Annotated in this window: 99 protein-coding genes, 1 tRNA gene and 2 pseudogenes (2 of these 102 running past the window's edge); 41 read left to right on the forward strand and 61 right to left on the reverse strand. The window is 68.4% G+C overall.

The features are described from left to right. A protein-coding gene (gene erpA, locus JYG37_RS05320) for an iron-sulfur cluster insertion protein ErpA (protein ID WP_006759918.1) crosses the window boundary here: on the forward strand, nt 1-252 show its 3' portion. Its footprint begins 120 nt before the window's first position; 252 of the gene's 372 nt are visible here — the last part of the coding sequence; its start codon lies off the left edge, out of view; the stop codon is at nt 250-252. A 108-nt stretch (nt 253-360) separates the two neighbouring features. On the opposite strand, the gene JYG37_RS05325 is transcribed toward erpA, so the two are convergent. Then, entirely contained in the window at nt 361-1,509 is a 1,149-nt protein-coding gene (locus JYG37_RS05325) for an anhydro-N-acetylmuramic acid kinase (protein WP_050013808.1), read from the reverse strand. Nucleotides 1,510-1,651: 142 nt separating this feature from the next. Between JYG37_RS05325 and tyrS the strand changes: the two genes are divergently transcribed. The 3 genes from tyrS to JYG37_RS05340 are packed head-to-tail and all read left to right on the forward strand — an operon-like array spanning nt 1,652 to nt 4,037. Continuing rightward, the gene (gene tyrS / locus JYG37_RS05330; protein ID WP_050013807.1) at nt 1,652-2,893 is read left to right on the forward strand and encodes a tyrosine--tRNA ligase; all 1,242 of its coding nucleotides are present in this window, start codon (nt 1,652-1,654) and stop codon (nt 2,891-2,893) included. After that, nucleotides 2,890-3,348, forward strand: coding sequence for a D-aminoacyl-tRNA deacylase (gene dtd / locus JYG37_RS05335; protein WP_006483442.1), 459 nt, complete (start codon nt 2,890-2,892; stop codon nt 3,346-3,348). The genes tyrS and dtd overlap by 4 nt, the downstream gene beginning before the upstream one ends. A gap of 23 nt (nt 3,349-3,371) precedes the next feature. Beyond that, entirely contained in the window at nt 3,372-4,037 is a 666-nt protein-coding gene (locus JYG37_RS05340; protein WP_050013806.1) for a histidine phosphatase family protein, read from the forward strand. Between the two features lie 63 nt (nt 4,038-4,100). Here JYG37_RS05340 and JYG37_RS05345 read toward each other — a convergent pair whose 3' ends face one another. The 10 genes from JYG37_RS05345 to JYG37_RS05390 all read right to left on the reverse strand — a co-directional run bounded on the left by JYG37_RS05345 (nt 4,101) and on the right by JYG37_RS05390 (nt 14,678). After that, nucleotides 4,101-5,237: a ParB/Srx family N-terminal domain-containing protein gene (locus JYG37_RS05345; RefSeq protein ID WP_502775189.1), complete on the reverse strand. Its 1,137-nt coding sequence runs from the start codon at nt 5,235-5,237 to the stop codon at nt 4,101-4,103. Nucleotides 5,238-5,388: 151 nt separating this feature from the next. Continuing rightward, entirely contained in the window at nt 5,389-6,339 is a 951-nt protein-coding gene (locus tag JYG37_RS05350) for an oxygenase MpaB family protein (protein WP_213345926.1), read from the reverse strand. Nucleotides 6,340-6,363: 24 nt separating this feature from the next. After that, nucleotides 6,364-7,434 (reverse strand): Holliday junction branch migration DNA helicase RuvB, encoded by a 1,071-nt coding sequence (gene ruvB / locus JYG37_RS05355; protein WP_124594283.1) that lies wholly within the window; start codon nt 7,432-7,434, stop codon nt 6,364-6,366. Between the two features lie 108 nt (nt 7,435-7,542). Then, entirely contained in the window at nt 7,543-8,124 is a 582-nt protein-coding gene (gene ruvA, locus JYG37_RS05360; protein WP_031402135.1) for a Holliday junction branch migration protein RuvA, read from the reverse strand. A gap of 201 nt (nt 8,125-8,325) precedes the next feature. Then, complete coding sequence (gene ruvC, locus JYG37_RS05365; protein ID WP_069616742.1) at nt 8,326-8,868, reverse strand: crossover junction endodeoxyribonuclease RuvC; 543 nt, start codon at nt 8,866-8,868, stop codon at nt 8,326-8,328. Between the two features lie 154 nt (nt 8,869-9,022). Then, entirely contained in the window at nt 9,023-10,588 is a 1,566-nt protein-coding gene (gene purH, locus JYG37_RS05370) for a bifunctional phosphoribosylaminoimidazolecarboxamide formyltransferase/IMP cyclohydrolase (protein ID WP_050013802.1), read from the reverse strand. Between the two features lie 44 nt (nt 10,589-10,632). After that, on the reverse strand, nt 10,633-10,866 hold the full coding sequence (locus JYG37_RS05375; RefSeq protein ID WP_017333386.1) for a Fis family transcriptional regulator: 234 nt from the start codon (nt 10,864-10,866) through the stop codon (nt 10,633-10,635). After that, the gene (gene dusB / locus JYG37_RS05380; RefSeq protein WP_069616741.1) at nt 10,863-11,930 is read right to left on the reverse strand and encodes a tRNA dihydrouridine synthase DusB; all 1,068 of its coding nucleotides are present in this window, start codon (nt 11,928-11,930) and stop codon (nt 10,863-10,865) included. The genes JYG37_RS05375 and dusB overlap by 4 nt, the downstream gene beginning before the upstream one ends. 137 nt (nt 11,931-12,067) lie before the next feature. Continuing rightward, entirely contained in the window at nt 12,068-13,255 is a 1,188-nt protein-coding gene (locus JYG37_RS05385; RefSeq protein WP_124555635.1) for a UbiH/UbiF/VisC/COQ6 family ubiquinone biosynthesis hydroxylase, read from the reverse strand. A gap of 37 nt (nt 13,256-13,292) precedes the next feature. Beyond that, on the reverse strand, nt 13,293-14,678 hold the full coding sequence (locus JYG37_RS05390) for an aminopeptidase P N-terminal domain-containing protein (RefSeq protein WP_124594287.1): 1,386 nt from the start codon (nt 14,676-14,678) through the stop codon (nt 13,293-13,295). Nucleotides 14,679-14,865: 187 nt separating this feature from the next. Here JYG37_RS05390 and JYG37_RS05395 point away from each other — a divergent pair, with 187 nt between their 5' ends. Beyond that, entirely contained in the window at nt 14,866-15,477 is a 612-nt protein-coding gene (locus JYG37_RS05395; RefSeq protein WP_050013917.1) for a glutathione S-transferase family protein, read from the forward strand. Between the two features lie 110 nt (nt 15,478-15,587). Here the strand turns inward: JYG37_RS05395 and JYG37_RS05400 are convergent, their stop codons facing one another. The 3 genes from JYG37_RS05400 to JYG37_RS05410 form a co-directional block, all read right to left on the reverse strand. Then, complete coding sequence (locus tag JYG37_RS05400; RefSeq protein WP_050013798.1) at nt 15,588-17,207, reverse strand: FMN-binding glutamate synthase family protein; 1,620 nt, start codon at nt 17,205-17,207, stop codon at nt 15,588-15,590. Nucleotides 17,208-17,326: 119 nt separating this feature from the next. Beyond that, on the reverse strand, nt 17,327-18,487 hold the full coding sequence (gene mnmA, locus JYG37_RS05405) for a tRNA 2-thiouridine(34) synthase MnmA (RefSeq protein ID WP_124630590.1): 1,161 nt from the start codon (nt 18,485-18,487) through the stop codon (nt 17,327-17,329). Next, the gene (locus JYG37_RS05410) at nt 18,484-18,993 is read right to left on the reverse strand and encodes an NUDIX hydrolase (protein ID WP_050013796.1); all 510 of its coding nucleotides are present in this window, start codon (nt 18,991-18,993) and stop codon (nt 18,484-18,486) included. The genes mnmA and JYG37_RS05410 overlap by 4 nt, the downstream gene beginning before the upstream one ends. Nucleotides 18,994-19,299: 306 nt before the next feature. Here JYG37_RS05410 and JYG37_RS05415 point away from each other — a divergent pair, with 306 nt between their 5' ends. Genes JYG37_RS05415 through JYG37_RS05425 form a run of 3 tightly spaced genes read left to right on the forward strand, consistent with a single transcriptional unit; the run spans nt 19,300 to nt 22,228 of the window. Next, nucleotides 19,300-20,439 (forward strand): Re/Si-specific NAD(P)(+) transhydrogenase subunit alpha, encoded by a 1,140-nt coding sequence (locus JYG37_RS05415; protein ID WP_050013795.1) that lies wholly within the window; start codon nt 19,300-19,302, stop codon nt 20,437-20,439. Between the two features lie 11 nt (nt 20,440-20,450). After that, nucleotides 20,451-20,777: an NAD(P) transhydrogenase subunit alpha part 2 gene (locus JYG37_RS05420; RefSeq protein ID WP_006476884.1), complete on the forward strand. Its 327-nt coding sequence runs from the start codon at nt 20,451-20,453 to the stop codon at nt 20,775-20,777. Next, on the forward strand, nt 20,774-22,228 hold the full coding sequence (locus JYG37_RS05425; protein WP_050013794.1) for an NAD(P)(+) transhydrogenase (Re/Si-specific) subunit beta: 1,455 nt from the start codon (nt 20,774-20,776) through the stop codon (nt 22,226-22,228). The genes JYG37_RS05420 and JYG37_RS05425 overlap by 4 nt, the downstream gene beginning before the upstream one ends. A gap of 87 nt (nt 22,229-22,315) precedes the next feature. Here the strand turns inward: JYG37_RS05425 and JYG37_RS05430 are convergent, their stop codons facing one another. Beyond that, entirely contained in the window at nt 22,316-23,236 is a 921-nt protein-coding gene (locus JYG37_RS05430; RefSeq protein WP_050013793.1) for a LysR family transcriptional regulator, read from the reverse strand. Between the two features lie 80 nt (nt 23,237-23,316). Here JYG37_RS05430 and JYG37_RS05435 point away from each other — a divergent pair, with 80 nt between their 5' ends. Further along, on the forward strand, nt 23,317-24,240 hold the full coding sequence (locus JYG37_RS05435; protein WP_050013792.1) for a carbon-nitrogen hydrolase family protein: 924 nt from the start codon (nt 23,317-23,319) through the stop codon (nt 24,238-24,240). A gap of 74 nt (nt 24,241-24,314) precedes the next feature. Here JYG37_RS05435 and JYG37_RS05440 read toward each other — a convergent pair whose 3' ends face one another. The 8 genes from JYG37_RS05440 to JYG37_RS05475 form a co-directional block, all read right to left on the reverse strand. Next, nucleotides 24,315-25,001: a helix-turn-helix transcriptional regulator gene (locus tag JYG37_RS05440; protein WP_006497518.1), complete on the reverse strand. Its 687-nt coding sequence runs from the start codon at nt 24,999-25,001 to the stop codon at nt 24,315-24,317. A 73-nt stretch (nt 25,002-25,074) separates the two neighbouring features. Then, complete coding sequence (locus JYG37_RS05445; protein WP_006476880.1) at nt 25,075-25,479, reverse strand: VOC family protein; 405 nt, start codon at nt 25,477-25,479, stop codon at nt 25,075-25,077. Between the two features lie 266 nt (nt 25,480-25,745). Further along, nucleotides 25,746-27,047, reverse strand: coding sequence for a THUMP domain-containing class I SAM-dependent RNA methyltransferase (locus JYG37_RS05450; protein WP_050013791.1), 1,302 nt, complete (start codon nt 27,045-27,047; stop codon nt 25,746-25,748). 163 nt (nt 27,048-27,210) lie between these two features. Continuing rightward, nucleotides 27,211-29,340 (reverse strand): site-specific recombinase, encoded by a 2,130-nt coding sequence (locus JYG37_RS05455; protein ID WP_213345927.1) that lies wholly within the window; start codon nt 29,338-29,340, stop codon nt 27,211-27,213. Nucleotides 29,341-29,830: 490 nt separating this feature from the next. Further along, entirely contained in the window at nt 29,831-30,544 is a 714-nt protein-coding gene (locus JYG37_RS05460) for a PqiC family protein (protein WP_213345928.1), read from the reverse strand. Further along, nucleotides 30,541-32,160, reverse strand: coding sequence for a PqiB family protein (locus JYG37_RS05465; protein ID WP_050011799.1), 1,620 nt, complete (start codon nt 32,158-32,160; stop codon nt 30,541-30,543). Before JYG37_RS05465 ends, JYG37_RS05460 begins: the two co-directional genes overlap by 4 nt. Next, complete coding sequence (locus JYG37_RS05470; protein WP_050011798.1) at nt 32,153-32,788, reverse strand: paraquat-inducible protein A; 636 nt, start codon at nt 32,786-32,788, stop codon at nt 32,153-32,155. Before JYG37_RS05470 ends, JYG37_RS05465 begins: the two co-directional genes overlap by 8 nt. Next, the gene (locus JYG37_RS05475; protein WP_050011797.1) at nt 32,785-33,450 is read right to left on the reverse strand and encodes a paraquat-inducible protein A; all 666 of its coding nucleotides are present in this window, start codon (nt 33,448-33,450) and stop codon (nt 32,785-32,787) included. The genes JYG37_RS05470 and JYG37_RS05475 overlap by 4 nt, the downstream gene beginning before the upstream one ends. A gap of 259 nt (nt 33,451-33,709) precedes the next feature. Between JYG37_RS05475 and JYG37_RS05480 the strand changes: the two genes are divergently transcribed. From JYG37_RS05480 to JYG37_RS05495, 4 genes are all read left to right on the forward strand, one after another. Further along, entirely contained in the window at nt 33,710-34,270 is a 561-nt protein-coding gene (locus tag JYG37_RS05480; RefSeq protein ID WP_050011796.1) for a cytochrome b, read from the forward strand. An 8-nt stretch (nt 34,271-34,278) separates the two neighbouring features. Next, complete coding sequence (locus JYG37_RS05485; RefSeq protein ID WP_050011795.1) at nt 34,279-34,839, forward strand: YceI family protein; 561 nt, start codon at nt 34,279-34,281, stop codon at nt 34,837-34,839. A 65-nt stretch (nt 34,840-34,904) separates the two neighbouring features. Next, complete coding sequence (locus JYG37_RS05490) at nt 34,905-35,486, forward strand: YceI family protein (protein ID WP_006476873.1); 582 nt, start codon at nt 34,905-34,907, stop codon at nt 35,484-35,486. 202 nt (nt 35,487-35,688) lie between these two features. Further along, on the forward strand, nt 35,689-36,966 hold the full coding sequence (locus JYG37_RS05495) for an MFS transporter (RefSeq protein WP_124555644.1): 1,278 nt from the start codon (nt 35,689-35,691) through the stop codon (nt 36,964-36,966). An 18-nt stretch (nt 36,967-36,984) separates the two neighbouring features. On the opposite strand, the gene JYG37_RS05500 is transcribed toward JYG37_RS05495, so the two are convergent. The 6 genes from JYG37_RS05500 to queA form a co-directional block, all read right to left on the reverse strand. Beyond that, nucleotides 36,985-38,529 (reverse strand): S41 family peptidase, encoded by a 1,545-nt coding sequence (locus JYG37_RS05500; RefSeq protein ID WP_235356144.1) that lies wholly within the window; start codon nt 38,527-38,529, stop codon nt 36,985-36,987. Between the two features lie 219 nt (nt 38,530-38,748). Continuing rightward, nucleotides 38,749-39,699, reverse strand: a complete 951-nt coding sequence (gene secF / locus JYG37_RS05505) for a protein translocase subunit SecF (RefSeq protein WP_050011793.1) — start codon at nt 39,697-39,699, stop codon at nt 38,749-38,751. Nucleotides 39,700-39,717: 18 nt separating this feature from the next. After that, nucleotides 39,718-41,739, reverse strand: a complete 2,022-nt coding sequence (secD, locus tag JYG37_RS05510; RefSeq protein WP_050011792.1) for a protein translocase subunit SecD — start codon at nt 41,737-41,739, stop codon at nt 39,718-39,720. A 106-nt stretch (nt 41,740-41,845) separates the two neighbouring features. Further along, entirely contained in the window at nt 41,846-42,169 is a 324-nt protein-coding gene (gene yajC / locus JYG37_RS05515; RefSeq protein ID WP_006476868.1) for a preprotein translocase subunit YajC, read from the reverse strand. A gap of 245 nt (nt 42,170-42,414) precedes the next feature. Continuing rightward, on the reverse strand, nt 42,415-43,602 hold the full coding sequence (tgt, locus tag JYG37_RS05520) for a tRNA guanosine(34) transglycosylase Tgt (RefSeq protein ID WP_124630595.1): 1,188 nt from the start codon (nt 43,600-43,602) through the stop codon (nt 42,415-42,417). Between the two features lie 227 nt (nt 43,603-43,829). Next, the gene (gene queA, locus JYG37_RS05525; protein WP_089488177.1) at nt 43,830-44,897 is read right to left on the reverse strand and encodes a tRNA preQ1(34) S-adenosylmethionine ribosyltransferase-isomerase QueA; all 1,068 of its coding nucleotides are present in this window, start codon (nt 44,895-44,897) and stop codon (nt 43,830-43,832) included. A gap of 167 nt (nt 44,898-45,064) precedes the next feature. Here queA and recG point away from each other — a divergent pair, with 167 nt between their 5' ends. The 6 genes from recG to ubiA all read left to right on the forward strand — a co-directional run bounded on the left by recG (nt 45,065) and on the right by ubiA (nt 53,217). Next, a complete protein-coding gene (gene recG / locus JYG37_RS05530; RefSeq protein ID WP_050011789.1) occupies nt 45,065-47,377 on the forward strand; it encodes an ATP-dependent DNA helicase RecG in 2,313 nt (770 codons plus the stop codon). 127 nt (nt 47,378-47,504) lie between these two features. Further along, the gene (locus tag JYG37_RS05535) at nt 47,505-48,464 is read left to right on the forward strand and encodes a LysR substrate-binding domain-containing protein (protein WP_006476864.1); all 960 of its coding nucleotides are present in this window, start codon (nt 47,505-47,507) and stop codon (nt 48,462-48,464) included. 622 nt (nt 48,465-49,086) lie between these two features. Beyond that, nucleotides 49,087-51,273, forward strand: coding sequence for a catalase/peroxidase HPI (gene katG, locus JYG37_RS05540; RefSeq protein WP_213345929.1), 2,187 nt, complete (start codon nt 49,087-49,089; stop codon nt 51,271-51,273). Nucleotides 51,274-51,391: 118 nt separating this feature from the next. Further along, the gene (locus JYG37_RS05545) at nt 51,392-51,538 is read left to right on the forward strand and encodes a hypothetical protein (RefSeq protein ID WP_162838113.1); all 147 of its coding nucleotides are present in this window, start codon (nt 51,392-51,394) and stop codon (nt 51,536-51,538) included. 119 nt (nt 51,539-51,657) lie between these two features. Then, nucleotides 51,658-52,146 carry a non-specific DNA-binding protein DpsA gene (gene dpsA, locus JYG37_RS05550; RefSeq protein WP_050011787.1) on the forward strand — a complete coding sequence of 163 codons (489 nt, stop codon included), beginning with the start codon at nt 51,658-51,660 and terminating at the stop codon, nt 52,144-52,146. Between the two features lie 207 nt (nt 52,147-52,353). Further along, on the forward strand, nt 52,354-53,217 hold the full coding sequence (gene ubiA / locus JYG37_RS05555) for a 4-hydroxybenzoate octaprenyltransferase (protein WP_050011786.1): 864 nt from the start codon (nt 52,354-52,356) through the stop codon (nt 53,215-53,217). A 101-nt stretch (nt 53,218-53,318) separates the two neighbouring features. Here ubiA and proC read toward each other — a convergent pair whose 3' ends face one another. From proC to JYG37_RS05585, 6 genes are all read right to left on the reverse strand, one after another. Continuing rightward, complete coding sequence (gene proC, locus JYG37_RS05560; RefSeq protein WP_050011785.1) at nt 53,319-54,131, reverse strand: pyrroline-5-carboxylate reductase; 813 nt, start codon at nt 54,129-54,131, stop codon at nt 53,319-53,321. A gap of 50 nt (nt 54,132-54,181) precedes the next feature. Continuing rightward, nucleotides 54,182-54,880, reverse strand: coding sequence for a YggS family pyridoxal phosphate-dependent enzyme (locus tag JYG37_RS05565; protein ID WP_089488620.1), 699 nt, complete (start codon nt 54,878-54,880; stop codon nt 54,182-54,184). A 119-nt stretch (nt 54,881-54,999) separates the two neighbouring features. After that, nucleotides 55,000-56,226, reverse strand: a complete 1,227-nt coding sequence (glcF, locus tag JYG37_RS05570) for a glycolate oxidase subunit GlcF (RefSeq protein WP_050011784.1) — start codon at nt 56,224-56,226, stop codon at nt 55,000-55,002. 7 nt (nt 56,227-56,233) lie between these two features. Continuing rightward, nucleotides 56,234-57,322 carry a glycolate oxidase subunit GlcE gene (gene glcE, locus JYG37_RS05575; protein WP_050011783.1) on the reverse strand — a complete coding sequence of 363 codons (1,089 nt, stop codon included), beginning with the start codon at nt 57,320-57,322 and terminating at the stop codon, nt 56,234-56,236. Nucleotides 57,323-57,506: 184 nt separating this feature from the next. Beyond that, a complete protein-coding gene (locus JYG37_RS05580; RefSeq protein ID WP_050011782.1) occupies nt 57,507-59,000 on the reverse strand; it encodes an FAD-linked oxidase C-terminal domain-containing protein in 1,494 nt (497 codons plus the stop codon). Between the two features lie 38 nt (nt 59,001-59,038). Next, complete coding sequence (locus JYG37_RS05585; protein WP_204383665.1) at nt 59,039-60,448, reverse strand: FAD-binding oxidoreductase; 1,410 nt, start codon at nt 60,446-60,448, stop codon at nt 59,039-59,041. Nucleotides 60,449-60,584: 136 nt separating this feature from the next. Between JYG37_RS05585 and JYG37_RS05590 the strand changes: the two genes are divergently transcribed. Together JYG37_RS05590 and hmpA are read left to right on the forward strand one after the other, a co-directional pair. Further along, entirely contained in the window at nt 60,585-61,136 is a 552-nt protein-coding gene (locus JYG37_RS05590; RefSeq protein ID WP_050011780.1) for a cob(I)yrinic acid a,c-diamide adenosyltransferase, read from the forward strand. A gap of 95 nt (nt 61,137-61,231) precedes the next feature. Continuing rightward, nucleotides 61,232-62,440 carry an NO-inducible flavohemoprotein gene (gene hmpA / locus JYG37_RS05595; RefSeq protein ID WP_089488178.1) on the forward strand — a complete coding sequence of 403 codons (1,209 nt, stop codon included), beginning with the start codon at nt 61,232-61,234 and terminating at the stop codon, nt 62,438-62,440. A gap of 141 nt (nt 62,441-62,581) precedes the next feature. On the opposite strand, the gene JYG37_RS05600 is transcribed toward hmpA, so the two are convergent. The 5 genes from JYG37_RS05600 to JYG37_RS05620 form a co-directional block, all read right to left on the reverse strand. After that, nucleotides 62,582-62,851 carry a type II toxin-antitoxin system Phd/YefM family antitoxin gene (locus JYG37_RS05600; RefSeq protein WP_050011778.1) on the reverse strand — a complete coding sequence of 90 codons (270 nt, stop codon included), beginning with the start codon at nt 62,849-62,851 and terminating at the stop codon, nt 62,582-62,584. Nucleotides 62,852-62,974: 123 nt separating this feature from the next. Further along, nucleotides 62,975-64,048, reverse strand: coding sequence for a 3-deoxy-7-phosphoheptulonate synthase AroG (gene aroG / locus JYG37_RS05605; protein ID WP_050011777.1), 1,074 nt, complete (start codon nt 64,046-64,048; stop codon nt 62,975-62,977). 398 nt (nt 64,049-64,446) lie between these two features. Further along, nucleotides 64,447-65,913, reverse strand: a complete 1,467-nt coding sequence (gene tldD, locus JYG37_RS05610; RefSeq protein ID WP_050011776.1) for a metalloprotease TldD — start codon at nt 65,911-65,913, stop codon at nt 64,447-64,449. Between the two features lie 83 nt (nt 65,914-65,996). Next, nucleotides 65,997-66,824: a carbon-nitrogen hydrolase family protein gene (locus JYG37_RS05615; protein ID WP_050011775.1), complete on the reverse strand. Its 828-nt coding sequence runs from the start codon at nt 66,822-66,824 to the stop codon at nt 65,997-65,999. A gap of 60 nt (nt 66,825-66,884) precedes the next feature. Then, entirely contained in the window at nt 66,885-71,084 is a 4,200-nt protein-coding gene (locus JYG37_RS05620; protein WP_050011774.1) for a YhdP family phospholipid transporter, read from the reverse strand. Nucleotides 71,085-71,314: 230 nt separating this feature from the next. Here JYG37_RS05620 and glnE point away from each other — a divergent pair. Beyond that, a pseudogene (gene glnE, locus JYG37_RS05625) lies at nt 71,315-74,105 on the forward strand (bifunctional [glutamate--ammonia ligase]-adenylyl-L-tyrosine phosphorylase/[glutamate--ammonia-ligase] adenylyltransferase). 180 nt (nt 74,106-74,285) lie between these two features. Continuing rightward, nucleotides 74,286-76,529: a PKD domain-containing protein gene (locus tag JYG37_RS05630; protein ID WP_249746026.1), complete on the forward strand. Its 2,244-nt coding sequence runs from the start codon at nt 74,286-74,288 to the stop codon at nt 76,527-76,529. A gap of 153 nt (nt 76,530-76,682) precedes the next feature. Here the strand turns inward: JYG37_RS05630 and recN are convergent, their stop codons facing one another. Together recN and JYG37_RS05640 are read right to left on the reverse strand one after the other, a co-directional pair. After that, the gene (gene recN / locus JYG37_RS05635; RefSeq protein WP_050011771.1) at nt 76,683-78,332 is read right to left on the reverse strand and encodes a DNA repair protein RecN; all 1,650 of its coding nucleotides are present in this window, start codon (nt 78,330-78,332) and stop codon (nt 76,683-76,685) included. Between the two features lie 19 nt (nt 78,333-78,351). Continuing rightward, on the reverse strand, nt 78,352-79,254 hold the full coding sequence (locus JYG37_RS05640; protein ID WP_050011770.1) for an NAD kinase: 903 nt from the start codon (nt 79,252-79,254) through the stop codon (nt 78,352-78,354). 131 nt (nt 79,255-79,385) lie between these two features. Between JYG37_RS05640 and hrcA the strand changes: the two genes are divergently transcribed. The 3 genes from hrcA to JYG37_RS05655 all read left to right on the forward strand — a co-directional run bounded on the left by hrcA (nt 79,386) and on the right by JYG37_RS05655 (nt 82,157). Next, complete coding sequence (gene hrcA, locus JYG37_RS05645; protein ID WP_011544637.1) at nt 79,386-80,408, forward strand: heat-inducible transcriptional repressor HrcA; 1,023 nt, start codon at nt 79,386-79,388, stop codon at nt 80,406-80,408. 141 nt (nt 80,409-80,549) lie between these two features. Further along, entirely contained in the window at nt 80,550-81,614 is a 1,065-nt protein-coding gene (hemH, locus tag JYG37_RS05650) for a ferrochelatase (RefSeq protein WP_050011769.1), read from the forward strand. A 135-nt stretch (nt 81,615-81,749) separates the two neighbouring features. Continuing rightward, nucleotides 81,750-82,157 carry an RNA-binding S4 domain-containing protein gene (locus JYG37_RS05655; protein WP_043189537.1) on the forward strand — a complete coding sequence of 136 codons (408 nt, stop codon included), beginning with the start codon at nt 81,750-81,752 and terminating at the stop codon, nt 82,155-82,157. Here JYG37_RS05655 and JYG37_RS05660 read toward each other — a convergent pair. Continuing rightward, nucleotides 82,129-82,290, reverse strand: coding sequence for a hypothetical protein (locus JYG37_RS05660; RefSeq protein WP_162838112.1), 162 nt, complete (start codon nt 82,288-82,290; stop codon nt 82,129-82,131). The genes JYG37_RS05655 and JYG37_RS05660 overlap by 29 nt on opposite strands. A 353-nt stretch (nt 82,291-82,643) precedes the next feature. Here JYG37_RS05660 and grpE point away from each other — a divergent pair, with 353 nt between their 5' ends. From grpE to JYG37_RS05685, 5 genes are all read left to right on the forward strand, one after another. Further along, a complete protein-coding gene (gene grpE, locus JYG37_RS05665; protein ID WP_050011768.1) occupies nt 82,644-83,189 on the forward strand; it encodes a nucleotide exchange factor GrpE in 546 nt (181 codons plus the stop codon). 10 nt (nt 83,190-83,199) lie between these two features. After that, the gene (locus tag JYG37_RS05670; protein ID WP_124630602.1) at nt 83,200-83,622 is read left to right on the forward strand and encodes a thioredoxin family protein; all 423 of its coding nucleotides are present in this window, start codon (nt 83,200-83,202) and stop codon (nt 83,620-83,622) included. Between the two features lie 161 nt (nt 83,623-83,783). After that, nucleotides 83,784-85,736: a molecular chaperone DnaK gene (gene dnaK / locus JYG37_RS05675; RefSeq protein ID WP_050011766.1), complete on the forward strand. Its 1,953-nt coding sequence runs from the start codon at nt 83,784-83,786 to the stop codon at nt 85,734-85,736. 253 nt (nt 85,737-85,989) lie between these two features. Further along, nucleotides 85,990-87,126 (forward strand): molecular chaperone DnaJ, encoded by a 1,137-nt coding sequence (gene dnaJ, locus JYG37_RS05680; RefSeq protein WP_050011765.1) that lies wholly within the window; start codon nt 85,990-85,992, stop codon nt 87,124-87,126. Between the two features lie 4 nt (nt 87,127-87,130). Continuing rightward, the gene (locus tag JYG37_RS05685; RefSeq protein ID WP_176015559.1) at nt 87,131-89,056 is read left to right on the forward strand and encodes a chorismate-binding protein; all 1,926 of its coding nucleotides are present in this window, start codon (nt 87,131-87,133) and stop codon (nt 89,054-89,056) included. 437 nt (nt 89,057-89,493) lie between these two features. Here JYG37_RS05685 and panB read toward each other — a convergent pair whose 3' ends face one another. Genes panB through hda form a run of 6 tightly spaced genes read right to left on the reverse strand, consistent with a single transcriptional unit; the run spans nt 89,494 to nt 94,587 of the window. After that, nucleotides 89,494-90,309 (reverse strand): 3-methyl-2-oxobutanoate hydroxymethyltransferase, encoded by an 816-nt coding sequence (gene panB, locus JYG37_RS05690; protein WP_089488184.1) that lies wholly within the window; start codon nt 90,307-90,309, stop codon nt 89,494-89,496. A 43-nt stretch (nt 90,310-90,352) separates the two neighbouring features. Further along, nucleotides 90,353-91,039 (reverse strand): deoxynucleoside kinase, encoded by a 687-nt coding sequence (locus JYG37_RS05695; RefSeq protein WP_050011762.1) that lies wholly within the window; start codon nt 91,037-91,039, stop codon nt 90,353-90,355. Beyond that, on the reverse strand, nt 91,036-91,578 hold the full coding sequence (gene folK / locus JYG37_RS05700; RefSeq protein ID WP_034187173.1) for a 2-amino-4-hydroxy-6-hydroxymethyldihydropteridine diphosphokinase: 543 nt from the start codon (nt 91,576-91,578) through the stop codon (nt 91,036-91,038). The genes JYG37_RS05695 and folK overlap by 4 nt, the downstream gene beginning before the upstream one ends. Before the next feature lie 35 nt (nt 91,579-91,613). Further along, a complete protein-coding gene (gene pcnB / locus JYG37_RS05705; protein WP_124630604.1) occupies nt 91,614-93,158 on the reverse strand; it encodes a polynucleotide adenylyltransferase PcnB in 1,545 nt (514 codons plus the stop codon). A gap of 5 nt (nt 93,159-93,163) precedes the next feature. Further along, entirely contained in the window at nt 93,164-93,841 is a 678-nt protein-coding gene (locus tag JYG37_RS05710) for a histidinol-phosphatase (RefSeq protein WP_050011760.1), read from the reverse strand. Nucleotides 93,842-93,852: 11 nt separating this feature from the next. Further along, nucleotides 93,853-94,587 (reverse strand): DnaA regulatory inactivator Hda, encoded by a 735-nt coding sequence (gene hda / locus JYG37_RS05715; RefSeq protein ID WP_034200992.1) that lies wholly within the window; start codon nt 94,585-94,587, stop codon nt 93,853-93,855. A 253-nt stretch (nt 94,588-94,840) separates the two neighbouring features. Here hda and purM point away from each other — a divergent pair, with 253 nt between their 5' ends. Continuing rightward, on the forward strand, nt 94,841-95,896 hold the full coding sequence (gene purM, locus JYG37_RS05720; protein WP_050011759.1) for a phosphoribosylformylglycinamidine cyclo-ligase: 1,056 nt from the start codon (nt 94,841-94,843) through the stop codon (nt 95,894-95,896). A 95-nt stretch (nt 95,897-95,991) separates the two neighbouring features. On the opposite strand, the gene tet is transcribed toward purM, so the two are convergent. Next, nucleotides 95,992-97,185: a Tet(A)/Tet(B)/Tet(C) family tetracycline efflux MFS transporter gene (gene tet / locus JYG37_RS05725; protein ID WP_089488185.1), complete on the reverse strand. Its 1,194-nt coding sequence runs from the start codon at nt 97,183-97,185 to the stop codon at nt 95,992-95,994. A 62-nt stretch (nt 97,186-97,247) separates the two neighbouring features. Here tet and tetR point away from each other — a divergent pair, with 62 nt between their 5' ends. After that, entirely contained in the window at nt 97,248-97,880 is a 633-nt protein-coding gene (tetR, locus tag JYG37_RS05730) for a tetracycline resistance transcriptional repressor TetR (RefSeq protein WP_213345931.1), read from the forward strand. Between the two features lie 4 nt (nt 97,881-97,884). On the opposite strand, the gene miaA is transcribed toward tetR, so the two are convergent. Beyond that, nucleotides 97,885-98,859: a tRNA (adenosine(37)-N6)-dimethylallyltransferase MiaA gene (gene miaA, locus JYG37_RS05735; protein WP_050011756.1), complete on the reverse strand. Its 975-nt coding sequence runs from the start codon at nt 98,857-98,859 to the stop codon at nt 97,885-97,887. Next, nucleotides 98,856-100,874, reverse strand: coding sequence for a DNA mismatch repair endonuclease MutL (gene mutL / locus JYG37_RS05740; RefSeq protein ID WP_050011755.1), 2,019 nt, complete (start codon nt 100,872-100,874; stop codon nt 98,856-98,858). Before mutL ends, miaA begins: the two co-directional genes overlap by 4 nt. 183 nt (nt 100,875-101,057) lie before the next feature. Here mutL and JYG37_RS05745 point away from each other — a divergent pair, with 183 nt between their 5' ends. Continuing rightward, entirely contained in the window at nt 101,058-101,741 is a 684-nt protein-coding gene (locus JYG37_RS05745) for a DedA family protein (RefSeq protein ID WP_050011754.1), read from the forward strand. Between the two features lie 89 nt (nt 101,742-101,830). Here the strand turns inward: JYG37_RS05745 and JYG37_RS05750 are convergent, their stop codons facing one another. The 5 genes and pseudogenes from JYG37_RS05750 to JYG37_RS05770 form a co-directional block, all read right to left on the reverse strand. Next, nucleotides 101,831-102,643, reverse strand: a complete 813-nt coding sequence (locus JYG37_RS05750) for a mechanosensitive ion channel family protein (protein ID WP_050011753.1) — start codon at nt 102,641-102,643, stop codon at nt 101,831-101,833. Between the two features lie 188 nt (nt 102,644-102,831). Continuing rightward, nucleotides 102,832-102,993 (reverse strand): annotated as a pseudogene (locus JYG37_RS05755) (mannose-1-phosphate guanylyltransferase/mannose-6-phosphate isomerase); the annotation flags it as partial. Nucleotides 102,994-103,078: 85 nt separating this feature from the next. After that, entirely contained in the window at nt 103,079-103,642 is a 564-nt protein-coding gene (gene cysC / locus JYG37_RS05760; protein ID WP_050011752.1) for an adenylyl-sulfate kinase, read from the reverse strand. A 572-nt stretch (nt 103,643-104,214) separates the two neighbouring features. Further along, nucleotides 104,215-105,048, reverse strand: coding sequence for a class II glutamine amidotransferase (locus JYG37_RS05765; RefSeq protein WP_213346083.1), 834 nt, complete (start codon nt 105,046-105,048; stop codon nt 104,215-104,217). A gap of 201 nt (nt 105,049-105,249) precedes the next feature. Then, the gene (locus JYG37_RS05770; RefSeq protein WP_027788276.1) at nt 105,250-105,579 is read right to left on the reverse strand and encodes a carboxymuconolactone decarboxylase family protein; all 330 of its coding nucleotides are present in this window, start codon (nt 105,577-105,579) and stop codon (nt 105,250-105,252) included. A 271-nt stretch (nt 105,580-105,850) separates the two neighbouring features. On the opposite strand from JYG37_RS05770, the gene yiaA reads away from it, so the two are divergent. From yiaA to JYG37_RS05805, 7 genes are all read left to right on the forward strand, one after another. Then, on the forward strand, nt 105,851-106,294 hold the full coding sequence (yiaA, locus tag JYG37_RS05775) for an inner membrane protein YiaA (RefSeq protein WP_050011812.1): 444 nt from the start codon (nt 105,851-105,853) through the stop codon (nt 106,292-106,294). A gap of 138 nt (nt 106,295-106,432) precedes the next feature. Next, nucleotides 106,433-107,497: a glycosyltransferase family 2 protein gene (locus JYG37_RS05780; protein WP_089488622.1), complete on the forward strand. Its 1,065-nt coding sequence runs from the start codon at nt 106,433-106,435 to the stop codon at nt 107,495-107,497. A 61-nt stretch (nt 107,498-107,558) separates the two neighbouring features. Beyond that, complete coding sequence (locus tag JYG37_RS05785; protein WP_204383672.1) at nt 107,559-108,566, forward strand: hypothetical protein; 1,008 nt, start codon at nt 107,559-107,561, stop codon at nt 108,564-108,566. Next, the gene (locus tag JYG37_RS05790; protein WP_089488186.1) at nt 108,563-109,312 is read left to right on the forward strand and encodes a hypothetical protein; all 750 of its coding nucleotides are present in this window, start codon (nt 108,563-108,565) and stop codon (nt 109,310-109,312) included. Before JYG37_RS05785 ends, JYG37_RS05790 begins: the two co-directional genes overlap by 4 nt. Then, nucleotides 109,309-110,466, forward strand: coding sequence for a glycosyltransferase family protein (locus JYG37_RS05795; protein WP_204383673.1), 1,158 nt, complete (start codon nt 109,309-109,311; stop codon nt 110,464-110,466). Before JYG37_RS05790 ends, JYG37_RS05795 begins: the two co-directional genes overlap by 4 nt. Nucleotides 110,467-110,474: 8 nt before the next feature. Then, nucleotides 110,475-111,080 (forward strand): phosphatase PAP2 family protein, encoded by a 606-nt coding sequence (locus JYG37_RS05800; RefSeq protein ID WP_235356142.1) that lies wholly within the window; start codon nt 110,475-110,477, stop codon nt 111,078-111,080. Then, nucleotides 111,077-112,024 carry a fatty acid desaturase family protein gene (locus tag JYG37_RS05805; protein WP_089488188.1) on the forward strand — a complete coding sequence of 316 codons (948 nt, stop codon included), beginning with the start codon at nt 111,077-111,079 and terminating at the stop codon, nt 112,022-112,024. Before JYG37_RS05800 ends, JYG37_RS05805 begins: the two co-directional genes overlap by 4 nt. A gap of 128 nt (nt 112,025-112,152) precedes the next feature. Here JYG37_RS05805 and JYG37_RS05810 read toward each other — a convergent pair. From JYG37_RS05810 to tolB, 4 genes are all read right to left on the reverse strand, one after another. Then, nucleotides 112,153-112,229 (reverse strand) — tRNA-Lys (locus JYG37_RS05810). 108 nt (nt 112,230-112,337) lie between these two features. Continuing rightward, entirely contained in the window at nt 112,338-113,087 is a 750-nt protein-coding gene (gene ybgF, locus JYG37_RS05815) for a tol-pal system protein YbgF (protein WP_006484965.1), read from the reverse strand. Nucleotides 113,088-113,106: 19 nt separating this feature from the next. After that, nucleotides 113,107-113,619 carry a peptidoglycan-associated lipoprotein Pal gene (gene pal, locus JYG37_RS05820; protein ID WP_050011745.1) on the reverse strand — a complete coding sequence of 171 codons (513 nt, stop codon included), beginning with the start codon at nt 113,617-113,619 and terminating at the stop codon, nt 113,107-113,109. 17 nt (nt 113,620-113,636) lie between these two features. Then, a protein-coding gene (gene tolB, locus JYG37_RS05825) for a Tol-Pal system beta propeller repeat protein TolB (protein ID WP_050011744.1) crosses the window boundary here: on the reverse strand, nt 113,637-114,337 show its 3' portion. It continues 595 nt past the right edge of the window; 701 of the gene's 1,296 nt are visible here — the last part of the coding sequence; the start codon falls outside the window, past its right edge; it ends in the stop codon at nt 113,637-113,639.

Below are 114,337 nucleotides of genomic sequence, written 5' to 3' on the forward strand. Positions count from 1 at the left end.
AAGCTGCGCGTGTTCGTGCAGGGTGGCGGCTGCTCCGGCTTCCAGTATGGCTTCACGTTCGACGAGGAAGTCAACGAGGACGACACCGTGATGAACAAGAACGGCGTCCAGCTCCTGATCGACTCGATGAGCTACCAGTACCTGGTCGGCGCCGAGATCGACTACAAGGACGACCTCAACGGCGCCCAGTTCGTGATCAAGAACCCGAACGCGACCACCACCTGCGGGTGCGGTTCGTCGTTCTCGGTCTGAGCGCACGGCAGATCCGCGCCGGTTCTGCCGGAATGAAAAACGGGGCTTCATGCCCCGTTTTTTTATACACGCCCGCCTTGTCGCGCTCGCCGCGCGGCGAGTGTCGCATCAGCGCGGATAGAGCGCGCCGAGCACGCGGTTGCCGGCTGCGCCGGTGACCGTCGCGAGATTGCCGGGCTGGCGCGCGGTGAAGCGGTACGCGAGCCACGCGAACGCGAGCGCTTCGACCTGCTGCGGCGGCACGCCGAGCGCGGCCGTCGTGTCGACGGTGGCCGGCACGCCGGCCTCCCGCAGCGCGTGCCGGAGCCCATCGAGCAACACCGGGTTGCGTGCGCCGCCGCCGCATACGAACACGGCCTTGCAGCCCGGTGCGTGCTGCGCGATGTCGCGCGCTACCGACACGGCGGTGAGCGCGGTGAGCGTGGCTTGCACGTCCTCCGGCGCAACCTGCGCGAATGCGGCGAGCTTCGTATCGAGCCACGCGGGATTGAACAGGTCGCGTCCGGTGCTTTTCGGCGGCGGCGCGGTGAAATACGGTTCGTCGAGCAACGTGTCGAGCAGCGGCGCGTGGACGGTGCCGCGTGCGGCGAACTTGCCGCCGTCGTCGTACGGCTTGCCCAGATGGCGGGTCGCCCACGCATCGATCAGCGCATTCGCCGGGCCGCAGTCGAAGCCGCGCACGTCGCCGCCCGCGTTGGGCAGGATCGTGATGTTGCTGATTCCGCCGAGATTGCAGACGACCCGCGTTTCGCCCGGCGCGCCGAACACCGTCGCATGGAACGCCGGCGCGAGCGGCGCGCCGTGGCCGCCGGCGGCCACGTCGCGGCTGCGGAAATCGGCGATCACGTCGACCTGGGTCAGCTCGGCGAGCAGCGCCGGATTGTTGAGCTGGCGCGTATAGCCGCGCTCGGGGCGATGGCGCACCGTCTGGCCGTGCACGCCGATCGCGCGGATCTCGTCGCGCGACAGCCCGGCCGTGCGCTGCAATTCGTGGCAGCACACCGCATAGCGCGTGACGAGCGCATTCGCCGCGAGCGATTCGCGGTCGATCTCGTTGTCGCCGGGCTGCTGCAGCGCGAACAGCGCGTCGCGCAGCGATTGCGCGAAGCCGACGAACGCTTCCGCGAGCACGACCGGCGCGCGGCCGGCCTCGAAACGCACGGCGACGCCGTCGACGCCGTCCATGCTGGTTCCAGACATCAGCCCGAAGTAGATGCCGTCTGCCGGATCGGCATGCTGCGGCGGTCGTTGCGGCACGTTGGGTTCTCCTGGATCGTGCGGCGCGGGCCGGTCCCGCGCGCCTTGCGCCCGATTATCCGCGCAACGTGACGCGTCGTTAAGCGATGCGCGCGCAAGTTATGGGAAAATCCCTGTTTTTGCGACATTCTTCCTGGCACCGATGAGCACCGAACCCAGTTCCAAGCCCGTTTTCCCGATCACCGACGAAGTCCGGCATGCGCTCGCCGTCACGAAGCGCGGCGTCGACGAGCTGCTGATCGAGGAAGAGTTCGCGCAGAAGCTCGCGCGCAGCGCAGCCACCGGCACGCCGCTTCGCATCAAGCTCGGGCTCGATCCGACCGCACCGGACATCCACATCGGCCATACGGTCGTGCTGAACAAGATGCGCCAGCTGCAGGACCTCGGCCATACGGTGATCTTCCTGATCGGCGATTTCACGTCGCTGATCGGCGACCCGTCGGGCCGCAACGCGACGCGTCCGCCGCTCACGCGCGAGCAGATCGAATCGAACGCGAAGACCTACTTCGAGCAGGCCGCGCTCGTGCTCGATCGCGACAAGACCGAGATCCGCTACAACAGCGAATGGTCGATGCCGCTCGGTGCGGACGGGATGATCAAGCTCGCGTCGCGCTACACGGTCGCGCGGATCCTCGAGCGCGAGGATTTCACGAAGCGCTTCCAGGGCGGCGTGCCGATCTCGATCCACGAATTCCTGTACCCGCTGATGCAGGGCTACGATTCGGTCGCGCTGAACGCCGATCTCGAACTCGGCGGCACCGACCAGAAGTTCAACCTGCTGGTCGGCCGCGAACTGCAGAAGCAGTACGGCCAGGAACAGCAGTGCATCCTGACGATGCCGCTGCTCGAAGGCCTCGACGGCGTCGAGAAGATGTCGAAGTCGAAGGGCAACTACGTCGGCATCAGCGAGAAGCCGACCGACATGTTCGGCAAGCTGATGAGCATCTCGGACACGCTGATGTGGCGTTACTTCGAGCTGCTGTCGTTCCGCAGCCTCGATGAAATCGCCGGCTTCAAGCGCGACGCCGAAGGCGGCCGCAACCCGCGCGACTTCAAGGTGCTGCTCGCGCAGGAAATCGTCGCGCGATTCCATTCGCAGGCCGACGCAGAGCGCGCGCTCGAGGACTTCAACCACCGCGCGAAGGGCGGCGTGCCGGACGACATTCCGTCCGTCACGCTGGCCGGCGCGCCGCTCGCGATCGGTCAGTTGCTGAAACAGGCCGGGCTCGTGCCGTCGACGAGCGAAGCGCTGCGCAACATCGATCAGGGCGGCGTGAAGATCGACGGCGCGACCGTGTCCGACAAGGGCCTGAAGGTCGAGGCCGGCGAATTCGTCGTGCAGGTCGGCAAGCGCCGCTTCGCACGCGTCACGCTGACCGCATGATCGCGCTGATCCAGCGCGTGACGCGCGCCGACGTGCGCGTCGGCGGCCGCACGACCGGCGAGATCGGCGCGGGGCTGCTCGCGCTGGTCTGCGCGGAGCGCGGCGATACCGAGGCCGCGGCCGACAAGCTGCTCGCGAAGCTGCTCGGCTACCGCGTGTTCAGCGACGCAGCCGGCAAGATGAACCTGCCGGTATCGAACATCGACGGCGAAGGCCGCGCGGGCGGCCTGCTGCTCGTGTCGCAGTTCACGCTCGCGGCCGATACGAACAGCGGGCTGCGTCCGAGCTTCACGCCCGCCGCGCCGCCCGACGAAGGCGCGCGGCTGTTCGACTATTTCGTCGCGGCCGCGCGGGCGCGCCATCCCGTCGTCGAGACGGGCGAGTTCGGCGCCGACATGCAGGTGTCGCTGGTCAACGACGGCCCCGTGACGTTCTGGCTGCAAGTGCGGCCCTGATTCTTCCCCGGAGGCGCGCCGCGATGGCCACCACGCAGATTCTTTTCATCCGCCATGGCGAGACGGCCTGGAACCGCATCAAGCGCATCCAGGGGCATATCGATATCCCGTTGGCCGATACGGGGCTCGCGCAGGCGCAGCGGCTGGCGGCGCGGCTCGGGCGCGACGCGCGCGACGGCGCGCGGATCGACGCGGTGTATTCGAGCGACCTGATGCGCGCGCAACAGACCGCCCAACCGTTTGCCGATGTGCTCGGGCTGCCGCTGCTGCTGCGCGAAGGGTTGCGCGAACGCTCGTACGGTGCATTCCAGGGGCACGACAGCACCGAGATCGAGGCGCTGTTTCCGGACGCGTATGCGGCGTGGCAGACGCGCGATCCCGGCTTCGCGCCGGAGGGCGGCGAGTCGCAGCGCGAGTTTTATCACCGCGTGCTGCATGCGCTCGAACCGATCGTCGCCGCGCATCCGGGCGGCCGGATCGCGTGCGTCGCGCACGGCGGCGTGCTCGATTGCGTGTATCGCTTCGCGAACGGGATCGAGCTGTCGGCGCCGCGCAACTATCAGTTGCTCAATACCAGCATCAACGTCGTCGATTACGTGGATGGCCGCGCGCAGGTCGTGCAGTGGGCCGACGTGTCGCATCTCGAAGCCGCGAGCGACGATGACGACGGGTACCGCAAGGTGCTTTGAGCACGCGGGGCCCGTCCGGCATGGCATGGCCGGGCCGGGGCTCCCTTCCTTCCGGCGTGACGCTTACTGCGGCAGCCCGTGGCGCGTCTTGTAGTCGAGCGCGTACGCGATCTTGCCGGGCTTGTCGGCCGTGATCGGCTGGCGCAGCTTGTCGAATTCCCCCTTGCTGTATTTCTTCCCGCCGTTGATCGCATCGGCGCGCCCGAGGTCGGCGCCCGTCTTGCCGTCGATCACGGGGTCCGTGGTCGCGACCATCCGCGTCGACGCATTCCACACCGCGTTCAGGTAGCCCGTGTCGGCCTTCGCCGGATCGGGGTCGGTTGCGCCGGCGCGCGTCAGGTCATAGCCGGCGAGCGAGAACGTGCCCGGTTGCGCGCGCAGCCAGTCGGCCCAGTAGAACTCGAGGTAGTCGGTCGCTTGTGCGGGCTTGCTGTAGCCGATGTCGCGCGTGAAATAGACGAGCGAGCGGTAGCGGTCGTTCGTCATCCCGAGTGTCAGGCCGAGCCCGGTCGGCAGTTGCGCGGTCGTGATCGGCTTGCCTTCGCCGTTCTTGAGGCGCAGATAGCCGCGGCTTTGCATCTGCTGCCAGAACACGTCGCCCGAGTAGTCGCCGAGGTTGTCCTTGACGACGACGTGCACGTGCAGCGCCGGGCCGCCGTCGGGCGTCTCGTAGTAAGTCGACAGGCCGTGGTGGCCGTCCGTCAGGTACAGCGCATCGCCGTTCGGGCCGATCACGACGGGGTTCAGCACCGAGCGGTCTCGAGCGTTCGCGTCGGTCGTCGCGCACCTGTAGCTGGCCGGCTCGCGCAGCGACGATCGGGCCGTGTAGCCGCTCGATGCGACGCCGCCGAGGCCTTCGTCCGCGCAGAAGTCGTCGAACTTCTTGTCGGGCTGCCGTTCGTAGCGGCCGAGCTTGTAGTAGATCTGGTCGTAGCCGATCGCTCCCTGCGTCGGATGGAGATCGCCGAGCGTCACGTCGATCAGGTCGCCGGCGCGGGCGGCTTTCCACTTGCCCGGTTGCGGCCGGGTGGTCGCGGGCGGCGTGGGGGCCGGTGCGGTCGTCGTGCCGCCGGACGGCGGTTGTGCGTCCATGCGCGCGACGGCGGCGACATCGTCGCCTCCGCACGCGGCGAGGGCGAAGACGGTGGACAGGCTGGCGGCAACGGCGAAACGGATCGGCAGGCGTGGCATCGCGGGCATCGGGCGTCGGTCGGGTGGGCGGGCGGGCGGGACTTCGCGCGGGTCAGTGGGCGTCGGCGACGAGCAGACGTGCGACCGTGCGCGGGTGCAAGCCCGTCAGCTTGCCACAGCTATTTGACAGTCAATTGAAATGATCGGAACAAGCGGACCGTCAGACAGACGGGGTGCCGTCGGACGGGGAGGCCGTCGCGCGGCGGCGCGCACGCTTCGACGCGCCGTTCACGAGCGCCCAGCGCAGCACGGGCGCAACCGCGCGTATGCCGGGCCGGACCAGCGCACTGCGCAACGGCGCGAACGTCGACACGCCGAGCATGCGCTGCGCCCACGGCGGCAGCAGGTCGATCCCGGCATGCATCACCAGCGACGCGGCAGGCCGCAGCGCGGGCTTCGCGACCGGCACGTTCAGCAGGATGGACATCACGTCGAACGTACGCGGCCCTGCTTCGAGTTCGGGCAGCATGCGCGCGAGATAGGCGGCGACCTCGGCGCGCGAACGCGGCACCTCGCGGGCGCCGAGCAACTCGGCGATCAGCGCCGTCTCCGCGTAATAGCGGTCCTGCAGTTCGCCCGACAGCGCCGGATTCACGTAACGCAGATGCGCGGCGAGGAAGCTCGACACTTCCGCGACATGCACCCAGGTCAGCAACGCGGGATCGTCGGCGCGGTACGGCCGGCCGTCCGGTGCGCTGCCCGAGACGCGCGCATGGATCGTTTTCACGCGCTCGATCAGCGCGAGCGCGTCCGCGCGGCTGCCGAACGTCGTCCCCGTGATGAACGTGGCGGTGCGCCGCAAGCGGCCGAAGATGTCGGTGCGGAACGACGAATGATCCCAGACGCCCGCGAGTGCGAGCGGGTGGAGCGCCTGCAGCAGCAGCGCGGCGATGCCGCCCGTCATCATCGACGTGAAATCGGCATGCACGCGCCAGCACACGGCGTCGGGGCCGAACAGCCCGGGGTCGCCCGGCGGCGAAGAGAGATCGATCGACGGACCGCCGCCGCCGGCCGTCAGGTGCGTGATGCCGGCCACGAGCCGCTTGCGGATCGGCTCCGCCCAGCGCGGGCCCGGCACGGTGGTGGGGTGGCGGCTGGGCGGCGTCGTCATGGCGGGTGCGGCTCGGGCGACGGATTACTTCCCGTCCGGGGTATCCCACTCGTCGCGTTCGGTGCGGCGGGCATCGGGCACCGACAGCCCGAAGTGGCGATACGTGAGCAGCGTCGCGACGCGCCCGCGTGGCGTGCGCTGCAGGAAGCCCTGCTGGATCAGGTACGGTTCGAGCACGTCCTCGATCGTGTCGCGCTCCTCGCCGATCGCCGCCGCGAGGTTGTCGATGCCGACCGGGCCGCCGTCGAACTTGTACAGGATCGCTTCGAGCAGCTTGCGGTCCATCAGGTCGAAGCCGACCGGATCGACGTCGAGCATCGCGAGCGCGGCATCGGCAACGGCCGCGGTGATCTGGCCGTCGGCCTTCACTTCCGCGAAGTCGCGCACGCGGCGCAGCAGCCGGTTCGCGATCCGCGGCGTGCCGCGCGCGCGCTTCGCGATTTCCAGCGCGCCGTTCGGATCGATCTGCGCATTCAGCAGCGACGCCGAGCGCCGCACGATGCGCGACAGTTGATCGGCGTCGTAGAACTCGAGGCGCGCGACGATCCCGAAACGGTCGCGCAGCGGGTTGGTGAGCATCCCGGCACGGGTGGTCGCGCCGACCAGCGTGAACGGCTGCAGGTCGAGCTTCACGCTGCGCGCGGCCGGGCCTTCGCCGATCATGATGTCGATCTGGTAATCCTCGAGCGCCGGATACAGGATTTCCTCGACGACCGGCGACAGCCGGTGGATTTCGTCGATGAACAGCACGTCGTTCGCTTCGAGGTTCGTCAGCAGCGCGGCGAGATCGCCCGCGCGCTCGAGCACGGGGCCCGACGTCTGGCGCAGGTTCACGCCCATCTCGCGCGCGATGATGTGGGCGAGCGTTGTCTTGCCGAGACCCGGCGGCCCGAACAGCAGCACGTGGTCGAGCGGCTCGGCGCGGCGCTTCGCGGCTTCGATGAAGATCTCGAGCTGGCCGCGCACCTTTTCCTGGCCGACGTAGTCGTCGAGCTGGCGCGGCCGCAACGCACGTTCGAACACCTCCTCGTGCGACGAGGTGGGCGTGGCGGCGATGATCCGCTGCTCGGTGGCGAGTTTGTCGGTTTCAATCATGCGGCCATTGTACCGCGCGACGAAGCACGGGCCACCTGGCCGAACGGCCGACTGGCGAGCGTCGCGCGGCGGCGCGACACTGGCTTCGACGGCCGGATCGAACGCGCGTTATGCCTTCGACAATGCCTTCAGCGCGAGCTTGATGCCTTCGGACACGCCGGTGCCGGCCGGCACGTTCTTGATCGCGGCAAGGCCCTCCTTCTCGGAGTAGCCGAGCGCGAGCAGCGCGTTGAGGATGTCGGTCGCGTGGTCGGACGGCGACGCGGCGCCGGCGAGCGCGCCGAGGTCGGCGCCGAGCTTGCCCTTCAGTTCGAGCAGCAGGCGCTCGGCCGTCTTCTTGCCGATGCCGGGCAGCCGCGTGAGGCGGGCGGCGTCCTGCATCGTCACGGCCTGCGCGAGCTCCTGCACGCTCATGCCGGACAGCACGGCGAGCGCCATGCGCGCGCCGATGCCGGTGATCTTCAGCAGCTCGCGGAAGGTCGTGCGCTCCTGCGGCGTCAGGAAGCCGTACAGCAGGTGCGCGTCTTCGCGGACGATCTGCTGCGTGAGCAGCACGATGCGCTCGCCCGTTTGCGGCAGGTTGTAGAAGGTGCTCATCGGCACGTCGATTTCGTAGCCGACGCCGTTGCAGTCGACGAGCAGATGAGGCGGGTTCTTTTCGAGCAGGATGCCGGCGATGCGACCGATCATGGAGGACGGGATGCGAGGAAGAAAGCGCGAGTGTAGCGCACGCGCGGCGCAATGCCGATGGGCGCGGCCGTCAGGCCGAAGCGGCGCGTGTCGCGGGTGTGTCGGGCGTGGGTAAAACGGTGAAGGTGGTCAACGCAGCCAACGCAGCCAACGCAGCCAACGCAGTCGAGCCGACGTACGTGCCGCGGCGCACGACCGGCGTCAGCCGACCAGCCGGCCGCGCCGCACGCGCAGCCCTTTCTGCGCGAGCGCCGGCGCGAGGCCGCCCAGCGTGCTGAGCGTGTCGCCGCCGTGCGCGTGGCAGATCGCCATGCCGAGCGCGTCGGCGGCGTCGGAGCCCGGCTGGCCGGACAGGTTGAGCAGCCGCGTGACCATTTCCTGCATCTGCGTCTTGGTCGCGCGGCCGTAGCCGACCACCGCCTGCTTGAGCTGCAGCGCCGTGTATTCGGCGACCGGCAGCCCGCCCGCGACGAGCCCGCAGATCGCGGCGCCGCGCGCCTGGCCGAGCAGCAGCGTCGACTGCGGGTTCACGTTGACGAACACCTTTTCGATCGCGGCCTGGTCGGGCGCGTGTTCGCGCACGATCGTCGAGACGCCCTGGAAGATCGTGCCGAGCCGGGTGGCCAGGTCGGCCGTCGGCGTGCGGATCACGCCGCTCGTGACATAGGCGAGCCGGTGGCCGCTGACGTCGATGACGCCGAAGCCGGTGACGCGCAGGCCGGGGTCGATGCCGAGAATTCGCATGAGTGAGGAGAGTGGCGTGATGCAGCGATACTACAACGAATGGTGCGGCAAGCCGATCGCCCGGTCGTGCGCGACGGCGCCGCGCAATAAAAAACCCGGCGGGAGTGATGCCGCCGGGTTCCCGTGCAGCGGCCGCGCGGGCCGCATGCGGCGATCAGTGACGGAAGTGGCGCACGCCCGTCAGGACCATCGCGATGCCGTGCTCGTCGGCCGCCGCGATCACTTCGTCGTCGCGCATCGAGCCGCCCGGCTGGATCACGCAGGTCGCGCCGGCCGCCACGACGACGTCGAGGCCGTCACGGAACGGGAAGAACGCATCCGACGCGACGGCCGAACCGGCGAGCGTGAGGCCCGCGTTCTGCGCCTTGATGCTCGCGATGCGCGCGGAGTCGACGCGGCTCATCTGACCGGCGCCGACGCCGAGCGTCATGCCGTTGCCGCAGAACACGATCGCGTTCGACTTCACGTACTTCGCGACGCGCCAGGCGAACAGCAGGTCGTCCATTTCCTTCGCGGTCGGCTGGCGCTTCGTGACGACGCGCAACTCGCTCGGCTGCACGTTGCGCGAATCGAGCGACTGCACGAGCAGGCCGCCGCCCACGCGCTTCAGGTCGAATGCGTTATGGCCGTCGCCCAGTGCGATCTCGAGCAGGCGCACGTTCTGCTTCGCGGCGAACACCTGCTTCGCGGCGTCCGTGAACGACGGCGCGATCAGCACTTCGACGAACTGCTTCGCCACCGCTTGCGCGGCCGCTTCGTCGACTTCGCGGTTGAACGCGATGATGCCGCCGAACGCGGAGGTCGGATCGGTCTGGAACGCCTTCGCATACGCGTCGGCAGAGTCGTTGCCGACCGCGACGCCGCACGGGTTCGCATGCTTGATGATCACGCAGGCCGGCGCGTCGAACGTCTTCACGCATTCCCACGCCGCGTCCGAATCCGCGATGTTGTTGTACGACAGTTCCTTGCCCTGCAGCTGGCGGTAATTCGCCAGCGCACCGGCCGGCGTCGCGAGGTCGCGGTAGAACGCCGCGCTCTGGTGCGGGTTCTCGCCGTAGCGCAGGTCCTGCACCTTGTCGAACGCCATGTTGAGCGTGGCCGGATACGCGCTGCGCGATGCGTGCTGCAGCTCGTCGGTCAGGCTCGTCAGGTAGTTCGTGATCGCGCCGTCGTATTGCGCGGTGTGCGCGAACACCTTCGTCGCGAGACGGAAGTTGGTCGGGTAGCCGATGGTGTTGCCGTTCGCCTTCATTTCATCGAGCACGACCGCGTAGTCGGCCGGGTCGACGACGACCGTGACGTCGCGGTGGTTCTTCGCGGCCGAGCGCAGCATCGTCGGGCCGCCGATGTCGATGTTCTCGATCGCGTCGGCGAGCGTGCAGTCGTCCTTCGCGATCGTCGCGACGAACGGATACAGGTTCACGACCAGCAGGTCGATCGTCGGGATGCCGTGCTGTTCCAGCGCCTGCATGTGCTCGGGCAGGTCGCGGCGGGCGAGGATGCCGCCGTGCACCTTCGGGTGCAGCGTCTTCACGCGCCCATCGAGCATTTCCGGGAAGCCGGTGTAATCGGCCACTTCGGTCACGGGCAGGCCGGCGTCGGCGAGGAGTTTCGCGGTGCCGCCCGTCGACAGCAGCTTGACGCCGAGGTCGGACAGCGACTTCGCGAAGTCGACGATGCCGGTCTTGTCGGAAACGGAAATGAGCGCTTGCTTGATCATGATGGAACCACCAATAGCCAGGGAAACGGGGACGGGACGGCCGCCTACAGCAGGCCGTGCTGCTGCAGCTTCTTGCGCAGCGTATTGCGATTGATGCCGAGGTACTCGGCGGCGAGCGACTGGTTGCCGCCGGCCTGGTCGAGCACGACCTCGAGCATCGGCTTTTCGACGCAGGACATCACCATTTCATAGACGTCGTGCGGATTGGAGCCGTCTAGATCCCGGAAATACACGTCCAGGCTCTCGCGGACACATTGTTCGATGTTGTGCTTGCTCATGCTGCTAACTGGTTATGGTCGTCCGACTCGCCCTGGCTGTTTTCCGCATCGTCATCGACGTAGACGAGGTGGTCCGACAGCGCCTTTTGCGCCTCGAAGAATGCATTGACGGCGGCGAGCTGCTCGCGGGTGGAATCGAGCGTGTTCATTCGGTGCCGGAACCCGTTGGCACCGGAAAGGCCGCGAGTGTACCAGCCGATGTGCTTGCGCGCAGTACGGACCCCGGTGAATTCGCCATAGAAAGCGTAGTGGTCTTCCAGGTGTTCGTTCATCACGTGCTGGATCTCGTCGATCCGCGGCGGGGGCAGCAGCTCGCCGGTTTGCAGGAAATGATCGATTTCGCGGAACAGCCACGGCCGGCCTTGCGCGGCGCGACCGATCATCAGCGCGTCGGCGCCGGTTGCATCGAGCACGGCCTTCGCCTTGGCGGGCGACGTGATATCGCCGTTCGCGACGACCGGAATGCGTACGGCCGCCTTCACGGCCGCGATGGTGTCGTATTCGGCGTCGCCGCGGTACAGGTCGGCGCGCGTGCGGCCGTGCACGGTGAGCATCGAGATGCCGGCCGCCTCGGCCAGGCGCGCGACCGTGATCGCGTTCTTGTGCTCGCGGTCCCAGCCGGTGCGGATCTTCAGCGTCACGGGCACCGCGTCGGGCCCGGTGCCGACCGCCGCGACGACGGCCTCGACGATCCGCTGCACGAGCGGCTCGTTCTGCAGCAGCGCGGAGCCGGCCGCGACGTTGCAGACCTTCTTCGCCGGGCAGCCCATGTTGATGTCGATGATCTGTGCGCCGTTGTCGACGTTGTAGCGGGCCGCTTCGGCCATCATCGCCGGATCGGCGCCGGCGATCTGCACCGCGATCGGCTCGACTTCGCCTTCGTGGTTCGCGCGCCGCATCGTCTTCGCGCTTTTCCACAGCTGCGCGTTGGACGCGACCATCTCGGACACGGCGTAACCGGCCCCCAGCCGTTTGCACAGCTGGCGGAACGGACGATCCGTCACCCCGGCCATCGGGGCGACGAACAGGTTGTTACGCAATACGTGAGGGCCGATAACGGGCATCGCAATGGCGCCGCCCGCGACACGCGCGGGCAGGGGAAGGGAAGACGGAAAACGGGCATTTTACCGTATTCCCATGCCCCGCCGATTTGACCCGGTTTGCCTGGATTGCCCGGAGAGGCTGCGCGGCGCGCCGCGCGTCAGTTGCGCTGGCCGAACATCATCTGGCGCGCGATCGCCTTCTTGAGCGGCGGCACGAATTCGAGCGCGGTGAGCGCCGCGCCGCGCAGCAGCGGAAGCGGGCCCGAGTCGATCGTAAACAGCCGCGCCAGCGTGTCGGTCGCGCCGATCGTGAAGCGCCGGTCGAGCGCGCGGCGCGCGTTGAAGGCCGCGAGCGCGGTCGCTTCGAAGCCTTGCGCGGACAGCGTGTCGACGAGCGTGTGTGCATCGCGCAGCCCGAGGTTGAGCCCCTGGCCCGCCACCGGGTGCAGCGTCTGCGCGGCATTGCCGACGACCGCGACGCGGCCGCTGACGAGCGTCTGCGCGGCGTTCAGGCCGAGCGGGAACGACGCGCGCCCGGCGATCGCGACGAATTCGCCCATGCGTTCGCCGAACACGCTGCCGAGCTCGTGCAGGAACGCGTCGTCGGGCAGCGCGGCACGTCGCGCGGCTTCGTCGGGCGTGCAGCACCACACGAGCGAATACTCGGCCTGGCGCGGCCCGCCGAGCGGCAGCAGCGCGAGCGGGCCTTCGTGCGTGAAGCGTTCCCACGCGACGTTCGGGCGCGGCGCCGAGACCGTGACCGTGCCGACGAGCGCGGTCTGTCCGTAGTCGCGGCGATGCTTGCCTGCGTCGGCCTGCTGTTCGTGGAACAGCCCGCCTTCGGCATTGATGACGAGGCGCGCGCGCAGCGAGCGCTGGCCTTGCGGGCCGTCGAGCGTCAGCGTGACGCCGTCGGCGTCCTGCTGCGGCGCGCGTGCGGTGGTCGACGTGAGCCAGTCGACGCGCGTGCCGCGCACGGCGCCCGCGAGCGCCTGCACGATCGAGCCGTAGCGCACGACGTAGCCGAGCGCGGCGAGCGCGTGTTCGTCGCGGTCGATCAGCGTGCGGCCGAAATGGCCGCGCTGCGATACGTGGATATGTTCGATCGGCGTGGCGTCGGCCGGCCACGCGAGCGTGTCGAGCAGCACGCGGCTGCCGTGCGACACGGCGATCGCGCGCGGGTCGTTTGCGCTCGCGGCCGGTTTGCGCGCATCGATCAGCGCGATCGATGCATGCTGCGTCGCGCTGCGGCGCGCGAGCCAGCCGGCGAGCGCGAGCCCGACGGGGCCCGCGCCGACGATGGCGAGGTCGTAATCCGGCGTGGCCGGCGAGGAAGCGGTCGTCATCTTGATTCGTGAAACGGAGGGAACGGTCGGCGGCCGGTCATGCGCCCGCGCGCATCAGCGCCTCGATCTCGTCGGCCGCGACCGGCACGCCGCGCGTGATCAGTTCGCAGCCGTGCTCGCGCACGATCGCGTCGTCCTCGATGCGGATGCCGATGTTCCAGTACTCGGGCGGCACGTCGTCGGCCGCGCGCACGTACAGGCCGGGCTCGACGGTCAGCGTCATGCCCGGCCTCAGCGTGCGCCACGGCAGCGCGCCGTTCGCGTCGCGTTCGGCGAGCCGCTCGCGGTAGTCGCCGCAGTCGTGCACGTCCATGCCGAGCCAGTGGCCGGTGCGATGCATGTAGAAGCGCGTGTAGGCGCGCTCGGCGATCACGTCGTCGACGCTCGAGAAGCGTGTTTTCGGGATGATGCCGGTGTCGAGCAGCCCTTGCGCAAGCACGCGTACGGCCGCGTCGTGCGGCGCCTCGAACGGCACGCCCGCGCGCGTCGCGTCGATCGCCGCCTGCTGCGCGGCGAGCACGATGTCGTACAGCGTGCGCTGCGCGGGCGAGAAGCGGCCGTTGGCCGGGAACGTGCGCGTGATGTCCGATGCATAGCCGTCGAGTTCGCACGCGGCGTCGATCAGGATCAGGTCGCCGTCCCGCGCTGCCGTGTTGCCGGCCGGGTAGTGCAGCACGCACGCATTCGCGCCGGCCGCGACGATCGACCCGTACGCGGGCGCCTGCGCGCCGTGCTTGCGGAACAGGTACAGCAGCTCGGCTTCGAGCTCGTATTCGCGGATGCCCGGGCGGCACACCTGCATCGCGCGGCGGTGCGCGAGCGCGGAGATGTGCGCGGCGCGCGTCATGATCGCGAGTTCGTGTTCGTCCTTCACGAGCCGCATGTCGTCGAGCAGCGGCGTGAGGTCGAGCAGCGCGTCCGGCGCGGCGACGCCCGTGCGCGCCTGCGCACGCACCGCGTCGATCCAGCCGGCGAGCTGGCGCTCGAACTCGGCCGACGCGCCGAACCGGTAGTGCACGGTGCCCGCGTCGGCGAGCAGGCGCGGCATTTCGGTGTCGATCACGTCGGTCGCGAACGCCGCATCGAAGCCGAACGCGTCGCGCGCGGCGTCGGGACCGTAGTGAAAGCCTTCCCAGGTCTCGCGGTCGACGTTCTTGGCGCGGCAGAACAGGATCGATTCCGGCGCACCGTGCGGCGCGGCCGCGTTCAGCACGAGGACGGCATCCGGCTCGGTGAAGCCCGTCAGGTAATGGAAGTAGCTGTCGAACCGGTACGGGTAGGCCGTATCGCGGTTGCGCAGCATTTCCGGCGCGGTGGGGACGATGGCGACGCCGCCGCCCGCGGCACGCAGTGCGGCAAGCACGCGTTCACGGCGCTGGCGGTAGACGTCGACGGCGATGGCGGTATCGAGGGGCGCATTCATCGTTGGATTGTAGCGCCGCCGGGCGCCGCGCGTCAGGGCCGCGGCTGCAAGGCCCGCCCGGCGGGGCTCGGCGGCGGCTGTTGCAAACCTTCCACAGGCCGGACCGGCGATTTTCTGCCCGGCCGCGCGAGCCGGTTATGATCGACGACAACGTATACTCTCGGCGGTTCCCTTAAAAAGGCAGATGATGAAATTAATCGGTTCGCTCAGCAGCCCGTACGTCCGAAAGGCGCGGATCGTGCTTGCTGAAAAGAAGATCGACTACAAGCTGGAGCTCGAGAACGTGTGGGCGCCGGACACGAACATCCATGCATCGAACCCGCTCGGCAAGGTCCCGTGCCTGGTGATGGAGGATGGCGCCGCGGTGTTCGATTCCCGTGTGATCTGCGAATACGTCGATACGCTGTCGCCGGTCGGCAAGCTGATTCCGCCGTCGGGCCGCGAGCGCGTCGAAGTGCGCTGCTGGGAAGCGCTGGGCGACGGCGTGCTCGACGCAGCCGTCGCGATCCGTCTCGAACACACGATGCGCGACGAAGCGCAGCGCAGCGCGAGCTGGATCGCGCGCCAGCAACGCAAGATCGACGACGCGCTCGTCGCGATGTCGCAGGGTCTCGGCGGCAAGACGTGGTGCGTCGGCAATCATTACACGCTCGCCGACATCGCGCTCGGCTGCGCGCTCGGCTATCTCGACTTCCGGATGCCCGAGCTCAACTGGCGCGATCGCCACCCGAACCTCGACAAGCACTTCGTGAAGCTGCAGCAGCGACAGTCGTTCGCCGATACGCTGCCGCAGAGCTGAGCCGCGGCCCGGTCTTCACGCATTCGACAGACGAAAGAAAAGCGCCCCGCGGGGCGCTTTTCTTTTTGCGGCGCAGGCCGCCCGCCGCCGGAGCGGGCTGGCCGCTTGCGTCACTCGATCGACGCGTACACGGCTTCGCCGAGCGTGAACGAATCGCTGCGCGCGATCGGCCACCACTTGTCGTACAGCGAGAAGCCGCAGGTGTGGCCGTCGAGCAGCGCACCGGGTTTCAGGTACTTCAGCAGTTGCGACATCAGCCGTACCTCGTGCGGCGCGACCCGCTGCACGATGTGGTGCGCGCGCAGTTCGGACGGATGCGCGAGGCCGGCCGCCTGCACGAGTTCCTGCAGCGCATGCAGCGTATTGCGGTGGAAGTTGTACACGCGCTCGGCCTTGTCGGGCACGACGAGCGCGCGCTGGCGCACCGGGTCCTGCGTCGCGACGCCGGTCGGGCAGCGGTCGGTGTGGCAGTGCTGCGCCTGGATGCAGCCGACCGCGAACATGAAGCCGCGGGCCGAGTTCACCCAGTCCGCGCCGATCGCGAGCGTGCGCGCGATGTCGAACGCGGTGATGATCTTGCCGCTCGCGCCGAGCTTCACGCGGTCGCGCACGCCGATCCCGACGAGCGTGTTGTGCACGAGCAGCAGCCCTTCCTGCAGCGGCACGCCGACGTGGTCGGTGAATTCGAGCGGCGCCGCGCCCGTGCCGCCTTCCGCGCCGTCGACGACGATGAAGTCGGGCACGATGCCGGTCTCGAGCATCGCTTTCGCGATCCCGAAGAATTCCCACGGATGGCCGATGCAAAGCTTGAAGCCGGTCGGCTTGCCGCCGGACAGCGTGCGCAGCCGCTCGACGAATTCGAGCAGCCCGCGCGGCGTCGAGAATTCCGAGTGCGTCGCGGGCGAGATGCAGTCCTTGCCCATCGGCACGCCGCGCGTCTCGGCGATTTCCGGCGTGATCTTCGCGGCCGGCAGCACGCCGCCGTGGCCCGGCTTCGCGCCCTGCGACAGCTTCACCTCGATCATCCTGACCTGCGGATCGGCGGCCTGCTTCGCGAACTTGTCGGGGTTGAACGTGCCGTCGTCGTTGCGGCAGCCGAAGTAGCCGGACGCGATTTCCCAGATGATGTCGCCGCCGTGCTCGCGGTGGTACTTCGACAGCGAGCCTTCGCCGGTGTCGTGCGCGAAGCCGCCTTTCTTCGCGCCGAGGTTCAGCGAGCGGATCGCGTTCGCTGACAGCGAGCCGAAGCTCATCGCCGAGATGTTGAAGATCGAAATGTCGTACGGTTGCGCGCGATTCGCGCCGACGCGGATGCGGAAATCGTGGTTCGGCAGCTTCGTCGGCGCGAGCGAATGGCTGATCCATTCGTGCGCGACGGCCTTCACGTTCAGCTCGGTGCCGTACGGACGGTTGTCGGCGACGTTCTTCGCGCGCTGGTAGACGAGGCTGCGCTGCGCGCGCGAGAACGGTTTTTCGTCGGTGTCGTCCTCGACGAAGTACTGGCGGATTTCAGGTCGGATGAACTCGAACAGGAAGCGGAAGTGGCCCCAGAGCGGGTAGTTCCGCAGGATCGCGTGGCGGTCCTGGTTCAGGTCGTACAGGCCGAGCGCGACGAGGGCGATGGGGATGGCGATCCACAGCCAGGAGAGTGCGTGGACCGACGCGAGGACGGCCGCCGCGACGAGCAGCAGCACGGCACACCACATCGCGAGGTAGCGTCTTGAAAGCATGGGGACTCCGTAAGAATTCTGGAATGCCGCCATGCGTACGCTGCGAAGGCGGCGCGCCGGCCGCGGCGGAATCGTGTTCCGCCGGGCGCGGCGTGCCGCAAGTCTAAACCGAATGGGTGTCAGCGTGCATCGGCGAGCGCCGGGGCCTGGCCGCCCGCCGCAGCCTGACCGGGCTGGCCGGTGCCCGCGGATTCGATGATGCCGCCGCCGAGGCAGATCTCGCCGTCATACAGCACGGCCGACTGGCCGGGCGTGACCGCCCACTGCGCGTCGTCGAACGCGAGCGAGAAGCGCGCTTCGCCTGCCGGGCCGGCGGCCGCAGTGCCGAATGCGCACGCCGCATCGGCCTGCCGGTAGCGCGTCTTCGCGCCGCACGAAAAGCCGTCGGCCGGCGGCTCGCCGGCGACCCAGCTCACGTTGCCTGCGACCAGTTCGCGCGACAGCAGCCACGGATGGTCGTGGCCCTGCACGACGTACAGCGCGTTCGACGCGATGTCCTTCGCGGCGACGAACCACGGCTCGCCGTTGCCGCTCTTGCTGCCGCCGAGGCCGATGCCCTTGCGCTGGCCGAACGTGTAGAACGCGAGGCCGATGTGCTCGCCGACCACCTTGCCGTCGGGCGTCTTCATCGGGCCGGGTTTCGTCGGCAGATAGCGGTTCAGGAAATCGCGGAACGGCCGCTCGCCGATGAAGCAGATGCCGGTCGAATCCTTCTTCTTCGCGTTTGGCAGCCCGATCTGCGCGGCGATCTCGCGCACCTTCGTCTTCGGGATCTCGCCGAGCGGGAACATCGTCTTCGACAGTTGCGCCTGGTTCAGCCGGTGCAGGAAGTACGACTGGTCCTTCGTATGATCGAATGCCTTCAGCAGTTCGAAACGCCCGTCGCGCTCGCGCACGCGCGCGTAGTGACCGGTCGCGATCATTTCCGCATCGAGCGACATCGCGTGGTCGAGGAACGCCTTGAACTTGATCTCGGCGTTACACAGCACGTCGGGGTTCGGCGTGCGGCCGGCCGAGTATTCGCGCAGGAACTCCGCGAACACGCGGTCCTTGTATTCCGCGGCGAAGTTGACGGCTTCCACGTCGATGCCGATCAGGTCGGCCACCGACACGACGTCGATCCAGTCCTGGCGCGTCGAGCAGTATTCGCCGTCGTCGTCGTCTTCCCAGTTCTTCATGAACAGGCCGACCACGTCGTAGCCCTGTTCCTTCAGCAGCCACGCGGTCACCGACGAGTCGACGCCGCCCGACATGCCCACCACTACACGACGCTTACTCATTTGCTGACCGCCTGACGTTCGAATGCCTCGGGGCGCGGCGCGACCGAATGCGTGTGCACGAAATCGAGCGGAATGCGCCGCCCGGCGAGGTAGTCGTCGACGCAGCGCATCACCGCGGGCGAACGATGGCGCTCGCTGCAGGCGCGCAGTTCATCGGACGTCATCCACAGCGTGCGGACGATGCCGTCGTCGAGCGCATGGCCCGCGACCGGTTCGCCGGCCGTGCCGCAGAACGTGAAGCGCAGGTAGGTCGCGCCGGCGCTGCCGGGGCGATCGTAGTGCGCGAGATAGACGCCGACGAGCGCGTCGGGCGTGAACGGGTGCGCGGTTTCCTCGAGCGTTTCGCGGATCACGGCGTCGGCCAGCGTCTCGCCGGCTTCGAGGTGACCGGCCGGCTGGTTGATGCGCAGGCCCGTCGAGGTTTCTTCCTCGATCACGAGAAAGCGGCCGGCGCGCTCGACCAGCGCGGCGACCGTCACATGCGGGGTCCAGATTTCGGGTTTCATGGTTCGGCATTTTACCGGTTGCGCCCGAACGCTGCCGGCCGTTTCCGGCCGGGCCGCCCGCGGCCGGTCGCGCGTTAGTCGATCCGACCCTCGCAGATCGTCCGTCCCGGCGATGCATGACGGCAGCGACCAGACTCATGTCGCATTCGAGCACGGTCGTGCGCAAAGTGCTGGCGGGGCCATCGCTTTCGGTTAAAGTGCAGCGTGAACGCCGTTGCTCGTGAGCCGGTAAGTCAGCCTGTCCGGCTCGTTGTGCAGTAAAGATCGCAAGAAAAGAAATACTGACAATGACTGGAGGAACTGACGATGCATATTGGAGTGCCTGCTGAAACGCGGGCCAACGAGGCGCGCGTGGCCGCGACGCCGGAAACCGTGAAGAAATACGCGGCGGCCGGCCATCGGGTCAGTATCGCGAAAGGGGCCGGCAGCGCCGCCAGCTATCCCGACGAAGCCTATGTGGCCGCCGGCGCCGAATTGACCGACCAGTCGGCCGCTTTTGCCGCCGATCTCGTGCTGAAGGTCCAGGCGCCGACCGACACCGAGCTGCCGTTGCTCAAGCGCGGCGCCGTGCTGGTCGGGATGCTCGATCCGTTCAACGGCGAGCAGGCGGCGCAGCTCGCCGCGGCCGGCGTGACCGGTTTCGCGCTCGAGGCCGCACCGCGCACGACGCGCGCGCAGAGTCTCGACGTGCTGTCGTCGCAGGCGAACATCGCCGGCTACAAGGCCGTGCTGGTGGCCGCGTCGCTGTATCCGCGCTTCATGCCGATGCTGATGACGGCCGCGGGCACCGTGAAAGCGGCGCGCGTGCTGATTCTCGGCGCGGGCGTCGCGGGCCTGCAGGCGATCGCGACCGCGAAGCGGCTGGGCGCGGTGATCGAGGCGTCCGACGTGCGGCCGGCCGTGAAGGAGCAGATCGAGTCGCTCGGCGCGAAATTCCTCGACGTCCCGTTCGAAACCGACGAAGAGCGCGAAGCCGCGCAGGGTGTCGGCGGCTATGCGCGCCCGATGCCGCCGTCGTGGCTCGCCCGCCAGGCCGCGCTCGTGCACGAGCGCGCGAAGCAGGCCGACATCGTGATCACGACCGCGCTGATTCCCGGCCGCCCGGCGCCGACGCTGATCTCGGTCGAAACGGCGCAATCGATGAAGCCCGGCTCGGTGCTCGTCGATCTCGCGGCCGGCCGCGGTCCGGACATCGACGGCCGTAAGGGCGGCAACTGCCCGCTGACCGTCGCCGACCAGGTGATCGTGCACCACGGCGTGACGATCGCCGGCTACACGAACCTCGCGTCGATGGTCGCGTCGGACGCATCGGCGCTGTACGCGCGCAACCTGCTCGACTTCATGAAGCTGATCGTCACGAAGGAAGGCACGCTGAACATCGACCTGACCGACGACATCGTCGCCGCGACGCTGCTGTGCCGCGACGGCGAAGTCACCCGCAAATAACGGAGGAGACCATGGAAGTCATCAATCACACGGTGATCAACGTGATCATCTTCGTGCTGGCGGTGTATGTCGGCTATCACGTCGTCTGGAACGTCACGCCGGCGCTGCATACGCCGCTGATGGCCGTGACCAACGCGATCTCGGCGATCGTGATCGTCGGCGCGATGCTCGCGGCGGCGCTCACCGTCGGCGCGACCGGCAAGTTCTTCGGCACGCTCGCGGTCGCGCTCGCGGCCGTCAACGTGTTCGGCGGCTTCCTCGTGACGAGGCGCATGCTCGAGATGTTCCGCAAGAAGGAGCCCAAGCGTGTCGAGGGCGGCAAGGAGGGCGCGCGATGAGCATGAACGTCGTTACGCTGCTGTACCTCGTCGCGTCGGTGTGCTTCATCCAGGCGCTGAAGGGGCTGTCGAACCCGAAGAGCGCGCGGCGCGGCAACCTGTTCGGGATGGTCGGGATGGCCATCGCGATCCTCACGACGATCGCGCTGATCGTCAAGCAGGCCGCGTGGCTCGGCGCGAACCTGCCGCTCGGCCTCGCGCTCGTGCTCGGCGCGCTGATCGTCGGCGGGGGCGTCGGCGCATTCGTCGCCGCGCGCGTCGAGATGACGAAGATGCCGGAACTCGTCGCGGCGATGCACTCGCTGATCGGTCTCGCGGCCGTGTGCATCGCGTATGCGGTGGTGTCGGAGCCGGAAGCGTTCGGGCTCGTGCCGCAGGACGCGGTGTCGTCGAGCTTCATCCCGTACGGCAACCGCGTCGAGCTGTTCATCGGCACGTTCGTCGGCGCGATCACGTTCTCCGGTTCGGTGATCGCGTTCGGCAAGCTGTCGGGCAAGTACAAGTTCCGGCTGTTCCAGGGCGCGCCGGTCGTGTACGCGGGCCAGCACCTGATCAACCTGATGCTCGCGATCGCGATGCTCGGCTTCGGCATCCTGTTCTTCATCACGCAGGCGTGGCTGCCGTTCATCATCATGACGGCGATCGCGTTCGTGCTCGGCGTGCTGATCATCATCCCGATCGGCGGCGCGGACATGCCGGTGGTCGTGTCGATGCTGAACTCGTACTCGGGCTGGGCCGCGGCCGGCATCGGCTTCTCGCTGAACAACGCGATGCTGATCATCGCCGGTTCGCTGGTCGGCTCGTCGGGCGCGATCCTGTCGTACATCATGTGCCACGCGATGAACCGCTCGTTCTTCAACGTGATCCTCGGCGGGTTCGGCGGCGAAGCGGCGGCCGGCGGCGCGGCGGGCGCGCAGGAGCAGCGGCCGGTGAAGTCGGGTTCGGCCGACGATGCGTCGTTCATGCTCGGCAACGCGGAAACGGTCGTGATCGTGCCGGGCTACGGGCTCGCCGTCGCCCGCGCGCAGCACGCGCTGAAGGAGCTGACCGACAAGCTGATCGAGAAGGGGATCGACGTGAAGTACGCGATCCACCCGGTCGCCGGGCGAATGCCGGGCCACATGAACGTGCTGCTCGCGGAAGCGGAAGTGCCGTACGAGATCGTGCACGAGATGGAGGACATCAACGGCGAATTCGGCCAGGTGGACGTGGTGCTCGTGCTCGGCGCGAACGACGTCGTGAACCCGGCCGCGAAGACCGATCCGAAATCGCCGATCGCGGGGATGCCGATCATCGAGGCGTACAAGGCGCGCACGGTGATCGTCAACAAGCGCTCGATGGCGGCCGGCTACGCGGGCCTCGACAACGACCTGTTCTACATGGACAAGACGATGATGGTGTTCGGCGATGCGAAGAAGGTCATCGAGGACATGGTGAAGGCCGTCGAGTAACGCTCGCCCCGACACGCGTCGCCTGCTTCGATGCGCGGGCGCCGCGCAGCGGACAGGCCCGGCCGGCGCACGCCGGCCGGGCTTTTTTCATGGTGCGACCAGACGTGCGACGCAGGCGGCGATCGCGTCGCGCACGCGCACGATCGCCGGGTCGCGCTGCGTGCTCGTGCGCCAGCCGATCTCGACCGGATAGCGCGGCAGGTCGACCGGGCACGCGAGCGCACGCAGCGACGTCGCTTGCGCGATCGCATGCGCCGCATGCGCGGGGATCGTCGCGACCGCGTCGGAGCCGGCGAGCAGGTACGGCAGCGCGGCGAAATGCGTGGTCGACGCCGCGACGCGCCGCTTGTGACCGAGCGCGGCCAGCACCTCGTCGACGATCCCGATCACGCCGCCCGACGACACGAGCAGGTGGTCGCGCCGCAGGAACTCGGCGAGCGTCAGTGTGCGCGGCGCCCGCGCGCGGCCGGCCGGATCGATCAGGCACGCATAGCCGCCGGTGGCGACCGCGCGCCGGCTGAGCCCGTTCGCCGAGAATCCGCCCGACGCGATCGCGACGTCGACGCCGTGCCGCAGCAACGCGTCGCCGGCGATGCCGCTGTGTGTCTGCCGGAAGATCAGCCGGATGCCGGCCGCTTCGCGCGCGACCGCATCGATCAGCGCGCGCCCGAGCGCGATCTCGAAATCGTCGGACAGACCGACCGAGATCGTGCGGCCGACGCGGTCGCCGCCGTCGGCCGCGATCGCGAGGCTTTCGCGGCAGCGGTCGAGCGCATCGGACAGGATCGGCTTCAGTTCATCCGCGCGCGGCGTCGGCGCGAGCCCGCGGCCGGTGCGCACGAACAGCGGATCGGCATAGATCACGCGCAGCCGGCCAAGCGCCGCGCTGACCGCCGACTGCGTGAGATCGAGCCGCAGCGCCGCGCGGCTCGCGCCGCCTTCCTCGTACAGCGCCTCGAACACCTTCAGCAGGTTCAGGTCGAGGTCGGCGATATCATCTGCATTCATGACACATATCGTTCTATCGATTTGATCGATGACATCTTATCGATAAAGATGGCGCCATCCCACTCATCGGAGACGCCTATATGTCCACCTCAGTCATCGCCGCGCTGCAGATCGGCGCATCGCCCGCCGGCACGCGCGCCACGCTCGACACGATTCTCGGCTACGAAAGCGCGATCCGCGACAGCGGCGCGTCGCTGGTCGTGCTGCCCGAGGCCGTGCTCGGCGGCTATCCGAAAGGCGAGATCTTCGGCACCCGGCTCGGCTACCGGCTGCCCGAAGGGCGCGACGCGTATGCGCGCTACGCCGCGCAGGCGATCGACGTGCCGGGACCGGAAACCGACGAGCTGGCCGCGCTGTCGCAGCGCACGGGCGCGAGCCTCGTGGTCGGCGTGATCGAGCGCGGCGGGAGCACGCTGTACTGCACGGCGCTGTTCTTCGATCCGCGCGACGGGCTCGTCGCGAAGCACCGCAAGCTGATGCCGACCGGCACCGAGCGGCTGATCTGGGGGCAGGGCGACGGCTCGACGCTGCCGGTCGTCGACACCGCCGCCGGCCGCGCGGGCGCCGCGATCTGCTGGGAGAACCACATGCCGCTGCTGCGCTGCGCGATGTACGCGAAAGGCGTGCAGATCTGGTGCGCGCCGACCGTCGACGAGCGCGACGTATGGCAGAGCTCGATGCGGCACATCGCGCACGAGGGGCGCTGCTTCGTCGTGAGCGCGTGCCAGGTACAGCCGTCGCCGCGCGCGCTCGGCATCGACGTGCCGGGCTGGGACCCGGAGCGGCCGCTGATCCGCGGCGGCAGCGTGATCGTCGGGCCGCTTGGAGACCTGCTGACCGAGCCGCTGATCGGCGAGGCCGGGCTCGTGACCGCGCACGTCGACACCGACGAGCTCGTGAAGGCGCGCTACGACTTCGACGTCGTCGGCCACTACGCGCGTGCGGACGTGTTTTCGCTGCACGTCGACGAGCGGCCGAAGCGGCCGGTGGTGTTCGGCGGGTAACGCAAGCGGGGCCGGGCGCCACCTGGCGCCCGGCAAACGAAGGGGCGGCGGCGTGCGCCCGCCGCCTTGCCGCGTCAGCGCATCGGTGCTTCCGCGATCCGCATGTAGTCGGCGATCCGCCGGCCTTCCATGTCCGGAAACTGCTCGTGCACGGTGATGTCGCCCATCCGCGCGATGTCGAAGGTGCGGAAATCGTCGCGCAGCTCGCACCACGCGCCGATCGTCCAGCGCCCGCCCCAGTAGACGAGCCCGAGCGGCCACACGCGGCGCTGCGAATGCGCGCCGAGCCGGTCGCGATAGTCGAAGCTGACGATGTGGCGCGTGTCGATCGCCTGGTGGATCGCGTCGACCTTCGCGCAAAACGTCTCGTCGATATGGAACGACGGCGCGAATACGGGCAGCCGGTCGAGCGCCGTGCGCTTGTCGGCCGGCATCGCCGACGCGATCTTCGCGAGCGCCGAGCGCGCGCCGCTCGCGAAGCGCGCGCCGCCCCAGGTCTCGAGCATGCGCGCGCCGGTGGCGAGCGCCGCCAGCTCCTCGGCCGTGAACGTGAGCGGCGGCAGGCTCGCGTTGCGGTTCAGCCGGTAGCCAATGCCGGCTTCGCCTTCGATCGGTACCCCTGACAGTTGCAGGTCGCGCACGTCGCGATAGACCGTGCGCGGCGACACCGACAGCCAGTCGGCCAGTTGCTGCGCGGTCGTGAGACGACGCCCGCGCAACAGCTCGGCGATCTGGAACAGGCGGTCGGCACGGCGGGTCATGACAGCACCTCGATTCCTCGGGCGACGGGGACTTCGCGATGATAGCGCCGCGCCGGCCCGCTGACCGCTGCGTTCAGTGGCATTTCGGCGCGTGCAGGCCGACGCGGTTGCCTTCCGTGTCGATCAGATAGCCGACGTAGCCGTAGTTGTTCGGCAGCTCGACGACGGAGCCCTGCACGACGCCGCCCGCGCGCTTCGCGCGTTCGAGCGCCGCGACGACCGATTCGCCGGCGTTCAGGTAGACGAGCACGCCGTTCGCGCTCGGCTTGATCTGCTGCGGATCGAACACGATGCTGCCGCCGGTGCTCGACGCGTCGCGATCGAACGTCGCCATCGGCACGCCGCCGATGACCGCGCGCTGCAACGTGGTTTGCAGCACGGTTTCGTAGAAGCGGATCGCGCGATCGAAATCGAGGGACGGAATGTCGAACCACGCGATCGCGCGTTCCGGGGTGGCAGTGGCAGTTGCAGACGTCATGACGAGCTCCTTGTTGTTCGGGTTCTTGATGGAAACCAGCCTTGCATTGCGCCGGGATTGCAGTGTGGCGGGGGGCTGCTGACAGCGTGCTGTCAGTAGTCATGGCGGTGCTGACAAAAGGCGGCGGTGGCGTCCGGTCGTGCGGGAGCGCCCGCGCGGATGGGAGGCGGCAGGGACGTGCAGGACGGCGGCGTAAAGAAAAACGCCCGGCGGGTGCCGGGCGTCGTCTGGGTGTCAGCAGGCGGCCGCAGCGGCCGGTTCGCGTGTCAGGCGTCGCCTTCCGGCGCGGCCGGGCGTGCCTTCACGCTGCCGGCGATCAGGTCGAAGCGGAACAGTCGGCATTCGAGCGCGCCGTTGAACAGCGGCGTCTTCGCCGATTCGCGCAGCCGCAACTGGCCCGGCAGCGAACGGTCGGACGTCAGCAGGAACGCCTGCCAGCCGGTGAAGCGCTGCTTCAGCGCATCGCCGAGCGCGTTGAAGAACTCGCTGTCCGGCGCGTCGGTGTGCGTGCGCCGGAATGCGTCGTCGTTGCCGCGGTTGCGGCCGGTTTCGCGCACCTCGCCGCGCGCACTGCGGCCGCGCACTTCGATCCGCTCGCCGTACGGCGGGTTCGCGAGGAGGATGCCCGGCCCGTCGCACGGCGGCGTCATCCCGCGCGCGTCGACCTGCTTGAGCCACACCGACGGCACGCCGGCGCGCTCGAGGTTCGCGCGCGCCTTCTCGAGCATGTCGCCGGAAATGTCGCTGCCGTACACGCCGAGCGCGTCGCCGCGCTTGGCCCGTGCCGCGCGCTTCGCGTCGAGCGCCGGAACCTTCAGCCCCTGCCACGCGGTGATGTCGTACTGCTTGAGCTTTTCGAAGCCGAACCGGCGTTCGACGCCGGGCGCCACGCCGAGCGCGATCTGCGCGGCTTCCGCGAGGAACGTGCCGCTGCCGCACATCGGGTCGTACAGCGCGGTGCCGGGCGTCCAGCCCGTCAGGCGCAGGATGCCGGCCGCGAGGTTCTCGCGCAGCGGCGCCGCACCCTTGTCGAGACGCCAGCCGCGCTTGAACAGCGGCTCGCCCGACGTGTCGAGGTACAGCGTGCATTCGTTGACGGTCAGGAACGCGAACACGCGCACGTCCGGCGCCCCGGTGTCGATGCTCGGGCGCGAACCGGTTTTCTCGCGCATCCGGTCGCAGATCGCATCCTTCACGCGCAGCGTCGTGAATTCGAGGCTTTTCAGCGGCGACTTGATCGCGGTGATGTCGATGCGCAGCGTCTGCGTCGACGCGAACCAGCGTTCCCACGGCTGCTCGAGCGCGAGCGCGTAGACGTCCTGCTCGTTGCGGTACGGGCCGTGCGCGATCTTCAGCAGGATCCGGCTCGCGATCCGCGAATGGAGGTTCGCGGCCATGCCGGCGGCCCAGCCGCCGCTGAAATGGACGCCGCCCGGCACCTGCGCGCCCGCGGTGAACGGCGCGCCGTTCAGGTGGCGGCCGGCGATTTCGGCCAGCTCGGCGGCAAGCGCCGCTTCGAGGCCGCGCGGGCAGGGGGCGAAGAATTCGAACAGGGTGGGCGAGGACATAAGGCGGGTGAGGACGTGCAAAAGTCCACTATTGTACGCGGCGCGGGCGACCGGGGCCGGCGTTTCGGCGCGGCGGCGCCGGCGCGGCCGCCGCTCGCGCGTGCCGGGCGGGCCGGGAAGGCGGCGAGGGGCGGCCGGGCACGCGCCGCCGCGCCGCCGCAGCTCAGTGCGCGCCCGGCTGGCCGGCGCGCGCGGCGGGGTGGGCCGCCGGCCAGAGCAGCGCGAGCGGATTCGACAGCACCGTGCGGACGATCGCGGCGACGAGCGCGCGCACCTTGGTCGGGCGCAGGCTGCGCGAGCGCACGGCCATCGTGAACGCGAGCGCGAAGCTCACGAGCACGTTGAGGATCGCCATGCTCAGCACGCCCGCGCCGGCCCACCACAGCTCGGGCGTGCCGAGCGCACCCTTGCCCAGCACGCCGAGCGCGACCCCGATCGAGCCGGCCGACAGCGTCACGTGCCGCACCTCGAACGGGAACATGAACACGGTGACGATCGCCGGGACGAGGCCGAGCATCAGGCCGAGGCCGACGTTCGCGACCACGCCCGCGACGTTCGACCGGCAGAAGTGCGCGAGCTTCGCGGCGCCGGCCGCGCCGAGTGTCAGGCGCAGCCGGCGGTTGTACGTGAGCGCGTCGCCGACCCGATGCAGCACGAACCAGTTGTCGGCCCAGCCCGCGAGCAGGCTCGACGCCCACAGCAGCACGCCGGTGAGCGCCGCATAGAACGGCGTCGGGCCCAGCAGCGAGAACGAGTGCAGCGTCGCGTGCGCCTTCTCCGGCGAGATCAGGTTCGCGTGCAGCACGTTGCTTGCGAACAACTGCACGAGCAGGCACACCGGCAGCACGACGAGCACGTTGCCGGAAATCGCGGCCGCCTGCGTGCGGATCAGCGCGATCACCGACCCGACGAACGCCTTCACGCCTTCGTCGTGGCCGGTGTCGTCGAGCTCGCGCGCGAGCGTCGGCGCGGTCATCGCGGGCTGCTTGGTCGCGAGCGTGAAGTGCAGGAAGTGCATCAGCATGAAGCTGGCCGCGTAGTTGACGCCCGCGAGCAGCCCTTCGAGCATCGACTGCAGGTGCGCGCCCGTGATCGCGAACTTCACGCACACGGTCGCGACGGTGACGAGGCCGCCGCCCGCGGCCATCCGCAGCATCTTCAGGTACTCGGCGCGGCCGCGCGAAATGTAGTGCTCGCCGGTGTCCGCGTTGGTCTCGACGAGCTTGCGCGCGAACAGCGAGAAGTTGCTGCGCACCAGATGCGCGACGCTCTGGCTGCTCTGGTTCGCGTCGACGAGTTCGGCGGTCAGGTGCGCCATCCCGCGCAGGTCGTCGCGCGCCATCCACGCGTTCAGCAGCATTTCCGCGCGCAGGATGCGCATGCGCATCCGCTCGACCTGGAACACGATGTCGACCGACACGCCGTTGCGGTACAGGTGCGCGAACACGTCGTCGACGGCGATCCGGCATTCGTCGAGCAGCACGCGCAGGTAGTTCACCTCGTGCAGCAGCTTGCTCGGGTCGCCGCCGTCCTCGACGGCCGCGTGCGCGGTCTCGACCGCGAGCATCGCGCGCGTGAGGCGGTAGAACGGCTGCGATTCGAGCGGCTGGCGTTCCAGCGGCTTGCGCGCGTCGTCGTCGGACAGCCGGCTGCGCACCGTCTGCGACAGGCCGGTCGAGCTGATCTGGCAGGTCAGGTTGTGCAGTGCGGCCAGCAGGTCGCGCGAGAACGAGCCGGGCTCGTGGCGTTCTTCGTCGGTGACGTCGAACGAGATCAGCTCGGCGATGCGCGCGAGCAGGTCATCGGGCAGCGCGTCGATCCATTTCGCGTCCTCGGGCGTCGGGAACATCAGCGTGAACAGCGCCGACAGCTCGCGGCGGTTCGGCGCGGGCGGGATCAGCGACGAGTCGATCCGCTCGAACAGCGCGCCGAAGAAGCCCGAATGCACGGGCATGCCGGCATCGCACAGCAGCGAGATGCCGTCGCACTCGCGCAGGATGCCGCGCAGGATGCGCGCCGCGTGCGCTTTCCACGCGGGGTTGCGATCGAGTACGTGGAACAGGTAGCGCAGCCGCGCATGGGCCGGATACGCGCGGGTGTCGGCGTCGCGCTCGGCCGGCGCCTCCTGCACGGTGCCGTTGCGGCGCAGCCAGTGCGCGAGCTCGATCAGCCATTCGCTGCGCTCGGCGTACGACGCGTCGGCATCGGCATTGGCGAGCAGCGCATCGAGCTGGTGACCGGCATTGCGCGACGCGCGCCACTTCTTGATCAGGGTCGTCAGGGAACGAAACATAAACGGAATAGCGAAAGCCCGGGACGGGCGGGTTCGGGATGCCGGCCGGGGAAACGGCGCGGCGCCGGTGAGAACGGGTAAGACGGGGCCGGTGGCCGGACGATGCGCGGCAACCCGCGATGCGGCTGCCCCGCCGCGGTGCACGCGATTCGCGTGCGGGCGCCGGGAGGCACGGCGGTCGGGTCGAACGCGGCCCGGCGCCGCTGACTGGCGCGCACGACGAACGGCGCGAGCCTGAAAGTGCGTAGGATCGTCAATCGGGCCGGAAAACGCAAGCCGACCGCATTGCATGGCGCGGGTTCCGGCGGCTTTTGACAAAGAATGTCATGGCCGTCCGGCCGAGCAGGGTGGTGCTCGAGGCCGGCTGCGGTGGCATGCTGATGGCGTTCGGCTGTCGGCGTGTGCGACGGGACGCGCCGCGCCGTCCGACACCGGACACCGCGCAGGCGAACGCCGTGTCGAACGTCCGCCTGCGCGCCGTCGCGTTCGCTTATGCGCCGGACTTGCCCGTCGCGCTGGCGTCGCCGCCGGCCGTCGGGTTGGCCGGGCACGGCACGACCGGCGCGGCGGCCGTCTTGCCGCCGGGCGCGGCCGCCGCGCCGCGGCGGGCGGCCATCGCGCGCACGGCGTCCGCGGCCTGCGCGGCAATCACGTCGAGCGCGCGCCGGTGGCCGGCGACGAGCGCGTCGTAGCCGTCCGCGACCGGTTCCGCGACGCTCGTGCGGCAGGTCATCACGGCCTGCGAGGCCAGCGAGCGCACGCTCCAGACGGCGTCGATCGCCGCGCGCTTGCCCGGCCACGACTCGAAGCGCTGCACGTTCACGCTGATGCGGTACACGGGCACGCCGGCCGGATACGCGGAATTCGCGACGTCGATCGTGCCCAGCTGCGCGGCCAGATCGTCCGACAGCGCGCGGCGGATCTCGTCGGCGGGCGGCGACGCCCAGCGTTCCTGCTCGAGCACGTCGACCTGCGCGGCGTTCTTCTGCACGACCAGCTGGCTCTTCGCGACCTGCTCGGGCACGCCGACCGACGGCACCTCGATCAGGAACGCCGGGTTGGCCGGTGCGGTGCGCAGCGGCGCCGCGGCGTCGGCCGGGCTGAGCGTGTAGAACCGCGCGGGCGGCGAGCTGCACGCGGCGAGCGCGAGTGCGGCGAAGACTGCCGCCGCGCCGCTCGCGAAACCGTTCACGCGTGTCGTCATTGTTTATCTCCTGGCTTGCCCTTGAGCAGCGATTCGGGGTGGCGCTCCAGATAATCGGCGAGCGCGTTCAGCGATTGCAGCGTGCGCGTGAGCTCCTTCAGCGCGCCGCGCACGTCGGACTGCAGCGGCGAATCCTGCTGCAGCGTCGCTTCGGCGGTCGAGAAGGTCTGCTTCGCGGCCGACAGCGTGTCGCGCGCTTCCGGCGCGACCTGCGTGTCGAGCTGCTTGAACAGCTTGTCGGCGTTCGACAGCGCGCTGTTCAGGTTCGCGCCGATCTGGTCGAACGGCACCTTGTCGAGCTTCTTCGCGATGTCGGCGACCTGCAGCTGCAACTCGTCGAGCGTGTTCGGCACGGTCGGCAGCTCGAGCGGCTGGCGGGCCGTGTCGATCTTCACGGCCGGCGCCTTCGGGAAGAAGTCGAGTGCGACGTACAGCTGGCTCGTCAGCAGGTTGCCGGTGCGCAGCTGGCCGCGCAGCCCGTGCTGGACGAGCCGCTCGACGATCTCGCGCCGCGCCGGTTCGCCCTTGCTCTCGATCGTCTCGCGGAAGCGACGGCCGAGGCGTTCCGGATACACGTTGATCGTCACCGGCATCAGGAAGTTCTTCGTCTTCGGATCGAAGTCGATGCCGATGTTCGTCACTTCGCCGAGCACGATGCCGCGGAAATCGACCGGCGCGCCGACGGCGAGCCCGCGCAGCGACTGGTTGAAGTTCATCACGACCTGCAGCGGCTGGCCGTCCGGGTCGCGCATCGCGTCGCCCTCGTCGGAGCCGAGACGGAACGTCGTGTTGTTCGGCGCGGTCGTGCCGGTGCCCTGGTTCGGCGGCGTCTGGAACGCGATGCCGCCGAGGATCACGGTCGCGAGCGACTGCGTGTTCAGCTTCAGGCCGCTCGAATCGAGCCGCAGATCGACGCCGCTCGCCTGCCACCAGCGCGTGTTCAGCCCGACGTACTGGTCGTACGGCGCATTGACGAACACGTTGAACGTCACGCCGGTGCCGTCCTTGTCGAGCGAGAAGCCGACCACCTGGCCGACCTGCACGCGGCGGTAGTAGACCGGCGAGCCGATGTCGACCGAGCCGAGCGAATCGCCGCGCAGCACGTACTGCGTGCCTTTCTGGTCGCCCGTGACGGCGGGGGGCGTCTCGAGGCCGGTGAAGTCGGTCAGCGTGTCCTGGCCGTGACCCGCGTCGACGCCGATGTACGCGCCGGACAGCAGCGTGCCGAGCCCCGACACGCCGGTCGCACCGACGCGCGGCCGCACGATCCAGAAGCGCGAGCCCTTGACCGCGAAATCCTCGGCCTCCTTCTTGAGCTGCACCTGGACCAGCACGCGCGACAGGTCTTTCGACAGCTTGATCGTCTTGACCGTGCCGATCTCGACGTCCTTGTACTTGACCTGGGTCTTGCCCGGCTCGAGCCCTTCGGCGCTATGGAAGCTGATCGTGATTTCCGGGCCGCGCTCGCGCACGGACTTGATCACGAGGCCGATGCCGATCAGCGCGGCGATCAGCGGCACGAGCCAGACGAGCGACGGCAGCCAGCCGCTTTTCGTCGAGATCGTCGGATCGGGCGGCCGGGGCGCGTCGTGCTGCGGGCCTTGTGGACTATTCATGGTGATTCCCTGAGGTTTCGACTGGATCCCAGATCAGGCGGGGATCGAACTGCATCGACGCGAGCATCGTCAGGATCACGACCGAGCCGAACGCGAGCGCGCCGGGGCCGGCCGTGATGACGGCGAGCGAACGGAAATGGACGAGCGCGACGGTCAGCGTCACGACGAAGATGTCGAGCATCGACCAGCGGCCGATGCGCTCGACGATCCGGTAGAGGCGCGTGCGCTGCAGCGGCCGCCACGCGGCGCGGCGCTGCGCGCTGGTGACGAGGATCGTCAGCACGCCGAGCTTGAGCATCGGCACGAGGATGCTGGCGACGAACACGACGACGGCGAGCGGCCAGTCCCCGGACGTCCAGAAATAGATGACGCCGCTCATGATCGTGTCCTGCTGCGACCCGACGATCGACGACGTGCGCATGATCGGCAGCAGGTTCGCCGGAATGTAGAGGATCGCGGCTGCGAGCAGCAGCGCCCACGTGCGCATGATGCTGTTCGGTGTGCGCACGTGCAGCGCGCTGCCGCAGCGCGCGCAATGCGCGTGCGGCTGGTCGATCGTCTGCACGAGCCCGCACGCGTGGCAGCTGGCATAGCCCTCGCGGGCGGCGGTCGGCGTGGGGCGCGTCATCGGCGGGGCGCGTCCGGCAGCGGCGCGGCGGGGTCGGGCCGCCCGGGCGTGCGGCCGGCGCGCAGGTCGTCGGCGATGTCCCACACCGTGCGCGGGTCGAACATCAGCACGACGGCGGTCATCAGCGTGAGCGCGCCGAACGCGAACAGCGCCGCGTCGGGCACGACGCGCGCGAGGCTCACCATCTTCACGATCGTGACCACGATGCCGAGCATGAACACCTCGATCATCCCCCACGGCCGCACGAACTGGATCGTGCGCAGCACGAGGTTGAGGCCGGGCGGCACGACGCCGCGGCGGAGCGGCAGCAGCACGTAAAGCAGCGCGGCCATCTCGACGAGCGGGAACAGCACGGTCGAGCAGAACACCATCACGCCGACGATCGCCATGTCCTGATGCCACAGCGTGTCGATCGCGCCGATCAGCGTCGTCTGTACGCGCGTGCCGTTCAGGTCCATTTCGAGGATCGGGAACGTCTGCGCGATGATGAACGTGACGAGCGCCGCGACCGCCAGCGCGGTGATGCGCTCGATCTGCGTGGTGCTGTTGCGATAGAGCAGCGCGTCGCAGCGCGGACAGCGCGCGATCTCGCGGCCGGCGAGGCGCGGTTTATGCAACAGTGCGTCGCATTCGTGGCAGGCAATCAGGTCGTATCGTTGCATGGAAAAGGCGGTGTCGCGACGGCCGGGGGAACGCGTCGACGGGGCCGGAACCCGCGCCAATCTTACCAAAAGGGCTTTTTCGGTGGGTCAAGGATCGTGAGTTGCGTGACCGGTCGGTAACATGGCGGGAAGCCGTCAGCCGGCTGGCGCGCCTGTCCTCAGAGTCCGCGCGCGTCAAAAGGTTGCGGTAGCATGGCGCCCTTGACGTGCGTCGGACGAATTGACCGGCGCAGCCGTTCGCTGAACTGAGGAACCCAAGATGGCATCGAAATCGCCGCCGGCCGTGCCGGCACGCTACGCGCACACCGCGATCGCACTGCACTGGCTGATCGCGCTGCTGATCGTCTGCGGCTTCGCGCTCGGCTGGGTGATGACGGACATCCCCGGCTTCACGCCGACCAAGCTGAAGTATTTCTCGTGGCACAAGTGGATCGGCGTGACGGTGTTCGCGCTGGCCGTCGTGCGCATGCTGTGGCGGGCGACCCACGTGCCGCCGCCGCTGCCGGGCAACACGCCGGCGTGGCAGCGCGCGGCGTCGCACGGCGTGCACATGCTGTTGTACGTGCTGATGATCGCGATCCCGGCGACGGGCTACCTGTATAGCTCGGCGTCGAACATCCCGGTCGTCTATCTCGGCATCGTGCCGCTGCCGCGCCTGATCGACCCCGATCCGGTGCTCAAGGAAACCTTCAAGACGCTGCACGTCTCTTTGAATTACATTCTGCTTGCGCTCGTCGCGATGCACGTGCTCGCGGCGCTCAAGCACCAGCTGTTGGACCGCGACGGCCTGTTGTCGCGCATGCTTCCCTTTGCCAAATGAAGGATCCCATGAAAGTGTCTTTCTCCCGCTCCATGCTGACCGCGTTCGCCGCGGCGGCGTTTGTCGCGTCGGGCGCGGCGCATGCCGACGTCGATCTCGCGAAGAGCAAGGTGTCCGCCGTGTCGAAGCAGATGAACGTGCCGACCGAAGGCGCGTTCAAGAAGTTTTCCGCGCAGGTGAAGTTCGACCCGGCGAAAGCGGCGCAGGGCAGCGCGCAAATGACGATCGACGTCGCGAGCTTCGACCTCGGCGACAAGATGTACAACGACCAGGTCGCCGGCAAGGACTGGTTCGACGCGAAGACCTATCCGCAGGCGACCTTCGTGTCGTCGGCGATCGCGCCGGCCGGCGGCAACAAGTACAACGTGACCGGCAAGCTGACGATCAAGGGCAAGGCCGAGACCGTCACGGTGCCCGTCACGGTCGCGCAGAACGGCGCGACGCAGACGTTCGACGGCGTACTGCCGATCAAGCGTTCGGCCTTCAACGTCGGCACCGGCGAGTGGAAGGACACGTCGATCGTCGCGGACGAAGTGCAGATCAAGTTCCATCTCGTTGCCACGAAGTAAGCGGCGGGTTGCCGCGTCAACTGAATGCCGCGCGAGGGCGCGGCGCCGTTCCCAGGAGAAAAAGTTTGAAAAAGCATCTGATCATCGCCGCCGGCGCGCTGGCCGCTTCGCTGTCGTTCTCGGCCTTCGCCGAAAGCGCGACCTACCAGTTCGACCCGAGCCACACGTACCCGAGCTTCGAGGCTGACCACTTCGGCGGCCTGTCGGTCTGGCGCGGCAAGTTCGACAAGTCGAGCGGCACCGTGACGCTCGATCGCGCGGCGAAGACCGGCACGGTCGACGTGACGACCGACATCGCGTCGATCCACACGGGCAGCGCGAAGCTCGACGAGCACCTGCAGACGGCCGAATTCTTCGATGCGGCGAAGTTCCCGCAGGCGAACTACAAGGGCACGATCAAGTTCGACGGCGACAAGCCGGTGTCGGTGGTCGGCAACCTGACGCTGCATGGCGTCACGAAGCCGCTGACGCTGAAGATCGATTCGTTCAAGTGCATGCCGCACCCGATGCTCAAGCGTGAAGTGTGCGGCGTCGACGCGGTCGGCGAATTCAGCCGCGACGATTTCGGCCTCGACTACGGCAAGCAGTACGGCTTCAAGATGAAGACGAAGCTGCTGATCACGGCCGAAGCGGTCAAGCAGCAGTAAGATTCGCCGGCGAGGCCGGCCGTCGCGCCGGCCGCCGCGGGCCAACCGCCGCGCTCCCGTTACCGGGGCGCGGCGGTTTTTTTTGCGCGCCTATAATCGCCCGAGCGCCGCATGTGGCCAAGCGGATCGCGCAGCGCCGGGCAGGCCGACGGCGCGACGGCGGCCGCCCCGAACAGAACGTACAACGACAAGGAGATCGCCGATGCATGCCGTCACGCAGTCCAGCTCCATTGCCTCGTCGCCGCGCGTGTGGCGCGCGGTGGTCGCCGCATCGATCGGCAACGCGCTCGAGTGGTTCGATCTCGTCGTCTACGGCTTTTTCGCGGTGACGATCTCGAAGCTGTTCTTTCCGGCCGGCAGCGACACCGTGTCGCTGCTGCTCACGCTCGGCACGTTCGGCGTGTCGTTCTTCATGCGCCCGCTCGGCGCGATCGTGCTCGGCGCGTATGCCGACCGCGCGGGCCGCAAGGCCGCGCTCACGCTGTCGATCCTGCTGATGATGGCCGGCACGCTGATCATCGCGGTGCTGCCGACCTACGGGACGATCGGCGTCGCCGCGCCGCTGATCCTCGTCGCCGCGCGGCTGATGCAGGGCTTCTCGGCCGGCGGCGAGTTCGGCAGCGCGACCGCGTTCCTCGCCGAGCACGTGCCGGGCCGGCGCGGCTTCTTCGCGAGTTGGCAGGTCGCGAGCCAGGGGCTCACGACGCTGCTCGCCGCGGGCTTTGGCACCGTGCTGAACGCGCAACTCACGGCCGACCAGATGGCGTCGTGGGGCTGGCGCGTGCCGTTCTTCTTCGGTCTGTTGCTCGGGCCGGTCGCGTACTACATCCGCACCAAGGTCGACGAGACGCCCGAATTCCTCGCGGCCGAAGGCACCGCGAACCCGCTGCGCGATACGTTCGCGACGCACAAGGCGCGTCTCGTGGCCGCGATGGGCGTGGTCGTGCTCGGCACCGTCGCGACCTATCTCGTGCTGTTCATGCCGACCTACGGCGTGAAGCAGCTCGGCCTCGCGCCGTCCGCCGCATTTGCGGCGATTCTCGTCGTCGGCGTGATCCAGATGGCGTTCGCGCCGCTCGTCGGCCACTGGTCGGATCGTTACGGCCGCGTGCGCGTGATGATCGCGCCGGCCGTCGGCATTCTCGTGCTGATCTACCCGGCGTTCGCGTATCTCGTCGCGCATCCGGGCTTCGGCACGCTGATCGCGCTGCAGGTGCTGCTCGCGTTCCTGATGACCGGCTACTTCGCGGCGCTGCCGGGGCTGTTGTCCGAAGTGTTCCCGGTGCAGACGCGCACGACCGGGATGTCGCTCGCGTACAACGTCGCGGTGACGATCTTCGGCGGCTTCGGGCCGTTCATCATCGCGTGGCTGATCCGCGAGACGGGGATGAAGACCGCGCCGAGCTTCTACCTGATGTTCGCGGCCGTGCTGAGCCTCGCGGCGCTGGTCGTGCTGCGGCGGCGGTTCGGGTTTCGGTGAAACGGGGCGGGCGGCGCGTCAGTTGTCGCCGCGCTCGCATACCGGCTGCGCCGGCATCAATTGCGCGGGCGCGGCGATGGTCCGCACCGGGCGGCCGGCGAGCGCATTGAGCGCCTGCCGGAGCTGCCAGTCGGCGGCCGTGCCGAAGGCGCGCTGCGGCAGCGCCGCGCTCCTTGCCGTATCGACCTTCGCGCGCACGCGCTCGTCGCGCCGCCTCTGCCGCGCCTTGCGCACCTGCGCGAACGGATCGGGCGCTTGCCGGTCCGCGTACGGCGCGCGCGAGAGATCGACTTCGCGATACCACAGCAACACGCCGTCGACGTCCGCATCTTGGCGCGGCGGCACGAGCCAGTTCGGTACGACGCCGTAACCATCCATCGGGCAGCCGTTCGGCCGCAGGTTGCGCGCGAACGTGAAATTCAGGCGCGTGCCGTCGATCAGGTCGACGCCCGTCTGCGCGAGCCCTTTCCCGTAGGTCGGCATGCCGAGCAGTTGCGCGCGGCCGAGATCCTTCAGCGCCGCCGCGGTTGCTTCGGCGGCCGACGCGCTCTGCCCGTCGACGAGCACGACGAGCGGCACGGTGCGCCACCAGTCGTCGGCCTGCAGCGGCGCGAGCGGATCCTGCCCGCGCATGACGGGCAGTTCGTAGTCGGGCCAGTTGGTCGTGTAGCGGCGGCGGTGCGTGCCGTCGCGCTCGACCGTCACCATCGCGGTGCGGTCGCGTCCCGCGAACAGCGCGGTGATGCCGATCGCCGCATTGAGCGCGCCGCCGCCGTTGATGCGCAGGTCGAGGATCAGCTGTTTCACCGGCGGGCCCGCGCGGCGCGCGGCCTGCACCGCGTCGATATAGTCGCCGACCGCCGGCTCCGGGAAGCTCGACAGCCGCGTGTACAGGACGTCGCCGTCGAGCCGCTTCGCGGTCGCCGGATGCGGTTTGACGATCGCGCGCACGGGCGCGAAGCTCAGCACCGCATGCGTCGGGCCGCGCTGCACCGTGAGCTTCAGCGGCACGCCCGCGTCGCCCTTCGTGAGCTTCGGCAGCGCGCTGCCGTCGAGGCCGACGACGCTCTTGTCGTTCATCGCGACGACGAGATCGTCGGGCCGCACGCCGGCCTTTTCGGCCGGCGCATCGGGAATCACGTCGATGATGTGCAGCCCGTCGGGCCGCGTCTCGAACACGATCCCGATGCCCGGCGTGCCGTCGCGCGCGCGCCGCTCGTCGTCGCGCCGTTCCTGCTCTTCCTTCGCGTTGAAGAAGCGCGCGTACGGCAGCGTCTTGATGCCTTCGTGGGTGGCGGCGTCGAGTAGCGCGCCGATGTCGACGTCGGTCAGGTGTTGCCGCTTCAGCACTTCGACGGCCGCCTTCAGTTCGCAGAGTTGCCGCTCCCAGTCGGGCGGGCAGGGCGACGGCGGTTGGGTGGCGGGCACCGAAGCGGCGGCGGGTGAAGCGGCAGGCAGCGAAGCGGCGGGCGGCGCGGATGCCGGTTGCGCACCGACGAGCGGCGCATACGGGAACGTGGCCGCGGCGGCTGCGCAGACGATGAGGCGACGAACGACAGGCATGGGAAGCATCATCGGAACCGCACGTTCGGACGGGTGACGAGGGGGCTTGCCCGGTTCACGCGCGCGGCCGGCATGCGGCGGGGCAGGGCGGTGACGATTGTAGCCGACGCTCGCGACGGCGCCGATCGAGCCGTTTGCGTGCCGCATGGCGGCGGCCCGCCCATAAAAAAACCGGCCCAAACGGGCCGGTTTTGCTTCGATGCCGAAACGGCGTGGCGCTCAAACCTGCGCGCCCGCGTTCGGATCGTCCGGATCGTGCGCGGTCTTCTTGTCCTTGATCAGGTCTTCGCGCTTGATGCCGAGCCACATCGCGAGCGAGCCCGCGACGAACACCGACGAGTAGATGCCGAACATGATGCCGACCGTCAGCGCGAGCGCGAAGTAGTGCAGCGTCGGGCCGCCGAAGAAGAACATCGACAGCACCATCATTTCCGTCGACGTGTGCGTGATGATCGTGCGCGACATCGTGGTCGTGATCGCGTGGTTGATCACTTCCTGCACGCTCATCTTGCGTTCGCGGCGGAACGTTTCCCGGATCCGGTCGAAGATGACGACCGACTCGTTGACCGAGTAGCCGAGCACCGCGAGGATCGCCGCGAGCACCGCCAGCGAGAACTCCCACTGGAAGAACGCGAAGAAGCCGAGAATGATCACGACGTCGTGCAGGTTGGCGATGATGCCCGCCACCGCGTACTTCCATTCGAAGCGGAACGACAGGTAGATCACGATGCCGATCACGACGCACGCGAGCGCGAGCAGCCCGTCGGTCGCGAGCTCGCGGCCGACCTGCGGGCCGACGAACTCGACGCGCTGCAGCGTGACGTCCGGGCTCTGCGCCTTCAGCGCGCCCATCACCTGGTCGCTCTGCTGCGCGGACGTGAGGCCTTCCTTCAGCTGCAGGCGGATCAGCACGTTGCGCGACGTGCCGAAGTTCTGCACCTGCGCGTCGGCGTAGCCGAGCTTGCCGAGCGTCGCGCGCACGGGCTCGAGCTCCGCGGCCTGCTGGTACTGCACCTCGATCACCGTCCCGCCAGTGAATTCGACGGACAGGTGCAGCCCGCGGTGGAACAGGAAGAACACGGCGGCGAGGAACGTGACCAGCGAGATCACGTTGAACACCAGCGCGTGCCGCATGAACGGAATGTCTTTACGGATGCGGAAAAATTCCATGGCTTCGTCTCCGGGGCCTTATTGGGTCGAGCCCGGTTTCTTCGGCGACACGCGTTGCTGCGCGCGGTTGCGCAACTGCGGCTTGCCGGCGCGCGGCACGTTGCCCTTCGCCGGGGCGGCGAGCTTCGCGGCGCGCGCGGTGTCGGTCGATTCGTCCGCGTCGGTGAACGACGCGGCGGCCGCCGCGCCTTCCGGCTTCCACACCTGGCCGATCGCGAGCGACTTCAGTTTCTTGCGGCCGCCGTACCAGAGGTTGACGATCCCGCGCGAGAAGAACACCGCGGAGAACATCGACGTCAGGATGCCGAGGCAGTGCACGATCGCGAACGCGCGAACCGGGCCCGAGCCGAACGCGAGCAGCGCGAGGCCGGCGATCAGCGTCGTGACGTTCGAGTCGAGAATCGTCGCCCATGCATGCGCGTAGCCGGCCTGGATCGCGAGCTGCGGCGGCTGGCCGGCGCGCAGTTCTTCACGCACGCGCTCGTTGATCAGCACGTTCGAGTCGATCGCCATACCGAGCGCGAGCGCGATGGCCGCGATACCGGGCAGCGTCAGCGTCGCCTGCATCAGCGACAGCACGGCGACGAGCAGCAGCAGGTTCACCGACAGGCCGATCACCGACACCACGCCGAACAGCATGTAGTACGCGATCATGAACACGGCGATCGCGCAGAAGCCCCAGATCACCGAGTGGATGCCCATCTTGATGTTGTCCGCGCCGAGGCTCGGGCCGATCGTGCGTTCCTCGATGATGTCCATCGGCGCGGCGAGCGAACCGGCGCGCAGTAGCAGCGCGAGGTCGGCCGCGGCCTGCGGCGTCGGTTGGCCCGTGATCTGGAAGCGGTCGCCGAGTTCGGACTGGATCGTCGCGACCGTCAGCACTTCGCCCTTGCCCTTCTCGAACAGCACCATCGCCATCGGCTTGCCGATGTTCTCGCGCGACACCGTGCGCACCGCGCGGCCACCCGCGGAATCGAGGCGGATGTTGACCGACGGACGCTGGTGTTCGTCGAAGCCGGCCGATGCGTCGATGATGCGGTCGCCGGTGAAGATCACGTCCTTCTTCAGCAGCACGGGCGCCTGGTTGCCTTGCGTGAACAGCTCCTCGCCCGGCGGCACGGGGTCGTTCGGGTTCGGGTGCGTGTTGATCGGGTCGGCGAGGCGCGCCTCGAGCGTCGCGGTGCGGCCGATGATGTCCTTCGCCTTCGCGGTGTCCTGCACGCCCGGCAGTTCGACGACGATGCGGTCGCTGCCTTGCTGCTGCAGGATCGGCTCGGACACGCCGAGCTCGTTCACGCGGTTGTGGAGCGTCGTCAGGTTCTGCTTGAGCGCGGCGTCCTCGACGGCCTTCTGCACGGCCGGCGTGAACGTGCCGACGACTTGCGTGCCGCCGCCGCCGGGCTGGGTCGCCCATTGCAGCTCGGTGATCGACGCGGCGAGCACCTTGCGGGCGTCTTCCGCCGTCTGCGCGTCGCTGAAGTTGACGACCACGGACTGCTCGACGCGGCTCACGCCGCCGTCGCGGATGTTCTTGTCGCGCAGCAGCGTGCGTGCGTCGGACGCGTCGGAGTCGAGCTTCTTCGTGAGCGCGCCCGTCATGTCGACCTGGAGCAGGAAGTGCACACCGCCGCGCAGGTCGAGGCCGAGATACATCGGCAGCGCGTGTAGCGCGGTCAGCCAGCGCGGCGACGCGCTCTGCAGGTTCAGTGCGACGACGTACTGCGGATCGTTCGGGTCGGTGTTCAGCGATTTCTGCAGCAGGTCCTTGACGCGCAGCTGCGTATCGGTGTCCTTCAGGCGCACGCGGATGTTCGCGCCGGTCGCCGTGTTCTCGAAGGTGATGTCGTCCGGCTTGATCTGCGCGGACGCGAGCGCCGATTCGACCTGGGTCAGCGTGGTCGAGTCGAGCTTGACCGTGGCCTTGCCGCTCGACACCTGCACCGCCGGCGCTTCGCCGAAGAAGTTGGGCAATGTGTACAGAAGGCCGATGGCGAGCGCCACGACCATCACGACATATTTCCAGAGTGGGTAACGATTCATGAGGGGGCCGAACGGGTGGTTGGCGTGAAAGCGTCGCGTCCGGCGCCGCGGCGGCCCGCTCTCTCAGGCGGGCACGTCGCGGGGAGCCGGACGCTCGGTGTAAGCCTTACAGCGACTTGATCGTGCCCTTCGGCAGAATGGTCGTGACGGCAGCCTTCTGCACGGTGATTTCGGTGCCTTCGGCGATTTCGACGCCGATGTAGCCTTCGGTGACCTTCGTCACCTTGCCGACGAGGCCGCCGCTCGTGACGACTTCGTCGCCCTTCGCCATGGCCGCGAGCATGTTGCGGTGTTCCTTCTGGCGCTTCATCTGCGGACGAATCATGATGAAGTACAGCACCGCGAACATCAGGATGAGCGGCAGGAAGCTCATCAGGCTCGATTCGGCGCCACCGGCACCTTGCGCGAAGGCATTGGAAATGAACGGCACGTTGGTCTCTCCGTAGGGGAAGATCGAAAAATAAGCCGGTTATTCTACCACCGGCCCCATGTGCAAACGGCGCAGCAAATGCGCTTGCGGATCAAGCTGTTAAAGCATGATCCGATACCGTTGCGACTTGTTTGGAAAGGCAATTGTAATGTTTGGCGGCCCCGTCCGGCGGTTGGATCGGGTTTTTTGGTGCGTGTCCCATTGGATATGGCTTTCTTTTAGGTCGTGTCCTATGGGGCGGCCCGTCAGTCGACCCCTCTGGCCCGATCCTCCGCGAAGCGCTGCCGGAATGCGTCGAACGTATGCGTTTCGATCGCGTCGCGGATCTCGCTCATCAGCTGCAGGTAGTAGTGCAGGTTGTGGATCGTGTTCAGCTGTGCGCCGAGGATCTCGCCGACCCGGTGCAGGTGATGCAGGTAGCCGCGCGAGAAATTCTGGCAGGTGTAGCACGAGCAGGTCGAATCGAGCGGCTTCAGCGAATTCTTGTGCGTTGCGTTACGGATCTTCACGTCGCCGAAGCGCGTGAAGAGCCAGCCGTTGCGCGCGTTGCGGGTCGGCATCACGCAGTCGAACATGTCGATGCCGTTCGCGACGCCCTCGACCAGGTCCTCCGGCGTGCCGACGCCCATCAGGTAGTGCGGCTTGTTGGCCGGCAGCTTCGGGCCCACGTGGCGCAGCACGCGCATCATGTCTTCCTTCGGCTCGCCCACCGACAGCCCGCCGATCGCGAGGCCGTGGAAGCCGAGTTCGGCGAGACCCGCGAGCGATTCGTCGCGCAGGTCCTCGAACATCCCGCCCTGGACGATCCCGAACAGCGCGTTCGGGTTGCCGAGCCGGTCGAATTCGTCGAGCGAGCGCTTCGCCCAGCGCAGCGACATGCGCATCGAGTCGGCCGCTTCCTTGTGCGTGGTCGGCACGCCGTTGGTCGCGTACGGCGTGCATTCGTCGAACTGCATCACGATGTCCGAGTTCAGCACCTTCTGGATCTGCATCGACACCTCCGGCGACAGGAACAGCTTGTCGCCGTTGATCGGCGACGCGAACGTGACGCCGTCCTCGGTGATCTTGCGCAGGTCGCCGAGCGAGAACACCTGGAAGCCGCCCGAGTCGGTCAGGATCGGCTTGTTCCAGCCCATGAAGCCGTGCAGGCCGCCGTGCGCGTCGATCGTGTCGAGGCCCGGGCGCAGCCACAGGTGGAACGTGTTGCCGAGGATGATCTGGGCCTTGATCTCGTGCAGCTCGCGCGGCTGGATCGCCTTCACGGTGCCGTACGTGCCGACCGGCATGAAGATGGGCGTCTCGACCGTGCCGTGATTGAGCTTCACGCGGCCGCGGCGCGCGTGGCCGTCGGTCGTCAGCAATTCGAATTCGAGCCCGTTGGCCGGGCGGTCCTGCACGGGGGCGTGCGTATCGTGGGATGAACCTTCGGTCATCGTGTTGTTCTCCTCGCTACCGGAAAAAGCTCTGCATGGGACCGGAGTATGCGCTGAAGCGCTGACTCCGGATCGCAAGCCCGGCGCATGTTGGAAACGCCGCCGGGAATCCGGTGGCGGGAAAAAGCGGGTGCGCGCCAGAGTAGCGCACGCAACGCAAAAAAGGGCGCGGTGGCCGTGCGACGCGCTGGCCGTCGTGCGCATCAAGCCCATGCTGCGGACTGCGCTTACGCGCCCGACGTCTCCGGCGTGTCGCGCCGCGTGAGCAGCATCGCGTCGCCGTAGCTGAAGAACCGGTAGCGTTCGGCGATCGCGTGCCGGTACGCGGCGCGGATCGTCTCGACGCCCGCGAACGCGGACACCAGCATCAGCAGCGTCGATTTCGGCAGGTGGAAATTCGTGACGAGCCGGTCGACCACGCGGAAACGGTAGCCGGGCGTGATGAAGATGTCGGTTTCGGCCTGCGTCGCCGCGAGCGCGCGGCCCGCTTCGTCGGCACTGCGCGCCGCGGCTTCGAGCGCGCGCATCGACGTCGTGCCGACCGCGATCACGTTGCCGCCGCGTGCGCGGGTCGCGGCGATCCTGTCGACGAGCGACTGCGGCAGGTCGTACCACTCGCTGTGCATCTTGTGCTCGGCGATGTTGTCGACGCGCACCGGCTGGAACGTGCCGGCGCCGACGTGCAGCGTCAGCGTCGCGCGCTCGACGCCCATCGCGTCGAGCTTCTCCAGCAGCGGCTGATCGAAATGCAGCCCGGCCGTAGGCGCTGCGACCGCGCCCGGATTGCTCGCGTAGACAGTCTGGTAGCGCGTTTCGTCGGTCGCGTCGGGATCGTGCTCGATATACGGCGGCAGCGGCAGGCGGCCGTACTGTTCGATCAGGTCCAGGCACGGCGCGGGGAAGTGCAGCGTGAAGAACGGCTCGACGCGCTCGCCGACCGTCACGTCGAACGCGTCGGCCAGACGCAGCGTCGTGCCGGCGCCCGGCGACTTGCTCGCGCGGATCTGCGCGAGCGCCGTGTGCGTGCCGGTCACGCGCTCGATCAGTACCTCGATCTTGCCGCCGCTGGCCTTCTGGCCGAAGAAACGCGCCTTCAGCACCTTGGTATCGTTGAACACGAGCAGGTCGCCGGGCGCGATGCACGCCGGCAGCTCGGCGAAATGGCGGTCGACGAGGCGTGCGGGCTCGACGGTGCGATCCACCTCGAGCAGGCGGCTCGCGGTGCGATCGGGCAGCGCGGTTTGTGCAATCAGCTCGGGCGGCAGATTGAAATCGAAATCGGAAAGCGTGAACATGCGGGCTGGTTCGAAGCGGCCGGCGGGCGTCGCCGGCAGGGCGGAAACGCGTAATTGGGGCGCGCGAGCCGCTATGATGACGGGATGCGCGGCCTGGCCGGCGTCGTTCGTTCGGACGACGTGAAAGCCGCTATTGTACTTGCCTTGCGAAGCACCCAGACGATCCGATGCCTGTGTCACCACGCCGTTCCCCCGCTGCCGTTGCCGATTCCGCCGATCCGTTCGACGCGGACGATGCCGCCACGCCCGCGCCGGCCGCATCGGGCCCCGGCGCGCGCCGCACCGGCCCGAAGCGCGGCGCCGACGGCCGGCTCGCGCAGCCCGCGGCCGCCGCGCCCGACGCCGACGGCGCCGCCGCGAGCGACGAAGCCGGCGCGGCCGGTGCGAAGCGCAAGAAAAAGGCAGTCGCCGACAAGCCCGTGAAAACCGCCGACAAGCTCGCGAAGCTCGGCCTCACGCGTTCGATCGATCTCGTGCTGCACCTGCCGATGCGCTACGAGGACGAGACCACGCTCACGCCGATCGGCGAGTTGCTGCCGGGCGGCATCGCGCAGACCGAAGGTGTCGTGTTCGACAACGAGGTCGCGTATCGGCCGCGCCGCCAGCTCGTCGTGAAGATCCAGGACGACGACGGCGAGCAGCTCGTGCTGCGCTTCCTGAATTTCTACGGGTCGCAGGTCAAGCAGATGGCCGTCGGCCAGCGGCTGCGCGTGCGCGGCGACGTGCGCGGCGGCTTCTTCGGGATGGAAATGGTGCATCCGGCCGTGCGCGTCGTCGAAGCCGACGCACCGCTGCCGCAGGTGCTCACGCCCGTCTATCCGAGTACGGCCGGCGTGTCGCAGGCGTATCTGCGCAAGGCGATCGAGAACGCGGTCGAACGCACGCCGCTGCCCGAACTGCTGCCGCCCGAGATCCAGCGCGATTACCTGAAGCCGCTCGACGTGCCGTCGCTCGAGCAGGCCGTGCGCATCCTGCACCACCCGCGCGTCGATTCGGACGAAGCCGCGCTGATGGACGGCTCGCATCCTGCGTGGACGCGCATCAAGTTCGAGGAGCTGCTCGCGCAGCAGCTGTCGCTGAAGCGGGCGCACGAGGAGCGCCGCACGCGCGCCGCGCCCGCGATGCCGCGCCGCACCGCGACCGATGCCGACGCACTGACCACGCGCTTTTACGCGGCGCTGCCGTTCACGCTGACGGGCGCGCAGGCGCGCGTCGTCGACGAGATCGCGCACGACCTCACGCTCGCGCACCCGATGCAGCGGCTGCTGCAGGGCGACGTCGGCAGCGGCAAGACGGTCGTCGCGGCGCTGGCCGCCACGCAGGCGATCGACGCCGGCTACCAGGCCGCGCTGATGGCCCCGACCGAAATCCTCGCGGAACAGCACGCGCGCAAGCTGCGCGCATGGCTCGAGCCGCTCGGCGTCACGGTGGCGTGGCTCGCGGGCAGCCTGAAAGCGAAGGAGAAACGCGCGGCGATCGAGGCGGCCGCGCTCGGCACCGCGCAGCTCGTGATCGGCACGCACGCGATCATCCAGGACACGGTCGAATTCGCGCGGCTCGGCCTCGTGATCGTCGACGAGCAGCACCGCTTCGGCGTCGAGCAGCGTCTCGCGCTGCGCGCGAAGGCCGCGAATGCGGCCAACGGCGCGCGCGACTTCCAGCCGCACCAGCTGATGATGTCGGCCACGCCGATTCCGCGCACGCTCGCGATGACGTACTACGCGGATCTCGAGGTGTCGACGATCGACGAGCTGCCGCCGGGTCGCACGCCGGTGCTGACGCGGCTGGTGGGCGACGCGCGGCGCGACGAGGTGATCGCCCGCGTGCGCGAGGCCGCGCTGACCGGGCGCCAGGTGTACTGGGTGTGCCCGCTGATCGAGGAGAGCGAGACGCTGCAACTGCAGACGGCCGTCGAAACCTACGAGACGCTGGCCGCGGCGCTGCCCGAGTTGAAGGTCGGCCTCGTGCATGGCCGGCTGTCGCCGGCCGACAAGGCGGCCGTGATGGACGCGTTCACGCGCAACGAAGTGCAGCTGCTGGTCGCGACGACCGTGATCGAGGTCGGCGTCGACGTGCCGAACGCGTCGCTGATGGTCATCGAGCACGCCGAGCGTTTCGGCCTCGCGCAGCTGCACCAGTTGCGCGGCCGCGTCGGGCGCGGCACCGCGGCGTCGGTGTGCGTGCTGCTGTACACCGGGCCGCTGTCGATCGCGGGCCGCGAGCGGTTGAAGACGATGCGCGAGACGACCGACGGCTTCGAGATCGCGCGGCGCGACCTCGAAATCCGCGGCCCCGGCGAATTCCTCGGCGCGCGCCAGTCGGGCGCGGCGATGCTGCGCTTCGCGAACCTCGAGACCGACGGCTGGCTGATCGATCCGGCCCGCGAGGCCGCCGCGCGGCTGATTGCCGCGTATCCGGAGGTCGTCACCCAGCATCTCGCGCGCTGGCTCGGCGCGCGCGAGCAGTACCTGAAAGCCTGATCGACCGGCCCTGGGGCCGGATCGAAAGCCGCCACTCGACGCATCGCGATGCAGAGAAACTTGGCGAACCGGTGCCAACCGGTGTATAAATTAAACCTATCGCCTGTATATCCCTGATTGACCCACAATGACCCTGACTGAATTGAAGTACATCGTCGCGGTCGCGCGCGAGCGGCATTTCGGTCGCGCGGCCGAAGCGTGCTTCGTGAGCCAGCCGACGCTGTCGGTGGCGATCAAGAAGCTCGAAGACGAGCTCAACGTGCAGATTTTCGAGCGCGGCGCGAGCGAAGTGAGCGTGACGCCGATCGGCGACCAGATCGTCACCCAGGCGCAGCGCGTGCTCGAGCAGACCTTCGCGATCAAGGAGATCGCGAAGCAGGGCAAGGACCCGCTCGTCGGCCCGTTCCGCCTCGGCGTGATCTACACGATCGGGCCGTACCTGCTGCCGACGCTCGTCAAGCAGATGATCCAGCGTGTTCCGCAGATGCCGCTGATGCTGCAGGAGAACTACACGCTGAAGCTGCTCGAACTGCTGAAGCAGGGCGAGATCGACGCCGCGATCATGGCGCTGCCGTTCCCCGAAACCGGCCTGATGGTGCGGCCGTTGTACGACGAGCCGTTCGTCGTCGCGCTGCCGGCCGGCCATCCGTGGGAGAAGCGCGACGAAATCGACGCCGAGGACCTGAAGCAGGAAACCATGCTGCTGCTCGGCAACGGCCACTGCTTCCGCGATCACGTGCTCGGCGTGTGTCCGGAACTGATGCGCTTCTCGCAGACGGCCGACGGCATCCAGAAGACCTTCGAGGGCTCGTCGCTCGAAACCATTCGCCACATGGTCGCGAGCGGCGTCGGCATCACCGTGCTGCCGCGGATGTCGGTCGCCGAGGTCGGCCCGCGCGCGAACGGGCCCGACGCCGAGCTGTTGTCGTACGTGCCGTTCAACGAACCGGTGCCCGACCGCCGCGTGGTGCTCGTGTGGCGCAAGAGCTTCACACGGATGCCCGCGATCGACGCGATCAGCGACGCGATCGCCGCGTGCGAGTTGCCGGGTGTCGCGAAGCTCGACATGCCGGCCACGATGAACTGACGCGCTGGCGCAGGCGTGTGTGGCAGCGTGATGAACGGGGTCGTGCGACCCCGTTTATTTTTCCCTATCGCATAGATGAAATTTATCAAATTCAAATAATTGATAGATATAGGTAGAATCCTCTCCATGGATCGGCGTCGCGCCGACGTTCGGGATGCAGGTTGAATGCAAGCGTCAAAGGAGGATGTCATGATGCGGTCGGTATTGCAGCACGCGCAGCGGAACACCCCGTCGCGCGACACGGTCGTACATCGCGCCAGGGCGGCGGTTCGCAGCCTGCGCCCGATTGCGTTCGCATACCTGGCGGACCGTGTGTATGGCGGATGAGTGCCGCCGCACGCCGGTCCTGTGTTCCCCCGATTCACCCGCCGTCGAGCCATGAGGAAGCATTGCAGGTCCGATACCCGACAAGCCGGCCGCCTCGCCGGCACGACGCGTGCCGGCAGCCGCTTCCGCGCGCGCCCCGCCTGCGGCGCGTGGCAACGGGAATGCGTGTCGCAGGCCGCGCGCGACATCCCGTAGTACGACAGGAGGAACCGCCTGTTCCGTTTCATCCCCCCGCAATGCTCCACGAACCGCGCCCGGCACGTGGGGGCCTACGAGCAAGACAAGGAGAAAAAGCATGTCGAACGAAACGAAGTGCCCGTTCAACCACACCGCAGGCAGCGGCACGACGAACAAGGACTGGTGGCCGAATCAGCTGAACCTCAACGTCCTGCATCGGCATTCGGCGCTATCCGATCCGATGGACCCCGATTTCGACTACGCGGAAGCGTTCAAGACGCTCGATCTCGCCGCGGTGAAGCAGGACCTGCACGCGCTGATGACGACGTCGCAGGACTGGTGGCCGGCCGACTTCGGCCACTACGGCGGCCTGTTCGTGCGCATGGCCTGGCATAGCGCCGGCACGTACCGCACGGCCGACGGCCGCGGCGGCGCGGGCGGCGGGCAGCAGCGCTTCGCGCCGCTCAACAGCTGGCCGGACAACGTGAGCCTCGACAAGGCGCGCCGCCTGCTGTGGCCGATCAAGCAGAAGTACGGCCGCAACATCTCGTGGGCCGACCTGCTGATCCTGACCGGCAACGTCGCGCTCGAATCGATGGGCTTCAAGACGTTCGGCTATGCGGGCGGCCGCGCCGACACGTGGGAACCGGACGACGTCTACTGGGGTTCGGAAAAGATCTGGCTGGAACTGAGCGGCGGCCCGAACAGCCGCTACACGGGCAAGCGCGAGCTCGAAAACCCGCTCGCCGCGGTGCAGATGGGCCTGATCTACGTGAACCCGGAAGGCCCGGACGGCAACCCGGACCCGGTCGCCGCCGCGCACGACATCCGCGAGACGTTCGCGCGGATGGCGATGAACGACGAGGAAACGGTCGCGCTGATCGCGGGCGGCCACACGTTCGGCAAGACGCACGGCGCCGGCCCGGCGTCGAACGTCGGCCCCGAGCCGGAAGCCGCGGGCATCGAGCAGCAGGGCCTCGGCTGGAAGAGCACGTTCGGCACGGGCAAGGGCAAGGACACGATCACGAGCGGCCTCGAAGTCACGTGGACGTCGACGCCGACGCAGTGGAGCAACGACTTCTTCAAGCACCTGTTCAGCTACGAGTGGGAGCTCACGAAGAGCCCGGCCGGTGCGCACCAGTGGGTCGCGAAGGATGCCGGCGAAGTGATTCCCGATGCGTACGACGCGTCGAAGAAGCATCGTCCGACGATGCTGACGACCGACCTGTCGCTGCGTTTCGACCCGGCCTACGAAAAGATCTCGCGCCGCTTCTACGAGAATCCGGCCGAATTCGCCGACGCGTTCGCACGCGCGTGGTTCAAGCTCACGCACCGCGACATGGGCCCGCGTTCCCGTTACCTCGGCCCGGACGTGCCGGCGGAACACCTGCTGTGGCAGGACCCGGTCCCGGCCGTCGATCACCCGCTGATCGACGACGCCGACGTCGCCGCGCTGAAGGCGAAGGTGCTGGCCACGGGCCTGTCGGTGTCGCAGCTCGTGTCGACCGCATGGGCGTCGGCGGCGACGTTCCGCGGCTCGGACAAGCGCGGCGGCGCGAACGGTGCGCGCATCCGCCTCGCCCCGCAGAAGGACTGGGAAGTGAACCAGCCGGCGGCGCTCGCGGCGGTGCTCGAAACGCTCGAAGGCGTGCAGAAGGCGTTCAACGATGCGCAGACCGGCGGCAAGAAGGTGTCGCTGGCCGACCTGATCGTGCTGGCCGGTGCGGCCGGCGTCGAGCAGGCGGCGAAGCACGCCGGTGTCGCGATTACGGTGCCGTTCGCACCGGGCCGCACGGATGCGTCGCAGGAAGAAACCGACGTCGAAGCGATGGCCGTGCTCGAGCCGGTGGCGGACGGGTTCCGCAACTACCTGAAGCATGCGTACAAGACGCCGGCCGAGGCGCTGCTGGTCGACAAGGCCCAGTTGCTGACGCTGAGCGCGCCGGAGATGACGGTGCTCGTCGGCGGCCTGCGCGTGCTCGGCGCGAATGCCGGCGATGCGAAGCATGGCGTGTTCACCGATCGTCCGGAAACGCTGACGAACGACTTCTTCGTGAACCTGCTCGACATGGGCACGGAATGGAAGCCGGTGTCGGCCGCGAACGACGTGTTCGAAGGGCGCGACCGTGCGACGGGCGCAGTCAAGTGGACGGGCACGCGCGTCGACCTGATCTTCGGCTCGCACTCGCAGTTGCGCGCGCTGGCCGAGGTGTACGGCAGCGCGGATGCGAAGGAGAAGTTCGCGCGCGATTTCGTGGCGGCCTGGAACAAGGTGATGAACCTCGACCGCTTCGACCTCGCATGAACCCGGCCGCGTGCTGATGCAGTCACGCAGTCACGCAGTCATGCAGCAACGTGAAACGGCCGGTCCAGCGACCGGCCGTTTCTTCTCTGAACGATGTCTTGTCAAAGGAGTGACGACCATGACGCAAATGATGCTCAACGTGCGCGCGGCCGCGTCGCCCATTCTGCGCTCGCCGGCGGAGCTGGCGCGCTACGGGGTCGGCTTCGCGATCGTCGTCGGCGGGGCGGCGGAGCTGGCCGCGCAGGCGCTGCATGCGCTCGCGTAGTGCGACGCCCGATTCGCGACGCTAGAATGGCGAGTCGCGAACGCATGCCGCGCGACACGGCATGCGGATTGCTCGACGCATTTTCGCCGGTTCAACATGTCGAATGAGGAGTCCCGAAGATGGCCAAGAAAGGCAACGCCACGCAGATCAACATCGGTATCAGCGACAAGGACCGCAAGAACATCGCGGACGGCCTGTCGCGCCTGCTCGCCGATACGTTTTCGCTGTACCTGAAGACCCACAATTTCCACTGGAACGTGACCGGACCGATGTTCAACACGCTGCACCTGATGTTCGAGGAGCAGTACAACGAACTGTGGCTCGCGGTCGATTCCGTCGCCGAGCGCATTCGCACGCTGGGCGTCGTCGCGCCCGGCACGTTCGGCGAATTCGCGAAACTGTCGTCGGTGCCGGAAGCGAAGGGCGTGCCGGCCGCCGAGGACATGATTCGCCAGCTCGTCGAAGGGCACGAGGCGGTCGTGCGCACCGCGCGCGACATCTTCCCGATCGCCGACGCGGCGAGCGACGAGCCGACCGCCGATCTGCTGACCCAGCGCCTGCAGACGCATGAAAAGACCGCATGGATGCTGCGGTCGCTGCTTGCATAAGCCCGGCGCGGCCGGGGGCGGCAGGCTGGCCCAATCCGGGGCGGCCTGGAATCTGGCCCCTGAATGATGCGCACAGCGGCACGGCCGCGCGCAGCGGGCCGCGGCGGCCAGCCGGCCCGCCACGACCGCCGGCCGCGGGCCGCGCCGACATGACGCGGAGCACCGGTCGGCTCTAAAATGCCGGGATTCTCTTCCCGGTGCTTCGCCATGCTTGCCCGCTTTCCCCTGTATCTGCGGCTCGTCCGGATGGACAAGCCGATCGGCAGCCTGCTGCTGCTGTGGCCGACGCTCAACGCGCTGTGGATCGCGTCGGACGGCCACCCGCGCTGGCCGCTGCTCGTGATCTTCACGCTCGGCACGCTGCTGATGCGCTCGGCCGGCTGCGCGATGAACGACTACGCCGACCGCGATTTCGACCGCCACGTGAAGCGCACGGCCGACCGGCCGCTGACGTCGGGGAAGATCCGCGCATGGGAAGCCGTCGCGATCGCGGTCGGGCTGTCGTTCATCGCGTTCCTGCTGATCCTGCCGCTCAATACGCTGACGAAGGAATTGTCGGTCGTCGCGCTGTTCGTCGCCGGCTCCTATCCGTTCATGAAGCGCTTCTTCGCGATTCCGCAGGCGTATCTCGGCATCGCGTTCGGCTTCGGCATCCCGATGGCGTTCGCGGCCGTGCAGGACACGGTGCCGATGCTGGCGTGGGTGATGCTGGTCGCGAACATCTTCTGGTCGGTCGCGTACGACACTGAATATGCGATGGTCGATCGCGACGACGACATCAAGATCGGCATCCGCACGTCCGCGCTGACGTTCGGCCGTTTCGACGTCGCGGCCGTGATGGCGTGCTACGCGGCGACGCTCGGCATCTACGTGTGGATCGGCGTGACGCTCGGCTTCGGCCTCGCGTACTGGGCGGGCTGGGCGGCGGCGGTCGGTTGCGCGCTGTATCACTACACGCTGATCAAGGATCGCGAACGGATGCCGTGCTTCGCGGCGTTCCGCCACAACAACTGGCTCGGCGGTGTGCTGTTCGCCGGCATCGCCGTGCATTACCTGCTGGCCGGCAACTGACCGACACTGCGCGCGTCTTTTCGCGCGGTGCCAACGAAAAAGCGACCCGACGGTCGCTTTTTTTACGTCCGGCGCCGGCCAAACCGGCGCCGCTGTCGCGCTTACGCGCGGCCGAGCTCGTCGCCCATTTCCTTCGCCCGCGCTTCGGCCGCGAGCGCGCCGCGCACGATCGCTTCCTTCACGGCCTGCGCGTCGAACGCCGCGAGCGCGGCGGCGGTCGTGCCGCCCTTCGACGTCACGCGTTCGCGCAGCACGCTCGCCGGTTCGCCCGATTGCGCGGCGAGCTGCGCGGCGCCCGTGAACGTCGCGACCGCGAGCGCGCGGCCCTGCTCGTCGTTCATGCCGAGACGGCGCGCGGCTTCCTGCAGCGCTTCGATGAAATAGAACACGTACGCGGGGCCGCTGCCCGAAATCGCGGTGACCGCGTCGAGCCGCGCTTCGTCGTCGAACCACACGATCTCGCCGACCGCGCCGAGCACGTCCGACGCGAGTTCGCGGCCGGCCGCGTCGACGCCCGGCAGCGCGGCGAGGCCCGTCACGCCCATGCCGACCAGCGCGGGCGTGTTCGGCATCGTGCGCACGACGCGCGCGTAGCCGCCGAGCCAGCGGGCGAGATCCGTGCCGCGGATGCCGGCCGCGATGCTGATCACGAGCTGCGACTTCAGGTGCGGTGCGAGCGCCTGCGCGACGTCGTGCAGCACCTGCGGCTTCACCGCGAGCACGATCGCGTCGTAGTCGGCGAGCGTCGCGTCGACGGCCGCGCCGGTACGGATGCCGAACTGCTGTGCGGCGCGCGCGCGGACGTCCTCGTTGACGTCGATGGCGTACAGGCCGTCCGCGGCGACGCCGCGCTTGATCAGGCCGCCGATCAGGGCCGCGGCCATGTTGCCGCCGCCGATGAATGCGATTTTCATGATGTCGGGAATGAGCGAGTGAGTGGACGGAAAGGCGGAAAAGAGCGCGCTCAGTGCGCGTAATCGCGCGCGCCGAAGATCGCGGTGCCGACGCGCACGATCGTCGCGCCTTCGAGCACCGCAGCGTCGAGATCGGCGGACATGCCCATCGACAGCGTGTCGAGCGGCAGGCCGTCGGCGCGCAACGCGTCGAACAACGCGCGCAGCGCGCGATGCGGCGCGCGTTGCGCGTCGGTGTCGCCGGCCGGTTCGGGAATCGCCATCAGGCCGCGCAGCCGCAGCGACGGCAGCGCGGCGACCGCACGTGCGACCTCGGCCACGTCGGCCGGCGCGACGCCGCTCTTCGACGCCTCGCCGCTGATGTTCACCTGCACGCACACGTTCAGCGGCGGCAGATGCGCGGGGCGCTGTTCCGACAGGCGCTGCGCGATCTTCAGCCGGTCGACCGAATGGACCCAGTCGAAGCGCTCGGCGACGGCGCGCGTCTTGTTCGATTGCAGCGGCCCGATGAAATGCCATTCGAGGCTCGCGCGCAAGTCGGCGAGCGCGTCGATCTTGTCGATCGATTCCTGCACGTAGTTTTCGCCGAACGCACGCTGCCCGGCCGCATGCGCGGCGCGCACGTCGTCGGCCGGAAACGTCTTCGACACGGCGAGCAGCGAGACGGTGGCGGGATCGCGGCCGGCCGCGCGGGCGGCGTCGGCGATGCGGCGGTGAACGGAGTCGAGGCGGGCGGCGAGATCGGACATGGCGAGCACGAAAGCAGGCACGGAAGCGGACATGAAGCCGATGCGCGGCGACACGCGGCGCATCGATCCGCTCATTATACGGACGCCGCGCGCCCGCCCGTTATCGGCGTGAACAGCCTCTAGCCGTACAGCAAATGCTCGACGAGCTGGACCCAATGAGCGACCGGCACCTGCGTGCCGCTCTGCAGATGCGCGATGCAGCCGATGTTGCCGGACACGATCATCTGCGGTTCGAGCGCCTGCAGCTTCAGCAGCTTCTGCTTGCGCAACCGGTACGACAGCGACGGCTGCGTCAGCGAGTAGGTGCCGGCCGAGCCGCAGCACAGGTGGCTGTCGGCCGGCAGCCGCACGTCGATGCCGAGCGTCTCCAGCAGGCGCTCGACCTTGCCGCGCGACTGCTGGCCGTGCTGCAGCGTGCACGGCGGGTGGTACGCGACCGTATGGATCGCGCGGCGCCGCGCGATCGTCGCGAGTTCGGCCTCGAACGCGAGCAGCACGTCGGAGATGTCGCGCGTCAGCGACACGATGCGCTGCGCCTTTTCCGCGTAGGCCGGATCGTCGCGCAGCAGGTGCGCGTATTCGAGCACCGTCGCGCCGCAGCCCGACGCGTTCATCACGATCGTCTCGACGCCCTGTTCGACGTGCGGCCACCACGCGTCGATGTTGCGGCGTGCGTCGTCGAGCGCTTCGTCGTGATAGTTCAGGTGCAGGCGGATCGCGCCGCAGCAGCCCGCGTCGGGCGCGACGACCGTCTCGATGCCGAGCGCGTCGAGCACGCGCGCGGTCGCGATGTTGATGTTCGGCAGCATCGACGGCTGCACGCAGCCGCCGAGCATCAGCATCTTGCGCGTATGCGTGCGATGCGGCCATTCGAGCAGCCGCGTGCGCGGCGGCACCTTGTCGCGCAGCCGCTTCGGCAGCAGCGGCCGCACGTGCTGGCCGAGCCGCATCACCGGCGAGAACAGCGCGGCGTTCGGCACGACGCTCGCGAGTACGCGGCGCATCAGCCGCTGCTGCGCCGGGCGCTCCACCTGCGCCTCGACGTGCTTGCGGCCGATCTCGACGAGCCGGCCGTACTGGACGCCGGACGGGCAGGTCGTCTCGCAGCTGCGGCACGTGAGGCAGCGGTCGAGGTGCTGTTGCGTGCTGCGCGTGACGGCCGCGCCTTCGACCATCTGCTTGATCAGGTAGATGCGGCCGCGCGGGCCGTCGAGTTCGTCGCCGAGCAGTTGATAGGTCGGGCAGGTCGCGGTGCAGAACCCGCAGTGCACGCACTTGCGCAGGATCGCGTCGGCCTCGTCGCCGTCGGGCGTGTTGCGGATGAAATCGGCGAGATTCGTTTGCATCGATCCCTCAGAGATCAGGGTACAGCCGGCCGCGATTGAAGATGCGCGCGGGATCGAATGCGCTTTTCAGCCCGCGGTGGATCTTCATCATCGGCGCGGGCAGCGGCGTGAACACGCCCGCGCTGCGGTCGTAGGTATCGCCCGCGCGGAACAGCGTCGCATGGCCGCCGGCCTGCTTCGCGCTCATGCGCACGGTCTGCGCGTCGGCGTCGGTGATCCACCAGCGCTGCGCGCCGCCCCATTCCATCAACTGGGTGCCGGGCAGGTGCATCGGTTCGGTGATCGACGGCAGCGACAGGCGCCACAGCGCGTAGCCGGGCGGGATGCCGTTGAAGAACGGGTCGGTGTGCTCGCGCAGGCCGGCCCAGAAGCGCTCGGCCTCGACCGCGTCGACGACTTCGCCGCCGAGCAGCGTTTTCGCGGATTTGACGGCGGCTTCCGCGCCCGACAGGCGCAGCACGAGCGTGCCGTTGCGCCACGCGCTCGCGCTGACCGGCAACGGATGACCGCCCCATTCGTTGAGCTTGCGCACCGCGTCGGTCGCGGTCATCTCGAACTTCAGCGTGACCTCGGCGACAGGCATCGGCAGTACCTTGATCGACAGGTCGAGCATCAGCCCGAGCGTGCCGAGCGCGCCGGCCATCAGCCGCGACACGTCGTAGCCGGCGACGTTCTTCACGACCTGCCCGCCGAAGCGCAGCATGTCGCCGCGGCCGTTCATCAGCGTGACGCCGAGCACGAAATCGCGCGGTGCGCCGCAGGTGGCGCGGCGCGGGCCCGCGAGGCCGGCCGCGACGCAGCCGCCGACGGTGGCCGCGCGGCCGAAATGCGGCGGCTCGAACGGCAGCATCTGGCCGCACTCGGCGAGGACGGTTTCAAGCTGCGCGAGCGGCGTGCCCGCGCGGACCGTGACGACGAGCTCGGCCGGGTCGTACGACACGATGCCCTGAAACGCGCGCGTGTCGAGTATTTCGCCGTCGAGCGCCTGGCCGTACCAGTCCTTGGTGCCGCCGCCGCGAATCCGCAGCGGCCGGCCGTCGGCACTGGCCGCGCGAACGCGCTCGGCCCATCCGGCGACGATGTCGTCCTCTTCCATGTTCTGTTGCTGCCTCGACTTGTTGTTCGGTCGATTGTACCGGGGTGGCGCGATTCCACATCGCGACTATCCCTAAGCCCCGTCTCGCGTGCGGCATGCCGGCGCCGGCGCGCGACCGCGCCGCGCGGGCGCGGCAGAGCCCCGCACCGCGGCCGCCGGTGCGGAGCCGCGACCCGTGCGCCGTTCAGAAACGCGGCAGGTCGGGGTGCGGCAGCAGCCCGCCGCGCACGTGCTGGCGACCGTATTCGGCGCAGCGCGCGCGGGTCGGGATGCCCTTGTCCGGGTTCAGCAGCCCGGCCGGATCGAATGCGCGCTTGACCGCGAAGAACGCATCGCGCTCCTGCGGCGAGAACTGCACGCACATCGAATTGAGTTTTTCGATGCCGACGCCGTGCTCGCCCGTCACGCTGCCGCCGAATTCCACGCAGCATTCGAGGATTTCCGCGCCGAACTGCTCGGCGCGGTGCAGCTCGTCCGGATCGTTCGCGTTGTACAGGATCAGCGGATGCATGTTGCCGTCGCCCGCATGGAACACGTTGATGCAGCGCAGCCCGTAGCGCGTTTCGAGTTGCTCGATGCGCGCGAGCAGCGGGCCGATCGCGCGGCGCGGCACGGTGCCGTCCATGCAGTAATAGTCGGCGGAAATGCGGCCGGCGGCCGGGAACGCGTTCTTGCGGCCCGACCAGTAGCGCAGCCGCTCGTGTTCGTTGCGCGACACCTGGATGCGCGTCGCGCCGTGTTCGCGCAGCACGGCGGTCATCCGCACGATCTCCTCGGCGACTTCTTCCGGCGTGCCGTCCGATTCGCACAGCAGGATCGCCTTCGCGTCGAGGTCGTAGCCCGCGTGCGTGAACGCCTCGACGGCTTGCGTGGCCGGCTTGTCCATCATCTCGAGCCCGGCCGGGATGATGCCCGACGCGATGATCGCCGCTACCGCCTCGCCGCCCTTGACGACGTCGTCGAAGCTCGCCATCACGAGCTGCGCGGTCTGCGGCTTCGGGATCAGCCGCACCGTGACCTCGGTGACGATCGCGAACATCCCTTCGCTGCCGATCATCACCGCGAGCAGGTCGAGGCCTGGCATGTCGAGCGCGAGCGAGCCGAATTCGACGACCTCGCCGTCGATCGTCACCGCGCGCACGCGCATCACGTTGTGCACGGTCAGCCCGTATTTCAGGCAGTGGACGCCGCCCGAGTTTTCCGCGACGTTGCCGCCGATCGTGCACGCGATCTGCGACGACGGATCGGGCGCGTAATACAGGCCGTACGGCGCGGCCGCCTCCGAGATCGCGAGGTTGCGCACGCCGGGCTGCACGGTCGCGGTGCGGGCGTACGGGTCGACTTCGACGATGCGCGTGAAGCGCGCGAGCGACAGCACGACGCCGAGCGCGATCGGCAGCGCGCCGCCCGACAGGCTCGTACCGGCGCCGCGCGGCACGATCGGCACTTCCATGCGGCGGCAGATCTGCACGATCCGCTGCACCTGCGATTCCGTCTCGGGCAACGCGACCGCGAGCGGCAGCCGGCGGTAGGCGGACAGGCCGTCGCATTCGTACGGCGCCGTGTCCTCGTCGCGGTACAGCAGGCAGTGCGTCGGCAGCACGGCCATCAGCGCCTGCACGACTTCGCGCTGGCGCTGCGCGCGTGCGGCGCTCGACAGTTCGACGGGAGCGTTCATGAGGTCTCCAGCGTGGGGCGCGATGTCGCGCCGCCGGGTCAGCACGTGAAAATCTTGCCCGGATTCATCAGGTTGCGCGGATCGAGCGCGAGCTTGATCGCGCGCATCGTGTCGATCGCGTTGTCGCCGTGCTCCTGCGGCAGGAAGCGCATCTTGTGCAGCCCGACGCCGTGCTCGCCCGTGCAGGTGCCGCCCAGCCGCAGCGCGCGCTCGACGATCCGGTCGTTGATGCGTTCGGCTTCGGCGAGCTCCTCGGGCTTGTCGGGATCGATCAGGATCGCGACGTGGAAATTGCCGTCGCCGACGTGGCCGACGATCGGGCAGGGCAGCGACGACGCGCGCAGGTCGACCTCGGTTTCCTCGACGCACGCGGCGAGCTGCGAGATCGGCACGCACACGTCGGTCGTTACCGCACGGCAGCCGGGTTTCAACTGCAGCATCGCGAAGTACGCGTTGTGGCGCGCGGACCAGAGCCGCGTGCGATCCTCGGGGCGCGTCGCCCATTCGAAGCCCTGGCCGGCGTTCTGGCCGGCGAGCGCCTGCACGAGTTCGGCCTGTTCCTTCACGCCGGCGTCGGTGCCGTGGAATTCGAAGAACAGCGTCGGCGCTTCGGCCAGCGTCAGGTTCGAGTGACGGTTGATCGAGCGCACGGCCAGCGCGTCGACGAATTCGACGCGCGCGATCGGCACGCCGATCTGGATCGTCTCGATCACGGTGCGCACCGCGTCGCCCATCGTCGGGAACGTGCAGATCGCGGCCGATACGGCTTCGGGCAGCGGGTGCAGGCGCAGCGTGATCTCGGTGATCACGCCGAGCGTGCCTTCGGACCCGACGAACAGGCGCGTGAGGTCGTAGCCGGCCGACGACTTGCGGGCGCGCGAACCGGTTTTGACCACGCGGCCGTCCGCGAGCACCGCGGTGAGGCCGAGCACGTTCTCGCGCATCGTGCCGTAGCGCACGGCATTGGTGCCGGATGCGCGGGTCGCGGTCATCCCGCCGATGCTGGCGTCGGCGCCCGGGTCGATCGGGAAGAACAGGCCGGTGTCGCGCAGCGCTTCGTTGAGCGCCTTGCGCGTGATGCCCGGCTCGACCGTCACGGTCAGGTCTTCGGCGTTGATCGACAGCACGCGGTTCATTTCCGACAGGTCGAGCGACACGCCGCCGCGCACCGCGAGCAGGTGGCCTTCGAGCGACGAGCCGGCGCCGTACGGGATCAGCGGCACGCTGTAGAGCGAGCACAGCGACACGACTTCGCGCACGTCGTCGGTGCTGCGCGCGAACACGACGGCGTCGGGCAGTTGCGGATCGAACGGGGATTCGTCGCGGCCGTGATGGGCGCGGACTGCGTCGGCGGTCGACACGCGCTCGCCGAAGGCGGCGCGCAGCGCATCGAGCATGGCGGGGGGCAGCGGGCGGCGCGTGGCGGCCGGCGGGGCAGGGTGGTTCACGAATGTCTCCTGACTGCTTGTCATACTGTCGGCCCATTCTACGCTGTAACGCCTGCTGCGCCTCCCGCCGCGGGCTGCGATAATCGCGTTCCAGCCAACCGGGCCGCGTCGCGGCCGCGCACGAGAGGACATTCGCATGGGCAACCGCTTGAGCAAGATCGCGACGCGCACGGGCGACGACGGCACCACCGGCCTCGGCGACGGGCGGCGCATCGGCAAGGACGACGCGCGGATCGCCGCGATCGGCGACGTCGACGAACTGAACTCGAATCTCGGCGTGCTGCTGGCCGAGCCGCTGCCGGACGACGTGCGCACCGCGCTCGTCACGATCCAGCACGACCTGTTCGATCTCGGCGGCGAGCTGTGCATCCCCGGCCACGCGGTGCTCGACGACACGCATCTCGCGCGCCTCGACCAGTGGCTCGCCGATTACAACGCGACGCTGCCGCCGCTGAAGGAATTCATCCTGCCGGCCGGCTCGCGCGCGGCGTCGCTCGCACACGTGTGCCGAACCGTGTGCCGACGCGCGGAGCGCTCGATCGTCGCGCTCGGCCGCACCGATACGCTGAATGATGCGCCGCGGCGTTACGTGAACCGGCTGTCCGACCTGCTGTTCGTACTGGCGCGCGTGCTGAACCGCGCCGGCGGCGGCGCCGACGTGCTGTGGGAGCGCGAGCGCGTCCGCTAACGCGCCATCCCGCTTTTTGCGCACTGCGACAATTTGCCCGAGGGGCGCCTGTTTTTAAACATGTATCGTATGTGCATGTTTAACGGAGAACGAACATGACCCACATCACCGCTGACCAGATGGCCCGTGTGAAGGCCACCGCCCCCGTCCTCGCCGAGCACGGCGCGACGATCACGAAGCATTTCTATCAGCGCATGTTCGCGCGTCATCCGGAACTGAAGAACCTGTTCAACCAGACGCACCAGAAGACCGGCAGCCAGCCGGAGACGCTCGCGAAGGCCGTCTATGCGTATGCGGCGAACATCGACAACCTCGGCGCGCTGGGCGGCGCGGTGTCGCGCATCTCGCACAAGCACGCGAGCCTGAACATCCGCCCCGAGCATTACCCGATCGTCGGCGAGAACCTGCTCGCGTCCATCGTCGAGGTGCTCGGCGATGCAGTCGATGCGGATACGCTCGAAGCGTGGCGCGTCGCGTACGGCCAGCTCGCGCAGATCCTGATCGGCGCCGAGGCCGATCTTTACGCAGGCGCCGCATGGAGCGGCTTCCGCCCGTTCCAGGTCGCGCGCAAGGTGCGTGAAAGCGACGAAATCACGTCGTTCTACCTGACGCCCGCCGATGGCGGCGGCGCGCCGACCTTCGAGCCCGGCCAGTACATCACGGTGAAGCGCTTCGTCGGCGATCTCGGCGTCGACCAGCCGCGCCAGTACAGCCTGTCCGACGCGCCGCACGGCAAATGGCTGCGCATCTCGGTGAAGCGCGAGGCCGGCAAGGCCGACGCGATCCCGGCCGGCAAGGTGTCGACGCTGATGCATGATGGCGTGGAGGAGGGCGCGATCGTCGAGGTGACCGCGCCGATGGGCGACTTCTCGCTGAAGCGCGACGTGGATACGCCGGTCGTGCTGATCTCGGGCGGCGTCGGCATCACGCCGATGATGTCGATGGCGTCGACACTGATCGCCGAAGGCAGCCCGCGCGACGTGCGGTTCGTCCATGCATGCCGTTCGGGCGCGGTGCACGCGTTCCGCGACTGGCTGAACGACACGGCGCGCGAGCACGCGAACGTGAAGCGCACGGTGCTGTATGAGCTGGTCGGCCCGAACGATCGCGCCGGCATCGATCACGACCTCGAAGGGCGCCTCACGCCGGAGCGTGTGCAGCAGTACGCGCTGGTGCCGGACGCGGACTACTACATCTGCGGGCCGATCGCGTTCATGAAGGCGCAGCGCGATGCGCTCGTCGCGCTCGGCGTCGCGCCGGAACGCGTGAACACCGAGATCTTCGGGTCGGGCGCGCTCGAATGAGGATCTGACGGCCGGTTGCGGCCGAGGCAACGACGAAATGACAAAGCCCGGCGCGAGCCGGGCTTTTTACTTGCGGCGCCGTACGAAATTGCGGCGCGCCTTCAGCCGCCCAGCGCGCGACGTGCGTATCGAGCGGCACGTTCACGGCGCGAGCCCTTGGTCCGGGCTGGCATCGAAGTCCGCGGCGATCGATTCATCGCCGGTATTGAATGCGTCGACGCTTGTCGGGATGTTCAATCCGGCAAGCAACTGACGGGCTGCACCGATCCGCTTCGGCGCGGTGTACGGAACGATCCGGGCGACCGGATGACGATTGCGGGCGATCACGACTTCGGCTTCGCGCCCCGATTCAAGCGCCTCCACGAGGCTGGAAAGCCGCGACTTCGCATCGCGCAGGTTGACGGTCGACATGGTCGATCCTCTGGCTGGCTAGGTAATGTTAGCTAGTCTGGCAGAGCAACCCGCCGACCGCACGCTGGCCGTATGGCCAACTCGCCGTCAGGCGGGGCCATACGGTCAGCCTGTCGGCGTCCTTCAGTTGCCGCTGCCGCGCGCGACGCGCCGCGCCTTCACCGATTCCGCGAGGCCTTCGAGCACCTTCACGCTGTCGTCCCACGCGATGCACGCATCGGTGATGCTCTGGCCGTAGGTCAGCGCGCAACCTTCCTTCAGGTCCTGGCGACCCTCGACGAGGTGCGACTCGATCATCACGCCGACGATGCGCTCGTCGCCGGCCGCGATCTGGCGGCCGATGTCCGCGCACACCGGGATCTGGTTCTCGTGCTTCTTCGAGCTGTTCGCGTGGCTCGCATCGATCATCAGGCGCGCGGCGAGGCCGGCCTTGCCGATGTCCGCGCAGGCCGCGTTCACGCTGTCCGCGTCGTAGTTCGGCGTCTTGCCGCCGCGCAGGATCACGTGGCAGTCTTCGTTGCCGGCCGTCGACACGATCGCCGAATGGCCGCCCTTCGTCACCGACAGGAAATGGTGCGGCTGCGACGCGGCCTTGATCGCGTCGACGGCGATCTTCACGTTGCCGTCGGTGCCGTTCTTGAAGCCGACCGGGCACGACAGCCCCGATGCCAGCTCGCGGTGCACCTGCGACTCGGTCGTGCGCGCGCCGATCGCGCCCCACGAGATCAGGTCGGCGATGTACTGCGGGCTGATCATGTCCAGGTATTCGGTCGCGGCCGGCAGCCCCATTTCGTTGATCTGCAGCAGCAGCTCGCGCGCGGTGCGCAGCCCTTCGTTGATCTTGAAGCTGTTGTCGAGGTGCGGATCGTTGATGAGCCCCTTCCAGCCGACCGTCGTGCGCGGCTTCTCGAAGTACACGCGCATCACGATTTCCAGCTCGCCGTTGAAGCGTTCGCGTTCCTTCACGAGCCGGCCCGCGTATTCGATCGCCGCCTTCGTGTCGTGGATCGAGCACGGCCCGATCACGACGATCAGCCGGTCGTCCATCCCGTGCAGGATGCGGTGCATCGACTGGCGCGAGTGGTAGATCAGCTCGGACGCGGCTTCGGAGCACGCGAATTCGCGGATCAGGTGGGCGGGCGGCGTCAGTTCCTTGAGTTCGCGAATGCGGACGTCGTCGGTGTTGTGCGGGGGCATGCTGTTTCTCCTCATTTTCCGGGGCGCCGTTCGGTCAGTGCGCGTGCGGCAGATTCATCAATTCGGGCAATTCAGTGGTTTCGGTCGGGGCCGCGGGACCGCTGCGGCGGCGACCGGCTGACGAAGGGCGAAAAAAAACCGCCGGGTTCGCCGGCGGTTTTTTCGGGAATTTCGGTTGCGCTTTACGCGCCATCAACCCTCTCGATCCGCCAGCGGTCTGAGATACCAAAAAAAGTAAAAGTAAAACTTGGCGGACATGACGGAAATTCGGCTCGTCAAAAAAGTTGATTCGGAATTTATACCCGGTCCCTGCGTGGTTGGCAACCGGGGTCGTTCAAAAATGCGGACAATCCGCGCGTTTTCGTCAAAATGCGCGGATTGTCTGCGCCGCGATGCGGTTATGCCGTACCGCCGACCGTCATCTTGTCGATCCGCAGGGTCGGCTGGCCGACGCCGACCGGCACGCTCTGGCCTTCCTTGCCGCATACGCCGACGCCCGTGTCGAGCGACATGTCGTTGCCGATCATGCTCACGTACTTCAGCGATTCCGGGCCGCTGCCGATCAGCGTCGCGCCCTTCACCGGGTAGGTGACCTTGCCGTTCTCGATCATGTACGCCTCGGACGCCGAGAACACGAACTTGCCGTTCGTGATGTCGACCTGGCCGCCGCCGAAGTTCACCGCGTACAGGCCGTTCTTCACCGACGCGATGATTTCCTGCGGATCCTTGTCGCCGTTCAGCATGTACGTGTTCGTCATGCGCGGCATCGGCAGCGCCGCGTACGACTCGCGCCGCGCGTTGCCGGTGACCGGCATCTTCATCAGGCGCGCGTTCAGCGTGTCCTGGATGTAGCCCTTCAGGATGCCGTCTTCGATCAGCGTCGTGCACTGCGTCGGATTGCCTTCGTCGTCGATGTTCAGCGAGCCGCGGCGGTTCGGCAGCGTGCCGTCGTCGACGACGGTCACGCCCTTCGCGGCGACCTGCTCGCCGATCCGGCCCGCGAACGCGGACGAGCCCTTGCGGTTGAAGTCGCCCTCGAGCCCGTGGCCGATCGCCTCGTGCAGCAGCACGCCCGGCCAGCCCGGCCCGAGCACGACCGTCATCGCGCCGGCCGGCGCGGGGCGTGCGTCGAGGTTCACGAGCGCCGCGTGCACGGCGTCGTCGACGTAGCGCGACAGGATCTCATCGGTGAAGTAGCCGTAGTCGAAGCGGCCGCCGCCGCCGCCGGAGCCGATCTCGCGGCGGCCGTTCTGTTCGGCGATCACCGTGACCGATACGCGCACGAGCGGCCGGATGTCGGCCGCGAGCGCGCCGTCGCTGCGCGCGACCAGCACGACGTCGTATTCGCCGGCGAGGCCCGCCATCACCTGCGTGACGCGCGGGTCGCGGCCGCGCGCCATCTGCTCGATGCGCTCGAGCAGCTTGACCTTGGCCGTCGCGTCGAGCGACGCGAGCGGATCGGACGGCAGGTACAGGTCGCGGCCCGAGATGCCGGTCAGCGACGACGCGGCCTTGATTTTCTGGCGGCCGCCGCCGGCCGCCGCGATCGCCTTGGTCGCGGCGGCGGCTTGCGCGATCGCTTCGGGCGACAGGTCGTCCGAGTACGCGAACGCGGTGCGGTCGCCCGCGACCGCGCGCACGCCGACGCCCTGGTCGATGCTGAAGCTGCCCGATTTGACGATGCCTTCCTCGAGGCTCCACGCTTCGCTGCGGGTCGCCTGGAAGTACAGGTCCGCGTAGTCGACGCGATGCGTGAAGATGTCGGCGATCGTGCGCGTGAGCAGGCTTTCGTCGAGGCCGTACGGCGTGAGCAGGATGTCCTTCGCCAGCGCGAGGTTGCGGATGCCGGGTTCGATGATGTTCATGCGGATATCGGGGTTCTCAAAAAGTTGTCGGGTGCTGCCGGGCAGATGATGGGCCGCGCGGCGTTTCAAGCGGTGCGGCGGATTCAGCTCAGCACGCGGTGCCGCCACGCGGGCAGGCTCTGGCGTACGTCGGCGATGCGTTGCGGATCGATCGCGCCGAGCACGACGCTCGCGCCCTCGTCGCGCACCGCGACGATCTCGCCCCACGGGTCGATCAGCATGCTGTGGCCCCACGTGCGCCGGCCGTTCTCGTGCTTGCCGCCCTGCGCGGCCGCGAGCACGTAGCACTGGTTCTCGACGGCCCGCGCGCGCAGCAGCGTTTCCCAGTGCGCGCGGCCCGTCGTATACGTAAAAGCCGACGGCACGACCATCAGCGCGCAGTCGCCCATGCGGCGATACAGCTCCGGAAAGCGGAGATCGTAACAGACCGACAGGCCGACCTGCCCGAACGGGGCGTCGAACGCGACGACCGTGTCGCCCGCGCGGATCGTGCGCGCCTCGTCGAACGATTCGTCGCCTTTCTCGAAGTTGAACAGGTGGATCTTGTCGTAGCGCGCGGCCTCGTTGCCGGACGGATCGAACACGAGCGTCGTGTTCAGCACGCGGTCGGGTTCCGGCGCCTTCAGCGGCAGCGTGCCGCCGATCACCCAGATGCCGTGGCGGCGCGCGGCGTCGGCGAGGAATTGCTGGATCGGGCCGTCCCGGTACGGTTCGGCGAGCGTGAGCTTGTCGGTGTCGCGGTGGCCCATGAAGCAGAAATATTCGGGCAGCAGCACGAGCTGCGCGCCTTCGCCGGCGGCTTCCGCGATCAGGCGGCGCGCTTCGGCGAGATTGCGGGTGACGTCCGGCGCGCTCACCATCTGCAGCGCGGCGACCTGGAAGGGCGTGGCGGAACGGGCGTGGTCGGTCATCGCGGAATCGGTTGCGTCATAAATGGGGTGCGGCCCGGGCCCCTGCGGTTCGATGTGCGCTCAATGGCTCGATGCATCGGCCGGACCGTGATTCATCTTACCCCGATCGCTCCGCACCCGCTCGATGTGCGGGTGCGCCCACGAGCCGGTGATCGCGTAGTCGAGCGCGAACGCGTGCGACAGCGTCTCGGACAGCGCGTAGTTCGCGGCCAGCACGCCGATGCCGAGCAGCGGATTGATGACGGCGGCCCCGATCGCGGCCGCGCCCGCGCTGATCTTCGGCGCGACGTGCGCATGCAGATCCTGCGTCTCGGCGCCGAGATCGACCGCGCCGCGCACGGTGACGTTCGCGGGGCCCGTCATCATCGAGAAGTCGTCGGTGCGCGCGATCCCGTTCGAAATCCGGCCGGTACCGGCGATCTTGTCGAACGGCAGCCCCTTGCCGACCACGTCGCGGAAGTTCAGCGTCAGGAAACGCGCGAGGCTCTGCAGGCTCAGCACGCCGAGCAGTTTGGCCGCGCCCGGGTCGACCTTCAGGATCTTCCCGTGCTCCAGGTCGACCGCGACCTGGCCGCCGAGCGACGGAAAGTCGAGCGCGGTCGGGCCGCCGCGCCAGCCGACCTTGCCCGTGACCGAGCCGTGACCGTCCGCGAGCGTGCGCGGCAGGCCGACGCGGTCGAGCAGCGCGCCCGCGTTGTCGATGTCGAGCTTGAAGTCGAACACGGTGCGGCGCGGCGCATCGATTTCGTCGGCGCCGCGGGCGAGCGCGCGGCGCGACGTGCGCCAGTTGCCGGTGGCCGTCAGCTTCGCGGCCGGGTTCGACAGCTCCAGCTTGTCGAGCTGCCACACGGGCGTGCCGTCCTCGTCGATGTTGCGCGCGTTGACGACGAGCCGGCCGATGTCGTGATCGCGCGCGACGACCTGGTCGACGATCAGGTCGATCGACGGCATCGGGCGGTCGGTCGGCGTCGGCAGGTTCATCGCACGGCCGACGAGGTCGTGCTCCGCACGCTGCGGCACGACGAGCTTCGCGAGCCGCGCGTTGAGCACGCCCGCGCCGTTGTGACCGCCGCCCGGCGCCCACGACAGGTAGCCCGACACCTGGTTCGACGCGATGTTCGCCTGCCACAGGTCGTCGACGTGCGACGCGCCGACGATCACGTTTTCCCAGTTGCGCTTGAGCAGCTTCAGCGTGCCGAAATGGAACGCGAAGCGCTTCGGCGCGAAGCTCGCGAAATCGACGCGCGGTGCCGCCTGCGGTTCCGGCGCGCGCGGCGTGTCGGGCTTCAGCGTGTGGGCGAGGGCGAGCCACGCGTCGGCGTCCAGCTCGTTGACGTCGACGGCCGCGCTCACGCCGTCCTGCGGCATGTCGGGCATCCGGTGGATGCCCATCGCGCCGCGTACCGCGCGCAGCGGCTGGCCGCGCGTCGCGTCGAGCAGGTAGGTCGCGGTCACGGGGCCGAGCGTCAGGTCGGCGTGTTCGAGGCGTTTGCCGTCCGCCTGCGGCGCCGGCTGCAGCGTGAAGCGGAACGGCATCGGCGTGCCGGCCGGTTTCGCGAACGGCGCCGGGAAGTTCAGCGCCACGCCCGTCAGGTCGGATTGCGCGCTGACGTCGGGCAGGCGGCCCGGCGCGCCGCGCACCGCGACCTTGTACGGCGCGTCGCCGACCACGTGTTCGAGCAGCGCGGCGGCCGCGCCGTGCAGGTTCAGGCCGCGCGCGGCGTCGAGCGCGAGCCGGCCGTCGACGTCCACCGCGTACGGGCCGTGCGACCGGAAGGTGCCGTTCGCGCGCACCGGGCCGCCGAGGAAGCGCCCCGACAGGTCGTGCAGCGATGCGCCGGCTTCGGTGAAGCGGACGCTGCCGCGCAGGGCCGACAGCGGCGGCACGCCGCGGGTCGACAGCGTGTTGCCGCCGAACGCGAGCGCGCCTTCGACGTGCGTGTGCGGATGGGGGACGTGCTGCGGAATCGTGATCTTGAGCGCGAGCGACGCGGGGCCCTGCGCGTCGATCCGCTGGCCGATATGGTTGCTCATCGTGCCGAGCGAGCTGTTGTCCGCATAGTCGATCAGGTCGGCGAGCGGGCCTTGCGCATGGCCGTCGATGATCAGCGGCGAGTGCGACGGATTGCCGAGATCGTCGATGCGGCCCGCGACCTTCGTCAGCGTGACGCGCTTGTAACGCGCGCGCGCGATGTCGAAGCGCAGCTTGTTCTGCGCGAGCTCGAACACGCCGTCGATCCCGTCGAGCGCCGGCCAGACGCTCGGCGTGCCGTTCGCGAGCTTGCGCGGCGGGTACGGCGTCGGCTCGAAGCGGCCGCCGGTGAACGGCGCGACGATGTGGAACACGCCGGCGTCCGGCTCGTGTTCGAACGGGAATTTCTCGAGCGGGCCGCGCGCGACGATCGACGCGCCCTTGGTCACGTTGCCGTCCTGCAGTGCGTGGCCGAGATAGTCGCGCAGGTGCTCGGACATCCCGGTCGGCAGGTAGCGCGGAATGCGCGCGACCGATGCGCGCGCGAAATCGGCGCGCAGGTCGAGCGAGCCGCGGCCGTGGCCGGGATTCGTGTACGAGCCCGACACCGCGATTTCGGCGTCGGGGTTCGACACGAACAGGTCGGGCAGCGACACGTCGACGCGCGCGTGCTTGTCGCCCGGCGCGGGCGTGATCGTCCATTTGGCGTTGCCGCGCAGCCGGTCGAACGTCAGGCGCGGCTCGTCGAACTCGCCGGGCACGGTGACGGCCGCGTGGACCGTGTCGAAATGCGCGGCGCCGCCCGTCTCGTTCGCATCGACGCGGCCCCACAGGTTCTCGACGCCCGGCCAGCCGGCGCGCGGGTGACCGCGCGGCGAGAGCCCGGGCGGCGGCTCCTGCGCGGCGAAGCTGATGCCTTGCAGATCGCCGAGGAAGCGGTAGCGGACGATCGGCGCGGCACCCATGCGCCGCTCCTCGTCGGCGAGATCGGCGCGCGCGGGTTTCGCGCGCTCCACCTCGATGTGATAGTTCGACACCATCCCGCGCGGGTCGATCTTGATCAGCTCGTTGCGCAGGCGCGCCGGCAGCGGCAGCCCGCGGATGAATTCGCTGAGGATGCCGAGATCGACGCGGTCGCCGACCACGCTGAGCAGTTGCCCCTGGTTCGCGGTCGGCACGCGGTAGCGCGCCGTCAGCGTCGACAGCGCGAGCGAGCGGGCGAGCGGCGTGCCGTCCGGCAGCGGCGGCTGGCCGAGCTCTGCATTGAAGCGCGTCAGGTGCAGCGTGTAGTCGTGGCCCGCATCGAGCACCACGTCCCAGCCGAAGCCGACCGTCGGCACGTCGAGCCGCGGCTGCGTCGGGCGCACGCGCAGCGCGACGTCGGCGCCTTGCAGGTCGCCGCCCGCCGAGCGCAGATGGCCGTCGCCGAAGGTCGCCCAGATCGCGTTGTCGATCCGGCCCGCGTGGATCGTGAGCGGCACGTCGAGATAGCGCGTGAGCGTCTGCAGGTCGACGGGGCCGGTCGACAGGTACGCGTCGCCGGTCCAGTTCGCCGGCTTGCCGATCGGCGCGAGCGGCTTGTGCTTGAAGCGTGCGCGGAAATCGAGCGGGCCGAGCAGCAGCGTACCGTTCGCGGGCGCCTGCAGCGCGGCCTTGTGCACGCGGCCGTCGTTCAGCACCGCGAGCCGAATGCCCGCCAGCACGAGCTCCGGCGCGTCGTGCTGCGCGTCGCGCCAGCGCAGCGTGCCGCCGCGCAGCACGATCGCCTCCTGCTTCAGCAGCCAGGTGCCGAACGTGTCGTTGCCGCCGTGGGTGGTGGCCACGCCGACCCCCGCGACGCTCAGCGAGCCGTCGGCCGCCCGCGCGACGACGAGGTCGGGCTGGTCGACGATCAGGCTCGACAGCGCGGGCGACAGCCGCAGCAGCGACATCCACGACAGCGCGGCCGTCGCGTGCGGCACCGACAGCGCGACCTTGCCGTCGCGGCCGCGGATCGTCAGGTTCGTGAGTTCGACGCCCGGCTGCATGCCGGACCAGTTCGGAGAAAGCTTGCCGATCGAAAGCTGCGCGTGGAGCTTGTCGGACACCGCGCGCTCGATGCGCGGGCGGTATTCGTCGATGCGCGGCAGCAGCACGTAGCGCAGCCCGAGGAACGCGCCGGACGCGACGAAGTAGGTGCCGATCCCGACTGCCAGCGTCACCCTGAACACGCGACGCAGGACCGGATGATCGTGCTTCGGAGGTCCCGCTTCGGGCGCAGCTACGGCGGATTCCTGACGGTCGGACATGCGGCGGACGGGCGGCGATATGGTAGTTTTGCAGACTGACGTTGAAATGTATCACACGGGTTCGTGCCGGCGGCCGTTGGAGGCAGCACGGCACGGGCTTTCCGGCGCGCGGTGCCGCGCCGGGCGCCCGCGCGTCCGGCGACGCCGCGCCGAGTCCATGGGGCCGGCGGCAGCGGGGCGCGCATGCGCCGGCCCGCTGCCGCCGGCCTTTTCGCCAGGCCCGCTTCTCGATGACCGACGCTTCCGCCCTGATCAGCACGTCCTATTCCCGCTACCTTGCCCGCGCGCGCGGCCGCGCGGCCCGCGCTGGCCGAGCAGATCGCCGCGTGGGCGGCCGCGCCGCTCGGCCGCGCGCAGCTCGACGCGCGCCTCACCGCGCTGCTCGCGACGCCCGCCGGCACCGCCGCGGCGGGCGACGAGCAACTGAAGCGCGCGCTGCGGCAGTTGCGCGCCGAGGCGTTCGGCGCGGTCGCGGAGCGCGACCTGCGCGGGCTGGCGGACGTCGCCGAGGTCACGGGCGCGATGACCGATCTCGCCGAAGTGGCCGTGCAGCGCTCGCTCGCGCTGCTGTCGGCCGAACTCGAGGCGCAGTACGGCGAGCCGCGCGGCGCCGACGGCCAGCGCGTCGTGCTCGGCGTGGTCGGGATGGGCAAGCTCGGCGGCCGCGAGCTGAACGTGTCGTCGGACATCGACCTGATCTTCGTGTACGAGGACGACGGCGAGACCACCGGCGGCGCGCGCTCGCCGCTATCCACCCAGGAGTACTTCACGCGGCTCGGCCGGCGCCTGATCGGCGTGCTGTCCGAGGTCACGGCCGACGGCTACGTGTTTCGCGTCGACATGCGGCTGCGTCCGAACGGCGATTCGGGGCCGCTCGTCTGCAGCGTCGGCATGCTCGAGGAATATTTCTACGTGCAGGGGCGCGAGTGGGAGCGCTATGCGTGGATCAAGGGGCGGCTCGTGTCGGAAGGCGACAGCGACGCGGCGCAGCGGCTCGCGGCGCAGCTCGAATCGATCGTCAAGCCGTTCGTCTACCGTCGCTATCTCGATTTCGGCGTGATCGGCGCGATCCGTTCGCTGCATCAGCAGATCCGGCACGAAGCCGCGCGCCGCGCGTCGATGCGGCCCGACAAGGCCGACGACATCAAGCTCGGGCGCGGCGGGATCCGCGAGATCGAGTTCAGCGCGCAGGTGTTCCAGTTGATCCGCGGCGGCCAGGATGCGGGCTTCCGCGTGCGGCCGACGCTCGCGGTGCTGCGGCATGCGCAGGCGCGCGGGCTGATCGGCGACGACGTGCGCGCGCGCCTGGCCGATGCTTATAACTTCCTGCGCACGCTCGAACATCGGCTGCAGTACCGCAACGACGCGCAGACGCACGCGATGCCGGTCGAGCCCGACGAGCGCGCGGCGCTGGCCGCGTCGCTCGGTTTCGCCGACTACGCGGCGCTGATGACGGTGCTGGACGGCCACCGCACGTTCGTCGAAGCCCAGTTCGACCAGATTTTTGCCGACAAGGCGAATGGCGGGCCCTGCGCGGCCGGCGACGACACGGCGGCCGCGTGGATCTGGAGCGGCGCGCTGGCCGACGACGGCGAGGACGACGCGCTGGTCGCGCGCCTCGACGGCCTGGGCTTCGCCGATCCGGCCGCGGTGCTCGCGCGGCTGCGCGCGATCTGGCAATCGTCGCGCTACACCGGGTTGCCGGAAAAGAGCCGGCAGCGCTTCGACAGCGTCGCGCAGCGCGCGCTCGACGCCGCGCCGAAGATCGACGCCGCGCGCCGCGACGACACGATCGTGCGCCTGTTCGACCTGCTCGAGACGGTCAGCCGGCGCGGCGTCTATCTCGCGCTGCTGACCGAATATCCGGCCGCGCTCGACCGCGTGCTGTCGGTGCTCGGCGCGACGCGCTGGGGCGGCGGCTACCTGATCCGCCACCCGCAGCTGCTCGACGAACTGCTCGACGACGAGGCGATCGCGAGCCCGTTCGACTGGCCCGCGTTCAAGGATGCGCTGCGCGCGCGGCTCGCGGCCGCCGACGGCCCCGAGCAGCAGATGGACCTGCTGCGCCACGCGCAGCACGCGGAGGTGTTCCGGATTCTGCTGATCGACCTGGCCGGGCAACTGTCGGTCGAGCACGTGAGCGACCGGTTGTCCGAACTGGCCGACGCGGTGCTCGACGTGACGATCGAGGTCGTGTGGTCGCAACTCGCGAAGCGCCATCGCGACGTGCCGAAGTTCGCGGTGATCGCATACGGCAAGCTGGGCGGCAAGGAGCTCGGCTATGCGTCGGATCTCGACCTGATCTTCCTGTACGACGACCCGGACGAGCGTTCGGCGGACGTCTACACCACGTTTACACGGCGCCTGATCACGTGGCTCACGACCGCGACCGGCGCGGGCGCGCTGTTCGACATCGACCTGCGGCTGCGGCCGAACGGCGAGGCCGGGCTGCTCGTCACCGATCTCGATGCGTTCCGCCGCTATCAGCTGCGCGAGGGCGATGCGGCGAACACCGCGTGGGTGTGGGAGCACCAGGCGCTGACGCGCGCCCGCTACAGCGCGGGCGACGCGCAGATCGGCGCGGATTTCGAGGCGATCCGCCAGCAGGTGCTGACGACGCCGCGCGACGGGGCCGTACTCGCGAAGGAGATCGTCGACATGCGCGGCAAGGTGTTCGCCGGCCATCCGAACCAGACCGACCTGTTCGACCTGAAGCACGACCGCGGCGGGATGGTCGACATCGAGTTCATCGTCCAGTACTGGGTGCTGCTGCATGCGTCGAGCGACGCCGAGCTGATCCGCAATACCGGCAACATCGCGCTGCTGCGCGAGGTCGCGCGCTTCGGGCTGATGGGCGAGGACGAGGCCGAGCGCGTCGGCGCGGCGTACCGCACGTACCGGAAGCTGCAGCACAAGCTGCGGCTCGACGGGATGGAGAAGGCGCGCGTCGATCCGGCCGTGGTGGCGGACGAGCGGGCGGCCGTGACGGCGCTGTGGGCGCGCGTGTTCGGCGGCGCTTGACGGTTGTGTAGCGACGGTCGTGTAGACGGGCGGCCGGCACGGCGCCGGCTGCCGTGCGGGGCGGCCGGTCCGGCCGTGTTGAGAATCGTTTGAGATTGTTTGAGCGGCAGCGCCCGGATCGAAAGAATGCGGGCTTTCCGTTCAACCGGCGCCGCGCGCCCTCAACGAGCCCGTACCATCTTGAAACCGTTTCGCCTTGCCTTCGCCACGACGGCGCTGTCCGCGGCTGCCGCCGGACTGTTCTCCGCTTCCGCCCATGCCGCCGAGCCGGCTTCCACGACCCTCACGAACCTGTCGCGCAGCGACGGCCAGTGCCTCGCATGGCGGCCGGCCGACAACGCGGCAGTGTTCGCCGCGTGCGACGGCGGCGCCGCGCAGGACTGGACCTTCGAGCCGCGCGACGGTTTCCAGCGCATCGTCAACACCGGCGCGAGCGCCGCGCGCGGCACGAAGATGTGCCTGCACGCGACCGCCGGCGATACCGGCATGGGGCGCGTGGCGGTTGGCGTCTGCAGCGAGGGCGACCAGACGATGCGCGACTGGCGGCCGGACCGCGGCCTGGACGGGCAAGTGGTGTTCGGCAACCGGTACCGGGTCAATACCGGCCGGACGGCCGAGGTGCTGGCCCCGCGCGACGGCGGCGCCGGCGTCGCGACGCAGAACCTGCGCGGCCAGCCGTCGTCGATCTGGAAGTCGGCCGTGTCGATCGCGCCGTCGCAGCGCCCGCTGCTCGGCGACAAGTCCGTGCTGCTGATGGTGACGCACTTCAACGACTCGAAGCCGGCCGATAGCGAGGTCGTGCGCAAGGCGGTGTTCGGCGACGGCGACGATCATTCGTCGCTGCGGCGCTATCTCGAGGTTGCGTCGCGCGGCAAGCTGACGCTGCATGGGCAGACGCTCGACAGCGTGAATCTCGGCGAGCGGCCCGCCATCTGCGATTCGGGCGCGATCCGCACGGCCGCGCGCAATGCAGCGCTCGCGCGCGGCGTGAATCCGGACAAGTTCAACTACCTGTTCGTCGACCTGCCGAGAATGAGCAGTTGCAACTGGGGCGGCCTCGCCGCGACGCCGGGCAACTGGATCCTGTCGAACGCGAGCGGCCACGGCTACTGGATGTGGTCGCACGAATTCGGGCACAACCTCGGCGCCAAGCATCCGGGCTCGCTCGTCGATTGCCCGACGCCGGGCGGCACGGTCGAGGTCGGCGGCGCATGCCGCGCCGGCAAGATCGACGACCCGGCCGACACGATGGGCGGCGGCGGCCGGCGCCTGTATCCGGCGAGCTATCAGCTGTTCGCCGGCTGGCTCGGCGCGGCCGACGTGCCGGAGATCCACGCGGACGGCACCTACCGGCTCGCGCCGCTGTGGGGCGATGTGCCGGGTGCGAAGGCGTACCGCATCGCGCGCGCCGACGGTTCGACGCTGTGGCTCGAGTTTCGTCAGCCGCAGCGCGGCTTCGACGACTGGAAGTCGGACGATCCGTTCGTCAACGGCGTGATCGTGCGGACCGTCGCGCATGGCGGCAACGTCGTGACGAACACGCTGGTCGATGCGATGCCCGGCAGCCCGTCGGGGATGAAGGACGCGCCGCTGATGCCGGGCCACGCGTTGCACGACACGCTGTCGGGCAAGATCATCACCGTCAAATCGGTCGGGCCCGACGGCGCCGTGGTCGACGTGACGAACGACGGCCTGCTGTTGCCGCGGGCCGTGGTGACCGGCCCGCAGCACGCGGCCGCGGGCGCGGCGGTCGTGCTGTCGGGCGCCGCGTCGGTCGGCGAGTCGTTGCGCCATGCGTGGACGGTGCCGGCCGGCATCGACGCACGGCCGGACGGCGCGGAACTGCGCTTCGTCGCGCCGACGCTCGAACAGGACCGCGAGTTCGCGTTCGAGCTGACCGTGAGCAATAAAGACGGCTATACGGCGCGGGCCACCCACGTCGTCAAGGTGAAGGCGCAGGAGATCGTCGCGCCGCCGCGCGCGGCGATCAGCGGGCCGGCGTCGGTCGACGGCGGCGCGACCGTCACGCTGTCCGGCGCGTCGTCGACGGGCAAGGGGCTGACGTATGCGTGGACGGGGCCGGCTGGGGTGTCGATCGTCCAGAACGGCGCGAGCGCGACGTTTACCGCGCCGAAGGCGGCCGACGAGCGTCGCTACGCGTTCAGGCTGGTGGTGACCGATGTACAGGGCCGCCACGCGAACGCGGCGCACGACGTGACCGTGCGCGCGTCGGCGGGCGAGGGCGCAGCCGCGTGGGATCCGAAGAAGACTTACGCGACGCCGTGCCACGAGGTCAGCCATGCGGGCAAGACCTGGCTCAACGGCTGGTGGGTGCTCGGCGACGTGCCGGGGACGGGCGGCGAGTGGGCGGCATGGCGCGAGAAGGGTGTCGCGAACATGCACGCGATGTGCAAGAGCACGTAAGCGCGGCCGCGGCCGCGGCCGCGGTGCGGGCAGCCGTGACGGTGGACGCCGCGGGGTTTGCTGTCATACGCTGCCTCCCGCGGCAACGGGCAGCAGCGCGGCGTCGCGCGGACGCCGCGCGACGCTTCGGCGGGCCGCACGCTTGCGAGCCGGTCAGGCCGCCAGCATTTCCTTCGCGTGCTTGCGCGTGGTGGCCGTGATTTCGAGCCCGCCGAGCATCCGCGCGACTTCCTCGACGCGGCTCGCCTTGTCGAGCGCGACGACCGACGACACCGTGCCGCCGCGCTCGTCGGCGCCTTTCGCCACCTGGAAATGATGGTCGCCGCGCGCGGCGACCTGCGGCAGGTGCGTTACGCACAGCACCTGCCGCTCGCGCCCGAGCTGGTGCAGCAGGCGCCCGACCACTTCGGCGACGCCGCCGCCGATCCCCGTATCGACTTCGTCGAAGATCAGCGTCGGCGTCGGGCTCGCCGCGCTGGCGATCACCGCGAGCGCGAGGCTGATCCGTGCGAGTTCGCCGCCCGACGCGACTTTCGCGAGCGGCCGCAGCGGCACGCCCGGGTGCCCGGCCACGCGGAATTCGACCTGCTCGAGCCCGTGCGGGCCGCCGTCGGCGAGCGGTACGAGCGCGACTTCGAAGCTGCCGCCCGCCATCGACAGTTCCTGCATGCCGGCCGTGACGGCCGTGCCGAGCGCCTTGGCAGCCTGCACGCGCGCCTTCGACAGGCGTTTGGCGTCGGCGAGATAGGCTTCCCGCGCCTTCGCCTGCGCGGCTTCGAGCGCACCGAGATCGGCGGCCGCGTCGAGCGCGGCGAGCTGCGCTCGACGCGCCGCATGCTCTTCGTGCAGCGTGTCGGGCGGCAGCCGGAACTTGCGGGCGGTCGAGTGCAGCGCGTCGAGCCGGGTTTCGACCTGTGCGAGCCGCTCCGGGTCGAGATCGACGCGCTGCGCATAGTGCGACAGCGAATAGACGGCTTCCTGCAACTGGATCTCGGCCGGCTCCAGCGACGCGAGCGCGTCGCCGAGCGCGGTGTCGTAGTCGGCCAGGCTGCGCAGTTTCGACACGATCGCGCCGAGCTGCGCGAGCATCGCGTCGTCGGATTCGGACAGCGCGTTGAGCGCGCCGCGCACGCCTTCGATCAGGTTCGCCGAATGCGACAGGCGCTTGTGTTCGTTGCTGACTTCGTCCCATTCGCCGGCTTGCGGCGCGAGCTTGTCGAGTTCGGCGAGCTGCCACGCGAGCTTTTCGCGTTCGAGCTGCAGTTCGCGCTCGTGCGCCTTCGCGGCGTCGATCGCCTGCGTCGCGTCGCGCCACACGCGCCACGCGCGCGCGACGTTCGCGGCATCGGCGACGAGCCCCGCGTGCGTGTCGAACAGCTCGCGCTGCGCGTCGGGCCGCATCAGCAGCTGGTGCGCGTGCTGGCCGTGGATGTCGACGAGCATCTCGCCGAGTTCGCGCAGTTGCGCGAGCGTCGCGCTGGTGCCGTTGATGAAGGCACGCGAACGGCCGTTCGCGTCGATCACGCGGCGCAGCATCACGGTGTCCTCGGCGTCGAACGCGTGTTCGTCCAGCCAGCGCGCGACGCGGTCGTGCGGCGTGAATTCGGCGGTGATGTCGGCGCGGCCGCACCCGGTGCGCACGACGCTCGCGTCGGCGCGTTCGCCGAGCGCGAGGGCCAGCGCGTCGATCAGGATCGATTTGCCGGCGCCGGTTTCGCCGGAAAAGACGGAAAAGCCGCTGTCGAATTCGAGATCGAGCGCGGCGACGATGACGAAGTCGCGGATCGAGAGGTGGCGGAGCATGGTGTCGGGGGCAGCGGCGTCAGGACGCCTTGTCGTCTTCGTTCGATGCGTGTTCGTTCCAGTGCAGCTTCTTGCGCAGCGTCGTGAAGTAGCTATAGCCGATCGGGTGCAGGAACGGCACCGTGTGCTTCGAGCGGCGCACCTCGATCGTGTCGTTCAGTTCGAGCGACGTGAACGACTGCATGTCGAAGTTCACGTTGACGTCGCGGCCGCCGACGATCTGGATCGCGATCTTCGAATCGTCGGGCAGCACGATCGGCCGGTTCGACAGCGCGTGCGGCGCGATCGGCACGAGCACGATGCCCGCCAGCTGCGGATGGAGGATCGGGCCGGCCGACGACAGCGCATACGCGGTCGAGCCGGTGGGCGTCGCGACGATCAGGCCGTCCGAACGCTGGTTGTACATGTAGCGGCCATCGACCGACGCGCGCAGCTCGACCATCCCGGAGAAGCCGCTGCGGTTCACGACGACGTCGTTGAACGCGAGCGCGTGGTAGATCGGTTCGCCGTCGCGCATGATCCGCGCCTCGAGCAGCGAGCGCTCCTCGCGCTCGAACTTGCCGGCCAGCAGCACGGGGACGAGCGCGTGCATGTCGGATGCCGCGATGTCGGTGATGAAGCCGAGCCGGCCGTGGTTGATCCCGATCAGCGGGGTCCGGTATGGCGCGAGCTGGCGGCCGATGCCGAGCATCGTGCCGTCGCCGCCGAGCACGATCGCCACGTCCGCTCGCGCCCCAATTTCGGCCGGGGTGAGCGCCGGGTAGCCGGCGATGCCGATTTCGCGCGCGGTATCGCCTTCGAAGACGACCTCGAAGCCGAGCCTGGCGATGCTGTCCGCCAGCGTGGCGAGCGGTTCGGCGATGCCGGGCGTGTTGCTCCGGCCGACGAGCGCGACAGTACTGAACTGATTACCGGTTTTCATGCCGGCATTACACCATAGCTCGTGGACGAAAAGAACCGGCTGTACGCCGACGGGGCCGGATCGGGCCGGCCCGCGCAACGGTAGTTGACGCCACTCGCCGCGGTGGCGCGGTTGCGCTAAAATTTTCCACCATGCTAGATCCTCGCGCACGAACCCTCCTGAAAACCCTGATCGAACGGTATATCGCCGACGGTCAGCCGGTCGGCTCGCGCACGTTGTCCCGTTACTCCGGGCTCGAGCTGAGCCCGGCGACGATCCGCAACGTGATGTCCGACCTGGAGGAACTCGGCCTCGTGTCGAGCCCGCACACGTCGGCCGGCCGCGTGCCGACGCCGCGCGGCTACCGGCTGTTCGTCGATACGATGCTGACGGTCGAGGCGCCGATCGACGCCGAGGCCGTCGCGCGCCAGGTGCAGAACACGCTGCAGGCGGGCGAACCGCAGCAGCGGGTGGTCGCCGCCGCCGCGAGCGTGCTGTCGAACCTGTCGCAGTTCGCGGGCGTCGTGCTGACGCCGCGCCGCAGTCACGTGTTCAAGCAGATCGAGTTCATGCGCCTGTCCGACAAGCGCATCCTGCTGATCATCGTCACGCCCGAGGGCGACGTGCAGAACCGCATGCTCGCGACGCCGCGCGACTATTCGCCGTCGCAGCTGACCGAGGCGTCCAACTACATCAACGCGCATTTCGCCGGCCTGTCGTTCGACGAGGTGCGCCGCCGCCTGCGCGACGAGATCGACCAGCTGCGCGGCGACATGACGACGCTGATGCACGCGGCCGTGACGGCCAGCACCGAGGTGCCCGACACCGAGGACACCGTGCTGATTTCCGGCGAGCGCAACCTGCTCGAAGTGGCGGATCTTTCGTCCGACATGGCGCGGCTGCGCAAGTTGTTCGACGTATTCGACCAAAAGACGGGCCTCCTGCAGTTGCTCGACGTGTCGAGCCACGCCCAGGGCGTGCAGATCTTCATCGGCGGCGAATCGACGCTCGTGCCGATCGAGGAAATGAGCGTCGTCACCGCGCCGTACGAGGTGAACGGGCAGATCGTCGGCACGCTCGGCGTGATCGGCCCGACCCGGATGGCGTACAACCGCGTGATTCCGATCGTCGACATCACCGCGCGGCTGCTGTCGCTCACGCTGAGCCAGCAGTAGCTGCGGCAGCCGACGCCGTCCCGCCATCGTGCCGAGGCGCCGTGCGCGCCGCCAGTCGGCCGAACGGCCAGCCGACCCGAGCGGGACGGCCCGCTATAATTGAGGGCCGTCCGGTCCCGTGCCCCGAGCACGTTCTTGCCCATGCGTTTCGATCTTGAGCCGCCTTCGAGCGTCGCGGCCGCCCATCGCGTCGGTGTGCTGCTGATCAATCTCGGCACGCCCGACGCGCCCACGCCGCGCGCGGTGCGGCGCTACCTGGCCGAATTCCTGTCGGATCCGCGGGTCGTCGAAATCCCGCAGGCCGTCTGGCAGGTGCTGCTGCGCACGGTGATCCTGCCGCTGCGCGGCCGTGCGTCCGCGAAGAAATACGCGGCCGTCTGGATGCCCGAGGGTTCGCCGCTGCGCGTGTACACCGAGCGCCAGACCGACAGCGTGCGGCACCTGCTCGTGTCGAACGGCTATCACGTGATGGTCGACTACGCGATGCGCTACGGCAGCCCGAACCTTGCGCACGCGCTCGCGCAGTTCAAGCGCGCGGGCGTCGAGCGCGTGCTGCTGATGCCGATGTATCCGCAATACTCGGCGTCGACCACGGCCACCGCGTTCGATGCCGCGTTCGCCGCGCTCGCGCGCATGCGCAATCAGCCGGAAGTGCGCACGGTGCGGCACTACGCCGACCATCCGGCCTATATCCATGCGCTGGCCGAGCAGGTTCGGCAGTACTGGACGCAACACGGCCGGCCCGATTTCGCGGCCGGCGACAAACTCGTGCTGAGTTTCCACGGCGTGCCGAAGCGCACGCTCGATCTCGGCGACCCGTATCACGAGCAGTGCCAGCAGACGGGCGCGTTGCTGATGGCCGCGCTCGGGCTGTCGGGCACCGAATGCCGCATCACGTTCCAGTCGCGCTTCGGCAAGGCCGAATGGCTGCAGCCGTACACCGCGCCGACGCTGCGCGAGTTCGGCGAGGCCGGCGTGCGGCGGGCCGACGTGTTCTGTCCCGGCTTCACGGCCGATTGCCTGGAGACGATCGAGGAAATCGGCATGGAAGTGCGCGACGAATTCCTCGCCGGCGGCGGCAAGACCTTCCACCGGATTCCGTGCCTGAACGGCGCGTCGGCGTGGATCGGCGCGCTCGGCGAAATCGTCGCGGAGAATCTGCAGGGCTGGCCGGTCAAGGCCGCGCAGCCCGAAACGGTAGGCTGAGATGGAACGATCCCCACGCTCGCTACGTTCGCTGCTTTCCGACGGGGCGATAAGCCGGCCGGCTACGCAGGCGCAGGCCGATGCCCGGCGAATTCCCTGCTACGCCCTCCTTGGGGCGACCCGGCGGAGGCCGACATGAACTACAAGATTTCCACGGAGCCGGGCGCGAAGCTGCGCATCGACAAATGGCTGTGGGCGGCCCGGTTCTTCAAGACGCGCTCGCTCGCGACCGATGCGGTCGACAAGGGACACGTGAAGATCGGCGGCGCGGCGGTGAAGCCGGCGAAGGACGTGCGGGTGGGCGACGAGGTCGAGATTGCGATCGACGGCATCGTCTGGCACATTGCCGTGCTGGGCGTGTGCGACGTGCGCGGGCCCGCGAGCGTCGCGCAGACGCTCTACGCGGAGACGGAAGCGGGACGGGCCGCGCGGCTCGCCGAACTGGAGCGGCGCCGCACGTATCGCGAGCCGGCGGCCGAACTGCACGGCCGGCCGACGAAACGCGACCGGCGCATCATCGACAGATTCTCTGGTGGGAGCTGAACATCTGGTCGAACGTCGCCCGCGCGCTTCCGTATTCGGTCGTGCGATCGGTGACGGCTCCCGACAGGCAGATGGTGGTGGTGCCGGCGATGAGTACCAGCGCGACCACCGATATCGCAAAGGTCAGTTTCACGGTACTCCCCTCGAGAACAAGGGTGAAAACGGCGCCAGGTGGATGTCACGCGACGGTCAGCTAGGGGTAAACACGCTTTCCGACGCTTGAATGGAGTGTAGTGCAGCCGGCCTGTGCGGAGCTAGTACTTGCCGGGTAAGCGTTGTTACAGGCCGTTTCGCCCGATCCGGCGGACTATGCGACGCCTGCCCCCGGAAAACGCCCGGTTGTTTCGCGGCATTGGCGAATGCTGGCGAATGACCCTCTTGAAACCGTAGTTTTCGCCCTTATTTGCACCAGTAATGTGCGGTGCCGCCGGGTATACGTCCGGCGGTCGCCGATTTGGCTTCAACCTCTAATCGACTTTCAGCGACATGGAAAACACGCAAGAGAATCCGGCTACCCAATCGGCCGAAGACATCGGCAGCGAGAAGCAGGCGGCGCAAGGCGCCGCACCCGCCGCCGAAGCTGCCGACGCGGCGCTCGCGGAGGCTCAAGCCAAGGTCGCCGAGCTTCAGGAAAGCTTCCTGCGGGCGAAGGCCGAGACCGAGAACGTGCGCCGCCGCGCGCAGGACGACGTGTCGAAGGCGCACAAGTTCGCGATCGAAAGCTTCGCGGAACACCTGCTGCCCGTGCTGGACAGCCTGGAAGCGGCCGTCGGCGACACCTCCGGCGACATCGCGAAGGTGCGCGAAGGCGTCGAGCTGACGCTGCGCCAGCTGACGAGCGCGCTCGAGAAGGGCCGCGTCGTCGCGATCAACCCGGTCGGCGAGAAGTTCGATCCGCATCAGCACCAGGCCATTTCGATGGTGCCGGCCGAGCAGGAGCCGAACACCGTCGTCACGGTGCTGCAAAAGGGCTACATGATCGCCGACCGCGTGCTGCGCCCGGCGCTCGTCACCGTCGCGCAGCCGAAGTAAGGCAGCGGAGATGGTGCCCGCCGGCGTCGATCCGGCCGCGTTCGACGCGTTCGACATGCAGGCGCTCGACGCCGGCACGTTCGACGCGGCCATCGACGGCGCGGGCGATGCGCTGGCCGTGGTGTTCTTCTGGGGCGTCGACTGCTTCAACTGCGAGATCGCGAAGAAGGCGATGCTCGCGCAGCCCGACGCGATCCGCGCGCTGGACCTGAAGTGGTTCCATTGCAACGTGTACGAACATCATCAGCTGGGGCGCCGCTTCGGATTGCACGGCGTGCCGACGTGGTTCTTCTTCCATCGCGGCAAGCGGCTGGGCCGCGCGACGGGCTGGCATGGCCTCGCCCAGTTCCAGGCGGCCGTCGCGGCGGCACGCGCGAAGATCGTGTCGGGCGGCGATCCGTCGGGCGGCGATTCGTCGGGTGCGATCCGCTAGCCGGCGGCGATTGAAAAAATTTAATATCCGCATCGCTCGTCGGGTCTTGAAAACGGATCGGACGGACGCATTTCGGGAACAGAGTTGAATTCTGGCGTGCGAAACCGCCCAAAACGCGGGGTTTCGTGCAGCAAACAAGCATTTCTGGAGATTAGGAAAAAATGGGAAAGATCATCGGTATTGACCTCGGCACCACGAACTCGTGCGTCGCGATCATGGAAGGCAACCAGGTCAAGGTCATCGAGAACTCGGAAGGCACGCGCACCACGCCGTCGATCATCGCGTACATGGACGACAACGAAGTGCTGGTCGGCGCGCCGGCCAAGCGTCAGTCGGTGACCAACCCGAAGAACACGCTGTTCGCGGTGAAGCGCCTGATCGGCCGCCGCTTCGAAGAGAAGGAAGTCCAGAAGGACATCGGCCTGATGCCGTACTCGATCATCAAGGCCGACAACGGCGATGCATGGGTCGAAGCGCACGGCGAAAAGCTCGCGCCGCCGCAGGTGTCGGCCGAAGTGCTGCGCAAGATGAAGAAGACGGCCGAAGACTACCTCGGCGAGCCGGTCACGGAAGCCGTGATCACGGTGCCGGCGTACTTCAACGACAGCCAGCGCCAGGCGACCAAGGACGCCGGCCGCATCGCGGGCCTCGAAGTCAAGCGGATCATCAACGAGCCGACGGCGGCCGCACTCGCGTTCGGTCTCGACAAGGTCGAGAAGGGCGACCGCAAGATCGCCGTGTATGACCTCGGCGGCGGCACGTTCGACGTGTCGATCATCGAGATCGCGGACGTCGACGGCGAAATGCAGTTCGAAGTGCTGTCGACCAACGGCGACACGTTCCTCGGCGGCGAAGACTTCGACCAGCGCATCATCGATTACATCATCGGCGAGTTCAAGAAGGAGCAGGGCGTCGACCTGTCGAAGGACGTGCTCGCGCTGCAGCGCCTGAAGGAAGCCGCCGAAAAGGCGAAGATCGAGCTGTCGTCGGGACAGCAGACCGAAATCAACCTGCCGTACATCACGGCGGACGCGTCGGGTCCGAAGCACTTGAACCTGAAGATCACCCGCGCGAAGCTGGAAGCGCTGGTGGAAGACCTCGTCGAGCGCACGATCGAACCGTGCCGCATCGCGATCAAGGACGCAGGCGTCAAGGTGTCGGACATCGACGACGTGATCCTGGTCGGCGGCCAGACGCGCATGCCGAAGGTCATGGAGAAGGTGAAGGAGTTCTTCGGCAAGGATCCGCGCCGTGACGTGAACCCGGACGAAGCCGTCGCGGTCGGCGCGGCGATCCAGGGCCAGGTGCTGTCGGGCGACCGCAAGGACGTGCTGCTGCTCGACGTGACCCCGCTGTCGCTCGGTATCGAGACGCTCGGCGGCGTGATGACGAAGATGATCAACAAGAACACCACGATCCCGACGAAGCACGCGCAAGTGTATTCGACGGCGGACGACAACCAGGGCGCCGTGACGATCAAGGTGTTCCAGGGCGAACGCGAAATGGCGGCGGGCAACAAGCTGCTCGGCGAGTTCAACCTCGAAGGCATCCCGCCGGCACCGCGCGGCGTGCCGCAGATCGAAGTGACCTTCGACATCGACGCGAACGGCATCCTGCACGTCGGCGCGAAGGACAAGGCGACCGGCAAGGAAAACAAGATCACGATCAAGGCGAACTCGGGCCTGTCCGAGGCTGAAATCGACCAGATGATCAAGGACGCGGAAGCGAACGCAGCGGAAGACCACAAGCTGCGCGAGCTGGCCGATTCGCGCAACCAGGGCGACGCGCTCGTCCACAGCACGAAGAAGGCGCTGACCGAGTACGGCGACAAGCTGGACGCGGCCGAGAAGGAAGCGATCGAAGCGGCGCTGAAGTCGCTCGAGGACGCGCTGAAGGACACGTCGGCCGACAAGGCGGCGCTCGACGCGAAGGTCGAGGAGCTCGGCAAGGTCTCGCAGAAGCTCGGCGAGAAGATGTACGCCGACATGCAGGCCCAGCAGGCGGGTGCGGCCGGCGCGGCCGGTGCGACGGAAGGCGCGGCTCATGCGGGTGGTGCGCAACAGGCTGCCGACGACGTCGTCGACGCCGAGTTCAAGGAAGTGAAGAAAGACTAAGCCGGGTTGCCATGGCACCGCACGCCGCGCGCGACACGCGCGCGGCGCGGCTGAACAGCGGTCTGTCTTTCCTTCCGGATGGCCGGATCGACTCCACGCCTGGCGGGCTTCGCGGCCCTCCGGGCACATTTGTTTTTTGGCGGGTGCTGCGCGAGCCGTCCGCGGACGGTGCAGCGCCAGACGAGTCGAGAGACTTTACTGCGGGCGAAAGGAGCCGCCGCGTGCGCGATGCGTGGCGGCACAGTGAATCGATATGGCGAAACGGGATTACTACGAGGTTCTGGGCGTCGCGAAGAATGCGAGCGACGACGAAATCAAGAAGGCATATCGCAAGCTTGCGATGAAGTACCACCCTGACCGCAATCCGGACAGCAAGGATGCGGAAGAGCATTTCAAGGAGGCGAAGGAAGCCTATGAAATGCTGTCGGATGGTCAGAAGCGGGCCGCGTACGACCAGTACGGCCACGCGGGCGTCGATCCGAACATGGGCGGTGCGGGTGCACAAGGCTTCGGCGGCTTCGCGGATGCATTCGGCGACATCTTCGGCGACATCTTCGGCCAGGCCGCGGGCGGCGCCGCCCGGGGCGGCCGCGGCGGCCCGCAGGTGTATCGCGGCGCCGACCTGCGCTACAGCATGGAAATCACGCTCGAGCAGGCCGCGCACGGCTACGACACGCAGATTCGCGTGCCGAGCTGGGTGTCGTGCGAAGTCTGCCACGGGTCGGGCGCGAAGCCCGGCACGAAGCCGGAAACCTGCCCGACCTGTCACGGCCAAGGCACGGTGCGCATGTCGCAGGGTTTTTTCAGCATCCAGCAGACCTGCCCGAAGTGCCATGGCACGGGTACCTACATCCCCGAGCCGTGCGCGCATTGCCACGGGTCGGGCAAGGTGAAGGAAACCAAGACGCTCGAAGTGAAGATCCCGGCCGGGATCGACGACGGGATGCGGATCCGCTCGGCCGGCAACGGCGAGCCGGGCATCAACGGCGGGCCGCCGGGCGACCTGTACGTCGAGATCCACATCAAGCCGCACTCGGTGTTCGAGCGCGACGGCGACGATCTCCACTGCCAGATGCCGATCCCGTTCACGACCGCCGCACTCGGCGGCGAGATCGAGGTGCCGACGCTGGCCGGCCGTGCGTCGTTCCCGGTGCCGGAAGGCACGCAGTCGGGCAAGACGTTCCGCCTGCGCGGCAAGGGCATCAAGGGGCTGCGCTCGAGCATCGCGGGCGATCTGTACGTGCACGTGCAGGTCGAGACGCCCGTGAAGCTGACCGACACCCAGCGCGACCTGCTCAAGCAGTTCGAGAAGTCGCTGGCCGAGGGCGGCGCGCGTCACAGCCCGCAGAGCAAGAGCTGGTTCGACCGTGTGAAGAGCTTCTTCGAGTAATGGCATGACTGAAGGCAACGAGAGCGCGTCGTTCGCGCTCTTGGACGATTGCGACTCGACCGCGTCCGCGCGGTCGAGTCGTTTGTATTCGGGCTTCGTGCACGAACGCGTGTGCACGGACCCGGCGCAGCTCGACGCGATCGATGCGGCGGTGGCGCAGGATCTGCGCGACGGGCTGCATGCGGTCGTCGTCGGCGATTACGAATTCGGACGCAACCTGCAACGAGCGCAGCCGGGCGATGCCCCGCTGCGCTTTTTGCTGTATGCGCGCTGCGAGCGCCTGTCGCGCGACGAAGTCGACGCGTGGCTCGTGCAGCAGGACGGCGGCGGTACGCCGTCGATCGCGGGCGTCGCGCATGTCGCGAAGAGCGTGTCGCGCGATGCGTTCGACGCGGCGATCGCCGCGGTGCACGACGCGCTGCGTGCGGGCGATTCGTATCAGGTCAATTACACGTACCGGCTGAATTTCGATGTGTTCGGCACGCCGCTCGCGCTGTACCGGCGGCTGCGCGCGCGCCAGCCGGTGCGGTACGGCGCGCTGATCGCGCTGCCCGACGGCGCATGGGTCGTATCGTGCTCGCCGGAGCTGTTCGTCGAGAAGCACGGCGATGTACTGCGTGCGCGGCCGATGAAGGGCACCGCACCGCGTTCGGCCGATCCGCGCGAAGATGCGGCCGCCGCCGCGTTCCTCGCGAACGATCCGAAGAACCGCGCGGAAAACGTGATGATCGTCGACCTGCTGCGCAACGACGTGTCGCGGATCGCGCGCACGGGCAGCGTCAAGGTGCCGGCGCTGTTCTCGGTCGAGCCGTATGCGTCGGTGTGGCAGATGACGTCGACGGTCGAGGCCGGCTGGCGCGACGGCACGACGTTCGCGCAGATGCTGCGCGCGCTGTTCCCTTGTGGATCGATCACGGGCGCGCCGAAGTACAAGACGATGCAGTTGATCGACGCGATCGAGTCGACGCCGCGCGGGCTCTATACCGGCGCGATCGGCTGGCTCGATGCGCCGAAGGAAGACGCGGGCGATGCAACGCCCGACGGCGCGGCCGGTTGCGGCGATTTCTGCCTGTCGGTCGCGATTCGGACGCTGACGCTGGATGCGGACGGCGCTAGCAATGACACGGACGGCACGGGTACCACCACCGCGGCAGCCGGCCGGCGACGCGGCACGATGGGCGTCGGCGCGGGCATCGTGCTCGACAGCGTCGCGGCCGACGAATATGCGGAGTGCCAATTGAAAGCACGATTCCTGACGGACGCCGACCCCGGCTTCCAGTTGTTCGAAACGACGGCTGCCACGCGAACGGACGGCATCCGCCATCTCGATCGCCATCTCGCGCGGCTGCAACGCAGCACGGACGCATTCGGCTTCCGTTTCGACGCTGACGCGCTACGCCGGGAGATCGACGCACGCTGCGCGGCGCTCGACGGCGACGGCGCGTACCGGATGAAGCTCGCGCTGGCGAAGGACGGCACGATCGAGATCATCGCGGCGCCGCTCAAGCCGCTGCCGGCGGGGCCGGTCGGCGTGCTGCTGGCAGCCGAGCATGGCTTCGCGCCGACGCGCACCGACGACGCGCTGCTGCTGCACAAGACCACGCGCCGCGCCGAATACGACCGCGCGTGGCAGGCGGCGGAGGCGCTCGGCGGGTTCGACATGCTGTTCGTCAACGAGCGTGGCGAGGTGACGGAAGGCGGGCGCTCGAACGTGTTCGTGAAACTAAATGGTGTGTGGGTGACGCCACCGTTGTCGTGCGGCGTGCTGCCGGGCGTGATGCGCGGTGTGCTACTCGACGATCCGGCAGTAGGCGCCAAAGAGCGTGTGCTGACGCTCGACGATGTGCTGAACGCCGACGAGCTGATGATCTGCAATGCGTTGCGCGGGCCGATGGCAGCGCGGCTGATTCACGGCTGCGCACCGGCCTGAACGCGAATTACTTCTGCGGCGTACATTGCCAGCTTTGCACGACGGCGTGATCGGCTCGGGTAGCGGTCGTTCTCGAAAGTTGCAATGACGGTTCCGACGCGGATACTCCGGTCGCCGCCTGCTTTTTTTCGGTCGCCAGATGGCGGTAGGGCCGACGGAAGTATAGATCGTGACCAGCGCGACGCCCTCACCATCGCCTGCCAGCTTTGGCCCGACGAGTTCAGCCGCCTTTTCATACACATGAGCCATCTTTTGCCGCTCCTTCGATTGACGAAGGTTCGATGGTCGCCGCGACGAAGGCGTGTAGAAATAGGACGAGTTATAAAATACGCGTTGTCCGGTCATGCAGTACGAGAAACGGCGTACCGCATTGCCGGTCAGCTCAGCGAGTGTGCTGCAGCGAACGCCGGCAGTGCGCCACGGCGCTGCCGGCCCACTCAGAACGAGTGTTCCGGGCCCGGAAACGACCGATCCTTCACCGCGCTCACATAGGCTTCGACGGCCGCCTGAATGGTCGGCTGCCCGTGCATGAAATCCTTCACGAAGCGCGGCCGCTTGCCGGGAAACACGCCGAGCATGTCGTGCAGCACGAGCACCTGCCCCGAGCAGTCGGCGCCGGCGCCGATGCCGATCGTCGGGATCTTCAGCATGTGCGTGACTTCGGCCGCGACGAGCGTCGGTACCGCTTCGAGCACGACGAGCTGCGCACCGGCATCCTCGATCGCGCGCGCGTCGCGCAGCAATTGCGCGGCGCCGGCTTCGGTCTTGCCCTGCACCTTGAAGCCGCCGAACGCATGCACCGACTGCGGCGTGAGGCCGAGGTGCGCGCACACGGGCACCGAGCGTTCGACGAGGAAGCGGATCGTATCGGCGAGCCATTCGCCGCCTTCGAGCTTGACCATCTGCGCGCCCGCGCGCATCAGCTTGACCGCGTTCGCGAACGCGTCGGCCGGCGTCCCGTACGTGCCGAACGGCAGATCGGCGACGACGAGCGCGCGCGGCTGCGCCCGGGCGACACAGGCGGTGTGGTACGCGATGTCGTCGATCGACACGGGCAGCGTGGTCGAGTGGCCCTGCAGCACGTTGCCGAGCGAATCGCCGATCAGCAGCACGTCGGTGCCGGCGCGATCGAGCAGCGCGGAAAAGCTCGCGTCGTAGCACGTGAGCATCGCGATCTTCTCGCCGGCGTCGCGCATTGCCTGCAGCTTGGGGACCGTCACGGCAGGCCGGCTCGATTCCTGGAGATAGGTCATGGGAAATCCGGGTCGGTGGTGAGAAACGACAGGCGAGGACGCGTCAGCGCGTCGTCTCGCCCTTGACGAAGAATTCCTTGCGGCCGCGCATCGTCTCGATGCGCTCGACCAGCAGGGCGAGATCTTCGGGGGAATCCAGCGGGTTCAGGTGTTCGGCTGCGACCGTCAGCACCGGCGTGCGGTCGTAGTGGTAGAAGAATTCGTTGTACGCGTCGACGAGCGAGCGCAGGTACGCGTCGCTGATCTGCAGCTCCATCGGCGTCCCGCGCTTCTGGATGCGCGAGAACAGCACTTCGGGGCTGGCCTGCAGATAGACGACGAGATCGGGCGACGGCGCCTGCGGCACGTCGACGTGCGTGGCGACCGAGCGATACAGCTGCCACTCGTCTTCCGGCAGGTTCAGCCGCGCGAAGATGTCGTTCTTCTGCGGCATGAAATCGGCGATGACGGGGCGGCCCGTGTCGAGCGCACCGATCAGCTCGCGCGCCTGCTGCGCGCGCTGCAGCGCGAACGACAGCTGGACGGGCAACGCGTAGCGCGCGGTGTCGCGATAGAAGCGTTCGAGGAACGGGTTGTCCTGCGGGCGCTCGAGCAGCGTCTGCATCGACCAGCGCTCGCCGAGCAGCCGCGCGAGCGTCGTCTTGCCGACGCCGATCGGGCCTTCGATCACGAGATAGCGGTGCGGGGCGCGCAGGTCGGGCGCGGTGACGGTCAGCGGAGTCGAGTTCATCGGCAGCGGGTCTTGTCGGCGTCTTCGCCGGCAGCGAGCGCCTTTTGCATCGGGCACTGGCAGGTTTGCACCTTTTCGACGCGCTGATCCGCGACGGCGGCGAGAAAGGCGTCGGCACGGCCGCGCGCGGGGATGTCGAGCGCCGGCTCGATCTCGACGAGCGGCACGAGCGCGAACGCGCGGTCGGTGAGGCGCGGGTGCGGGACGATCAGGTCGGGTTCGTCGATCGAATCGGCGCCGAACAGCAGGATGTCGAGGTCGAGCGTGCGCGGCGCATTGCGATACGGGCGCTCGCGGCCGAAGTGATGTTCGATCTTCTGGCAGAGCGCGAGCAGCTCGCGGGCCGACAGCGTCGTGTCGAGCTTGACGACGCAGTTGTAGTAGTCGTCGCCGCCCGCTTCGAACGGCGCCGTGCGATACAGGCTCGATTTGCCGAGGATCGAGATGGTGCGCTGCTGCGCGAGGCACACCACCGCGTCCTTCAGGGTCTGGCGCGCATCGCCGAGATTCGCCCCCAGTCCGATATATGCAACCGTCATGGCATCACTTCCTACGTCGTTCGCCGGCGCGCGCGTCAGTCGTCGGAACCGCTCGCGGTATCTGGCGCCTGCTCGGCGGCACCTTCGCCCTGCTGGCGGTTTCGCGCACCGCCGCGGCGGCGCCGCTTGCGGGGCGATTTTTCCTTCGAGCCGCCCTGCGTGAGCAATGCCTCGCGAGCGGCCGCGTCGCCTTCGATGAAATCCGTCCACCACTGTCCGACTTCCGTCTCGAGCTCGCCGGATTCGCAGCGTAACAGGAGGAAATCATACCCCGCTCTAAACCTTTGGTGTTCCAGCAGCCGCATCGCGCTGCGGCCCGAGCGTTTCTCCAGGCGCAGCTGCAGGCCCCAGATCTCGCGCATGTCGGCCGAGTAGCGCTTGTGGATCGCAAGTTTCTCGGTCTGCATGTCGAGCACGTCGTCCATCGCGCGATGGAGCGCCGGCACCGGGATTTCGCCCGCCGCCGTGTATTGCTCGAAGCGCTGGCGCATGTCGTGCCACAGCAGCGTCGCGAACAGGAAGCCCGGCGACACCGGTTTGCCGGCGCGCACGCGCGCGTCGGTGTTGTTCAGCGCGAGCGTGATGAACTTCTCGCCCTGCGGCTGTTCGAGCACGACGTCGAGCAGCGGCAGCAGTCCGTGGTGCAGCCCTTCCTTGCGCAGCCGCTGCAGGCACGCGAGCGCGTGGCCCGACAGCAGCAGCTTCAGCATTTCGTCGAACAGGCGCGCGGCGGGCACGTTGTTGATCAGGTCGGCGAGCGCGTGGATCGGCTCGCGCGTATGCGGCTCGATCTCGAAATCGAGCTTCGCCGCGAAGCGCACGACGCGCAGCATCCGCACCGGATCCTCGCGAAAGCGCGTGGCCGGATCGCCGATCATCCGCAGCAGGCGGGCGCGTACGTCGGCCATCCCGTCGTGATAGTCGAGCACCGTCTGCGTCGACGGGTCGTAGTACATCGCGTTGATCGTGAAGTCGCGGCGCGCGGCGTCCTCGTGCTGCTCGCCCCACACGTTGTCGCGCAGCACGCGGCCGCTCGCATCGACCGCGTGCGTGCGGCGATCGAGCTCGTCGCGCTTCAGGCGCCTCGGCGGCTCGGCCGTGGCCGCGGCCGCCTCGGGCGGTGCGTCGACCAGCGCGCGGAACGTCGAGACCTCGATCAGTTCCTGGCCGAACTGCACGTGGACGATCTGGAAGCGGCGGCCGATCAGGCGCGCGCGGCGGAACAGGCGCTGCACCTCGGTCGGCGTCGCGTCGGTCGCGACGTCGAAGTCCTTCGGCGCGATGCCGAGCAGCAGGTCGCGCACCGCGCCGCCGACGATGAACGCGCGGAAACCCGCCTGCTGCAGCGTGTCGGTCACGCGCACCGCGTTCTTCGAGATCAGCGCCGGGTTGATACCGTGCACGCTGGCCGGCACGACGGTCGGCTCATGGTTGCTGCGCGGTTTCTTCGCGCCGCCGCCGCGGGCGCCCTTCGGCGCGCGCGGGGCAGCAGGGGCCGCTTCGTCGGCCGGGGCCGCCGCGGGGGACGTTTGCTCGGTTTCGTCCTGGCCGAGCAGCTTTCGAATGAATTTTTTGATCACGACGTTCAGAAGAGATCGAGGATACGCCAGCCGCGGGTGCTTGCATGCGCACGCAGCGTGTCGTCAGGGTTGGTCGCGATCGGGTCGGTGACTTTCTCGAGCAGCGGGATGTCGTTGTGCGAGTCGCTGTAGAAGTAGCTGTGTTCGAAGTCGTCCCAGTGCTTGCCGAGCGACGCGAGCCATGCTTCGGTGCGCACGATCTTGCCTTCGCGATAGCTCGGCGTGCCGGTCGGTCGGCCCGTGTACGGCGAATCGGGATGCCCGTCGGTCGTTTCGACCTCGCACGCGATCAGCGTGTCGACGCCGAACGCGGTCGCGATCGGGCGCGTGATGAATGCGTTGGTCGCGGTCACGACGCAGCACAGGTCGCCCGCATCGAGGTGCTTGCGTACCAGTTCGAGCGCGGCGGGCGTCATCGCGGGGCGGATCACCTCGTGCATGTACTGCTCGTGCCACTCGGCGAGTTGCGCGCGCGAATACTTCGCGAGCGGCGTGAGCATCGCGCACAGGTACGCATGGATGTCGAGCTGGCCGGCCTTGTAGTCGGCGAAGAACTGGTCGTTCTGACGCGAGAAGCTTTCCGCGTCGACGATGCCGAGCTTCACCATGAAGCGACCCCATTCGTGGTCGCTATCGGTCGGGATCAGCGTGTGATCGAGGTCAAAGAGTGCCAGATTAGTCATGGAAGCGCATTTTACTCGAAGCGGTTCGGGCCCGTGCCCGGTGGTGTGATGTCGTCGCCGGGACGCGCGAGCATCCGGCGCAGCAGCGGCAGCGTGACCGCGCGTTTCTGCTCGAGCGAGAAGCGGTCGAGCGCGTCGAGCAACGCCATCAGGCTCGGCATGTCGCGGCGGAAATGGGTCAGCAGGTACGCGGCGATGTCGTCGGTGAGCGCGATCCCGCGTTCCTTCGCGGCGAGCTTGAGCACCGCGATCTTGCCGGCGTCGGACGGCGGCGACAGGTGGAACACGAGCCCCCAGCCGAGCCGCGTGCGCAGATCCTCGCGCACGTCGAGCGCGAGCGGCGCCGCCGGGCCCGCCGCGACGAACGCGCTGGACGGATGCGCGCGCACTTCGTTGAACAGGTTGAACAGCGCGACCTGCTGCGTGTCGCTCATCCGGTCGCAGTCGTCGATCGCGTAGATGCCGATGCGCGGGTCGAACGTGAAGGCGCCGAGCGGGCTCTGCGGCGTCAGGTAGCGCGCATAGCCGTACGACGCGTCGCTCACGAGCGCCTGCAGCAGATGGGTGCGGCCGCTGCCGGGCTCGCCCCAGATATAGAACGACCGGTCCGGCACAGGGCCGGCCGCGAGCGCGAGATCGAGCTTCTGCAGGCGCGAGACGAGCTCGTCGTTCTCCTCGTTCATGATGAAGTTGTCGAACGTGGCGGGCGGCGGCGTGCCGAGATCGAGCGTCAGTTGACGGGACACAGCAGTCACAATGCGGATCGGTTGAAAAAACGCGTGCCGTACGCCGGGCACGCGCGGGGGAAGGCGCCTCGGCTGGCTTCACGCGCGACCGTACGCACGGCGGCGCGGCGCGGGTTTCGGCGCGCTTCGCCCGGCGATGAAAACGGGGACGTGTCGACCAAGATGCAATCCCTGACGATTCGGTGCTGGGAATTCCGGCCAACGGGCCGGCTTCGGGTAAAATCGCATTTTACCGACCTTCTCGCATTCCCCCATGAATCCTCCGAAATCCGCTCCCGACGCTCAAGGTCTGTCCTATCGCGACGCAGGTGTCGACATCGACGCAGGCGACGCGCTCATCGACAAGATCAAGCCTTTTGCGAAGAAAACCCTGCGCGACGGCGTGCTCGGCGGCATCGGCGGGTTCGGCGCGCTGTTCGAAGTGCCGAAGAAGTACCAGGAGCCCGTGCTCGTGTCGGGCACCGACGGCGTCGGCACCAAGCTCAAGCTGGCCTTTCATCTGAACAAACACGACACCGTCGGCCAGGATCTCGTCGCGATGAGCGTGAACGACATCCTCGTGCAGGGCGCCGAGCCGCTGTTCTTCCTCGACTACTTCGCATGCGGCAAGCTCGACGTCGATACGGCCGCCACTGTCGTCAAGGGCATCGCGCACGGCTGTGAACTGTCGGGCTGCGCGCTGATCGGCGGTGAAACGGCCGAAATGCCGGGCATGTACCCGGACGGCGAATACGACCTGGCCGGCTTCGCGGTCGGCGCGGTCGAGAAGAGCAAGATCATCGACGGCAGCACGATCGCCGAAGGCGACGTGGTGCTGGGCCTCGCATCGAGCGGCATCCACTCGAACGGCTTCTCGCTCGTGCGCAAGATCATCGAGCGCGCGAATCCGGACCTGTCGGCCGATTTCCACGGCCGCTCGCTGGCCGATACGCTGATGGCGCCGACGCGCATCTACGTGAAGCCGCTGCTCGCGCTGATGCAGAAGCTGTCGGTGAAGGGCATGGCGCACATCACCGGTGGCGGCCTCGTCGAGAACATCCCGCGCGTGCTGCGCGAAGGCCTCACCGCCGAGCTCGACCAGAACGCATGGCCGTTGCCGCCGCTGTTCAAGTGGCTGCAGGAGCACGGCGGCGTCGCCGACGCGGAAATGCACCGCGTATTCAACTGCGGGATCGGGATGGCCGTGATCGTCTCGGCGGCCGATGCCGACGCAGCGATCGCCGACCTGACCGCCGCCGGCGAACAGGTGTGGAAGATCGGCACCGTGCGGGCGACCCGCGAAGGCGAGGCGCAGACGGTCGTGGTCTGACGTACCGCAGGCAGATGCAGTAGGAAAAGCCGCCCGGAGTCGATCCGGGCGGTTTTTTTTCGGGCGCCGCGTGGCGGTCGGACGCGCGTCGACGCTTACGCGGACGCTCGCGGCGCGCTCGCCGGCCGCGCGCCGGCCAGCAACGGCGGCACGAACAGGTACAGCAGCGCGGCCGCGGCCCACACGAGGCCCGGCCACGTCGCACGCGTCGCCGCGTAGGTCGCGGTGACGACCAGCGGCCCCGCGACGCCGATCAGGCTCGCCACGCTCGCCAGCGTGCCCTGCAGTTCGCCCTGGCGTGCATCGTCGACCTGCCGCGCGAGCATCGCCTGCAACGCCGGCAGCGTCATGCCGCCGGCCGCGAACAGCGGCAGCAGCGCGAACGGCACCCATGTGGCGGTCGCGAACGCGATGACGGCCAGCCCGAGCGCATCGCCTGCAAGACCCAACGCGAGCGCGCGCCGCTCGCCGAGCCGCGCGATCAGCGGCCCGATCGCGAATGCCTGAGCGAGCGCGTGGCACGCGCCGTAACCGGCGAGCGACAACCCCGCGACCGGCGTCGACCAGCCGAAATGTTCCTGGCCGTACAGGATCCACAGCGTCGCGGGCGCCTGCGACACCAGCGCGACGATCACGTAGATGCCGACCAGCGGCGCGAGCGCGGGCGCACCGCTCAGCCGTCGCAGGCTCGCGAACGGATTGAGCGCGCTGGCCGTCCGGCCTTCGCGGGCCGAACGCGGCCGCGATTCCGGCAGTACGCGCCATACGAGCACGAGATTCAGCGCATTGAGCAACGCGGCCGCGACGAACGGCGCACGCAGGTGCAGCGCGCCGAGCAGCCCGCCGATCAGCGGGCCGGCGATGAAGCCGATGCCCATCATCGCGCCGAGCTGGCCGAAGCGCCGTGCGCGGTCGGGCTCGGCCGTCACGTCGGTCACGTACGCGGTCGCGACCGCGACGTTCGCGCCGCTGATGCCCGCGATCAGCCGGCCGACGTACAGCCACGCGAGTGTCGGCGCGAGCGCCATCAGCAGATAGTCGAGCGCGGCGCCCGCGAGCGATGCGAGCAGCACCGGGCGGCGGCCGAAACGGTCGCTCAGCGTGCCGAGCAGCGGCGCACACAGGAACTGCGCGAACGCGTACAGCGCGAGCAGGATGCCGTAGTGGGTGTCGGTGCTGCCCGCGGCGGCGAGCGAACGCAGCAGCCCGGGCAGGATCGGCATCACGATCCCGACGCCGATCGCGTCGAGCAGGACCGTGGCCAGGATGGCAATAAGGGACGGATTCAAGGGTATCACTCTATCGATGATAGAGTTCGAAGTATTCCACAGTTTCCCTATCGGTGATAGAGATGAAGGACACAGGCGCGCGGCTGACGCGCGACACGGTATTGTGCGCGGCGCTCGATTTGCTGAATGAGGTGGGGATCGACGGGCTGTCGACGCGGCGGCTCGCCGAACGGCTCGGCGTGCAGTCGCCGACGCTGTACTGGCATTTCAGGAACAAGGCCGAGCTGCTCGACGCGATGGCCGAGGCGATCATGCTCGAGCGTCACGGCGCGTCGCTGCCGCGGCCGGGCGACGTGTGGGATGCGTGGCTCGCGGAGAATGCGCGCAGTTTCCGCCGCGCGCTGCTGGCCTACCGCGACGGCGCGCGCCTGCACGCCGGCACGCGGCCGCGCGCGCTGCATTTCAGCTCGATCGAACGCAAGGTCGCGCTGCTGGGCGACGCGGGGTTCGCGCCGGACGAGGCGGTCGACGTGATGGTCGCGATCGGCCGCTTCGTGGTCGGATGGGTGCTGGAAGAGCAGGCGGGGCCGGGGGCAGGTGCCGATGCGCCGCTGCCGGATGCGGCCGAGTATCCGTTGTTCGCGAAAGGCTGGGCCGCGCTGCGCGAGCGCAGCGACGACGAAGCGTTCGAGCGCGGTATCGCGTGGATCGTCGACGGCGCCCGCGCGCGCCTGGCGGCGCGTCAGGCCGGCTGAGTGGTCAGCCCGGCGTGCGACCGTCCAGGACGCGTTCAAGCGCGTCGAGCGCGCGGGCCGTCGAATCCGGCGCGATGCAATCGACGACGATCCGCTCCGGCATCGCGCGCAGCCACGTGATCTGGCGCTTGCAAAGCTGACGTGTCGCGAAGATGCCCTTGTCGCGCATCGTCCGGTAGTCGGTGTCGCCGTCGAGGAATTCCCATGCTTGCCGGTAGCCGACGCAACGCATCGACGGCAGGTCGGGATGGAGATCGTCGCGGCGGCGCAGCCGTTCGACTTCGTCGATGAAGCCCGCGTCGAGCATCGCGTCGAAGCGCTGCGCGATCCGCGCGTGCAGTACCGCGCGGTCCGACGGCTCGAGCGCGACCGGCACGAAGCGGTATGCGGCGGCCGCATCGTCCGTGCGGCGCGGCGCGGCGAGCAGCGCCGACATCGGCTGCCCGCTCAACATGAAGATTTCGAGCGCACGCTGGATCCGCTGCGAATCGTTCGGCGCAAGCCGCGCGGCCGTGTCGGGGTCGACCTGCGCGAGCCGCGCGTGCAGCGCGGGCCAGCCATCGCGCGCGGCGTCGGCGTCGAGTGCCGCGCGGACCTCCGGATCGGCGCCCGGCAGGTCGTTGAGCCCTTGCGTCAGCGCCTTGTAGTACAGCATCGTGCCGCCCGCGAGCAACGGCGTGCGGCCGCGCGCGACGATCTCGCCGATCAGGCGCAGCGTGTCCGCGCGGAATTCCGCAGCCGAATACGCGTCGGCCGGGTCGATGATGTCGATCAGGTGATGCGGCACGCGCGCGCGCTCGTCGCGCGACGGTTTCGCGGTACCGATATCCATGTCGCGGTAGACGAGCGCCGAATCGACGCTGACGATCTCGATCGGGCGGCGCGCGGCGAGCGCCAGCGCCGCGGCGGTCTTCCCCGAAGCGGTGGGGCCGAGCAGGCAGGCGATCGTCGTCGGACGGGAGGGCGAAGCAGCGCTCATTGCCCGCGCATGAAGAGACGGTCGAGATCGTTCAGCGTGAGCTGATACCAGGTCGGCCGGCCGTGATTGCACTGGTCCGCGCGCTCGGTCGCCTCCATCTGGCGCAGCAGCGCGTTCATTTCGTCGAGCGTCAGGCGCCGGTTCGCGCGCACCGCGTGATGGCACGCGAGCGTGCCGAGCAGTTCGTGCTGGCGCTCGGTGAGCACGCGCGAGCCGCCGAACGCGTGCAGGTCGGCGAGCACCGCGCGCGCCAGCGACTGCAGGTCGGCGTCCTTCAGCAGCGCCGGCACCGCGCGGATCGCGAGCGTCGTCGGCGACAGCACCGCAAGGTCGAAGCCGAGCGATTCGAGCGTGTCGCGTTCTTCCTCGACCGTGCCGATCTCGACCGGCGTGGCCGTCATCGAGATCGGCAGCAGCAGCGACTGCACGGCGACCGTGCGGTCGGCGAGCGCGTTCTTGAACTGCTCGTACAGGATCCGCTCGTGCGCCGCGTGCATGTCGACGATCACGAGGCCGTATGCGTTCTGTGCCAGCACGTAGATCCCGTGGATCTGGCCGAGCGCGAAGCCGAGCGGCTGGTCGTCGTGCGCGCCGGCCGCGAGCGGCGACGCGGCGAAGCCCGGCAGCGGCGCGACCGGTGTGTCGGCCGGATCGGCCGCATCGCGGGCGATGAGCGTCGTGCCGTCCGGCGTGCCCGCGCCGCTGTCCTTGCGGCCGAACAGCGCGTCGTAGAGCGCGAGCGGCTGCGCGACGGGCAGCGTGCCTTGCGTCATCCGCGCCTGACGCATCCACGTGTTGCCGGACGACGATGACGATGACGATGACGACGACGAGAAGCCGCTGCCGCCGATTCCGCCGCTGCCGCCTGTCGCGTGGCCCGGGCTTTGGCCGAGCGGCGTGTCGAGGAACGACGACGGCCCGCGCGGCGCGGGTTCGAGATGCGCGGCATGGCCGCCCGCCGTGGTTTCCGGCGACGCGCCCGCATGGCGCGCGAGCGCCCGCTGGACCGCATGGAACACGTACTGGTGGATCGAGCGCGAATCGCGGAACCGCACTTCGATCTTCGACGGATGCACGTTCACGTCGACGGCTTCGGGCGGCAGGTCGAGGAACAGCACGTACGACGGATAGCGGTCGCCGTGCAGCACGTCCTCGTAGGCCGCACGCACCGCGTGCGTCAGCAGCTTGTCGCGCACGAAGCGGCCGTTCACGAAGAAATACTGCTGGTCGGCGCGCCCGCGGCTCGCGGTCGGCAAGCCGGCGCAGCCGTACACGGCGAGCGGGCCGGCCTGCTCGTCGAGCGGCAGGTGCGCGGTCGCGAAGCTGTCGCCGAGGATCTTCGCGACGCGCTGTGCGGGCTCGGTCGCATTCCAGTGCTCGACGGCCTTGCCGTTGTGCAGCACCGAGATCGCGACGTCCGGCCGCGCGAGCGCCGCGCGGCGGATCATTTCCAGGCAGTGGCCGAATTCGGTCTGCTCGCTCTTCAGGAACTTGCGTCGCGCGGGCGTGTTGAAGTACAGCTCGCGCACCTCGATCGTCGTGCCGATCGAGCCGGCGGCGGGCGACAGCACGCCCGTCTGCGCGTCGATCTTCATCGCGTGCGCGGCATCGGCCGTCCGGCTCGTGATCGACATCTCGGCGACCGACGCGATCGACGCGAGCGCTTCGCCGCGAAAACCGAGCGTCGCGACCGCCTCGAGCTCCTCGAGCGAGCGGATCTTGCTGGTCGCGTGGCGCATCAGCGCGAGCGCCAGTTCGTCCGGCGGAATCCCGCAGCCGTCGTCGGTGATCGAGATGCGCTTGACGCCGCCTTCTTCCAGCACGATGCGCAGCGTCGTTGCGCCGGCATCCATTGCGTTCTCGAGCAGTTCCTTGACGACCGACGCCGGGCGTTCGACGACCTCGCCGGCGGCGATCTGGCTGATCAGCTGGTCGGGCAGGGGCTGGATCGCGCGCAGCGGGCGCGCGGCGGGGGCGGGCGCGGCGCCCGCGGCCGTTTCGGTGATATCGGACATGGCCGAATTATAGCGAGGCCGCGAACGCATGCCGGGGCGGCCGACCGTTACGTTTTTTCACGGAGCCTTAAGGTAGTTTCGGTATCATCACCCCGTTGCACGCGCCGCCTTGGCTGGCGGCCGCCTCGGCCATGTCTGGCCTGTTCCGGCCGTTCCGGCCCCATCGCCTTCGAGGAATCGCATTTGGATACGCTGCTTCATTTCGTCAACCTTGTCCTGCATATCGACGCTTTCCTCGGCGATTTCATCCGGCAGTACGGTGCGTGGGTCTATCTCGTGCTGTTTCTGATCGTGTTCTGCGAGACGGGCCTCGTCGTGTTCCCGTTCCTGCCCGGCGATTCGCTGCTGTTCATCGGCGGCGCGTTCGCGGCGACGGGCGAAATGAACGTCGGCGCGCTGATCGTGCTGCTGCTCGTCGCGGCGATTACCGGCAACACCGTGAACTACCTGATCGGCCGCTGGGTCGGCCCGAAGGTGTTCAATACGCATATCCCGGTGCTCGAGCGCTTCCTCGATCGCGCCGCGCTACAGAAGACCCACTCGTTCTACGACAAGCACGGCGGCAAGACGATCGTGCTCGCGCGCTTCATTCCGGTCGTGCGCACGTTCGCGCCGTTCGTCGCGGGGGCGTCGTCGATGAGCGTCGGGCGCTTCCAGTTGTTCAACGTGATCGGCGCGCTGGTGTGGGTGCTGCTGCTCGTGCTGCTCGGTTATTTCTTCGGCAACATCCCGTTCGTCCGCCAGTACCTGAACGTGATCGTGCTGGTCGGGATCGGCGCGGCAATCGTGCCGGTCGCGCTCGGCGCGGTATGGAAGCTCGTGCGCGGGCGACGCTCGGACGGGACGCCGAAGGCGGGCGGGCGCTGACGCGGCGCGCTTCGGCGCAATGAAAAAGCGTGGCAGTTTACGGCTGCCACGCTTTTTTTTTCGTCCGTGCGGTTCGGCCGCTGCTTTCGTCACGCGTTGCGTTGCGAGACCGGCGTTTCGGGCGTCGGATAGCCGGCTTCGCGGAACGTGTCGAGAATCACGCGGTGGGTGTCGCAGTACACCTGCCAGTAGTTCTCCGGCTGAGTCGACGGGCGCACGAACAGCAGCGGGCCTTCCGGCGTGAACTGCAGCACGCCGACGTCCGGCGCCGGTACCTTCAGCACGTTCGGAACCAGCTGGATCTGCGTCTTCAGGCGGTTGATCGCATCGGCCGCGTCGACGCTGTGCGCGATCTTCGCGGTCAGGTCGACGCGGCGGTGCGGCGTCGCGCTGTAGTTCGCGATGTTGTCCGAGAAGATCTTGTTGTTGCCGACGATCGTCACGATGTTGTCGGCGGTGATGATCGTCGTGCCGAACAGGCCGAGCTCCTTCACGGTGCCCGTGACGCCGCCCGCGCTGATTACGTCGCCGATCTTGAACGGGCGCAGCACCTGCATGAACACGCCGGCGGCGAAATGCGCGAGCAGGCCGCCCCAGGCGGTGCCGATCGCGAGACCGAGGCCGGCGAGCAGCGCGGCGAACGAGGTCGTCTGTACGCCGAAGATCTGCAGGATCGCGAGGATCAGCAGGATCGTCAGCAGCACGCCGACGACGGAGGTCAGGTAGTCGGTGAGCGTCGGGTCGACCTTGCCGCTGCGGCGAACGACCTTGCCGAGCAGGCGGGTACCGATGCGGATCGCCCAGCGGCCGACGAACCACAACACGATCGCGGCGAGGAGGTTGAGGCCGAAGTCGAGGCCGCGGGTCATCAGGAATTGCTGGGCGGTGGCGAGATCGATCACGCGTTCTCCGAAGTCGAGGGTAAAAGGGCGGCGCATGCGCCGGAATGGGAGGCGCTTTTATAACCTGACCTGTGAAGCGCGGGCAACCGGGCTGACATTGGTTGACGTAATGAAAAGCGGGCAGGACGTGGGTGCGTGCCGCCCGTTCGAGGTCCGGCCTGTCGTGGCGCGCGCCGGTGTAGCGTCGCTCACCGCGCTGCGCGCCCGTAGGTGTCCTCGAAGCGGACGATGTCGTCTTCGCCGAGATATGCGCCCGACTGGACTTCGATCGGTTCGAGCGGAATCGTGCTGGGGTTCGTCAGCCGGTGGGTCGCGCCGAGCGGGATGTAGGTCGACTGGTTTTCGGTCAGGTCGCGCCGCGGTGGCCGACGATGGCGCGATGTTCGCGGCGATGGAGGTTCACGACGGGCAGCGGACGACGGTCGACGACGTGCATCAGCCGTTCAACGGCAATTTCTGCATGATCGCGTGCACGCATTCCCGCGGACCTGCTTCGCCCGTGCGGACGTGCACGTCGGGCGATACCGGTTTTTCATAGGTCGATTCGATGCCGGTGAACTGCCGAAGCGTCCCTTGCCTTGCCCGCGCATAGAGCCCTTTGGGGTCGCGCGCTTCCGCCACATCCAGCGCAACGTCGACGAAGACTTCGAAAAACATGCCCTGCGGGAAGCGGGCGCGCGCTTTGGCGCGTGCGTCCCGAAACGGCGAGATCAGCGCAACGATGACGACGAGCCCGGCAGCCACCATCAGGCGCGCGACCTCGGCCGTCCGACGAATGTTCTCGTGGCGGTCTGCGTCGCTGAATCCGAGATCCTGGTTCAATCCTTCGCGAAGCTGGTCGCCGTCCAGCAGAAAAGTCCGAAGGCCGTGTGCATCGAGCTGTTCCTTCAGAAGATTCGACAGCGTCGATTTACCGGCACCGGACACCCCGGTGAGCCATACCACGAACGCATGGTCCTGCTTCATGCTGGAAAGCACGGATTGATTGCCCGTCGACATGACAGGGCGGGAATTGGAGCGATCTTGCGTCATCTCGGATTCGATGTGCCGGTAACGGCGTCGTACATTATTGATGCGAATTCATTCGTCGCCGAATTGTAACGGCGCCTTTAAAAATTGGTAAGTTGAATATTTTGATCGGGAATAAGCGCTTGCCTTCAAGCGGCGCGATGGTGTGCGCACCGCGTCCGTCCGGTAATGATTGCCGGCCCGTTGTAATGATTCGAAATAATGTGCGTGGTCGACAGGGTTCTCGACCGCATGTCGATTTATCGACCTGGATTCGGGGGTCGACATGAAGTCACAAGGGCATTAATTTTTTATTCGGCGAAATATCGCAATAGCCAGCACGGGCTGCTTTGTGATGCGTCTCTGTCACTTATTATCGAATTGGGGAATTATCCGAGGGCATGTTTTCCGACCTTATTTGCCGGGCGACGATTGGCGTCCCTTCCGATTGCGTCGGCAGCACCGAGCGCCGGCCCCGTTGAAAGCCGGATCGCCGCGATTGCCCTGTCGCGCTGAAGTATCGGCTACCTGAATACGCTGGATTTCGTCAGGACTGCGGCACGTCATTTGTGCCGCGGCCCGAACGGCCGCTGCTGCACATCGGCGCCGTGCGCGACGATCGCCATGCCCTCCGGCACTTCCTCCCACGCGCCGCGCAGGTCGACGAGCGGCTCCGACACGACCATGAACGCATCGTCGCCGGCTTCCGCGATGCGCGGGTTATGCGGATACAGCGCGTGCAGGTGCTTGAACGACGTGCTGTGGAACAGCGAGCGCGATTGCCGTTCGCTCGAATAGCGCGCCGCGACGATCCGTTCGCCGTCGGTCGCGCAGATCGTCATGTTGAGCGGATCGGCGACGCGATGCCGCGCGGCGGTTTCCTCCACCACGCCGACCATCCGTTCGAGCGCCGGCAGCGGCGCCTGCTCGAGACCGTACGTCAGCGCGAGGCGGAACATCAGTTCGGAGTCGGTCGAGCCTTCGAGCGTCGGGAACAGCGCGGGATCGACCTTCATCGTCAGGTCGCGGCGCAGCTTGTGGAAGTCGCGGATCAGCCCGTTGTGCGCGAACAGCCAGCGGCCGTGGCGGAACGGATGGCAGTTGGTTTCCTGCACGGGCGTGTCGGTCGCCGCGCGAATGTGCGCGATGAACATCGGCGAGCGGATCGCACGCGCGGCCTCGCGCAGGTTGCGGTCGTTCCAGGCGGGATGCACGGAGCGATAGCGGAACGGAAGTTCGTCGGGATGCCCGTACCAGCCGATGCCGAAGCCGTCGCCGTTGGTGGTCGTCGCGCCCAGCTCCGAATGCAGGCTCTGGTCGATCAGCGAATGCGTCGCGCGGAACAGCACGGTTTCCAGATGGATCGGATTACCCGTATAAGCGAGCCAGCGGCACATGGAGCGCTCCTTCACGATGTATCGTTCGTGCATGGTAGCCGACTCCGCGACGCCTACGCGTCCACGCGAGTCGCCACATTCGTCACACATGGCAGGCCCATACGCGCGATGCGCAATCGCCCAGCCGGCGGCCGGGCGCCACGCAGCGCAACGCAACAATGAATGGGGTGCGGCACGACGATCGTGCCGCACCGCGCCGGCTCAGTCGCCGAGCGCGTCCATCACGCGCGCCGAATAGACGAGCGCCGCGCCCGCATTCAACGCGATCGCGACGCCGAGCGCTTCCGCCACTTCCTCCTTGGTCGCGCCATGCTTGGCCGCTTCGGCCGTATGCACGGCGATACAGCCGTCGCAGCGCGTCGTGACGGCCACCGCGAGCGCGATCAGCTCGCGCGTTTTCGCGTCGAGATGGCCCGTCTTGGCGCCGGCGCCGGCCAGCGCCTGGTAGCCGGCCAGCGTATCGGGCGACAGCTTGGCGATGTCGCCGATACGCGTCGAGAGTTCCTTCCGGTATTCGTTCCAGTTCAGCATGATGCGTCCTTGTCGAGAAGAGTGAGGAGGGCGGCGGGCGCCGCGATCTCGGGCGATGCAACGCTATTCTGATCGCTGTCGAGGAGAGTGTGGATACGTCAGGGTGTCAATTTTCAGCGCAATCGTCTCACGGATGCATTGCATCAACCGCGGCTCGCGCTTGCGGCGAATGCGCGGCGGGGCCGTCGTGACGCGCGCCAAAGCTGCTACCATGCGCAAAACGCAGGTCAATGACAACGATTTCGAACAACAAGAAAGAGAGGGCAACGCAATGAACCAGACCACCATCCAGCAGCCGTCGTTCGCGTTCGTGGCCGCATCGTGGGCCGCGCTGATCGCCGGTTTCGCGGCCTTCCTGATCGGGCTCTGGAACGCCGGCATGCAGCTCAACGAGAAGGGTTACTACTTCACCGTGCTGGTGTTCGGCCTCTATGCGGCGATCTCGCTGCAGAAGAGCGTGCGCGACCGCGCCGAAGGCATTCCCGTCACCGGCATCTACTACGGTCTCAGCTGGATCGCGCTGCTGCTGTCGATCGCGCTCCTGATCGTCGGTCTCTTCAACGCGACGCTGCAATTGAGCGAAAAGGGCTTTTACGCGATGTCGTTCGTGCTCGCGCTGTTCGGCTCGGTGGCCGTGCAGAAGAACACGCGCGACTTGCAGAACGCGAAGCCGCGCTATACCGACGCCGATTCCGCGCCGTCGATCCAGGAGTGACGGCACGCGCAGCGGGCGCCCGCCGAGGCCGCCCGCTGCGCGACGATGTCCGCGCCGCCCGCATTCGCCGGCGTGCCGCAGACCCGCCGTCCTTTCGTTTTGTCCATGTCGTCGCGCATGACGATGGAGATATTCCGGATGCCGAACCTGACCGACACCGCAGCGCGGACGCACGCGACCGCCCGTTCCGTAGCCGCGCGGGCCGCGCTTGTGCTGGAGACCAACAACCTGCGCGGCGGCGCGGGCCTTGCGCAGGCCGTCGGCAGCCTGAAACGCCTGGTGGCGGCGCTGTCGAAACAGACCGTGCCGCCGGCCGCCCTTGCGCAATGGATCATCACGCACGACGGCCTGCCCGCCGACGCGTGCGCGGAAATCGCCGCGCTGGCCGACCGCCCGATCGACTTCGTCGAGATCGGCGCGAGCACCGGCTACTACGATGCGAAGAACGACGGCTTCGATCGCGTCGATGCCGATCGCTGCGACATCGTCGTATTCGGCGATGCCGATTGCCGGCCGGCCGACGACTGGCTCGAGCACCTGCTCGCGCCGTTCGCGCGCGACGCGGGCGACGCGCCCGTCGCGGTGGCGGGGCGGACCAGCTACGCGCCCAACGTGCTCGGCATCGCGCTGACGTCGATCGATTTCATGTATTTCCCGAGCCCGCTGCGTGATGGCGCGACGCGCAACTTCTACGCGAACAACGTCGCGTTCCGGCGTGACGTGTTCGCGCAGTTCCGCTACGAGCCGCTCGACGGCGTCTATCGCGCGCATTGCCAGGTGATGGGGCTGCGGATGCAGGCGGCCGGCGTGGCCGTCGAATTCGCGCCGGCCGCGCATACCGAGCATCGGCTGCCGGACACGCATCGCGAGTCGCTGAAGCTGCGCTGGATGCGCGGCGAGGACAGCGTCGGGTTGACGCCGTATCTCGTGCACGCGTACCTGCCGCGTCGATGGCAGTGGCTCGGCCGCAGCGGCCCGCTCGGCCCGTTCTGCGTGATGGCGATGCGGCTCGGCTACAGCCTGCGCGCGCTCGATCGCCAGCAGTTGCCGCGACTGGGCGCCGCGCGCTATCTCGCGGCTGCCGGCGTCACGATCGCCGCGTCCGCCGTCGATACGCTCGGCGCGCTCGCGCGCGGTTTCGGGCTCACGGGACGCGCATCGACCCGGCGCGATCTCGATGCGCTGTCCTATCACCGTCATTGAAACGGCGCCGCGCCTCGCGGCCACGACACTTCGACATCCTGATTCTGTTCCGACGACGACCATGCCCTCACTCGCCACTCGCATTGCCTGTCTCGCCCTGCTTGCCGCCAGCGTCGGCGCCAATGCCGCACCGGTCGATCGTGCGGGGCGCGGGATTTATCACTTCATGTCGCGAAGCGGCTGCCCGTTCGCGAATGCGGCCGCGTCGGACTGCAATCGCATCGCGCTCGATGCGCCCGACGGTCACGCGAGCATCGACACCGATGCGCATGCGATCGTCTTCTCGAGCGATGCGAACCGCCGCACGAAGGACGTGCTCGGCGACGTGCTGCTGCAAGGCACGGGCGTCGATGCCGACGGGCGGCGCGTGCCGTTGAGCGTGCACGTTCTGCTGCGTCGCGACGGCCGGAAATGGGACCGCGACGTGTACGTCCATGCGCCCGTGCACGGCTCGTTCACCGATGTGCGGATCGATCCGTATCGTGTGCGCGTGAAGGACGGCGATCGTGAGCGCGACGTGCTCACGCCGGACGAAACGCTTGCGCTGTTCGCGCATCCGTCGCTCGCCTCGCGGCTGGCGCGCCATCTCGTTAAGGTGAGTGCGACCGATCCGAAGCAGCCGCTGGCGGACGACATCACGATCGCGCTCGGTGTCGGCGGCCTGACGAAGGCGGTCGCGCGCGCGAGCTTCACGTCGAACGCGCCGCACGATGCCGACGTCGATCGCGCGCTCGCGTCCGGCACGTGGTCGATTCGCTTCGACGCGCTGAGCAATCGCATTCCGGTGTGGGTCGCACAGCGCGAGCTGTTCCTGTTCGGCCTCGATGGCAGCGCACTCGTGAAGGACGTGCGCGAGCGCGGCTTTCGGAAGAACGACCGGATCGAGTTCGGCGCGCGCGACGGCAGCGGCTATCTGCGCGTGAATGGCCGCGAGGAAGCGTTCGCGGGCGCGGCAGCCTCTGCGCATGCGTTCATGCAGGAAAGCTTCGTCGGCCTGATCCTCGGCTGGCGTCGCGATCCGGCGGCTGCCGCGACGCCATCTTCATCCGCGCGGGGCGAGCCGGCATGACCGCGGCAAGCGAATTGCCGGTGTCGTCGCAGGCCGGGCACGGCGAGCGCTTCGATTGTCTCGATGCGCCCGTGCCACGCGGTACGGCGCGGATGCGCGCGTATCTCGTCGATCGCATCAAGCGGGCGGCGATCCGGCAACTGCATCGCAGCATGCATGGCGAGCGCTGGATGCTGCGCATGTACCTGAGCGGCGAAGAAGCGACCGAGTGCGCGCTGCATGAGGACTGGACCGGACAGCCGCCGGACTGGCTCGCGCCGCGCATCGACCAGCATCTCGCGGACGAGCGCCGCCACGCGGCCGCATTTGCCGATGCGTTGCGCCGGCGCGGCGTCGACGTGTCGACCGGCCCGCACGAACCCGACTGGCTGAGCCGGCGCAAGATCGTGCGATGGCGGCGTCTGGCGCAGCGCTACGCGCCGCATTTCGCGCAAGGCGTACTCGTGCCCGCGTATGCGACCGGCCTGTGCGCGGAACAGATGGCAATGCGCGTGCTCGCGCGCCACTGTGCGACGATCGGCGACACGCATCCGCTGTATCCGTTGCTGTCGCGCGTGCTCGCCGACGAGACGCGCCACGTCCGGCTTTGCGCCGATACGCTGCGCCGCCTCGTCGAGCCGTCCGAGGCCGCGTCGCTCGCCGCGTTGCTGGACGAGATCCGCGCGATCGAAGCCGGTTTCGGCGTGACGGGCGCGCTGGCGATGGTCGCGGCCGGCTGGCTCCAGTCGCTTCGTCCGCGCGCATGATGCCGCACATCGTCTATCTCGCGACCGCCGACGCGCGCGGCCATCTGATGCGCGCGCAACTGCTCGTGCATGCGTTGCGCGCGGCCGGCGCGCAGGTCGACGTGCTGACGACGTCCGACGCCGGGCAGGCATTTCTCGCCGCGTTCGGCATCGACGCGGACGTGTTGTCGCGGCACTACGCGGTGCAGTTCGACGAGCGGCAGAACATGCTGCGCGACGCGACCGATCGCAATGTCGCGCACTACGTGTTCAGGCCGACCCGCATGCTGCGCGACATCGTGCGGCTGCGTGCGATCGTTCGCGATGCGGATCTCGTGGTCAACGACTCGTTTCATCCGGCGCTGCTGTTCATGGGGGCGGTGCCGGGCTGGCGGCGTCGCGTCGTCCACGTGTATGGCGGCAGCCTGCGCCGCGCGTTGACCGCGAATTTCGATGCACGACTGCCGCGCGTGCTGGCGCGCGCTTTCGCGCGGATCGTCGACTGGCAGATCGATGCGGCGCTGGGCCGTATCGAGCACGATTTCGCGTACGGCTTCGCCGACGATGCGCCGCGCTCGCACCGGCATCGCCGGCTGCCGACGCCGGTGCCGATCGTCGCCGAACGGCCGGCGCACGAACGCGTTGCGGCGGCCGTTTATCTGAATCCGCACTTTCGCGACGTCGCGCTCGCCGATGCGTTGTCGGCCGGCATGCGCGACGCGGGGCTCGCCGCCCACCGCGTGGGCGAGGGCTACGCCGGACACGACGGCTGGACCGGCGTCGACGCCGACTGGCCGACGCGCGCCGCGCATGCGCCGTTGATCGTATCGGCGCCCGGCATGGCCGCGTTGTCGATTGCGCGCGTGTATCGCCGTCCGATCCTGCTCGTGCAGACCGATCAGCCCGAACAGGCGAGCAACGCCGCGCGCGCGGCACGGCTGCAACTCGTGCACCGCGTGGTCACATGGCGGGGCGATGCGGCGGCATTCCGGCGCGAGGTCGGGCAGGCGTCGATCGAACTGATGCGCGATCCCGGTACGCCGGCGGGGACGCGAGCGGGCCGCGAGCATGCGCGTGCGCGTGTCGACGCGTGGACATCGCACCTCCTCGCGCTGGGTCCGCATGCGCGAGCGGCCGACGCGGCAACCCGATGCGAGGCACCAGCGCCGCGATGAATACGCGCATGTTTCAGGACGATCGCCGGCCCGATGTCCGGCAGATGCTGGCCGCGACATTCGGCCTGGTCGCGGGCCTCGCGATCTTCTTTCTGCTGGAGCGCGGCGTCACGCCGCGCTACGTGCTGGCCACGGCGATCGATGCGCGGATTCCGTTCATCGCATGGTCGTGGTTCGTCTATGTCGCGTTCTTTCCGTTCGTGATTGCGCTCGCCGCGTACGCGCGACCGTCCGCGTTCGCCGCGTTCAGGGACGCCGTGCTGATCGCGTTCGTGCTCGGCGTGGCCTGCTTCCTGATGTTTCCGGAAGCCGTGCCGCGGCCCGACATCGCCGAGATCGGCAATGCATTCGTGCGTCGGCGTCTGGCGCGCATGTGGGCGCTCGATCTTGCGGCCAACGGCTTCCCGAGCCTGCATGTCGCGGTGACGTGTCTCGCGTGCCGGATGCTGGTGGACCGGCGCCGGATCGTCGCGGCGGCGATCGGGCTGCTGATCTGCGCGTCGACGCTGACGCTCAAGCAGCATACGGTCGCGGACGTGCTGGGCGGGTTCGTGCTCGCGGCGGTCAGTACGCTGTGGGTCGAGCGGCGTTTGCCGCGCAGGAGGCTCGCATGACGGAGGCGCACGTTCACCGCGCCGGACCGAACGTCGGGCTCGGCCGGTTCGTGCCCGATCCGGGGCTGTTTCGCGTGAGCGCGGCGCGTGTCGGCATGGCGCTGGCGGGTGACTGGCTGATGATTGCCGCCGCGTTTGCCGCTGCGATCGCGTTTGCGCATCCGCTGGCCTACGCGTGCGCGTCGATCGTGATCGCGCGCAGCCAGCTCGCGCTCGCGGTCATGATGCACGAAGGGGCGCACGGGTTGCTTGCACGGAACCGGCGCGTCAACGACGTGCTCGGGCAACTGCTCGCGGCCGGCCCGCTATGGCTGTCGCTGCGCACGTATCGGGCGGGCCATCTGAAGCACCATCGCGCGCCGATGCAAGCGGACGACCCCGTCGCGCTGCTGTTCGGCGTGCACGACTATCCGGCGACGCGCGGGCGATTGATCGTCCGCCTGCTCGCGTATGCGTGCGGCGTCGGCTACGTGACGAGCGTCGTGAAGCTCGCGCGCGGCGCGTTCGCGCATGCGTTGCCGAAGGTCGAAAAATCGCGTGCGTATGCGGCGTGGGAGATCGCGTCGATGCTGGCCGGCAACGGCGCGCTGTTCGGCGCGCTCGCGCTGGCCGGACATCCGCTGCTGTACGTCGCGTTGTGGATCGTGCCGTCCGTCACCTTGTTGCCGTTCGCCGGGCAGGTGCGCGCGATCTTCGAGCACGCGGGGTTGCCGGCCGGCGCCGATCAAAGCCGCAACGCACGCACGATCGTCCGGCGTTCATGGCAGACGTTCCTGTTCGGCCCGCATGCGATTCATTTCCATATCGAACATCATCTGTTCACGCGGATGCCGTTCCATAACTTGCCGGTCGTGCATCGGCAACTCGCGCAATTGCGGTTGCTGCCCGACGGCAATCTGTATGCCGGATATGGTGCGGTACTGCGGGACGTGAGTGCGCGGTGATCGGTCGGGCTCAGGTTGCGCGCGGCCGAGTGTGTGACGAGCATCGTCGGGAATTCTGCTCGAACGGTGCGGCGACAGACGCAAAAAAGCCTCCGCGAGGGAGGCTTTTTTACACTATCAAAGATAGTTGGTAGGGTGGGAGGGACTCGAACCCTCGACTCTCTGATTAAAAGTCAGATACTCTAACCAACTGAGTTACCACCCCACGTTCTTGAAACCTGTCGGTTCGTTGCTTCAACAACCTGGGCAACGACCTAAAGAGCAAAAGATTATAGCGACGGGTTACAGGGCTGTCAACAACCCGTCACGATAATTATTTGATGGTTTCGAGCTTGCCCTGCGCCGTCTGCGCCGCGTTCGAGCCGGCGTACTGCGACACGACCTGCTCGAACGTCTTCTTCGCGGCCGCCTTCTGGCCTTGTTCGAGCTGGTTCGTGCCGATCGCCACGAGGGCGTCGGCCGCGCGCGGGTGTTGCGGGAACTTGCTGACGATCCCTTGCCACGTCGCGGTCGAACCACGGTAGTCGCGCAGCGCGTATTGCGCGTTGCCGTACCAGTACTGCGCGGTCGGCTGATAGGGGCTCTGCGGATACTTCGCGATGAACGCGCGGAACGAAGCCGCCGCCGCCTTGAAGTTGCCGTTGCGGAACTGCTGCTGCGCCGCGCTGAGCGCATCCGTTTCACCCGGCTGCACGGTGCCTTCGACACCGTCGATCGTCGCCTGCTGCGGCTCGAACTTCTTGAGCCGCGTGTCGAGATCCTGGTAGTACTCCTTCTGCTGCCGCTCGAGCGTCGTCAGCCGGTTCGTCAGATCCTCGTTCTCGCCGCGCAGCGTCGCGACCTGCTGGTTCAGCTGGTCGATACGGCCGGATTGATCGAGGATCGTACGCTGGGCGGCCGACAACTGGCTCGACAGGTTGTCGCTCTTGCTGCGCAGATCGAGCACGGCACGGCGTGCTTCGTTGTCGTCGAACATGCCGGCGTGCGCCGGCGCGGCCGACCACGCCGCGCCCGCGACGCAGAATGCTGCGGCAACGCGCAGCCAGGTTGAACGGTGCGTCATACGGCGATTCTTCCGTTACTTACTGTTGGTAGACGAGGTCGGCGCGACGGTTCTGCGCCCACGATGCTTCGTCGTGACCCGTTGCCTGCGGCTTTTCCTTGCCGAGGCTCACGGCTTCCATTTGCGAGTCGTTCACGCCGAGCAGGGCCATCGCACGGCGGACGGCTTCCGCACGCTTCTGGCCCAGCGCGAGGTTGTACTCGCTCGTGCCGCGTTCGTCGGTGTTGCCCTGGATCAGCACGTGGCGCTGCGGGTGGCTCTTCAGGTACTGCGCGTGCTGCTGCATCAGCGGCTGGTACTCATCCTTCACCGAATAGCTGTCGAAGTCGAAGTAGATGCTGCGCTTCGCGAGCGGGCTGTTCGGGTCGTTCAGCGGATCGACGTTCACTTGCGCGACGTTGTCGGCGCTCGGCTGCGTGCCGATTGCGCCCGCGTTGTTCGCCTTGTCGTCGAGCTTCACGCCCGACTTGCACGCTGCAAGCGCGCTGATCATCATCACGGCCAGGGCCAGACGAGCTTTATTCGACATCATGGTTACTCTCCTTGTGGTCATTGCATGAAGGGCCCCCACGACGGCTCGCGAACGGAGCCGCCCTGGACGGACAGGATCTGCGGCGGCGCGCTGCCGTCGGAGGGCACTGCAGCCAGCACGTTGCGGCCACCCGACTGGGTGGCGTACAGAAGGTACTGGCCGTTTGCCGCGAAGCTCGGCGATTCGTCGCGATTGGTATTCGTGATGGCGTTCGCCGCGCCACTCTGCAGATCCTGAACGTACAGCTTGAAGCCCCCACCCGTGCGGGAGATGTAAGCGAGCAGCTTGCCGTCCGGGCTTACGCGCGGGCTCGTGTTGTAGCTGCCGGTGAAGGTCACGCGCTGCGCGGCGCCGGCGCTCTCACCCTGTGCGGGCATCCGGTAGATTTGCGGCGCACCGCCGCGGTCGCTCGTGAAGTAGATCCAGCGGCCGTCCGGCGAGTAGAACGGCTCGGTGTCGATCGAGCTGCTCTGCGTGAGACGGCGCAGGCCGCCGCCGTTCGCGTTGACCGTATAGATTTGCGTATTGCCCGTCAGCGACAGCGCGACGGCGAGCGTGTTGCTGTCCGGCGACCACGCCGGTGCGCTGTTGTTGCCCTTCTGGTCGGAGACCATGTAGCGGCGGCCGGTCGGCAGGTCGTGGATGTAGACGATCGGCTTCTTGCGCTCGAACGACACGTACGCGACCTTCGTGCCGCTCGGCGACCACGCCGGCGAGA

Source organism: Burkholderia sp. LAS2 (genome assembly GCF_018417615.1).
In the GTDB taxonomy this organism is placed as follows: Bacteria; Pseudomonadota; Gammaproteobacteria; order Burkholderiales; family Burkholderiaceae; genus Burkholderia; species Burkholderia sola.

Coding starts and splice junctions, on each gene's coding strand:
- tyrS (WP_050013807.1), top strand. CDS start 1,652: ATGAGCACCGAACCCAGTTCCAAGCCCGTTTTCCCGATCACCGACGAA.
- dtd (WP_006483442.1), top strand. CDS start 2,890: ATGATCGCGCTGATCCAGCGCGTGACGCGCGCCGACGTGCGCGTCGGC.
- JYG37_RS05340 (WP_050013806.1), top strand. CDS start 3,372: ATGGCCACCACGCAGATTCTTTTCATCCGCCATGGCGAGACGGCCTGG.
- JYG37_RS05345 (WP_502775189.1), bottom strand. CDS start 5,237: ATGCCCGCGATGCCACGCCTGCCGATCCGTTTCGCCGTTGCCGCCAGC.
- JYG37_RS05350 (WP_213345926.1), bottom strand. CDS start 6,339: ATGACGACGCCGCCCAGCCGCCACCCCACCACCGTGCCGGGCCCGCGC.
- ruvB (WP_124594283.1), bottom strand. CDS start 7,434: ATGATTGAAACCGACAAACTCGCCACCGAGCAGCGGATCATCGCCGCC.
- ruvA (WP_031402135.1), bottom strand. CDS start 8,124: ATGATCGGTCGCATCGCCGGCATCCTGCTCGAAAAGAACCCGCCTCAT.
- ruvC (WP_069616742.1), bottom strand. CDS start 8,868: ATGCGAATTCTCGGCATCGACCCCGGCCTGCGCGTCACCGGCTTCGGC.
- purH (WP_050013802.1), bottom strand. CDS start 10,588: ATGATCAAGCAAGCGCTCATTTCCGTTTCCGACAAGACCGGCATCGTC.
- JYG37_RS05375 (WP_017333386.1), bottom strand. CDS start 10,866: ATGAGCAAGCACAACATCGAACAATGTGTCCGCGAGAGCCTGGACGTG.
- dusB (WP_069616741.1), bottom strand. CDS start 11,930: ATGCCCGTTATCGGCCCTCACGTATTGCGTAACAACCTGTTCGTCGCC.
- JYG37_RS05385 (WP_124555635.1), bottom strand. CDS start 13,255: ATGACGACCGCTTCCTCGCCGGCCACGCCGGATTACGACCTCGCCATC.
- JYG37_RS05390 (WP_124594287.1), bottom strand. CDS start 14,678: ATGAATGCGCCCCTCGATACCGCCATCGCCGTCGACGTCTACCGCCAG.
- JYG37_RS05395 (WP_050013917.1), top strand. CDS start 14,866: ATGAAATTAATCGGTTCGCTCAGCAGCCCGTACGTCCGAAAGGCGCGG.
- JYG37_RS05400 (WP_050013798.1), bottom strand. CDS start 17,207: ATGCTTTCAAGACGCTACCTCGCGATGTGGTGTGCCGTGCTGCTGCTC.
- mnmA (WP_124630590.1), bottom strand. CDS start 18,487: ATGAGTAAGCGTCGTGTAGTGGTGGGCATGTCGGGCGGCGTCGACTCG.
- JYG37_RS05410 (WP_050013796.1), bottom strand. CDS start 18,993: ATGAAACCCGAAATCTGGACCCCGCATGTGACGGTCGCCGCGCTGGTC.
- JYG37_RS05415 (WP_050013795.1), top strand. CDS start 19,300: ATGCATATTGGAGTGCCTGCTGAAACGCGGGCCAACGAGGCGCGCGTG.
- JYG37_RS05420 (WP_006476884.1), top strand. CDS start 20,451: ATGGAAGTCATCAATCACACGGTGATCAACGTGATCATCTTCGTGCTG.
- JYG37_RS05425 (WP_050013794.1), top strand. CDS start 20,774: ATGAGCATGAACGTCGTTACGCTGCTGTACCTCGTCGCGTCGGTGTGC.
- JYG37_RS05430 (WP_050013793.1), bottom strand. CDS start 23,236: ATGAATGCAGATGATATCGCCGACCTCGACCTGAACCTGCTGAAGGTG.
- JYG37_RS05435 (WP_050013792.1), top strand. CDS start 23,317: ATGTCCACCTCAGTCATCGCCGCGCTGCAGATCGGCGCATCGCCCGCC.
- JYG37_RS05440 (WP_006497518.1), bottom strand. CDS start 25,001: ATGACCCGCCGTGCCGACCGCCTGTTCCAGATCGCCGAGCTGTTGCGC.
- JYG37_RS05445 (WP_006476880.1), bottom strand. CDS start 25,479: ATGACGTCTGCAACTGCCACTGCCACCCCGGAACGCGCGATCGCGTGG.
- JYG37_RS05450 (WP_050013791.1), bottom strand. CDS start 27,047: ATGTCCTCGCCCACCCTGTTCGAATTCTTCGCCCCCTGCCCGCGCGGC.
- JYG37_RS05455 (WP_213345927.1), bottom strand. CDS start 29,340: ATGTTTCGTTCCCTGACGACCCTGATCAAGAAGTGGCGCGCGTCGCGC.
- JYG37_RS05460 (WP_213345928.1), bottom strand. CDS start 30,544: ATGACGACACGCGTGAACGGTTTCGCGAGCGGCGCGGCGGCAGTCTTC.
- JYG37_RS05465 (WP_050011799.1), bottom strand. CDS start 32,160: ATGAATAGTCCACAAGGCCCGCAGCACGACGCGCCCCGGCCGCCCGAT.
- JYG37_RS05470 (WP_050011798.1), bottom strand. CDS start 32,788: ATGACGCGCCCCACGCCGACCGCCGCCCGCGAGGGCTATGCCAGCTGC.
- JYG37_RS05475 (WP_050011797.1), bottom strand. CDS start 33,450: ATGCAACGATACGACCTGATTGCCTGCCACGAATGCGACGCACTGTTG.
- JYG37_RS05480 (WP_050011796.1), top strand. CDS start 33,710: ATGGCATCGAAATCGCCGCCGGCCGTGCCGGCACGCTACGCGCACACC.
- JYG37_RS05485 (WP_050011795.1), top strand. CDS start 34,279: ATGAAAGTGTCTTTCTCCCGCTCCATGCTGACCGCGTTCGCCGCGGCG.
- JYG37_RS05495 (WP_124555644.1), top strand. CDS start 35,689: ATGCATGCCGTCACGCAGTCCAGCTCCATTGCCTCGTCGCCGCGCGTG.
- JYG37_RS05500 (WP_235356144.1), bottom strand. CDS start 38,529: ATGCCTGTCGTTCGTCGCCTCATCGTCTGCGCAGCCGCCGCGGCCACG.
- secF (WP_050011793.1), bottom strand. CDS start 39,699: ATGGAATTTTTCCGCATCCGTAAAGACATTCCGTTCATGCGGCACGCG.
- secD (WP_050011792.1), bottom strand. CDS start 41,739: ATGAATCGTTACCCACTCTGGAAATATGTCGTGATGGTCGTGGCGCTC.
- tgt (WP_124630595.1), bottom strand. CDS start 43,602: ATGACCGAAGGTTCATCCCACGATACGCACGCCCCCGTGCAGGACCGC.
- queA (WP_089488177.1), bottom strand. CDS start 44,897: ATGTTCACGCTTTCCGATTTCGATTTCAATCTGCCGCCCGAGCTGATT.
- recG (WP_050011789.1), top strand. CDS start 45,065: ATGCCTGTGTCACCACGCCGTTCCCCCGCTGCCGTTGCCGATTCCGCC.
- JYG37_RS05535 (WP_006476864.1), top strand. CDS start 47,505: ATGACCCTGACTGAATTGAAGTACATCGTCGCGGTCGCGCGCGAGCGG.
- katG (WP_213345929.1), top strand. CDS start 49,087: ATGTCGAACGAAACGAAGTGCCCGTTCAACCACACCGCAGGCAGCGGC.
- JYG37_RS05545 (WP_162838113.1), top strand. CDS start 51,392: ATGACGCAAATGATGCTCAACGTGCGCGCGGCCGCGTCGCCCATTCTG.
- dpsA (WP_050011787.1), top strand. CDS start 51,658: ATGGCCAAGAAAGGCAACGCCACGCAGATCAACATCGGTATCAGCGAC.
- ubiA (WP_050011786.1), top strand. CDS start 52,354: ATGCTTGCCCGCTTTCCCCTGTATCTGCGGCTCGTCCGGATGGACAAG.
- proC (WP_050011785.1), bottom strand. CDS start 54,131: ATGAAAATCGCATTCATCGGCGGCGGCAACATGGCCGCGGCCCTGATC.
- JYG37_RS05565 (WP_089488620.1), bottom strand. CDS start 54,880: ATGTCCGATCTCGCCGCCCGCCTCGACTCCGTTCACCGCCGCATCGCC.
- glcF (WP_050011784.1), bottom strand. CDS start 56,226: ATGCAAACGAATCTCGCCGATTTCATCCGCAACACGCCCGACGGCGAC.
- glcE (WP_050011783.1), bottom strand. CDS start 57,322: ATGGAAGAGGACGACATCGTCGCCGGATGGGCCGAGCGCGTTCGCGCG.
- JYG37_RS05580 (WP_050011782.1), bottom strand. CDS start 59,000: ATGAACGCTCCCGTCGAACTGTCGAGCGCCGCACGCGCGCAGCGCCAG.
- JYG37_RS05590 (WP_050011780.1), top strand. CDS start 60,585: ATGGGCAACCGCTTGAGCAAGATCGCGACGCGCACGGGCGACGACGGC.
- hmpA (WP_089488178.1), top strand. CDS start 61,232: ATGACCCACATCACCGCTGACCAGATGGCCCGTGTGAAGGCCACCGCC.
- JYG37_RS05600 (WP_050011778.1), bottom strand. CDS start 62,851: ATGTCGACCGTCAACCTGCGCGATGCGAAGTCGCGGCTTTCCAGCCTC.
- aroG (WP_050011777.1), bottom strand. CDS start 64,048: ATGCCCCCGCACAACACCGACGACGTCCGCATTCGCGAACTCAAGGAA.
- tldD (WP_050011776.1), bottom strand. CDS start 65,913: ATGAACATCATCGAACCCGGCATCCGCAACCTCGCGCTGGCGAAGGAC.
- JYG37_RS05615 (WP_050011775.1), bottom strand. CDS start 66,824: ATGACCGACCACGCCCGTTCCGCCACGCCCTTCCAGGTCGCCGCGCTG.
- JYG37_RS05620 (WP_050011774.1), bottom strand. CDS start 71,084: ATGTCCGACCGTCAGGAATCCGCCGTAGCTGCGCCCGAAGCGGGACCT.
- recN (WP_050011771.1), bottom strand. CDS start 78,332: ATGCTCCGCCACCTCTCGATCCGCGACTTCGTCATCGTCGCCGCGCTC.
- JYG37_RS05640 (WP_050011770.1), bottom strand. CDS start 79,254: ATGAAAACCGGTAATCAGTTCAGTACTGTCGCGCTCGTCGGCCGGAGC.
- hrcA (WP_011544637.1), top strand. CDS start 79,386: ATGCTAGATCCTCGCGCACGAACCCTCCTGAAAACCCTGATCGAACGG.
- hemH (WP_050011769.1), top strand. CDS start 80,550: ATGCGTTTCGATCTTGAGCCGCCTTCGAGCGTCGCGGCCGCCCATCGC.
- JYG37_RS05655 (WP_043189537.1), top strand. CDS start 81,750: ATGAACTACAAGATTTCCACGGAGCCGGGCGCGAAGCTGCGCATCGAC.
- grpE (WP_050011768.1), top strand. CDS start 82,644: ATGGAAAACACGCAAGAGAATCCGGCTACCCAATCGGCCGAAGACATC.
- JYG37_RS05670 (WP_124630602.1), top strand. CDS start 83,200: ATGGTGCCCGCCGGCGTCGATCCGGCCGCGTTCGACGCGTTCGACATG.
- dnaK (WP_050011766.1), top strand. CDS start 83,784: ATGGGAAAGATCATCGGTATTGACCTCGGCACCACGAACTCGTGCGTC.
- dnaJ (WP_050011765.1), top strand. CDS start 85,990: ATGGCGAAACGGGATTACTACGAGGTTCTGGGCGTCGCGAAGAATGCG.
- JYG37_RS05685 (WP_176015559.1), top strand. CDS start 87,131: ATGACTGAAGGCAACGAGAGCGCGTCGTTCGCGCTCTTGGACGATTGC.
- panB (WP_089488184.1), bottom strand. CDS start 90,309: ATGACCTATCTCCAGGAATCGAGCCGGCCTGCCGTGACGGTCCCCAAG.
- JYG37_RS05695 (WP_050011762.1), bottom strand. CDS start 91,039: ATGAACTCGACTCCGCTGACCGTCACCGCGCCCGACCTGCGCGCCCCG.
- folK (WP_034187173.1), bottom strand. CDS start 91,578: ATGACGGTTGCATATATCGGACTGGGGGCGAATCTCGGCGATGCGCGC.
- JYG37_RS05710 (WP_050011760.1), bottom strand. CDS start 93,841: ATGACTAATCTGGCACTCTTTGACCTCGATCACACGCTGATCCCGACC.
- purM (WP_050011759.1), top strand. CDS start 94,841: ATGAATCCTCCGAAATCCGCTCCCGACGCTCAAGGTCTGTCCTATCGC.
- tetR (WP_213345931.1), top strand. CDS start 97,248: ATGAAGGACACAGGCGCGCGGCTGACGCGCGACACGGTATTGTGCGCG.
- miaA (WP_050011756.1), bottom strand. CDS start 98,859: ATGAGCGCTGCTTCGCCCTCCCGTCCGACGACGATCGCCTGCCTGCTC.
- mutL (WP_050011755.1), bottom strand. CDS start 100,874: ATGTCCGATATCACCGAAACGGCCGCGGGCGCCGCGCCCGCCCCCGCC.
- cysC (WP_050011752.1), bottom strand. CDS start 103,642: ATGTCGACGGGCAATCAATCCGTGCTTTCCAGCATGAAGCAGGACCAT.
- JYG37_RS05765 (WP_213346083.1), bottom strand. CDS start 105,048: ATGTGCCGCTGGCTCGCTTATACGGGTAATCCGATCCATCTGGAAACC.
- JYG37_RS05770 (WP_027788276.1), bottom strand. CDS start 105,579: ATGCTGAACTGGAACGAATACCGGAAGGAACTCTCGACGCGTATCGGC.
- yiaA (WP_050011812.1), top strand. CDS start 105,851: ATGAACCAGACCACCATCCAGCAGCCGTCGTTCGCGTTCGTGGCCGCA.
- JYG37_RS05780 (WP_089488622.1), top strand. CDS start 106,433: ATGCCGAACCTGACCGACACCGCAGCGCGGACGCACGCGACCGCCCGT.
- JYG37_RS05785 (WP_204383672.1), top strand. CDS start 107,559: ATGCCCTCACTCGCCACTCGCATTGCCTGTCTCGCCCTGCTTGCCGCC.
- JYG37_RS05790 (WP_089488186.1), top strand. CDS start 108,563: ATGACCGCGGCAAGCGAATTGCCGGTGTCGTCGCAGGCCGGGCACGGC.
- JYG37_RS05795 (WP_204383673.1), top strand. CDS start 109,309: ATGATGCCGCACATCGTCTATCTCGCGACCGCCGACGCGCGCGGCCAT.
- JYG37_RS05800 (WP_235356142.1), top strand. CDS start 110,475: ATGTTTCAGGACGATCGCCGGCCCGATGTCCGGCAGATGCTGGCCGCG.
- JYG37_RS05805 (WP_089488188.1), top strand. CDS start 111,077: ATGACGGAGGCGCACGTTCACCGCGCCGGACCGAACGTCGGGCTCGGC.
- ybgF (WP_006484965.1), bottom strand. CDS start 113,087: ATGACGCACCGTTCAACCTGGCTGCGCGTTGCCGCAGCATTCTGCGTC.
- pal (WP_050011745.1), bottom strand. CDS start 113,619: ATGATGTCGAATAAAGCTCGTCTGGCCCTGGCCGTGATGATGATCAGC.